The following is a 112,779-nucleotide window of genomic DNA, read 5'->3' as shown; positions in this document are numbered from 1 at the left end:
TCGTGCCCACTGACATTGCTTTTGAAGGCTTTGGCCACCCCGCCACCATTATTGTGGCGCTGGTGTTGATTGTCTCTCGGGGGCTCACCAATTCCGGTGCTGTTGACCTGATCACCCGTTCGGTGATCGATCATTCCCGGTCAATCGGGATGCACATAACCATGCTCGGCGGCATTGGCGGCATTCTGTCTGCCTTTATGAACAATGTCGCGGCCCTCGCCTTGCTGATGCCCGTGGACATTCAAGCCGCGCAAAAAGCAGGCCGCGCCCCGGGACAAACGCTCATGCCGCTTTCCTTCGCCACCATTCTGGGCGGCTTGATCACGCTGATCGGCACACCGCCCAACATCATCATCGGTTCCTTCCGCGAAACCGCGCTGGGTGAGCCATTCGGCATGTTCGACTTCGCCCCTGTGGGCCTGATCGTGGCGGTGATCGGCATCGCCTTCGTGGCCACCGTCGGCTGGCGCCTCATTCCAGAGCAAAAGCAAAGCAAAAACTCCCCGAAAGACCTGATGGAGCTTGAAGGCTATGTCGCCGATCTGGTGGTGGCCGAAGGCTCATCCGCCATCGGCCAGCAGGTAAAGGAGTTGGACGCGGTCGCGGAAGAAAATGATTGCATTATTCTGGGTCTCTCGCGCCGGGGCAAACGCTTGCCGGGTCGCGCCCGCAATGAAGAGATAAGAGAAGGCGATTCCTTGATTATCGAGGCCGCGCCGGCATCGATCAATGCGCTGGTGGGCGCCCTCGGTTTGCAATATCAGGGCCAGGCCACCTCGTCTAAAAACGCCTTGTCTGGCGATCTGGTGTTGGCTGAGGCCGTGGTGGGTAATGACAGTCGCCTGATCGACCGCACCGCCATGAATATCCGGCTTCTGTCGCGCTATGGCGTATCGCTTTTGGGCCTGTCGCGGCAGGGCAAAACCCAACGCGAACAGGTGCGCAAAACCAAGCTGCAAGCCGGTGATATTATCCTGCTGCTGGGGCCGCCGGACGCGGTGGAGGATGTGATCCCGCGCATGGGCTGTTTGCCCCTGGCCGACCGTGGCCTGCAGGTCACCCAATATGAACGCGCCGGGTTGGCCATAGGCCTGTTTGCCGCCGCTCTGATCGCCGCCAGCATTGGCTGGCTCTATCTGCCGGTGGCGCTGGCGCTGGTGGCTGTGGTATTTGTTTATACCGACATTGTGCCCATCCGCGAGCTTTATGACACAATCGAATGGCCGGTGGTGGTGCTGCTGGGATCTATGATCCCGCTGGGAAGCGCCCTGGAAAGCTCTGGCGGAACACAGCTGATCGTCAACGGTTTGGCCGCCGCCACCGCCGATTTGCCCGCCTGGGTGGCGCTCACGCTTTTGATGATTGTCACCATGACCCTCTCCGACGTGCTCAACAACACCGCCACCGCCATTGTGGCTGCCCCCATTGCCGTGGGGCTGGCCAGCCAGATGGGCGTGAACCCGGACACATTCCTGATGGCCGTGGCCATCGCCGCAAGCTGCGCCTTTTTGACCCCCATCGGCCACAAAAACAATATGCTGGTGCTGGGCCCGGGCGGCTATTCTTTCTCAGACTATTGGCGCATGGGCCTGCCGCTGGAAATTATCATTGTGGCCGTCTCTGTGCCCGCCCTGCTGGTCTTCTGGCCGCTATAGGAGTTTTTATGAGCGAAACAGAATTTGATCCCGCCCTGCTGGAGGCGGTGCGCACCCTTAATAATGCACATGAGGTGGAAACCTCCTGGCTGGAACCGGACGATTTGCAACGCCTGATCGACAATGCCTATTTTGTGGAAGTGGTGGATGAGGCTGACGCCTTCCTGATCGCCATGAATGAGCAATCAGACCATGACGGCATCAATTTCGCCTGGTTCAAAGAGCGCTACGACCAGTTCGTTTATATCGACCGCATTGTCACCGCGAACCATGCGCGGGGCCAAGGGCTCGCCAAAAGCCTTTATGAAGCTCTGTTTGAGGCGGCCAAGGCCGATGGGCAGGAGCTTGTGGGTTGCGAAATCAATCGCGACCCGCCTAACCCAGGATCAGAGGCCTATCACACCAAATTGGGATTTGAAATGATCGACGAACGCGCATTGCCCAACGGCAAGACGGTCGGCTATTGGATCAGAAAACTGACTTGATCAGGGGCGCGGTGGCGGTGTGGGCGCATTGGGGTCCACCTCGCCACCCCCATCATTGCTGCCACCGCCAAACAAGCTCCCAAACCAACCGGCTACCTTTGATGTTTGTGCCTCGATAGCGGCCTGTCGCTCTGCCGCGGCCTGTTTGGCTTCTAAACGCCGCTGTTCAGCCTCAGCGTCTTCAATCTTGGCCTGTTTGATATCGGCCAACGCCTGCTTGTAATCTGCCGCATCCTCGGCCTGCTTCGCATTCAATGCCGCCCTTGCCGCTGCATCCAAAGTCAGCGCACCGCAACCGCCCGCGCGGTTAAAGCTGTATTCGCCGCCACATACATTCCATTCTGGCTTGGTTTTGGTGACCTCAAAAATATCATAGCCCTGCTTGATGTTGCGCCAAAACGCCATGTGCTCACTTTCCGCATGTTGCGCCAAATTTTCGCCTGTCATGCGGAACGGATAAACTTGTACCTGCACCGAACGATTGCCACCGCGATGGCTTTCACGCACCAGCGCGTAAATCTCACCCACTTGATCGTCAGTCATCGCGTAGCACCCGCGCGAAGTGCAATCGCCATGCACCATAATGTTTGAACCAGTGCGACCATGCGTGCGGTCAAACTTGTTGGGAAAGCCCAGATTGAACGACAGAAAATAATTGGAGCGTGGGTTCATATGCCCCGGCGTTACTTCATAAAAGCCCTCGGGCGATTGGCGGTCGCCTTCCCGGAATTTCGGCCCTAATTCGCCGGACCACGCACAAATGTCATAGGTGCGAAACAGCTCAAACTTACCGCTTGTTTCCACCTTTTTCCAAACCTCCAGCTCACTATCTTGCTTGAAGATGCGGATGATCATTGGTGCTTCGGGTGACGACCCCATGCCATTCAGCTGTGCTTCAGTGAAAGAGGACAAAGGAATATTGCCCCGGTCCTCGAAACCGGTGGTACAGCCCGCCAGAAACAACAGCGAAAACAATAAAAATATCGAACTAACGATGCGCAATGGCTTGGTCACTCATAATCCCCGACTGTGATTTGGCATAAATTAACACCAAATCATGGGCAAAATCTTTACACACAATTCAACGAAAACGTGAAGCGATTGGCTTGAGATGTGCGATCACAATCAAGTGAGCTTTGACCCTATTGTCAGAAACTTCTCACGTCGTTCTTCGCGGATCGCTGTCCGGTCTTTGCCGCTGTAACTCTTCAAGAAATTGCGGATCAGCTTGCCCGTGGCTTCAATCACCTGCGCTGAATGCCGGTGCGCACCGCCAGCTGGCTCTGGCACAATATGATCGATCACGCCGAATTTCAGCAAATCCTGCGCGGTGATCTTCATGGAGTTGGCCGCCTCTTGCGCCTTGCCCGCATCGCGCCACAGAATAGAGGCCGAGGCTTCTGGCGAGGCCACGGTATAAATCGAATGCTCCAGCATCGCCACTTTTGATGCAGCGGCAATGGCAATTGCGCCGCCAGAGCCGCCTTCGCCGGTGATCACCGCCAAATTTGGCACACCCAATTGCAGGCACATTTCGGTGGAGCGGGCAATGGCCTCGGCCTGGCCGCGCTCTTCGGCGCCAACACCGGGATAGGCCCCTGCCGTATCCACCAGATACAAAACTGGAATATCAAACCGGTCCGCCAGCTCCATAATCCGCACCGCCTTGCGATAGCCTTCAGGCCGGGCAGAACCGAAATTATGCTTGAGGCGCGATTCTGTGTCTGAACCTTTTTCAATGCCAATCACAGCAATGGAGTCCCCATCAAACCGGCCAAACCCAGCCTGAATGGCGGCGTCTTCGGAATATTTCCGGTCGCCCGCCAATGGCGTGAAATCCGTGATCAGTTCTTTGACATAGTCCACAAAATGCGGCCGCAAAGGATGGCGGGCGATCTGGGTTTTCTGCCAGGGTGACAATTTGGCGTAAATATCGGCCAGCGCTTCATCGGCGCGCTCTTGCAGCCGCTTGACCTCATCTTCAATTTCAACCGCTTCCCCGCTTTGCGCCAGGGATTTCAACTCTTGTACTTTCGCCTGTAGATCTGCGACAGGTTTTTCAAATTCAAGATAAGATTGCATATTAACCAGCTTTACTCTGTCTGTTTTGCGCCTATCGCGCCATTTGGCGCGGAAAGTGGCGATTTGCCCCTAAAATGTCAAGCACCCAACGGCCCAGCCATAAGGCTAATGTACCAAAGGATGGTGCTTTTCCACCAACTGCGTCAAGCGTTCATCCAAGATATGGGTGTATATTTGCGTGGTCGAAATATCCGCATGCCCCAATAGCACCTGAACAACCCGAAGATCCGCGCCTCTTTCCAACAAATGTGAGGCGAAAGCATGGCGCAGAATGTGCGGCGATATTTTGCCCGGATCAAGCCCGGCATCGATGGCGATCTGTTTAAGCTCCCGCGCGAAAACCTGCCGCGCCAAATAACCCTCTTTGGTGTTGGCGGGAAAAGCAAAACGCCCCGGCGGCAGCTTTTTCAAATAGGCAATCAGGGCATCCTTCGCCCGATCATTGAGCGGCACCATACGTTCCTTGTCGCCCTTGCCGCGCACCACCAGCATCGAGGCATCTTTGACAATGGCTGAGCGCAGCAACGCCACCAGTTCCGAGACCCGCATGCCGGTGCCATAGAGCAGCTCCAAAAGCACATAATTGCGCTCCGCCTTCAATTGCGCCTTTGGCGACAAATCGGGCTTGGCCATCGCCGCCTCCGCCGCCTCAAACAATCGATCCACCTCTTCAATGCTCAACGTTTTCGGCAGGCGCTGCCCCGCCTTGGGCGCGGGCACAATGGCAGTGGGGTCATCCTTGCGCAGATTTTCCGCCACCAAAAACCGATGAAACTGCTTGATCGCGCTCAGGTGCCGCGCCTGCGTGCTGGCGGCAAATCCTTGCGCCTCCAACTGCATTAAATAGGCCTGCACCCCATTGCGATCCACCTGCTCAATCGGCTGTTCGGCTTGATCGAGATGGCGGACATAATCCACCAAATCGCGCTGATAGGCCTCAAGCGTATTGACAGCCGCGCCCCGTTCGGCGCTCATCATATCCAGAAACAGGTCGAGATATTGGCTGGCGCGATCAGTCATTGCCAAACAGATCGCGCGCCGGCACCCGCTCGGTCATTTCCCGCGGGGTCGGCTCCACAAAAACAGTAAGCGCCACCATCGACCCGAACACCAAGGCGGCCAAAATCGCTAAAAATACAATAAACCTGATCAAGGTCGGCATAGGAACCCTCCATTACCCCTCTTTTTCGCCCATTTAACGCGCCATTTCAAGAAATTACCCGCAAACTGGTCAAGAAAGCGATACCGAACCGCACCACAACAAGGCTTGACATTAAACCCAACAAATGGCTTCAAACAGCAAGCATGAATAAGGAGATGAATGTGGACGACGGGCTGGCCAGCACGGATGTGGGTGAAAATAGTAAACTGGTCAACCAAAAGCTGGGCAGCAAACCTATTGTGCTGATCGGGCTCATGGGCGCAGGCAAGTCCACCGTTGGTCGCCGCATTGCGCAATATTTGAACCGGCCCTTTATCGACAGCGACAATGAAATTGAAAAAGCGGCAGGCATGCCAATCCCCGACATTTTTGAAACCCATGGCGAAGATGAATTTCGCGCCGGGGAAGTGCGGGTGATTTCAAGGCTGTTAAGCGAAAATAAAAACGCGGTGATCGCCACCGGTGGTGGCGCCTTCATGAATGAGGCAACCCGCACCAACATCAAAAAATATGCTGTTTCGCTGTGGCTGGATGCAGACATTCATTTGCTGTTCGAGCGGGTCTCACGCCGCAACACGAGGCCGCTGCTGCGCACGGCAGACCCATTTGGCACGCTGAAAGCGCTTTATGATGAACGCAATCCGACCTATGCTCTGGCCGATGTGAAAGTCACCTCATTTGATGGCACCCATGAAGCCGTGGCGGCCAAAGCCATCACTGCCCTAGCCGCCTATCTGAACGCCTAACGCGCGAGAAAAACTATGTCGACCCAAAACGCCCCAGAACCCATCATCGTGCCCATTGATCTGGGCGACCGCGCCTATGATATCGAAATTGCGCCCGATGTGCTGGATCGGCTGGGTGGCATCTTGAAACAGAAATTTCCCGGTGCCCGCTTTGGCGTGGTGACCGATCTGAATGTGGAAAAGGCGCAATGGGCTCGCTTGAAAACCAGTCTTGACAAGAATGGGCTGGACTATGCCTTGATCTCCATCCCGCCAGGCGAAAGCGCCAAATCCATGGCGCGTCTCGACAGTGTGGTTTTTGCGCTGCTGAAAGAAAAGCTCGAGCGTAATGATATCATTCTCGCCTTTGGCGGTGGGGTCATTGGCGATCTGGCCGGCTTTGCCGCCGCCATCATGCGCCGCGGTATGGATTTTGTGCAAATCCCCACCTCCCTGCTGGCCCAGGTGGACAGCTCAGTGGGCGGCAAAACCGGGGTGAACTCGCCCCATGGCAAAAACCTGATTGGCGCGTTCCACCAGCCCCGCTTTGTCGCGGCGGATCTCGGCGTTTTGGAAAGCCTGCCCGCACGGCAATTCCGCGCCGGTTATGCCGAAGTGGTCAAATATGGCCTGATCGATGATGAAGAGTTTTTCTTCTGGCTGGAGGAAAACCAACCTGAGATTTTTGAAGGCGGCCCGGCCCGCGCCGAAGCCATTGCCCGCGCCTGCCGCGCCAAAGCCCGCGTGGTGGTGGCCGATGAACGCGAACATGGCCAGCGGGCGCTGCTCAATCTGGGGCACACCTTTGGCCATGCCCTTGAAGCAGCGACGGGCTATTCCGACCGGCTGATCCATGGCGAAGGTGTCGCCATTGGCATGGCATTGGCCCATCGGTTCTCAACACAGCTTGGTCTGTCCAACACTCAAGACGATCAGCGGGTGGAAGCACACTTGAAAAAGGCCGGTCTGCCCACAAAATTAAGCGATATTCCCGGCGAGCTCGCCTCAACCGAGGAGTTGCTGACCCATATTGCCCAAGACAAAAAGGTGACGCGCGGGGCGCTGACCTTTATTTTGACAAAAGGTATCGGCAAAGCTTTCATTGAACAAAATGTCAATCCTGACCATGTGTTTGAATTCTTAAACAAAGAACGGCAAAAATGACCGAATTAACCCTCAGCTTCTGGATCTCTGTTGGCGCCATCATTGTGCTGCTGGCGCTGTCTGGCTTTTTCTCCGGCTCGGAAACCGCGTTGACTGCGGCGAGCCGCGCACGCATCCACCATTGGGTAAAGGCGGGCAAAAATGGCGCGTCCATCGTGGAAAGCCTAATCGCCGATAAAGAACGGCTGATCGGGGCCCTTCTGTTGGGCAACAATCTGGTCAACATTCTCGCCTCTTCCCTGGCCACCAGCGTGTTGATCTCACTGTTTGGCGATACCGGCGTGATTTACGCCACCTTGGTGATGACCATGATGGTGGTAATCTTTTCAGAGGTGCTGCCTAAAACGTGGGCGATTTCCAAGCCGGATGAGTTCGCAGTGGGTGTGGGTCGCTTTGTGCGCCCGGTTGTCGTGGTATTTGCCCCCATCACTTATGCGATCCAAAAGCTGGTCAATATGTTGTTGCGCCTATTGGGTGCCCGCTCGGAAGACGACGAATATGGCCTGACCGGTCACGATGAACTGCGCGGCACCGTGGATTTGCTGCACCGCGAGGGTGAAGTGATCAAAAATGATCGCGACATGCTGGGCGGCATTCTCGACCTAAGTGAATTGGAAGTGTCTGACGTGATGGTGCACCGCACCAAAATGCTGGCCTTTGATGCCGACTTGCCGAAAGAACAATTGGTGCAGGAAATTTTGGAAAGCCCTTACACACGGATTCCCCTGTGGCGGGGCGATCAGGACAATATTGTAGGGATTGTGCATGCCAAAGATTTGCTGCGCGCCCTGTTCCGTGCCGGTGGGGACGTGGAAAAGCTCAACTTTTCCAAGATCGTCTCCAAGCCGTGGTTCGTGCCCGACACCACCCCGGTGCAGGCCCAGCTGAACGCCTTTTTGCGCGAAAAAGCCCATATTGCCATGATCGTGGACGAATATGGCGAAGTGGAAGGCCTGCTGACCCTTGAGGACATTTTGGAAGAAATTGTCGGCGAAATTGCCGACGAGCATGACGAGATCATGGAAGGGGCACAAAAGCAGCCCGATGGCAGCTATATTGTCGACGGTTCGGTGCCGATCCGTGATTTGAATCGAACGCTGGATTGGCATTTGCCTGACGAAGATGCCAACACCATCGCCGGGCTGATTGTGGAAGAAGCCAAAATGATCCCGGAAGTGAACCAGGTGTTCACCTTCCATGGGTTCCGCTTTAAGGTGCTGAAAAAGGAACGTAACCGCATTACGGAAATCAAAATCATTCCGTAATGCCGGGTTAGTTCTTGACCTTGATCACCAGAGCATGCACCCGGTCGGCCAGCTCTTCTGCCAAACAATCATTGATGGCGCGGTGCTGTTCGACCCGGCTCTTATCTGCCAGACTTTGGGCGGAAATGACCACACGAAAATGGGTTTCGCCACCTTCGCGCCAGCCGCCATGGCCGCGGTGAAGTTCAGATTCGTCGATCACTTCGAGGTGATGGGGCGCAAATGCCGCATTTAATTTCGAAATAATCGCATCTTTTACCAACATAGGGGTTTTTCTCTTTTCCGTTTTTGCGCTAAAAGGGTTGCCCCTTCATAAACCAATTGAGCTGAGAAATTGCAATCCAAGCTGTTCGATAAAATTCGTGTTAAAAAAAGAGCCTCTTCTGCTGCCAAGCCAGAAGATGATTCCCCACGTTGCGCATGGAAAGGTTGTGAGGAACCCGGCACCCATAAGGCGCCCAAAGGCCCGAACACGCCAGGCCATCACCAGTTTTGTCTGGCCCATGTGCGCGAATATAACAAGAATTACGACTTTTTCTCTGATCTGGGCGAAGACGAAATCAAAGACGTGATGACCGACCGCTCCGGCGGACGCCCCACTTGGGACGTGCGCGGCGGTGGCCCGGCGCCCAAAAGCGCCAGCGATTTGCCCCCCCGTACCAAAAAGAAAAAGCGCCACGACCCATCTAATGTGTTCGCGCGCTATGCCCGCATGCAGGGTGGATCTGGCGGGCCAAATCGCTCAGCCAGCCGCAAGATTTTGGAAGCGGACCGCAAGGCGCTTGAAATGCTGGGCGTCACCCCGACAGACGGGGCCGAAACCATCAAGGTGGCCTACAAGGAATTGGTGAAGAAGCACCACCCCGACATTAATGGGGGCGACAAAAGCTCAGAAGAGCGTTTGCGCAACATCATCACCGCCTACAACCACCTCAAAGCCAAGGGGTTCGTTTAATCACGTTCCCCCCTTGGGTGCGCCACATTTTACTGTTATAGAAATCACGACAAATTCTTACCTGCCATTATTGGCACTGTGCTGCGCACCGGCCAGATCCAGACCCTATATGATGAAATCAAGGCATTCGCTATGACTGAACAAACCGCTCCATTGCCAGATACTGAATATAATGTTCGCGAGACATTCGGCATTGATACCGACCTTGTGGTGAAGGGCTACAAAGAGCGCACCGAACATGTGCCGCCGCTTGACCCGGACTATTTGTTCGACAAGGCCACCACATTGGCCATTCTGGCCGGGTTTGAACATAACCGCCGTGTGATGGTGCAAGGCTATCACGGCACAGGTAAATCCACCCACATTGAGCAAGTTGCCGCGCGACTGAACTGGCCTTTGGTGCGGGTAAACCTCGATAGCCATGTGAGCCGGATCGACCTGGTGGGTAAAGACGCCATCGTATTGCAGGACGGCAAGCAGGTCACAGAATTCCGCGACGGCATTTTGCCGTGGGCTTTGAAAAACAATGTGGCCATTGTGTTTGACGAATATGATGCCGGCCGTCCCGACGTGATGTTTGTGATCCAGCGGGTGCTGGAAGTGTCTGGTCGCCTGACCCTTTTGGACCAAAACAAAGTGATCGAACCGCACCCCGCCTTCCGCCTGTTCGCCACCACCAACACCATTGGCCTGGGCGACACCTCCGGGCTTTATCACGGCACCCAGCAGATCAACCAGGGCCAGATGGACCGCTGGTCTTTGGTGACCACGCTGAACTATCTGCCGCATGATAAAGAAGTGGGCATTGTCTTGGCCAAGGCCAAACAGTTCCAAAATGAAGAAGGCGAGAAAACCGTCTCCAACATGGTGCGCTTGGCCGACATGACCCGGCAGGCCTTCATCAATGGCGATCTGTCCACTGTCATGAGCCCGCGGACCGTGATCACCTGGGCGGAAAACACCCAGATTTTCGGCGATATCGGTTTTGCCTTCCGCCTCACATTCCTCAACAAATGTGATGAGCTGGAGCGCCCGGTTGTGGCAGAATTCTATCAACGTGTGTTTGGCACCGATTTGCCTGAGTCTGCGGCCAACATCGCCTTGAGCGCCTAACACGTCAAAGAGGCACCATGTCTTTAAGCGGCAAAAAGCAAAACCGGGCCGACCCCACCGCCACGCTTAAAAATGCGATCGGCGCCACGGTACGCACGGTCTCTGGCGAGCGCGAATTGGAGGTGGCCTTCACCTCCGACCGACCGCTTTTGACCAAAGACAAGGCGCGGCTGGCCAATCTGCCGCGCGTGCCCAAAGCTGAAGATATTGCCATCGCGCGCGGCCAAGGTGACGCCATGTCTATGCGCCTTGCAGCCCACGACACCAAAAAACACAATCGCTATGCCCCGCAGGACCCAGAGGCCCGCGCAGTGTTTGATGCACTAGAGCAGGTGCGGGTGGAAGCGCTTGGCATGGAGCGACTGCCCGGTATGAAGGACAATTTGTCCGCCATGCTGGAAGACAAAATGTTCCGCGCCAACTATTCCAACATCAAGGACATTGCCGATGCACCCTTGGCCGAGGCCATGGGGCTGGTGTTGCGCGAAAAACTGTCTGGCCTGAAGGTGCCCCCATCCGGCGAAAAGCTGGTGGAGTTTTGGCGCGACACAATTGAAGAAAAAGTGGGCGACAGCCTGGATGATCTGAGCGATTATCTTGACGATCAGGTGGAATTTTCCAAACTGACCCGCAACGCCCTGCGCAATCTCGACATGATGATTGACGCCGACCCCACCGATCTGGACGGGGACGAGGACGACAGCGGCGAAGACGCCGATCCGCAAAATGCGCCTGATGAGAACGCCGACAAGCAAGATGGGTCAGCCGATCAGGACGAAATGGAAATGGACGCCGAACAGGCGCCCGGTGACACTGAGGAAAAGGGCGAGACCGAAGGTCAGGAAGCCAGCCTTGAGGAAACCGAGGAGCAGGAAGCTCCGGTGGAACAGGGTGATGACGCCGCCAACACCCCGCCGCAGAACGATATTCCGGATCAATTCCGCAATATGCCGGAATATAAGATGTTCACCACAAAATTTGACGAGGTGGTGAGCGCCGCCGAACTGTGCCCCCCGGAAGAGTTGGCGCAATTGCGTGCCCTTTTGGACAAGCAATTGGAAAGCCTGACCGGCGCTGTGGCGCGGCTGGCCAACAAATTACAACGCCGCCTGATGGCGCAGCAAAACCGCTCTTGGGAATTTGATCTGGAAGAGGGGCTGTTGGACACCTCCCGTATCACCCGCGTGGTGACCGACCCGTTGCAGCCGCTGTCGTTCAAAATGGAAAAAGATACCGATTTCCGCGACACAGTGGTGACCCTGTTGCTGGACAATTCCGGCTCTATGCGCGGCCGTCCGATCACCATTGCTGCCATTTGTGGCGACATTCTTGCCCGCACGCTGGAACGCTGCGGCGTAAAAGTTGAGATTTTGGGCTTCACCACCCGCGCCTGGAAAGGCGGCAAATCACGCGAAGCCTGGATGCAGGCCGGTCGCCCCGCCAACCCTGGTCGGGTCAATGATATTCGCCACATTGTTTATAAGGCTGCGGATGAGCCCTGGCGCCACGCCAAGGACAATCTTGGCCTGATGATGCGCGAAGGGCTGTTGAAAGAAAACATCGACGGTGAAGCCCTGCAATGGGCGCACAAACGAATTTTGTCCCGGCCCGAAAATCGCCGCATATTGATGGTGATTTCCGATGGTGCCCCGGTGGATGACAGCACCCAGTCTGTCAATCCGGGCAACTATCTGGAAAAGCATTTGCGGTTTGTCATTGAAGATATCGAAACACGCTCGCCTGTTCAATTGGTGGCCATTGGCATCGGCCACGATGTTACGCGCTATTATCGCCGGGCAGTCACCCTGCTCGATGCGGAAGAATTGGCCGGTGCGCTTACCGACAATCTGGCCGATTTGTTCGACGAAGAACCTCCATCAAAAGCCCGTGCATCGCGCCGCCGCTAAGCTGCTGTGCCATCTGGCCTTGGTCTGTGGCGTTGTCGCCGCGGGCCTGCTCCCTGCGCAGGCCGAGCCCCTTCGGGCCGATATACAGGTGATTGATCGCTTTCAAGGCCGCATTCTCGGCGACAAAATCGGCAAACTAATTTGGCGTGGCGGCCTCGTGCTGCGCCATGATCACGAAGAATTTGGCGGCTTTTCCGGCATAACCCTCACATCCGAAAAGGGCAAATTTGCTGCGGTCACTGACCGGGGCCATTTTTTGAATGGCAGGTTGCTTTATGATCCGGACGGCAACTTGATGGATGTGGATGAGCTTGCCCTCCACCCGATCAAAAACTCAAAGGGCGATGATCTGCCCACCAAATTTTCACGTGACTCTGAAAGCATCGAAACCATTTTCCGCGACGGGGTGCCAAGCGCGGTTCGGGTGGGCTTTGAGCATCTGACGCGCGTTGCCGATTTTGAGTTGGAAAATGGATGGCCACAAGGCGCGGCGCGCGATGTCGGCATCCCCGATTGGTTGCGGCGCAACCGGCATAATGGCTCGCTTGAAGCCCTGTGCATTGCGCCCCCCACTTCCCCTGTCGCTGGCTCCACCTTGATGTTGACGGAAAATATAAAGTCCGAAGGCGGCGATCATGCCGCTTGGCTGAAAGGCAACAAAGACCGCGGTGAACTTGCCCTTATGCGTGATGGGGGATTCCGACCCACCGCTTGTGCATTTCTGCCCAATGGAGATCTGGTCATTCTCAAACGCAATATCGGTTTGACAGGTTTCACCATGCGACTTGAACTGATCGATGGAAACCAGATCAAACCCGGCGCGCGCCTTAAGGGCGAAAATATACTCGCCGCGGGCGGCACAGCCGTGGACAATATGGAGGGACTTGCGGTAAGTATTGGTCCGACCAATTTACCTCGACTCACGCTAATGTCCGACGACAATTTCAATGGATGGCAGCGCAGCATGATATTGCAGTTCGATATTTCATATTAAAATGCAGCGATCTGCTTGAGTTTGTGGCAAAAAAAGTTAGTTTAGACATCAAAGTTTCGAGCAACAACGAAACGCGATAACCAAGGGATAATTTATGAACATTGAATTGTTAAAGCGCTTGTGTGAAACCCCTGGCGTTCCAGGACGTGAAGACCGAATTCGTGACGTCATCAAAAAAGAGATCGAAGGTCTTTTTGACGAAGTGACTGTTGATGCGATGGGTTCACTCTTGTGCAAACGCAACCCGACCAAAAAGACCAGCGGCACGCCCAAAAAAGTGATGCTTTTGTGCCATATGGACGAGATTGGTTTTTTGGTTTCGCACATCAGCGACAAGGGCCATATCTATATTGACCCCGTGGGTGGCTTTGATCCACGCAACCTGTTCTCCCGCCGCGTTCTGGTGTGTACCGACAATGGCGACTATAAGGGCGTGATGAACCCGGGCGGCAAACCGATTCACATTCAAGAGCCGGGCGACGCGAAAAAGGTGCCTGGCATTTCTGAGTTTTTTGTTGATCTCGGTATGGGCGAGAAAACAAAAGATAAGGTGAAAGTTGGCGACTATATTGTGATGGACGAGCCGTTGCTCGATCTGGAAGACAAGGTGGTGTCCAAAGCGCTCGATAACCGCGTGGCCTGCTGGTTGGGCATCGAATCCATCCGCAAGCTGGTGGAAGATGGCGGCGAGCATGAATGTGAAATTCATGTCGGTTTTACCACTCAGGAAGAAGTTGGCTTGCGTGGCGCCCGTACAGCCGCCTACGCTGTAAAGCCGGATATCGGCATCGGCATTGACGTGACCCTCGCCTGCGACACACCGGGTGTGCCCGAGCATCAGCGCGTGACCGTGCAGGGCAAGGGCGTTGGCCTCCACGTGAAAGATTCCAGCTTTATCGCCGACATCGGCCTGGTGCGCGAAATGGAAGAGCTGGCGGAAAAGAACAAGATCCCTTACCAGCGCACCATTTTGGCCCGTGGCGGACAAGACGGTGCGGCCGCGCAACAGGCGGCCGCTGGTGCCAAAGCCATCGGCATTGTGGTGGGTACCCGCTATGTGCACACCGTGACCGAAATGATCGACAAAACCGATCTCGGCGCTGCACGCGATATTTTGGCCACCTATTTGGCCGCCCACTAAATCGTTCCATCGTGGAAAACAAAGCCCGCAGCCTTTGCTGCGGGCTTTTTGTCTAGGCATGTGCCCGATCTTCCGGCCACGTCCACGCCAGATAGGCGATATAGAGCATGGCCAACACTTCAATAGAGCCAAAGAAGATATAATGTGGTTTCAGCGAACCGCCGCCCACGACAAATAGAATGGTGATGGCCACCGCCCCGAAATTCGCAATGCGATTGGCCTTGCGCGAGAGGGCGCGCGATAAAAAGATCATCACAATGGCGATCTCGATCAACACGGCCGCCAAGAGAATAAACATTGGCGTGATCTCCACACCCTCTATAACCCCGGCGGACACCTGGGCCAAAAATCCCGGGCTGATGAAGGACAGTATGTCGGCAAACGCCATGTTGAACATAACCACAATCCACAAAGTTGAAATTTTTTCCGAAACAGACATGACGTCTCCAATAGCTGACAAAAGTCGATATATATACAGTGTATATTTGACGACGTTCAGCTATAAATATACACTGTATATCCGTCAAGTCTTTTCGTGTGAGATCGATTCGCGCCCATGCCTTCTTCAACTCAATCCGACAAACGCCGCACGCTGACCACGTCCAAAATCATCGAAGCGGCGCTCAGCATTGCCAATACGCAAGGCATTGAGGCGCTCTCCATGCGAAAGCTTGCCGCGGCGCTAAATGTCACCGCCATGTCGATCTATAATCATGTTGCAAACAAGGAAGACTTGCTGAGCCTGATGCTCGATAATGTGGTGAGCGACTTTGAACTGCCGGATGAAGATGGGCCATGGAAAGAGATGTTGCGGCGGCGGGCGCACAGCATGCGCCAGACCTTCTTGCGACATCCGTGGGCACCAACCCTACTGATTTCCACCATCACCAATGGGGCGCACACTATGCGCGATGCCAATGCCACGCTGGGCTGCCTGATCAATGCCGGATTTTCCTATGCCGCCGCCGACTGGGCCCGCAACGCGATTGATAGCCACACTTTTGGCTACACTATGCAGGAACTCAACTTTCCGGTGGAGCCGACGGAATATCGCGCTGCCGCCGACCATTATCTGCCCGAAATCAGCAAGAATGACTATCCCTATCTGCACGGCGCCACCAAAGCCCTGATCAACGGCGACTATGATGGCGTGACCCAGTTTGATTTTGGGCTGGGCCTCATCCTCTCAGGCCTTGCCCCCGACCAAGCCCCCGACCAGCGTTAAGAGTCTCCCCATGCCAACGATCGAATATGTCTATTCCGCCCATTCTGCTTTCGCCTATATCGGCTCAGCCCGCTTGTACGAGATCTGCGCCCGGCACAATGTCACCCTGATCCATAAGCCCATTCTGCTGTCCCCCGTGGTGCAGCGCCAGGGCGGCAAAGCCTTTCGGGAGCGGCGCCAGGCCAATGTTGACTATTTCTTTGGCCGAGAGATTGAGCGCTGGGCAGAATATCGCGATGTGCCCATCATCCATTTCCGCCCCACCTATCATGACGCCGATTATGGTCTTGCCTCCGGCCTGATTCTTGCCTCGGGTGAAAGCGGCCCGGCACCTGACGCCATGGCGCATAAACTGCTCGAAGCCCATTGGCGCGACGATGCGGATCTCTCCGATGTACCCACCTTGCACCGATTGGCCACGGCGCTGGGTCATGATGCCGACAGCTTGTTGGCGGCGGCGGGCAGCCATGATGTGCAGGACAAACTCAAGGCCAATACAGAATGGGCCATCAGCCAAAATGTCTTTGGCTCCCCCACCTATATTGTGGATGGCGACCCCTTTTATGGCCAGGATCATCTCGAGCTGGTCGAGCGCACCCTCACCAAGCCCTTTTCCGTCTCTAACTGGCGCAACCCTCCCGTCCATTGACCCCTTCAAAAATAAACCCCAAGCACATTGGCACATGCTTGGGGTTCGCTCACGATAAACGCTGCATCTTAAAAGGGAGGCGCAGCGTCTTGGAATCTCGAATTATGAGGCAGGGGCCGGCTCCATGCGGGCCGCGATGACACGGCGCAGCGCTTGGTAGGGCAGCAGCAGGGCCACAACGGCCAAAGCCTTCACCAGCATATCGCCAACGGCCAGCGAGAAGTAAAGCGGCGTTTCCGGGCCAAAGCTGAGGAATGGCACCGGGAAGCCCAATGAGCTGTCGTCCATACCAAACCACCCATCGATAAAGGCGAAGGCTGGGGCCATGGCCAGCGAGAAGAACAGCAAGGTGTCAAACACAGATGCAATGCCGGAGGAAACGAGCGGTGCTTTCCACCAGACGCCATTGCGCAGGCGGTCAAAGATCGCCACATCCAGCAATTGCGCGGTCAAGAAGGCCGTGCCGGACGCCACAGCGATCCGCGGGGTGGCCATAAAGATGGACAAAACAACCGCCAGGGCAAAACCGACAAACACGACAATGCGTGCTTTTTCAGGCCCGAAAAAGCGGTTGGTCAAATCTGTGACCAGAAAAGCGAAAGGATAGGTAAAAGCGCCCCAGGTGAGGATATCAGCCAGATTGGCAGGCCCCAATTGCGCTTGTACGGGGAATTGAACCAGATAGTTCGAAGCTGTTACCACAACAGCCATGGCCACAATGGCCACCAAAAGACGAGTGAGCACCATTTCATGCACCTCTATATAAAATGGCAAAACCGGCAGGTGACCAGCGCCACATCCAACAAAAAGCACCGCGCAAAAAGCTTTGCGCGGCACCAGCGAAAATCTTTAAATTTTCAAGCAGCTCAAGTGCAAAAAATTAAGACGCTTCAGCAAGTGCCTTGCGCACTTCTTTTTTCACGTTCAACGCACGTGGAGACAATTCGGTGTCTTTTGCTTTCAGCAAATAGGCATCCAAACCACCACGGTGCTCAACGGTGCGCAATGCAGAAGCAGAAACTTTCAGTTTCACGCCTTCGCCCAGCGCTTCAGACATCAAAGTCACACTGCACAAGTTAGGCAAAAACTTGCGACGAGTCCGGTTGAGCGCGTGGCTCACATTATTGCCTGACATCACGCCTTTGCCAGAAAGTTCACAACGTCGTGCCATTTTACTCACATCCTGTTCGGTCAAAACCAACAAACCCGCCCCATGAGCGGCTATTGTCGATCTCATATTAATGAAAAGTCGCGTCTAATTAGAGAACTTAGCCTCTTTAGTCAAGCACCTGATTGGCAATTTGTCCTATTCTTGCCTTGAATCCACCCGGATCAACGGTCAGTCTGAAGAAAAACTGATTCGAGTTGGCCGCGCGGTCAATTTTTGTTGAGGGAGCACGGGCGAAACGTGGCCATTTTGAAGTCGAGCGTCAAGCGTTTTTCCAGACGCCTTATTCACACTTTCAGCGCGGCGTCGGCCGCTCTTTTTCTGGTCGGCACTGCATCTGCCTCAGCCTTCGACGCCGATGCCAGCTATGTGGTCACCCTGCGCGGCGTCAATATTGCCCAGGTCAGCATCGACTATCAAAATGATGGCAGCACATATGCCGTGAATATTGACGGTTTAGTTTCCGGCCTCGCCAGCCTTGTGGCTGCAGGTACGGCAGACCTGAACTCCAAGGGCAAGGTGGGCGCCAATGGGTTGCAAAGTGAGCAATTCAGGCTCGCCACGGCCGCCAACAATGAAACCTTTGAGGTCAAATTTCAGGCGCAAAACAGCAATGTCACCAGCTTCCAAGTCACCCCCAAGCTTACCGACAATGTGAATCGGGTGCCGGTAAAGCCCGACCACCGCAAAGGCGTGAACGATCCCGTGGCCGCTTTTTTGGTAAAGGCCGACAGCTTATCACCCGAAATCTGCAACCGCGATCTCGATATCTATACCGGAATCGAGCGGTTCGACATTAGGATGAGCTTTGCCGAGAACCAAACCGCCACGTCCCAACGCACCGGCTATCAGGGCCCGGTTGTGCTGTGCAAATTGCGCTATAAGCCGATCTCCGGCCATTTCAGCGACAGCGCCAGCACCACCTATATGAAAAACAACCAGCGCTTTCTCATCTGGTTCGCGCCGCTCGAAGACACGGGATACGCCATTCCCTATCGCATATTGATCGGCACTGCCTTCGGCGACCTATCGATGGTGCTGACCCGCCTCACCGTCAATTAAACGTCGCAATACGACCGTTACCAAATCGGCGCGATTCTGTTGCGTCCCCATTCCCAAATTGAGACGGCAACAGTTTTTTCGTAAATTTTTGCCCAATATGGCCTTATTTTTGGCCTCTAAAGCGTTAAGATCGCAATTCTTTTCAACGGCAAGGCCTTCACACAAAAACAAGGCAGGTAAACAAAGTTAAAATTTTAACCAAACCTTCATCATTCTAAACGGAAAAAGCCGATATGATGGTAAAGAAGGGATGAAAATATCGAAAATTGTAGGCAGGACCGATCACCCCTACTATATACGGTATAGAACGAAATCAGAATATGGACAAAAGCGCGATTCGGACCTTATTTGTTCGCACTTTGTACCAATCGTAAACAGCATGGATATCTCCACCCCAACATGTTTCAATTTGAAACCGACATAAAGCATCGCTAAAGCCGGGTTGAAACCTGTTTGGCCCGAAGAGACCTATGAACGCACCTCACCCTTTCATCCGCCCCGCCAAGGGCCCAAATCTCAAAGCCATTTTGGGGCCCACCAATACGGGCAAAACCCATTATGCCATTGAGCGTCTGCTGGCCTATCGCTCCGGCATCATTGGCCTGCCCCTGCGGCTGCTGGCGCGTGAGATTTATCAGAAATTGTGCCAACGCGTCGGACCGGACTATGTGGCACTGGTGACCGGCGAAGAGCGAATCGTGCCGGACAAGGCCCGCTATTGGGTGGCCACGGTGGAGGCCATGCCCACAGAGCTAAGCGTGGAATGCGTGGTGGTGGATGAAATCCAGACCGCGACCCATCTCGACCGCGGCCATGTGTTTACCGACCGGATTTTGCACAGCCGAGGGACGCAGGAAACGCTACTCTTGGGCGCGGGCACTATGGCGCCGATCATTTCCGCGTTGCTGCCCGATGTCGATATTATTATGCGGCCGCGCTTTTCCAATCTTGACTATATCGGCTCGAAGAAGATCACGCGTCAGCCGCGCCGCTCGGCCCTTGTCGCCTTCTCGGCCAATGAGGTTTACGCCATTGCCGAGCTTATCCGCCGTCAGCGCGGCGGGGCAGCCGTGGTGATGGGCGCCCTCAGCCCGCGCACCCGCAACGCGCAGGTCGATCTTTATGAAAATGGCGATGTGGATTTTCTGGTCGCCACCGATGCTATCGGCATGGGCCTGAACCTCGACATTCATCACGTCGCTTTTGCCGCGGATATGAAATTTGACGGCAAGCAACTGCGCCATCTCACCCCGGCCGAGCTCGCCCAGATTGCCGGGCGCGCCGGCCGCCACAAGCGCGATGGCACCTTTGGCATCACCGGCGGCATCGCGCCTTTTAGCGATGAGGTGATCGAACAGCTCGAAAGCCATGAATTTGCACCGGTCAAATTGCTGCAGTGGCGCTCGCGCAATTATGATCTGCGCTCACTGGACGCATTGCGGCAGTCACTGGAAATTCCGGCCCAGCATAAATTACTGACAAACATCCCTACCGCCAAAGACCAATTGGCCCTCGAATTTTTGCAGCGGCACCCGCGTATTGGTGAGATCAAGGGCGTAGAACAAACCAGTTTGGCTTGGGAATGTGCGCAGATCCCCGACTATCGCTCCATCTCTCCCGCCCAGCATGGTGAGATAATTGCCACAATCTTTCAAAATCTTGGCAGCAATGGCCATATTTTTGAAGACTGGATGGACGAACAGGTCAGCTTTTGCAACAATAGCGATGGCGATATTGACACTCTGTCCAATCGTATTAAACAAATTCGAACCTGGACATTTGTCGCAAACCGTAAAAACTGGCTAAAAGATCCGACCCACTGGCGTGAAAAAACAAGTGAAATTGAAAACAATTTATCAGATGCGCTCCATGAGCGGCTTACCCAAAGATTTGTTGATCGGCGCACGAGCGTCCTTCTGCGCCATTTAAGAGATAAGAATATGACGACACCTGAAATTTCCCAAAGCGGCGACGTATCCCTTGAGGGTCACAAAATCGGATCTATTGAAGGCTTCCGCTTTAATCTCAGTCCCGGCGATGGCGGCGATGCAAAAAATCTGCGCTCCGCTGCCGGTGTGGCCATTGCGCCAGAGATCAAGAAGCGCGCCGAAAAAGTCGCCGATGCCCCCAATGATGAATTTGTGCTGGCGACAGACGGGTTGATCCGCTGGCGCGGCGAAATTATTGCGGATTTGGCTCAGGGGGATGAAATGTTTCGCCCTCGCGCGGTCATCCTGGCCGACGAGAGCCTGAACGGTGCCGAGTTAGAAGCGGTGCAGGAGCGCGTTTCGCTTTGGCTGAAACATCACGTCAACACCTTGCTGGAGCCGCTGTTGCAATTGCGCGAACCCACCGAGTTGGATGGAACGGCCCGAGGTGTCGCCTATCAGCTTTCAGAAAAGCTGGGCGTCTTGCCCCGCGCGGACGTGGCGCAAGAGGTCAAAAGTCTTGATCAGGATGTGCGCGGCGTGATGCGCAAAATGGGCGTGAAATTTGGTGCCTACCACATTTATGTGCCGCTATCGCTAAAGCCTGCGCCCCGCGAATTGGCGCTAGTTTTGTGGGCGCTGCAAAATGGCGGCGTGCGCCAACCCGGCGTATCTGAATTGCCACAAATCATTTTGTCTGGTCGCACGTCCATCGATGTGGACCCGACCTTTGCTAAAGAGCTTTATGAAATTGCCGGCTTTAAAGTGGTGGGCCAACGGGCCGTGCGCGTGGACATTCTGGAACGGCTCGCCGATTTGATTCGGCCGCTGATCAGCTTTGATCCGACCCGCAATCAGGACACTGAGGTGCCTGAAGGGGCAGCCCCCGGCAATGGCTTCCGCGTCACCGTGGAAATGACATCGCTTCTGGGCTGTGCCGGGGAAGAGTTCAGCTCTGTGCTCAAAAGCCTTGGCTATCGCGTCAACCGCATCAAAATTGATCCGCAACCTGAAGCGGAAAATGCTGAGGCGCCTCAAGTCGCCGTCAGCGTGGAACCAGCCGCTGATGCGCCCGCTGCAGAGACAGCACCAGTAGCCGAGGTGAAAACTGAAGCCGCAGAAACCTCTGACGCACCTGCGGCGGATGCCGAACAGCCTGCTGCCACAGCGGAAGCTGATAGTGCTGCAACCACCGAAACCGCCGAACCCGAAGAGCAGTTTGACGAAATCTGGTATCCGGGCGGTCGGAGCAATAACCGCAAGCCTCACCATGCCAAAGGCGGCAATAAGCGCCCGGCCAAGGGCCAGAAGCGCGGCAAGCCGCAAAATGGCAAGGGCCCGAAACGTCACGCCAACCAAAATCAGCGCCCGGAGAAAAAGCAAAAGCCAATCGACCCCGATTCGCCTTTTGCGGCCTTGATGGCGCTCAAAAAGCAATAAATGGACGCGCCCGCGGGCAAACTGCGTATTGATAAATGGCTGTGGTTTGTCCGCTGCGTCAAAACGCGCACGCTGGCGCAAAAGCTGGTCAATGGCGGTCACGTCAAGATCAACAAAGAGCGCTGCAATGATTGCGCCCACAAGATCAAAGTGGGTGATGTACTCACCGTCACCCTGCCGCGGCAGATCAAAATCTATCGCGTGGTGCGGCTAGGTGAAAGACGCGGCTCGGCCACCCAGGCCGCTGAACTTTATGAAGATTTAAGCCCCCCGCCCCCGCCAAGAACCGAAGGGCCGCGCCCTTTGCCACAGGCCGTTCGGGAGAAAGGCGCAGGCCGCCCAACCAAAAAGGAACGGCGGCAAACCCAGTCCTTTTTGGACAAAAGCGCACCCTAAAATTGCGACCATTTTGTTTTCGCCCGAAAAACAGCTCACCTTTTTCAAATTTCACCAAACTTTGAAAAAGGAAACCCCTTTTCATGACTTGCACTTTTTTGGAAAAGGCTTTAGCCAATAACCAAAATCTAAAACCGTTCTAAAAACGGGCGGATAGCAAAGTGGAATTGGCTACATGACCTATATCGTCACCGACAATTGCATCAAATGTAAATATATGGATTGCGTGGAAGTATGCCCCGTAGATTGCTTCTATGAAGGCGAGAACATGCTGGTTATCCATCCTGATGAATGTATCGATTGTGGCGTATGTGAACCCGAATGCCCGGCAGAAGCCATTGTACCGGACACCGAGCCTGGCCTTGAAAGCTGGTTGGAGCTGAACACCAAGTTTGCTGAAATTTGGCCCAACATCACCGAAAAGCGCGATGCCCCATCTGACGCTGAAAAATATGATGGTGAAAAGGGAAAACTTGAGAAATACTTCTCTGAAGCACCTGGCGAAGGCGACTAAGACCTGGTCTAGTTAGCCTCTTTTTTACTATAAAAAATCGCTGGACAAGTCGTGATGCCGCCAAAATTGATTCTGGCGGCATTTTGTGTTACAAATACATAACAGTCGCGATTTTATTCTAACCAGCCGTGCCGGAGGGCACGTTTTTTTTGCTTCACAAGGACAGGATTAACATTTTGGTAACCCATCAAAATTGGGGCCTCATCCTTGTGTCGGAATAGGTTGTGACTGGGGGCGATAAAAGCCAAAACAAACGTGGGAAAACGTTTGGGCGTCAACAGGAGTACCATTATATGGCAACTAAAAAATCAGTGCAGCGTCAAGGGTTTAAAACTGGTGAGTACATTGTTTACCCGTCGCATGGCGTTGGCCAGATTACCGGCATTGAAGAGCAAGAAGTCGCGGGCCTGTCCCTCGAGCTTTTTGTGATTAATTTTGAGCAGGATAAGTTGACCCTCCGTGTGCCACTCGCAAAAGTCAAAACCGTTGGCATGCGTAAATTGGCAGACGAAGAAACCGTAGAAAAAGCACTTTCGACCGTTACAGGGCGCGCCCGTGTTAAGCGCACCATGTGGAGCCGTCGGGCACAAGAATATGAAGCCAAGATCAATTCAGGTGATCTGATTTCAATTTCTGAAGTTGTGCGCGACCTTTTCCGTTCAGACGATCAGCCTGAGCAATCTTACTCAGAGCGCCAATTGTTTGAAGCAGCGATTGACCGTATGAGCCGCGAAATCGCCGCGGTGAACCGCATTTCGCTCACAGAAGCTGTCAAGCTTATCCAAAAGAATCTCGCCAAAAGCCCACGCCGTGGAGCAAAATCAGACGAGACCGGCGAAGAAGCTGCCGCTTAAGGCAACCAGCCAATTTTACCAAAAGGCCGTTATCCCATGGGGTGACGGCCTTTTTATTTGTCCTATTCCGGCCGGATAATCTTATATCCCTGCCCCGGCACCAACGGATCGCCGGGATAAAGACCGTTCAAAACTAAGAACAGCTCATCGCGACGCTTCACCCCTGCCATCATGGCCGAAAGATCGCCTGCCCGCTGCCCCTGACGTGCGGTCACGATATCGATTTTGAAGTTCTGAATCTTCTTCAGATCTTCGCCACGCACCCGACGGAAACTATCAATGGTGCGTTCAAATTCTCGACGGAATTGCTTACTGTCTTTCTCCGCCGCAAATATAAACCGATAGACCCGTCCCTCATATCGCAGCGCCGCGATCCGGAAAAACCATTTTTCAGTCGTCGCCGTGGCAGTGACCCGTTCCACCCCATTATGCTTGCCGCTGCGTACTGAATCACCATTAAGACCAGCCACCCAGCCCGACCGTAAATAGTCTTCCAATGACAGGGTCGAGGGCACTTCTGCGCTATCAAACCGCAGCGCCGTGCCACTTTCGGCCACGGCCACCACTGAAGCAGAGCCATTGCTCAACTGATAATTTTCAGGCACCGCAAAGGTAAATTTTAGCGCAGGGTAGATAAAGTTTTGCCCCACAATCGTGCCGTTTTCAGGGTTCGGCCCAAACGCCAACCCATCAATCGCCCGTTGATAACGTTCACGCTCTTGTTCACCGATACCAGGCGCACCCAACTGCCGGGCCGATTTCACAGCCTCTTCAATTCGCGACGGTGTGGAAGGGTGTGAAGACAAGAAGTCATCGCCACTTTTATTGCCTTCAGTGAAGGCAGCAAACCGCCCCATTTGCGACAGGAAACGCGCCGCCGCATGTGGGTCATAACCCGCCGCACCGGCCACCAGCACACCCGTGCGGTCAGCCGCCAGCTCTTGCGCCTGCGAAAATGCCGCCAGAGAGAGTTTGGACCGCGCCAAAGATTGATCCGTATCCGGATCGGCGCCCAATATGCCAGAAATCACCCGATCGACAATTTTGCTGGTGCGCTCGCGGTTCGACCTTTCTCGCGCATGACGCAGGGTAAGGTGGGCAATTTCATGCGACAGGACAGCCGCCAACTCCGCTTCATCACTGGCCAACGCCAATATGCCACGCGTCACGTAAATATAGCCGCCGGGCAACGCAAAAGCATTCACCTCGGGCGAATCCAGGATCGTCACGGTCAGGCTCTGATTGGGCTGCTCCGCCGCCACCAGCAATTTCCCGGCCATGCGCGCCAGCATAATTTCTGCAGGGCGGTGATTATAAACCCCACCATATGTGGCCACAATTTTAGGATGTTCACGCTGCCCGATAATATTATCGCCCGGATCGGCGCCAGCAGCCACCCGATCCGCCGTGCGATCACCCAATTGCGAGGTGCCCACACCGCCCGTAAATACGCTCGTGCAGCCAGACAAAAGACCGGCCAGCGCCACCGCGATCACTATGTGACGTCTTTTCATGCTTTGACCCTACTGCACCGCCAATATTTCAATTTGTTCCGGATGCGTGACATCAATCCGCGGTCCATTATGGTCATCCACCCAACCCCGCACCCGAATAAAGGCATTTGCGAGTTTTTTGGGATCAAAATCCGCCTTTTTAAAGGCACGGCGGGCCGGCTTGTCGATCACCACCGTGAAATCACTATCCCAATCTCGCCCGAAATTCAGATATATACGCCCATTGGATTCACCCACATCGAGCACACGCCCTTCCACCAATTCATAACGCCCGGCCAGCTGCACCAGCTTATGAGGTTTGTCGGCTTGTCGGATCTGATAATAGTCCAGCGCCCAAATGCCTTCGCGATCAACCCGCGCTTGCCGCTCGGCGGCATAGAGTTCATCAAGGCAATGGCGATTGTCGTAAAAGGAATAAACCCGCGCGAGCCCGTTGGCGATCACTGCCTTTTGCGCCCATTTTTCGCGCGAACCGTCAATAAATACATGCCCCAGCACCCGGCCATGCCGGTCCTTTCGGGTGGTGCCATAATAAATCTGCACTTCTTCGCCCAACGCAAAATCAGCCAAAAATGCCTTCGCTTCGTCGGCCAGCGGCCACGTCTCAAATCCAACACGCCCCAGCGGCAATTTGGGGGCCTGCATGCCAATCAGCCGCACTTTTTGGCTATTGTCTAAAATCAGCGTGTCCCCATCGGTGATCTCCACCACCTTACCTTTCGGCCCCGGGCTGAGCGTTTCGCACGCATTGGCGGACATCGCACAGCTCACCACGGAAAGAAAACCTGCCACAAAAAATGCTCCAAACTGATCGGAGAATCCCATAAAGACCTCGTTTGACTATCGTGAGGCGATGTTGCACCAAAATTAGGCAAAAATCATCCCCGCAAACTGCTTTTCTCTGACGCTTTGATTGGCTAGATTGGCAAAAGTGGTCCCGTAGCTCAGCAGGATAGAGCATCAGATTCCTAATCTGAGGGTCGCGCGTTCGAATCGCGCCGGGATCACCACTTAGTCTAGCGGCCCCACTGCCAACATCCTCGCCATAGTTTGTGCACAAACCCATGTTTGCTATGCTCAAGGATACGCAGGGGGCAAACCGCTGCACGAACGCCCGCGGGGCAGATTTAGGAACGACTTTGATCAGAATTCTCTATGTGAGCACGGCCCTACCAAATTTGAAAAAAGCCGATGTGGACCAAATTGTGGTGGACGCCCAAAAGGTGAATGCCGAACACGACATAACAGGAGCCCTCGCCTATAATGGGGTGAATTTCGCCCAAGTGCTGGAAGGGGCGGAGCATCACCTCACTCAGCTCATGAAAAACATCGAAAAAGATCGACGCCATTCAGGCGTTATTGAGATTATGCGCACGCCAATCGAAGCGCGCGTTTACCAAGGTTGGCACATGAAACAAATTGAGGGCACTCAGTTTGACCAACTCATTACAGCCATGACAGCGTAAAAGGTGGCCCACCACCTTTTACCCCTCCCTCAAGGCTTGTTTGGGAGCCATTTGGTCTGCTGACATGTGAAGCACAGTCAAGCCGAGCCTGACTTTGATCCGCCACTAAATGTCAGCATCAGCCTATCCCGTCTACGCGATGGCGATAACGCCCAACAGCACCAACAGGAAAACCACCAGCACTAAGCCAATGAGAATTTTGGCACCGGTCATCGCCAGGCCCGACAGCGTGTTTAACCCCAAAAGACCGGCCACAGCGGCGACCACAAGCAAAATCAGAATCCATTCAAACATGTTTCTCTCCCTTATCCTGCGGCGCGCCACAGCTGCTGCGCCTGTGAAAGAGATAACCGCGACAAACCCAAAATGGTTCCCTCATATATCATCGTAATTGGGGGACAATCCGCATTTGAACTATTAAGCCAATGAAAGCTCAGCCCCGGCGAGCCATGGCGAAACATCATCCAACAGCCCGATCAGCGCCAGCCCATGGGCCACTGACTGGAACTGATTGCCGTCCGCCAGTTTCTCTGGCCCGAACCGATCTGCAAACAAACGCTTCACGGCCGGAATAAAGGACGATCCGCCGGTCAGAAAGACATGGTCGATATCGTCCAAATTGATATGTTTACGATCAAACAATCCATCGACAGCCGCGCCGATTTGAGCCAGATCTTTTTCGATCCATTGCTCAAATTCCTGCACCTGAATTTCGCGATCAATCGCGATTTTACCCAGCTTGATCTGCAGCCGCGCCGAGGGTTTGGAGGACAGTTCCGCCTTGGCGCCGGAAACGGCACGATAAATATCAAAGCCACGATCATCCATGATGGTGTCGATCAGGGCCTCCAGCTTATCGGGCGCCAATGATGCCTGCCACAGCTCTTCCAGCTCATTCATATTTTGCGGTGTTTTCAGCACCGCCAATTGGTGCCAGCGTGCAAAATTGGCAAAATAATGCTTGGGGATTTCAAGGATTTTGTCGAAGGATTTATATTGCGTGCCCTTACCCAATTCCGGGCAGATCACTGCATCAATGATGCGATAATCTAAACTGTCGCCCGCAATGCCCACCCCAGCATAACCGAGCGGATGCGCCACGACCTTGTCGCCGTGCCGCTCGAACCGGATGATGGAAAAGTCGCTGGTGCCGCCGCCAAAATCGCCGACCAGCACCGTCGCATCTTTTTGCAACCGCTTGGCATAAGAATAGGCCGCGCCCACCGGCTCATAAACATGCTGCGGGGTGGGGAACCCGGCATTCTTGTACCCCAGCTCATAGCGCTCCATGGCCAATTGATCATCGGGCGACGCGCCAACAAAGGCCACGGGCCGACCGGAGATAAAGCTGCTGCCCATCTGATCCAACGCCCCCTCATGTGCACTTTTACGCGCGGTCTGCAAAAAGGCGGTAAGCAAATCCTCAAAGCGAAATTTTTGCCCGAACACCCGCGTATCTTCAAATAGGCGACTGGCCGCATGGCTTTTGAATGATTGGATAAAGCGAATTTCAGAGAGCGCCGACAAATAGGCCTTGATGCCTTCAAGCCCGGCACTTACCTCCACATCAAAGGAACGGTCGCGCTCGATCTTTTGAAAGCACAAAACGGAGCGATAAACATCAGACATCTGGTCGCTGAGGCCAAACTGTATCGTTTCCACCTCACCAGCGGGGTTGGCCCGGGCGATCACGGTGTTGGTGGTGCCAAAATCCACCCCATAAGAATAGTGCGCGCCCATATGCTTCTCCCGAAACGAAACCACCCCGCCCAGCTCGCGGCAAACGAACGGGCAAAATGTCGACCTGATAAAATGCGGACGCGCTTCCTATCAGGGGTGGCGCAGAATGGCAAGCTGGGATCGGACTAGGCGCATTTGGCACAAATGCCGCGGATCTCGAGGCTGGTTTTGACCGGCGTGAAGTCGCGTTCTTTGGCCCAGAGGTCGAGGCGGTTGCTCACCTCATCATCGGAGAATTCCCAGACCTTGTTGCACTTTTCGCAAATGCCAAAGGCAATAAGCTCATTTTCATGGCAGTTCGGGTGGGCGCAGGCCACAAAAGCATTGAGGCTTTCAAGTCGGTGGGCCAGCCCCATCTCGGTGAGCTTATCCAGCGCCCGATAAATTTGCAGCGGTGCTTTCAGGCCCTTGTCGCGCAAACTGTCCAGGAGATCATAAGCGCTCATGGGCGTTTTGGATTTGCCCAACTGGTTCAACACCAAATCCTGATTTTTGGTGAGATTTTGCTCAGTCATGGCGGGCCTCCACAGGCTGGTTTTTGGCGCCGAACAGATTTTTTGGCACCAATGAAATCAAAAAGATGACCAACGCCGCCACCACAATGGATGGCCCCGAGGGCGTGTCATAATGCAGTGAACCATAAAGCCCGCCAATCACCGCCACAACGCCCAGCACCGAAGCGAGCACCGCCATAATCTCGGGCGTTAAAGCAAAGCGCCGCGCGGTGGCCGCGGGGATGATCAGCAAAGCCGTGATCAACAAAATCCCCACAATCTTCATGGCAATGGCAATCAGCAATGCCAGTAAGATCATCAGCACAAACCGGCTGCGCTGAGGCTTCATATTCTCCGCCTGCGCCAGCTCCACATTCACCGTCGCCGCCACCAGCGGTCGCCAGAAAAAGATCAGCACCGCCAGCACAATGGCCCCAAGCCCATAAACCATCTGAATATCGGCTGTCGTGACCGCCAGAATGTCGCCAAACAGCAGCCCCATCAGATCAATGCGCACCGAGCTCATTATGCTGACAATCACCAAACCCAACGCCAGAGTGGAATGGGAAAGAATGCCCAGCAATGCATCGGCCGAAAGCGATTGTCGCTTTTCCAAAACCAGCAGCGCCACAGACACCATCAGCGCCACAGCGATCACGCCAACCATCAAATTGAGGTTGAACACAAAGCTGAGCGCGACCCCCAACAGCGCCGAATGCGCCATTGTGTCACCAAAATAGGCCATGCGGCGCCAGACGATAAAACAGCCCAGCGGACCGGTCACCAGCGCAAAACCGATGCCCGCAACCAGCGCCCGCATAAAGAAATCATCAAAAATCGCCATTAATGAGGTTCCTTTTCGCGCGGGGCGTCATGGCTGTGATCACAATGCTCGTGAATGCTGCCATCCGCATGCAACACTCGCCCGTCCGGCAAATGGGTGTGGTCATGATCATGCTCATAAACGGCAAGGCTCTGCGCCGCCCGCGCGCCAAATAGGCGTCTATATTCGTCGCTCTCGGCCACCAGTTTCGGCGTGCCGCGGCAACACACATGGCCGTTCATGCAAATCACCGTGTCGGTCTGCGCCATCACCACATGCAAATCATGGGAGATCAATAGAATCCCACAACCCGTTTCGTCGCGAATTGTTTTGATCAGATCATAAAGCGCAATTTCGCCAGCGAAATCCACCCCCTGCACCGGCTCGTCCAGCACCAGCAGATCGGGTTGCATCAACAGCGCCCGCGCCAGCAGAGCCCGTTGGGTTTCGCCGCCAGACAGAGATTGAACATTGGAGGATTTCAAATGCGCGATGCCCACCAATTCCAACGCCCGTTCAATTTCAGCGTGGCTATGCTTCTGGGTCAAATTCATCAACCGCTTGACCGGCATGGGCAAAGTCCAGTCCAGCGCAAATTTTTGCGGCACATAACCCACCTGCAAATCTGACTGACGGACCACTTGCCCTTCAGTTGGCGACAATACCCCGAGCGCCGCCTTGACGCTGGTGGATTTGCCCGAACCGTTCGGCCCGATCAGGGTGACAATTTCCTGGGGATGCACATCAAATGTGACGCCGCGCACCAGCCATTTGCCGTCGCGATAAACGCCGACATTGTCGAGATGCACCAAAGCATTTTGCGTCGAAAATTGTTCGGACACGAAATTGTCCTCGCTTGAAAATTAGCTGTTGCGCCTCTTTTTGCCATACGTTATATCGTAACGCAACAATGTTATGTTATTACATTTAGGAGATGATGATGCGGATGAAGATGAGCGTAAGCGCCCTTGTGTTAAGTTTGGCGATGACCGGACTGGCCTCAGCCAGTGATCTGAATGTGGTCACGTCCATTCGTCCGCTCCATTCGCTGGTAGCCAATGTGACCGATGGTGTATTGACGCCAACAAATATTGTGCCTGCCAATGCTTCGCCCCACCATTACTCATTGAAGCCTTCAGACGCCCAGGCGCTGCAGAACGCAGATATTATATTCTGGGTCGGCGACAATCTCGAGAGCTTTCTAGCCAAATCGATTACCTCCTTGCCGCAAACCGCCAAGGTGATTGCGCTGCAGGATCATCAAGATCATTTCCATTTCCTGCCCACGCGGGAAGTGAGCCTCGATGATCATCGCCGTGACGAGCACAATCATACCGAACATGAAGACCACGGGCATGAGCATGAACACGGCCACGACGATCATGACCACAAAGATGATCATGCGCATGGTGAGGAGCACAGCCACGATGATGAGGCACATGGGAACGATGATCATGGGCACGAAGAACAGGGCCACAATCATGGCAATACCGATTTGCATATGTGGTTGGACGTTGAAAATGCCAAACATTTTGTCGAATTGGTGGCCGAAGAACTCAGCGCAGCCGACGCGGCAAATGCCGTTCAATATCAGGAAAATGCCGCTAAAACTCTGGCGCAATTGGATGCGTTGAACGCGGAAATCAAAGCGCAGCTGGCCGGATTGGAAGACAAGAAATTTGTCACCTTCCACGATGCCTATCAATATTTTGAAACCCAATATGGCCTGTCGAACGCCGGCACCGTGACCCTGAGCCCGGACGTAAAGCCCGGCGCCAAGCGGTTGACCAAATTGAAGGCGCACCTCAAAGAAGATCAGATCAGCTGCATTTTCGCAGAGCCGCAATTTGACGCCAAACTGGTGGATTTAGCCGTGGAAGGGACGGACGTGAAACAGGCGGTGCTGGACCCGTTGGGCGCTGATCTGGCCGATGGGGCTGATCTGTACTTCGAGCTTATCCGCACTATGGGCAACAATTTTGCCGATTGCTTGAGCGAATAATCTTCACCCCACCCTAAGTCCCTCCCCCTCAAGGGGAGGGATTACGCATATGAAAAAGCGGTGGTTAGCGCTGCGCAGCCTAAGCACATATTTAGCGCCTCGGCGCGAGCCTTGGTGCTACGTGGCCTCATCTTCTCCGTGGGACCTCCCCGGACTTGATCCGGGGTCTGTGCAGCGCTGGCGGTCGGCGATGGTTTGGCTTTTTATTCAACGAATTGATTCTAAAGATGACTGGTTGCACTCACATGCGATTACCCTGCCTTGATGGGGAGGGGCTTCGCTTTGAATGCCTAGGCCAGCATATCATCTTGCGCGCGGCGCAGCTCTACGATTTTCAGGTTCGCGTCCGGGCTGGTATTGTCAGCGGTGATCAAGTCGCCTTTTTTGATCGGCGCGGTCACTCTTCCGCCTTCAATTAATCCCACTGGATGCGCTGCTTTCGCTTTGGCATCTTCCTGCGTCATGGTGAATGAGCGATAGCAATATTGCCCGATCGCATCGAGCGTTTCGCCCGGCTGCATATCCTTTTTGGCTACCGCGCACACATCCGCCACCGGCCGATCCATCGGCACCATATCCGACTGGCCATAAAGCGCGATCCGCGCACAGGTGAGCGGCACTTCCAAACTTGTGAGGTGGAACGGGCGATAGAGCGTGAAATAAGGCCCGCGCCCCACTTTCAAATCGGCCATGCGCTCATGGATACGCTCATGCGGGGCCTTCACCACCACAAACACCCCCGGCGCGACGCCCTTGCCGATCGTGTAATCCACTTTGCCTGCACCGGAGAGGATGCCGCCATCTTCTTTTGGAATCAGAATATCCTCAAGCGTATCAATGGTCGCCTCCGGCCCGTGCATGCCCGGCACGTCCGGCACCATGCCCGTGGCATTGGCCAGCGCCGCCATTTCCACCATGGTTTTGGAGCCGTCGACAAACTCCACCAGCATGCGCGGATTCATATTGCGGGCAAAGGCTTCCTCTTCATAATCATCCGGCACCGCATCAAATTTAAGCGGGTTATTCTTGCCCTTACCGGCGGAAATAATCGGCAGCTCCAGCGCGTTGGCAAAATCAATCAATTCCATGATGGAGGACGGCTCGTCGCCGGCGCCAACAGAATAAACCAGCCCAAGCTCTTTCGCACGACGATGCAGATAGGTGCCGACGGTCACATCGGCTTCCACATTCATCATCACCAGATGCTTGCCCGCCTCCAGCGTCAGCAAGCCAATTTCAGCGCCCACGCTCGGCTTGCCCGTCGCTTCAATCACCTGGCTCACATGGCCATTTTGCGCCACCAACCGCGCATCACCGCATACAGCAATCTTGCCCATTTCAATCGCGCGAGAAATGGCGGCATCATTTTCGCACACGACCGCCATCTCGCGATCACCATAGGCAATCTCAATCGCCTTGAGCGCATTTTCGATATTGCGCACCGCCACCGCGCCCACACGCATGCCGCGCATCCGACCAATCTGCAAAATCAAATCCGTGCCCATTTCCCCGGCACCGATCAGCCCCACAATGATCTCCCGACCGCTGTCTGCTAGTCGATAGAGATCGCGTGAAACACCGGTCATGGTGTCGCGGTTCATGTGGAATGGTTTGATGGTTTCTATGGTCATATAAGATACCGACAATGATAAAGTTGCGCCTTACTAACGCAAAATAGCACGCGAAGGCGACCCCAATCGTCACATCATATTGATTTTCTCAAAAGATCAGACCAATCTATCTGCCTTGTAAAAGGAGCGCTTATGACTGTCACCGCAAAAGACATTATTGATTTCTGGTTTGTCGAGCATGGAGAGAAAGATTGGTTTATGGGCGGCGAGGAATTTGACGCCAAAATCATCGACCGGTTTAAAGACACCCACACTGCCGCCGCGCGCGGTGATCTGTTTGATTGGCGCAATGACGCAGAAGGCCGTCTGGCCGAAATCATTATTCTCGACCAGTTCAGCCGGCAAATTTATCGCAAAGACAAGCGCGCCTTCGCCTCAGATATGCAGGCACTGACCCTGGCGCAAGAAATGGTGGCACGTGGGGATGATCAGACCTTAGACAATCGCATGCGCGTTTTTGCCTATATGCCCTATATGCACGCTGAAAGCCTCAAGGTGCATGATGAAGCGCTGAAATTGTTCAAGAGTTTGGGCAATGAAGATAGCCTCAATTATGAAATCAAGCACCGCGACATCATCGAACAATTTGGCCGCTATCCTTATCGCAACCAGGTGCTGGGGCGCAAAAACACGCCGGCGGAAGAAGAATTCCTCGCCGGCGAGTTTGATAGTTTTGGGCAGTAACAGCGACCTAGCGGGCTTCCTCGCCGATTAGTTTTGACCGCAAATGATTGGAGATATTGTCAAAGACAAACACCACAATCAGGATCAAGATCACCATATAGCCCACATTTTCCCAATCGGTGCCGGTGCGCATCGCCTCGAGCAATTTGAGGCCAATGCCCCCGGCACCCACCGCACCAATAATGGTGGCCGAGCGGGTGTTGGATTCCCAGAAATAGAGCGCTTGCGAGGCGAACAGCGGCAGCACCTGCGGCACCACGCCAAAGCGCTGCACTTCCACTGGCGACGCACCCAATGACTTCACGCCTTCACGCTGCTTGTCATCAACATTTTCCAGCGCTTCTGAATAGAGCTTGCCCAGCGTGCCCGTATCGGTGAAGAAAATCGCCGCGATCCCGGCAATCGGCCCCGGCCCGAATGAGCGGGTGAAAAACAGCGCCCAGATCAACATGTCCACCGAGCGCAAAAAGTCGAAAAGGCGCTTCATTAGCCAGTTGGCGGTGTTGGACCGTGTGATGTTGCGTGCCGCGATAAAGGCCAGCGGGAATGCGAGAACGCCCGCGAACAGCGTACCAACAAAAGCCATCACAATGGTTTGCAGCAGTTTTACAAACACATCGGCGTGCTGCCATTCGGCATTATAGAGGAAATCATGGATCGCCACGCTGAGATTGCTTTTGCCCTCTTCGATCTGCGGGCCAGCGGCAATCATGGTGATCACTTCAAACCCATTCATGCCCCAATAGGCGGAACCCGGATCAAAAAAGAAATTTTCCCAGCCCCAGAACCGGCGCCAAACACGCACCTGGGTGTTGCGGATTTCAATATTCCCGGCAAAGCCAAAGCTGAATTTCACGCGGCCATTGCGCGCTTCAAACGCGCTGGTGGCATTGGCGGGCAAGAGGGCCTCATCTTCGGTGATCGCCACGTCAAAACGCTGCCCGCCCTTGGTGATCTCCACCAGACCTTTTTGCACGACAATAAAATCATTCGCCGCAAAATCCACGCGATAGGCATCCCCCGCCGCGCTAGCGGTCACCCAATCGGGGTCCGGCTCAGCCCCAAGTGGCGAAAAGCGGGGATATTGCAGCTCCAACCCGTCATCACGGAAGCGAAATTTCGGCTGAGCCTGCCAGGAGACCCAATCCGCCATATAAAGCCCGGCCCGGTCCCACCGCGCATCGGAAAAGACTTGCGGGATATTGAAGAAGAAAAAGCACGCCACCAGATAAGCCAGCAAGGCACCGACAATGGCCAGCGGCCGGAATTTTTTCACCGGGTTCTGGTGAAACACCTCCGCATATTGCTCTTTCAGTTCAGCCCGGCGCTCAGCGCTCAGATTTGAAGTGGTCAACATAATCATATCCCCCTATGCGCCAAACTGGAACGCTTGATCGCCCACCATTTTGCGGCGCAGCCAACCCGAAAGCTGATCAACGGCCACAATGGTGACGAAGAGCAAAAGAATGATGGCGTAGGTTTTCGCCGCATGATCGCGCGACAAGGACAGGCGAAACACTTCGCCAATACCGCCCCCGCCCACCGCGCCAATGATGGTGGAGGCGCGCACATTGATCTCGGCGCGCAGCAAGGCATAGGACGTAAAGTTGGGCAGCACTTGTGGCACAATGGCAAAGCGCACCCGCTCAATCCAGCTGGCGCCAGCGGCCCGCAGGCCTTCGTCCGGCTTCATATCGGCATTTTCCACCACTTCAAAAAACAGCTTGCCCAGCGCGCCGATCGTATGGATTGACACCGCAGCAATCGCTGCAATCGGCCCCAGCGACAAGATCGCCGCCAACAGGCCCGCAATCACAATCTCGGGGAAGGCGCGCAGCAGCTCCATGATGCGGCGCACCACAAAGCGCACGGCTTTGGACCCGACCAGATTGGACGCCGCGAAAAAGCAGAGCACAAAGGCAATGCCGCCGCCCAACAAGGTGGAGACAAACGCAATATTGAGCGTGACCAGCATTTCATAGAAATATTCAGGCAAATATAAATCGCCGAACAGATAATGCCGCCCCTCTTCATAATCATATTTCAACGAGCCATCGGCATAGGGCGATGGCAAATCAAATAAGGCCCGGAAAATCTCGAGCGGATCATCGGGCAAAAAATTCAGCACAAAGTCGAAAAAATAGGGAAGGCGATCAATGAACTTGCCCGAGTTTGAGGCATTGGCGAACCACAAGGCCGCCACCAGAATGACACTCAAAATACCGATGGTGAGAAAACTATAAAGCTTCTTGGTTTGCGCCAGTTCCTGATAATGCCGATGCACCGCACGGGTGGCATCAGAAAGCTTTGGCGTTGGGGATTGGCTTGCAGCACCCATTGATCAACTCATTTCTCTAGATAGAAAAAGGACCGATCCATAGACCGGTCCTTTCAAAAATATTCAGATTAACCGCCAATTTTGGCTTTGCGAGCGTCCACAATGGTTTCGTAGAAAGAGTGATCAACTTCCACATAGCCATTATAGTTGCCGCCCTGAATGGCAGAGAAGCACTCAGGATTTGATTTTGGCAGCTCTTTCATAAAGGTCACGAACTTGGCACGGACATCCTCGTCCAGATCAGCGCGCACAACAATCGGGCCGTTCGGGATCAAAGGCGAACGCCAGATTTCTTGCACGTCTTCCATGTCCAAAAGGCCTTTATCCACCATCTTGCGGATATTGCCTGAAGAATAGCCGTCCAGATATTCGCCAACGCCTGATGACCAGGTCACGCCAGCATCAATTTTGCCGTCCAGCACGGCCAATACGTTGTTCTCGTGACCACCATTGAAAGAGGTTTCTGAGAAATATTCATCAACGGGCATGCCCAGCTCTTTTGGCAACGCCACAGAGGGGACCAAGAAGCCGGAAGTTGAATCCGGGTCAGCATAACCAAGATGCTTGCCCTTCATATCGTCCAGAGATTCGATGCCGCTGTCGGAACGCGCCAGCATGATCGAGTGATAACCGGTGGCTCCATCAATCTGCTCGGTGGTCAAGATCGGATCAACCGCTTCCGGATCTTGCAGATAAACTGCTGCATAGCCAGATGCGCCCAGCTCGGCATAATCAAGTGTGCCGCCCAAAAGGCCCTGGATCACGCCATCATAGTCAGCGGCCGGGAACAATTGCACGTCGTTCACGCCAATGGCTTCCGGCAAAAGATCAATCAGGCACTGATTGTTGCGCAGACGGTCGGCTTCATTTTCGCCGCCCAAAATACCAACGCGGAATGTATCAAGCGCCATGGCAGTTGAGGACATGGCCACAACAGCTACAGCAGACAAAAGGCCAGTACGGATCGCATTCATGGGGATTCTCCTAAAATTATGCGGTTTACCGTTGAAATTCATTGCTGCGCCTCAGCGCATCAATTCAGCGTCACGTGCGCCTCGTCGGCATCACGATAGGGCCCGCGGCGTTTTTGCGCGGGGGTCTTATAATCGTCTTCAAGAGAAGTCGAGGTCATGCTTTCAGAGAAGGCGTCTTTCAGCCCTTCGGCACCATAAATGCGGCGCGCCACCTCAGTGGTCAGCGCTTCGGGCGGGCCATCAAACACCACCTCGCCATGGGCCATGCCGATAATCCGCTCGCAATAATTGCGTGCCGTATCCAGCGTGTGCAGATTGGTGATGACGGTGATGCCATCATCTTCATTGATCGCCTTCAAACTATCCATCACCACTTTCGCGTTGCGCGGGTCGAGCGAGGCAATCGGCTCGTCGGCCAAAATCATTTTCGGCTGCTGCATCAGGGCGCGGGCGATGGCCACACGCTGCTGCTGCCCGCCGGACAAAGTGCCCGCGCGCTGCAATGCGGTTTGCGCAATGCTCAACCGCTCCAGCGCTTCCAGCGCTTCAAGCTGCTCTTCTTCGGTGAAACTTTTGATGAGGGAAGAGAATGTGTTGCGGCGGTTCAACCGTCCCAGCATCACATTGGCGAGCACATCCAAGCGCGGCACCAGATTGAACTGCTGAAAGATCATTGCGCAATCGCGTTGCCAATTGCGCAGCTCAGCGCCTTTCAGGCTGGAGACTTTGGTGCCATCAAACTCGATGGCCCCGTCGCTGGTGGCAATCAATTGGTTGATCATGCGCAACAGGGTGGATTTGCCCGCCCCGGATTGACCGATCACCCCCACCATTTCGCCAGACGCGATGGAGAGGTTGACATTTTTCACCGCCAACTTGTCTCCAAATCGGCGATTAACATTTTGCAGCTTCAACATGTAAAGATGTGCCCCTATTCGAATTCGGGCCCATCTCTATTGGCGCTGCTTTACATAAAAATGTCGGTTAGATGTCAGATTTGTGAAAGTCGACTTTGATAGACAAATATAAGTGGAAAAGCCGGCCTTTCCTAGCTTTCAATCTCCAACTGCACCGTCTCGCCGCGAAAGCGCGAGCGGGTATATTGCAGCTTCTCCCCCGATTCTGACACATTCACGCTGGTGATCTGCATCAGCGGAAACCCCACCTCCACCTGCAACAGGCGCGCATCATCCGCCGTGGCGGCAATGGCGGTCACCCAGCTCTTATCGCGCTTGTAATTTTCATAGCCCGCCCGGGCCAATGCCTTGGAAATTGACCCCAGCTCGGCATAGTGCGGCACCAGATCAGGCAGCAAATCTTTGCAGAACCAGATGGTCGCCACCGTGATCGGCACCCCATCGGCCACCCGCAGGGTCTCAATGCGCAGCACGGGGTCGCCCGCCGCGATATCAAGATGTTTGGCCACCTCTTCATCTGCCGATTCTTCGGCGGAGGAAATCAGCCGCCCCCCCGGCTGACGCTTCTGGGCGCTGATAATTTCAGAAAAGCGCGTGCGCGAGGAAATCGGATAGGTGATGGGCGCATCCGCCACAAAGGTGCCGCGGCCGCGCGTGGCGGTGAGAAACCCGTTTTCTGTCAACGCAGCGATGGCGCGCCGCACTGTATGGCGATTCACTTCATAATCATTGGCCAACTCAATTTCCGTCGGCAATTGCGTGCCCGGCTTATAGGTGCCTGCAACAATTTCATGTTGTAAACGTTCAGCGATTTGCCGCCAAAGGGACACGCCCCGTCCACGTTCAATCTTGTTCAAACCCTGTACTCCCGCGCCCTTGATGCCGTCATATGGCTGCAACAATTTCGCACTTTAATAAACCATACAAACAAAAGTATACAAATATATACAAATAGTATAGACAAATTTTTTGAAATGCGTTAGGACAGCACCCGTTCTGATCGTTCAAAACTGAAAAGAGCCAATCTATGACCGCGCCTTCCTCCCCTGACACACAAGCTGAAAATGCTGAGGTGATCGCTCGCCAGCGCGTTATGCGCGTTTTGGCGCAAGCGCCCGACCAACAACTTGAAGAGCTGTATGAGAAATTTGCTGACAAGCCAGACTGGACATTCGCCCGCAAGCCTGAAACGGGCCTTGTGATGACACGCGGGCGGATCGGCGGCGGCGGGGCACCGTTCAATCTGGGCGAAATGACAGTGACCCGCGCCGCCATTCAATTGAAGAGCGGCGAAGTTGGCCATGCCTATTGCCAGGGCCGCAATCAACGCAAAGCCGCCATCGCCGCCTTTTTCGACGCTGCCTGGTTGAGCGAAGCGCACAAGCAAAGCGTTGAAGCCAACATCATCGCGCCGTTGGAGCAAGAGCAGCTCACGGCAAAAAAAGACAAGCTGAAAAAAGCTGCCGCCACAAAGGTCGACTTTTTCACCATGGTGCGGGGAGACGGATAATGACGATGTCCCAACAAACCATCGCGCAAGGCTTCACCGACCTGACCCATCAAAGCCAGCAGAGCTTTAAAGCGATTATGGATGCCATGGCGCAGCCGGGCAAAATCTATGATGCGCCGCACAAGCTGAGTGATGCAGGCGCCCTCAACCCGGTCGCTGCCATGGTTGCGCTTACCCTTTGTGACGCGGAAACGCTGATCTATCTCGACGACACGCTCAACACGACAGAGACACGCCAATTCCTAGCGTTCCACACCGGCGCAGCAACCACAAGCGACCCGCAAAAAGCGCAATTTGCCTTTTTGAGCAGCGCGGAAGCCCTCGAAGGCGACCATAAATTCAATATGGGCAAACATGAATATCCTGACCAATCCACCACGGTGATTGTCGCCGTGAATGATTTGGTCAATCAGGCAGGCGCCACGCTTTCCGGACCCGGCATCGAAACCAGCCGCGCCTTCGCTTCCTCCAGCTTGAACCAAAAATTCTGGCAACAAGCGGAAGCCAACAATGCGGAATACCCATTGGGCATCGACCATATTTTCGTGACCGAAACCCAACTGGCCGCCCTGCCCCGCTCTACCAAAATCAATCTCGATCCGGCGCAAGGAGAATAGACATGTATGTTGCTGTAAAAGGTGGCGAAAAGGCCATCAAAAACGCCCACACATTGTTTGCTGCCAAACGTCGGGGCAATGAAAATGTGCCCGGCCTGCGCCTCGATCAGATCACTGAGCAATTGTCCTTCGCCGTGGATCGCGTGATGGGCGAAGGCTCGCTTTATGACCCGGAACTGGCGGCCATGGCCATTCGGCAGGCACAAGGTGATTTGATCGAAGCCATCTTCTTGATCCGCGCCTATCGCACCACCTTGCCGCGCTTTGGCTATGCGGAGCCTATCGAAACCGGCAAGATGGCCATTGAGCGACGCATCTCGGCAACCTTTAAAGATTTGCCCGGCGGCCAAGTGCTTGGGCCAACTTTTGACTATTCCCACCGCCTGATCAATTTTGATTTTGACCCTGAGGCGGCCCCCGAATCACCCCCTTCTAGTGATGAAGACATCGATCTGAATGCGGAAGTGCCGCGCGTTTCTGACATTTTGGGCAAGTCCGGCATGATTGAGCCAGACCATCAATTCGACGAAGGCCATGAAACAGGCGATTTAACCCGTACCCCGATCGACTTTCCAACAGATCGCGATGTGCGGCTGCAAAATCTGGCGCGTGGTGACGAAGGCTTTTTGCTGGCATTGGGTTACTCCACCCAGCGCGGCTATGCCCGCTCGCACCCCTTCGCGGGTGAAATTCGTTTTGGCGAAGTCGAGCTGGAGTTCTTTGCGGAAGAGCTTGGCTTTGCCGTGCCCATCGGCACCATGGAAGTGACCGAATGCCAAATGATCAACCAGTTTAAAGGCAGCGCCAAAGCGCCGCCTGCTTTCACCCGCGGGTACGGTTTGGTGTTCGGGCAAGCAGAACGCAAAGCCATGTCGATGGCGCTGGTGGACCGCTCGCTCCGCTGGAAAGAGCTGGGCGAAGAATTCTCCGCCCCGGCGCAAGATCAGGAATTTGTGCTGTCGCACTCCGACAATATTCAGGCCACAGGCTTTGTGGAGCATTTGAAGCTGCCCCACTACGTAGATTTCCAGGCCGAGCTAGACCTGATCCGCACCATGCGCAAGGAATTTGACGCACAACAGAACAAAGATGGCGACGACGACGCGCCGAAAATGGAGGCGGCCCAATGAGCCTTGATCAATTGACCAATGAGGCCCCGGCCTACAATTTTGCGTATCTCGACGAGCAAACCAAACGCATGATCCGCCGTGCGATCCTCAAAGGCATCGCCGTGCCGGGCTATCAAGTGCCGTTCGCCGCGCGCGAAATGCCCATGCCCTATGGCTGGGGCACTGGCGGCGTGCAGGTTACGGCCTCAGTTTTGGGCGAAAGCGACATTCTCAAAGTGATCGACCAAGGTGCGGACGACACGACAAATGCGGTCTCCATCCGGAACTTTTTCGCCAAAACCGCCAATGTGGAGCTAACAACCCACACCAGCGAAGCCACGGTAATTCAAACCCGGCACCGCATTCCGGAAGAAGAGCTGCAAGAACATCAAACGCTGGTTTATCAAGTGCCGATTCCCGAGCCGCTGCGCTTTTTGGAACCACGGGAAACCGAGACCCGCAAAATGCACGCCTTGAGCGAATATGGCCTGATCCATGTAAAGCTCTATGAAGATATTGCCACCCATGGCCATATCGCCACCACTTATGCCTATCCGGTGATGGTGGAGGGCCGCTATGTAATGGACCCATCCCCGACCCCAAAATTCGACAACCCGAAAATGCACAAATCCAAAGCGCTGCAATTGTTCGGCGCAGGCCGCGAAAAGCGGATCTACGCCCTGCCGCCGCACACCGATGTGGTGAGCCTTGATTTTGAAGACCACCCCTTCACCATTCAGGAATGGCCCGACACACAATGCGCTATGTGCGGCGCTGAAGGCGTCTATTTTGACGAGGTGATTTTGGATGATGCGGGCAACAATATGTTTGTGTGCTCGGACAGTGACTATTGCGAAACCCGCCAGAGCGAAGGTCATCTTGGCCCGCTAAATGCCGACTATAAGGAGCGCATGCAATGAGCCTTGATCAAGACCTGCCTTTGTTGAGCGTGAAAAATCTATCCCATTTTTATGGCCAACATCTGGGCTGTAAGGATGTCAATTTCGACCTTTATCCCGGCGAAGTGCTGGCGATTGTGGGCGAAAGTGGATCGGGCAAAACCACCCTGCTCAATTGCCTTTCCACCCAAATCATCCCGACCGACGGCGCGGTCTATTATCGTGGCCGCAAGGGACAGTCGGACAATCTCTATGAGATGAGCGAAGCGCAACAACGCATTTTGCTGCGCACCGATTGGGGCTTTGTGCGCCAGCATCCACGCGATGGGTTGCGTATGAATGTGTCGGCTGGCGCCAATGTCGGCGAACGCTTAATGGCCCTCGGCGACCGGCACTACGGCAAAATCCGCGACACGGCGCTCGACTGGTTGGAGAAGGTGGAAATTCAAGTGGACCGCATCGACGATGCCCCGCGCACCTTTTCCGGCGGCATGCAGCAGCGGCTGCAAATTGCCCGTAATTTGGTGACCAATCCTCGCCTTGTGTTTATGGACGAACCCACCGGCGGCCTCGATGTGTCCGTGCAGGCGCGCCTGCTCGATTTGATTCGCCGCCTGGTGGCCGAGCTTGGCCTCTCCATCATTATTGTCACCCACGATCTGGCTGTCGCACGTTTGTTGTCAGACCGCATTATGGTGATGAAAGACGGCAAGGTGATTGAGCAAGGTCTAACCGACCAGGTGCTCGACGACCCACACCAAGCCTATACGCAATTGCTGGTGTCATCCATTCTGCATGTGGGGAGTTAATCCAATGCAACAAAAGATTTTGAGTGTTCAAAACCTGACTAAATCCTTCGTGATGCATTTGCAAAACGGTTTGCAATTGCCTGTTATGGACGGGGCAGGATTTGAAGTCTTCGCTGGCGAATGCGTGGTGCTTGGCGGCCCGTCAGGCGCGGGCAAATCCACCTTGCTGAAAATGATCTATGGCAACTATGCCGCTGATGCAGGCGAAATCATCATCACCCATGGCGATCAGCATACCGACTTGGTCACCGCGTCGCCGCGCGAGATCTTGCGCCTGCGCCAATCCACCATCGGCTATGTGAGCCAATTCTTGTCAGCGATTCCTCGCGTGTCTGCCCTTGATCTGGTGGCACAAGTGGCCCGCCAATGGGGCCACAGCGAAGAGGTGGCCCAAGAAAAGGCCGCCAAAATGCTTGGCCAATTGAATATTCCCGAGCATTTGTGGGGCCTGCCCCCCGCCACCTTCTCTGGCGGCGAGCAACAACGGGTGAACATTGCGCGCGGCTTTATGGGTGAGCATAAATTGCTGTTGCTCGATGAGCCGACCGCCTCGCTTGATGCGGCCAACCGTCAAGTTGTGCTGTCGCTGATTGAGGAACGCAAGGCCAATGGCACCGCCATGCTGGGCATTTTTCACGATGCGGACACACGCGACAAGGTGGCCGATCGGGTGATTGATGTCACCAAATTCGCGGTACAACGCGCAGCATAAATTGGCGAAATAAATGACTGTCAAATTGCTGACATTTAAATAGACTATGCGAAGGCGCGAGTTCACGCCTTCCAATTCTTAAGGTCCCTTATGTCTGAGCGTTATGCGATATATTATGCGCCCGCCACAAATGACTCTTTGTGGCAAAAAGCCAGCCAATGGCTGGGGGGCGATTGCCATCAAAATTGCGAGCTGGCCCAGCCTTCCATTGTGGGCATCACGCCGGTGGACCAATATGAATTGACCGCCTCGCCGCGACGTTACGGGTTTCACGCCACCATCAAGGCACCTTTCCATTTGGCCGATAATACAAATATTGATTCTCTGCGGCGGGAGCTGAGAGCATTTGCCAATGTGCAAAAACCTGTCGAAATCGGCGCCCTGAACGTGCATCAGATCGGCAAATTTATCGCGATGGTGCCTGCACAACAAAGCGAAGAGTTGACCAAATTCGCACAAAAAGTGGTGCGCCATTTTGATCGCTACCGTGCGCCGCTTAGCCAGGAAGAACGGCAAGAACGCATCGCCTCTGGCCTCAATGAACGCCAGATCGAGCTGCTGGATAAATGGGGCTACCCCTATGTGAGCGAGCAATTCAAAATGCACCTGACCCTAACAGGGCAATTGGATGAACTGGCGGGCAAGATGTTTTTTGAGGCCGCACAGCATTGGTTTGCAGAAGAGCTGGAACGCACCTACACCTTCAACAATTTGGCGCTCTATCACGAGCCAGAACAAGGCGCGCCTTTTGTCCGATTAGAAGATTACCCCCTAAGGGGCTGAACGAAAGCTGAGATGAAATGTACGAAGATCTAAGCATTAAAAATGCAAAGCTGATCCTTGCCGACAGCGAAATGACCGGCGCCCTCAACGTGAAAGACGGCATGATCGCCGACATGGCCAGCAGCGGCAACACCGGCCTCGACTTTGATGGCGATTATCTCGTCCCCGGCCTGGTGGAATTGCACACTGATCATTTGGAAAGCCACTACCGTCCACGTCCCGGCGTCTTCTGGGACCCAATGGCCGCCCTGCACGCCCACGACGCGCAAGTCACTTCATCTGGCATCACCACCGTTTTCGACGCGGTGCGGATCGGCTCTGATACCGATATGAAAAACATGGGCGAGCACGTCGATGTGTTGGTGAGTGCCATCACCAAGGCCAAGGCGGAAAAACGCCTCCGTTCGGACCATTTGATCCATTTGCGCTGTGAGCTATCCAGCCATGATGCGTTGGAGCAGTTTGAGCAATATTGCCAAAATGAACTGGTGAAACTGGCCTCACTGATGGACCACACACCGGGCCAACGCCAATTCATGCAGCTGGAACAATATTACCTTTATTACCAAGGCAAAACCGGCATGAGCGACGCGGAGATGGAAGAATTCATCGCCGCACGTATCGCCGAGCACGAACAATTTTCTGCGCCGAACCGCCAAGCGATTGTAAAGCGCGGGCATGAGATTGGTCTGGCCCTTGCCAGCCATGATGATGCCACCGCCGAACATGTGGATGAAGCCAAGCGTGACGGCGTTGCCATTGCCGAATTCCCAACCACCATTGAAGCGGCGAAAGCCTCTCGCGATGCGAACTTGGCGATTCTGATGGGCGCCCCAAACGTGGTGCGCGGCAAATCGCATTCCGGCAATATTTCGGCCACCGATTTGGCGAAGGAAGATTTGCTGGATGTGTTGAGCTCAGATTATGTGCCCTTTTCGCTGATGCAAGGCGCGTTCAAACTGGCTGAAAATGTGGAGCAGATCACGCTGCCCCATGCCATTGCCAAAGTCTCGCTTAATCCAGCGCGGGCAGCCGGGCTTGATGATCGCGGCGAATTGGCCGTGGGCAAAAAAGCCGACTTTGCGCGGGTGAGTTTGCCCGAAGATGGCGTGCCGATTGTGCGCGCCGTTTGGCGCGATGGCCAACGCGTAATCTAGGGAACACATGATGTCTGACGCCTATAAGGGCATTTTAATCTTTGTCGTCGGCCCTTCTGGCGCGGGCAAAGACAGTTTAATGGCGGGCGCGGCCACCGCGCTCAGCCAAGACCCCAAAATCAGCTTTGTGCGCCGCCTGATCACCCGCGAGGCAATGGCTGAACTGGAGGATCACGGCACCATCAGCGAAGCCCAATATGAAGAAATGGTGCAGCAGGGCAACTTCGCCTTGCATTGGCGCGCCCATGGGCTGGGCTACATCATCCCGAAAACTATTGAGGATGACCTACGCGCAGGTAAAACCTTGATCTGCAACACATCGCGCAACCAACTGCCTATCGCCCACCAAAAATATCCCATCCACGTAATCAACATCACCGCACCATTGGCCTTACGCGCCGAACGCCTTGCGGGACGTGGCCGGGAAACCAAAGAAGAAATCACCCAGCGGCTCAACCGCAAAGTGGACGACATCGACCCCGATTTGCCGCAGACTCAAATCATCAATGATCAATCCTTGGAGATTGGCATTGCCCGTTTGCTCGATGCAATCAACGAAGCGAGAACGCAAAAAACCGCGATGTAAAAATCGGGTCGAGTTTCGACAAGCCTTACGCAATGTTCCTCCAAAAAGGAGCAAAATATGTCGATTAAATTCACCGCAATTCCCACCGAAATAGCCGATGGCTGGCGCAATGGCGGCACGGACGCACATGGCCAAAAGCCAGAACACCGCATTTCAGACGGCGGCGCGCCCTGTCGCCATTGTCTGAAAAACATACCCGAGGGCAAAGGCGTTCTGCTCGGGGCCTATAAGCCCTTTCAATCAATTGGTGCTTTCGCCGAAATCGGTCCCATTTTCATCTGCGAAGACGATTGCCAGCGCTTCGAAAGTGAAAATGGCAAACTGCCACCCGTGATTGCTGAACGCGAGCAGTTTCTGATCCGCGGCTATTCGGCAGATGAGAAAATTGATTATCGCACGGGTCAGATCGTGAAGGTGAATGAATTGCCTGCCCACGCTGAGCAAATATTCGCGCTTCAAGAGGTGGCCTTTATCCACATTCGATCTGCAGCCTATAGTTGCTTTACAGCCCGCATTGATCGCACCGATTGATCATCTCATTTCCGCCGCACTTATCAGGCAATTTTGCCGCAGCCAGCACAAGTTTGCTGGCTGTTTTTTATGGGTTCTGATATGAGCCTTTTGCGAAAATGCGGTTGGGAGTTTTTATGCGTAAATTATTGCTTGGTTTAGTTTTGATGTTGCCATTGGCAGCGTGTACCACCATGACCAGCCAATTGCCGGCTGCCCTGACCGCACGGATGGATACAAACAATCCGCAATTGGATCGGCAAGCCGCCCTGAACCTGATCAACCAATATCGCACAGCCAACGGCCTTAACATGTTGACCTTGGACGCAAATGTGCAGGTGAAAGCCCAAGACGCTGCCGTGGCCTACGCCAAAAATGGCAACAGCCAGGCCGCCACCAGGCCGCTGAATGTGCCCGGCGAAACCGCTAGCCTCACCAGCGCCGGCTATGCCACTTTCGCCGATGCATTCTCTGGCTGGCGAAACAGCACCAAAGATTCAAAAGTGCTGCTCAATCCCTTCGCCTCAAAAGCGGCCATCGCCGTGCATTATGACGCCAACTCCACCTATGGCACCTATTGGGTGCTGGGCCTGGCCAAATGAGTGCGCGACTGGTGGACACACGGGGGCTGAATTGCCCCCTGCCCGTCATCAAGGCCGAAAAAGCACTAGCCGAAATGCCCGCCGGGCAAGCCATCACCCTTTTGGCCACCGACCCGCTGGCAGAAATTGACATCCCCAATATGTGCAACAAACAGGGTTTTACCCTTGCCGAGCACAGCAATGAAGATGGCGTGATCCGCTTTATCATCCAAAAATAATTGCACGCCCGAATGGAGACAGACGCGGTTCCATTCTTGCGCTATTGTGCGGCCATGCTGTTTCAATTGCCCCATGACGATCAACTTTATCAGGCGCTTTTAGATCGCGACCCCTCCTATGACGGGCGCGTCTTTGTCGGCGTTTCTTCCACCGGTATTTTTTGTCGGTTCACTTGCCCGGCCCGCAAGCCGAAGCGCGAGAACTGCACCTTTTTCGAAACCGCCAGCGAGGCGCTTGAGATGGGGTTTCGCGCCTGCAAAAAGTGCCACCCTACCACCAGCGAGGCCGAGGCCAACAAAGCCATCCGCACGCTGGTGACCGCCCTTGAGGATCGCCCCGATCATTTCTGGCAGGAAAGCGACATCTCGCGGCTGGGTTTTGACCCGTCCACCGTGCGCCGCGCCTTCAAACGCCAATTCGGTATCACCTTTTTAGAAATGGCGCGCCTGACCCGCCTGCGCAACAGCTTCACCACCTTGAAACAAGGCGGCAAAATGATCGAGGCGCAGTTGGATGCAGGCTTCTCCTCATCCAGCGCCTTCCGCACCGCCTTTGCCAAACATATCGGCCTGAAGCCAAAAGAATTGCGCGCCGACGCACCGCTAAAAGCCGATTGGTTCGACACGCCTTTGGGTACCATGGTCGCCGTGGCCGACACCACCCATTTGCATTTGCTGGAATTTCATGACCGCAAAGCCTTGCCTACCGAACTCAAGAAATTGTTCAAAACCGCAAAAGGACAAATGGGCTTTGGCACCACCCCGATCATTGAAGAAACGAAGCGACAAGTACTGACCTTTTTTGAAGGCAAGCACCCGCACTTTGATCTGCCGCTTGCCTTGCATGGATCCGAGTTCACCCGGCAGGTCTGGCGCGAATTGCAAACCATTCCAGCGGGCGAGACGGTCAGCTATGGTGAGTTGGCCAAACGTTTGGGCAACCCCAGCGCCGCCCGCGCCGTGGCCCGGGCCAATGGCGCCAACCAGATCGCAGTGATCATCCCCTGCCATCGCGTGATCGGGGCAGACGGACAGCTCACCGGCTATGGCGGCGGCTTGTGGCGCAAGCAAAAGCTGATTGAACTGGAACTGACCTATAAGCGCGCGCGATCAGGGTAGCGTTGCTGGCCGCGGGCGTGGCAGGGCAATCGGCTCGGGCACATAGCTATAGGCCGGGCGGGGGCGCGGCAAATCCACATCCACAATTGTGCCAAGGGTTGTCACGCGCACCGCACGCTCCGGCACAACATCATTCAAATAGCTGATCTGCCCTTCGAGGCCGAAAGGGAAAGCAGCTTTCCGCGTTTCCAAATAGGTCTTGGCTTCCGCCCCGCACATTTGCGGGCGCATATTGGGGGGCGCAAGGGCACGGTTGACGATATTGGTGACGCTTTGGCGGGTGCCCGGATAGCGCCCCTGAAAGCCGCGCTCCAACAAAAGGGCCGCCAGTTCACCGCGTTCCCGCGACGTCACGCCGCCAAACACCACCGCCATCAATTCGCGCCCATTGCGCTTGGCCGTGGCGACAATGTTGAGACCGGACGCGCACACATAGCCGGTTTTCATGCCGGTAGTGCCGCGAAATTTCTCCAGCAAAATATTGTAAGATTTCAGTGTGGACCGGCCAAACTTGATCGCGCGCGTCTCAAACATCTCGTCATATTGCGGATAGCGCGAGCGGATCACAAAGGCCAAAATCGCAATATCCCGCGCGGAGGTGATCTGACTGGGGTCGTGCAGCCCATGGGCGTTGGCAAAGCGCGTGGCGGTGAGGCCCAGATTGGCCGCATGCCAGTTCATCAGGTCAACAAATTCGGCCTCGGACCCGGCCACGGTCTCGCCGATCGCGGTGGCCACATCATTGGCGGATTTTACAATCATCAAATAAAGCGCATCTTCCAGCGTCACCGCTGTGCCCACCGGAAACCCCATTTTGCTGGGCGGGGCTTTAAGGGCATTTTCGCTCATCACCACCGGCGTATCAAGGGTTACGCGGCCCGCCGCAATCGCTTCGAAAGCCGAATAGGCGGTCATCAATTTGGTCAGCGAAGCCGGGTGCCAAGGGTGGCCAGCATCTTTTTCAAACAGCACTTCCCCTGTGCGCATATCCAGCAGGAGTTGTGGCAACCCATAGCTTGGACCCGCGCCCAACATAAACGTCAAGACGAGCAAAATGACCCGACAAATTGAACCCATGAATACCCCGACCCCAAAAATTACTGGCTCAGTTCTACCCTCGGCAAGATGAGCATGCAATCACTGCCGCGCGAATACGGCGATTTTTTGCCCGTTTGCGCTTAAAATCAGCTTTGCAATTGACGCTATGGGAATTCTGAAGAACAAATAGAAGCAGGTCCAAAACGGGCGGTCAACGGGGGGACAAACATCATGACAACCGAATTTTTGCTGATTACATTCGCACTTTTTCTATCGGGGGCTATTTGTGTGCCGCTCGCTTCCCGCTTCGGGCTTGGCTCAGTCTTGGGCTATCTGATCGCCGGCATTTTGGTCGGCCCAATTCTCCATCAGCTCAATGTTGATATCACCTCACTACAGCATTTCGCAGAATTCGGTGTGGTGATGATGCTGTTTATCGTTGGCCTCGAAATGAGCCCCAAAAGCCTTTGGGAAATGCGATCGCAGATTTTTGTGCTTGGTGGGCTGCAGGTTTCACTTTCGGCACTGGCCATTGCAGCAATCGCCCTTGCGTTCGGCGTTGTGTGGCAAACCGCCATCGCCATTGGTTTGATTTTTGCCTTGTCTTCAACTGCCATCGTCAACCAAACCCTCAACGAAAAAGGGCTTCTGCGGTCTGATGGTGGCCAGGCGAGTTTTTCAACCCTTTTATTTCAGGACGTTGCCGTGATCCCCATGCTGGCGCTCCTGCCGCTTCTGGCTTTACCGGAATTGGCCGACCATGCGCATCACGACGATGGCCACGGGGCCGGGTTTAGCCTGGTGGCGGGGCTGAATGGTTGGCAGACCGCACTGGTAAACTTTGCGGCCATCGCTTTGGTGGTGGGCGGCGGGATCATGCTGACCAATCCAATATTCCGCTATGTCGCGAAAGCCAAGCTGCGCGAATTGTTGATCGCCACCGCACTTATGCTTGTGGTGGGCATTGCCTTGCTGATGAGCCTTGTGGGGCTCTCGCCAGCCCTCGGCACCTTTTTAGCCGGCGTGGTGATGGCCAACAGCGAATATCGTCATGAGCTGGAAAGCGACATTGATCCGTTCAAGGGCCTGTTTCTCGGCGTCTTCTTCATCACCATCGGCGCCGGCATCAGCTTCGGCTATCTGGCCGACAATTTCTTGATTTTGATCGGGCTCACGGTGGGCATGATCGCGGTCAAAATGGTGGTCATGTTCGGTCTGGCACAGCTTTTCGGCCTGAAGGGCGAGCATAAATGGCTTTACGCCCTGGGCCTGGCGCAAGCGGGCGAATTCGGCTTTGTGCTGCTGTCATTCGCGGTGAGTAACTTCATCCTGTCGGCAGAACTGTCTCAATTGTTGCTGATGGTTGTCGCCCTTTCCATGTTGATCACGCCCTTTATCTTCATCTTCTATGATCGGGTCATCGCCCCCCATTACGCTCAGGGCCAGGTACGCCCGGCAGATACAATTGAGGCCACAAACGGAATCATCATTGCCGGACACGGCCGTTTTGGCGGCATCGTGAACCGCGTGCTGCGCGCGGCCGGTTTTGCCCCCACTGTTGTGGACTACAGTTCTGATCAATTGGACATGCTGCGCAAGTTCGGCCTCAAAGTCTATTTTGGCGATGCCACACGTCCCGATCTATTGCATGCCGCTGGCATTGAGCACGCAAAGATTTTGGTGATCGCCATAGACGACAAACATGCCATCACCGATCTCGCCAAATATGTGATCAAGAACAATCCGCATGTCCACGTGATCGCCCGCGCCGTCGACCGCAACCATGTTTATGATTTATGGGCCTATGGCTGTCGCGACATCATTCGTGAAACTTATGACAGCTCCATGCGCACCGCGCGCTCCAGCCTGGAGGCCTTGGGCCTGGATCGGAACACAGCACAGCATTTGGTGGACGAATTTGACAGCTTTGACCGGAAAACAATGATTGAACTTGCCGAACATTGGCAGGTGGAGGTGCCCGCCACAGAAAACGAACAATATATGGGGCGCATCCGTGAGTCGCTGGATCATTGGGAAGAGCAATTGATCGGCCGGATGAAAAAGATCATCGACAAGGATCAGGACACCACGGAAAAATCATCTTCTGGCTAAACTTGAATGGCTAAGGGATCCCTCTTATCTCTACGAGAGATAAGCCCGCGGAGAGTCCAATGCCAAGAGTTATATTGCCAAATCCTCTGGGCGCTTTGATGCTATCATTGCTCTTATCGCAAGGATTTTTCATGTCATCTCAGGCACAAGAAACCGCGTCGCCCGCATCATCGCGAACCGTACAATCCTTGTTGGACCAGCGCTTGCCGCAAATCCTGCAGGACGCAGGCCAGATCGGCAATGCCGGGGTGGTCCTGCAAGATGGCGACATCATTGCCCAAAGCCATCACGGGCTGCGCCAAAAAGATCGTAACACGCCGATTGGCCCGAATGATAAGTGGCACATTGGCTCGATCACCAAATCCATCACCGCCACCCTGATCGGTCGGCTGGTCGACAAGGGCCAGCTTTCATTCGACAGCACCATTGGCGAACTCTGGCTGGACGCGGCGGCCGAGATGGACCCAATTTGGCGCACCGTTACCCTAGGGCAATTGCTGCACCACACCAGCGGCGCCAAAGCCAATTTTGGTCTAAAAGTGCTGTTTGATCGCAGCTTTACCGATCAGGCCGCACTTGACGCCGCGCGTGCGGCTGCCGTGCGCAAGATTTTGCAAAAACCACCGGCGCACCAGCCTGGCACCAAATTTGAATATTCTAATATTGGCTACGCCATTGCCGGGCAATTGGCTTCTGTGGTGGCGGGTGAATCCTGGGAATACCTAGTGCAGCAAGAAGTATTTGAACCACTGGGTTTAGACAGCGCCGGGTTCGGTGCCCCAAAAGGCGACAACCCGTGGGGGCATGGCAAAAAATGGTTGGTAATGATCACACCCATGGACCCGCAAACACCCGAATCCGACAATTCCCCCATTATGGGCCCGGCGGGCACGGTGCATATGAGTCTGCAGGACCTGGCCAAATATGGCCAAGCCCATTTGGCCACCGCCCGCGGCGAAAGTGATTACCTGTCCGCGTCCACCATCAAATGGCTGCATCAGGCGCCAAAACCAATTAATGCGGACCACCCGCCCTATGCCGGGGGCTGGATTTGGATGAGTTTTAGCGACGATGAACGCCTCAGCCTGTTTCACAATGGCTCCAACACCATGTGGTATGCCTTTTTGGTCAATGACCCGAAAACCAACGCAAGCTTCGCCCTCGCCACCAATATCGGCCACATCAAACGGTCAGAATTTGGCTTTGGTCAACTCACCCGCGATTTGTTGCGCCTGCTTGACCAACAAGCGGAATAAAAAAAGCCCCCGACCGAAGGGCGGGGGCTCAAAGCGTGTTTAGCGACGGGCCACTGGCGAAACCAACGGCGTGATCCGTTTGATCGTCACCCGTCTGTTGCGCCGCTCGGGCTGCTCGGTCCGCACTTTCAAATAACGCTCGCCATAGCCCTGAGTGGCCAGGTTTTCAGGTGGCACCCCAAAAACTTGAGTGAGAAGCACGGCCACAGTTTCCGCACGACGATCTGACAGTTTCAAATTGTAGATCTCGTCACCAACGGCATCTGTATGCCCTTCGATCAGGAAGGTCTCCGCTGGATTGTCTTCTAGCAAATCCAACATGGCATCCGCGACATGCGCCAAACTGGAGATTTGATCCGGCGCGACAGTCGCCTTATCCGTGGCGAACGTCAGGCCACCAATTTCGAGCCGCCGCACCATATCGCGCAGCCGGGCAGAACGCTTCACTTCATTGATTGAATAAAGCCGCTGCACACGTTCGACTGGCGGCTGTTCAAAAAATTGGACCAACTCCTCTTCATCCGCTTCATCTGCATCTAGAACATAGTCCGAAAGCGCAATGTCCAAACGCAGCGGTCCGAGTTGTTCGGCAGGATCGCGCCACTCTAGCAAATCATCCTGATAAGCCTCGTCTACATAAACCAGCACGATCTCTTCACCTTCCGGAGTGAACCGTGAGCGACGAACGATATCGCCATTGCGGTTATAAATGGTCACCACTTCCGAGCCATCCGCGCGCAAAATTGTTTCGCGGGTCCGGCCATTGCTCAAGCGCTCAACATAAATGTCATCCGCGCCCTGTTCCAACCGGGCATTGTCTTTGCTTTCCACAAAGGTCTGATTGTTGAACTGGAACACAATCCGGAAATCAGACCGGTCCTCTTCCACCACCTTTGCTTGTTGCGGTGCAGCCCGTGTGCCGCTGGTTTCCGCCTGCTCTTCTTTTGAAACCGGCTCACCGTCTTCCGCGGTGATCGATTTGATCTCGGTCGGCGCCGCATCAGCCTGCGCATCCGCATCATCTTTTGGCGGCGGTGCATTTGACTCAGTCGCAGATGCTGCCTCGTCTGTCTGCTTCAACTCAGCCTCACCAGAGGTTTCACCTTCAACTTTCGTTGTGGCAGCCGCCCCTGCCTCAGCTGGCGCTGATGTCGCTTCCTTGGCGCTGTCCAGCACCGGGGCCACATCTTCCGCCGCCACATCATCACCCTCGATCGGCTCAACCGGCTCAGAAGGCGCATCGCTATCTGACCCCGTAGCCACCTGATCACCGCTCTTCTCGGATGCAGGTGCTTGTGCCTCAGCGCTTGAGTCAATGAGTGCAGAGTCAGCGTTTATGGCCAGTGGCGCCAAATCATCCGGCAGGCGCATCTCGACCGGGATATATCGGTCAACACAGGTGGCAAGATCTGGTGACCCGAATTCCGTGCACAGTTCTTCAAGGTGTTGACGCGAAGATTGCACCGCTCCTGCGGCGGCGGTATCCTCACCGGAAGTCCGGGCGTCAACAAAGTCCAGTCGCGCTGCAACATAGCTTTCATAAGCTGCGATCAGTTCTGTTGGCGTCTCGGCAGCTATATCTGCCTGGGCAGTCGCTTGACCTTCTGCGTTTACAGCTTCCCCTGCAGCATCCGAACTCGCCTCAGCATCAACTTGCCCTTCAGTCTCGGCGGCGGTGTCAGCGTTGGGTTGCTCAGCATCGCTCATTTCCATCTGGTCGCTCCCCGCGTCAGATTGCGGTGAGGCTGCCCCTGCGCCTTGGGTCTCCGTTTCGGCAGTGTTTTCCGCCTCCACTTGCGCGCCGTCGGCCCCATCAGTGACTTCATCACCACGTGTCATTTCTGCTGCCGAAGCCTGTTCCACACCTTCTAGCGGTCGGACATCATTGGGCAAACGTTGGCCGGAGGGGATAAAGCGGTCAAGACAAGTGGCGATATCTGGCGTGCCGAGTTGCTCGCAGATTCCAGCGAGCCGGTCACCCGTCTCCATCACGATCTCCATCGCCTCCTCGGGGCTGTCAACCTCAAGTGCCACATATCCTTTGGCTTGGCCATTGCCTTGTTGTTCAGATACAGCGCCGAATTGCCGATAGGCCAATAAGGCTGCCGCATATCGTTCATAGACAGCGGCGAGCTCAACGGGGGGTTGCTGATCTAGATTTACCTCAACCAACGTCTCGCCTTGTGGCGCTGCTTCTAGCGTTGTAGAGCTCGGTGCCGATTGGTCCTGAGCCATAATCGGTGTCGGCGCTATACTGAGCGTAGCCAGCATGGTCGTCGTCAAAAGCACGTTGCGCATGGTCATCTTCCTTTTTGATTTCACAAATCAAATTCGCAATTTCTCGGATGAGGATTCGTTCGATCACCCCCGGTCAAACGCAAATCAAGTTTGATACGCACATTCTCAGTAAGAATGTTTAAGCACCTATTCGGTTCCATTAGTCAGTTGTCTAAGATTGTCTCGCATTCGATTGCGGCACAAATCCTTGGCACAGGAAATGTCCGATTTTCGGTGTTGTCGTTGGTATAAAGGTAGGCAGCTGAACCTCAGATGAAGATTTTGTTCAACCTGCGGTCAATCCCGCATGGGCCAACAGAATTTAAAGCACCCGCCAAATCCCTACCCAAGGGATCCAACCTGGTCAGCATCATGCAAACACAAACCACCACGCGCAGAAACACGTCAACTGCGCCGGTCCTCAACCATTTGTAATGGCTCAATTTTTGGGAAAATTTTTGATGGTGCGGGTGGAGGGAATCGAACCCCCACTCCCGAAGGAACGGGATTTTGAATCCCGCGCGTCTACCAGTTCCGCCACACCCGCACTAAGGTGATGGGGATGCGAAATATCGTAAAGTTTCGCCCCCGTCAATCACTGATTGACACTAATTTGAAACTCTTTACATCTAAACCCTGTTTTTGCCCCGATTATCCTGCATCTGGGCAACAAGGTCGACGACAGTGCGGTTGAGTGGTTCCGGGCCAGCCCGGGCGGCGCAAGCGCCATAAACCGTGACCTGCGGCAGTAAAAATATGGCGGGGGTGCCGCGGGGACGGGAGCCAGCCCGCGCGGCGTGAGCGCCAGAAAGCGCGACCGGTGGCGGCAAGAAAATGGCGGGGGTGCCGGGGACGGGAGCGCAGCAACCGGTGGCGGCAAGAATAAAGAGACAAAAAGGAACGATTTGTGATTAGAAAATTATACGATTGGGTTTTGGCCCTCGGCGCCTCAAAAGATGCGCCCAAAGCTCTGGCAATCGTGTCCTTTGCGGAAAGCTCCTTCTTCCCCATCCCACCTGATATTATGCTGATCCCGATGGTGCTGGCCAAACGCGCGGCCGCATGGCGCTTTGCGCTTTTGTGCACCATTGCTTCGGTGGTCGGCGGCTTGTTCGGCTATTTGATCGGCGCGTTTCTTCTGGAAACCGTGGCCCAGCCCATTCTTGAATTTTACGGCTATTGGCACAAATTCGAAACTTTCCAGGAAGCCTTTAATGAATGGGGCCTGTTGATTGTGTTCGTCTTTGGCCTGACCCCCTTCCCCTATAAAGTCATCACCATCGCCTCGGGCGCGACTGGCCTTAATCTGCCCATATTTATCCTGTCTTCCATTGTGGCGCGCGGCTTGCGTTTTTTCATCGTTGCCGGCCTGCTCTATTTCTTTGGTCCCCCAATTAAGGACTTTATCGAAAAGCGGCTGGGCCTCATGTTCTTATTGGGCTGCGCTTTGCTGGTGGGCGGCTTTGTGGCCGTGAAGTTTTTGTTCTAAGGGGGTATCGGGCCGTGAACAATTTGAACGTAAAACAGCTGACCATTTTAGGCTTTGGGCTGTCAGCGCTGACCATTCTCAGCGTCTATTTCTTTCAATATGTCATGGGTTATCAGCCTTGCGAACTATGCTATGCGCAGCGCAACCCCTATTATATCGCCCTTCCGATTTTGCTGCTGGCGCTGATCTTTTGGAGCAAGCTCTCGAAAATCATGATCACCACTTTGGTCTCCGCCATGATGCTGATCTTTTTGTGGAGCACCTATCAGGCGGGCTATCACGCCGGGGTGGAATGGGGTTTCTGGCCCGGGCCGAACACGTGCTCCGGCATGGGCGACGGCATCAGTCTTGAGCAATTGAATGATATTGACGGCTCGCGCGTGGTGCCGTGCGATCGCGCCAGCGTGCGCTTTTTCGGCCTCAGCTTTGCCGGGATGAATGCCATCGTCTCATTGCTGATCGCGGCCATATTCGGCTTGGCCACCTATAAAAGCGTCAAGAAAATCGCATAGCCCCTAGGGCTCAAGCTCAATATCCCAATAAAGATAATCCATCCAGCTTTCGTGCAGATGGTTGGGCGGGAACTTGCGGCCATTGGCCTGCAGATCAAATGTGGTCGGGCGATAAGGCATCTGCCGCGGCCACATATTTATGTCCCTTGGCATCTTGTTCGCCTTGCGCAGATTACACGGCGAACAGGCCGTGACCACATTGTCCCATGTGGTGCGCCCGCCGCGGGAACGCGGGATCAGATGATCAAAGGTCAGATCCTCTTTCGAGTGACAATATTGGCACTGGAAATGGTCGCGCAAAAACACGTTAAACCGCGTAAAGGCCGGGTTTCCCGTGGGCTTCACATAGGATTTGAGGCTGACCACGCTGGGCAATTGCATCTCAAAGCTCGGGCTTTTGATCACCCGGTCATATTCAGAAACAATATTCACCCGCTCAAGGCAAACGGCTTTAATCGCGTCCTGCCACGACCACAAGGATAGTGGATAATAACTCAGGGGCCGATAGTCAGCATTGAGTACCAGCGCCGGAAGAGATTCGGGTGACACATGCAGGGTCACGCCTTCCTCCTTAAAATGGAATCACTCAGTTAACTTGCATTAACTATTGTAGGCAGAACATGTCATATATGTGAAGTCTTTGTTCTATTTTTACGACACGGCAACTGAGCGACCCCAAATAATTCTCCGCGTCAACTCAACTGCTTGTTCAAAAACTCTCCGGCAAACTCAAGCCCATCCATTGCAATACCATGGGCGGTGCCCGGGCATTTCTTCAAACGCACATCAAGCCCTGCGGCCTCTAGCGCGGCAGCCGCCTCAACGCTGCCCGCAATCGGCACCACATCATCCATTTCGCCATGCACCAGACAAACGGGCGGTTTGGATTGAATCGCATCCGCCACATGGTCCTGATCAATCAGCTTGCCGGAAAAACCCAGAATGCCCGCCAGCGGAGTTTCAAACCGCAGCCCGGTATAAAGCGCCATCATCGCCCCTTGGGAAAAACCGCCCAGCACCACATCGCCCAGCGTTAAGCCTGCCTCTTCGGTGCGCGCCAACACATAATCGCGAATGGCAGGATAAGCGCGCGCAGCGCCACCGCGATAGTCTGTATCCTTGCTGCCAATCCGCTCCACGGCCAAAGGAAACCACTCATAGCCCATCGGGTTCATACCGCATTGATGCGGCGCATTGGGAGAAAAGAACCCCACATGCGGGAACGCATCGGCCCAAAACTGTCCTAACCCGATCAAATCCTGCCCGTCCGAGCCATAGCCATGCAGCAGGATCACCAATTTTTTGGCAGGTTGGCCATTGGCTGGCGCTAGCGTGGGGCCGAACAGTTCAGTGGTCTGGGTCATAAAACAATACCTTCTTTATCTCTCAACACTGCAAAATAGCGCCACATCAGCCGCGATGCCGCCCCGCGATAGGGCGACCAGATCTCCGCAAGGGCGCGCGTTTCTTTTTCTTTTGGCACATCTTCCAGCCCATTGATATGCCCTACCATTTTTTGCAACGCCAGATCACCTGCGGGGAAAATATCCGGATGACCCAAACAAAACAGCAAATAGATCTCCGCCGTCCAGGGGCCAATGCCCTTGATCCGGGTCAGCGTCTCAATCGCCTCCTCAGGCGGCAGATCGGCCAATTTCTCAAATCTAAGATCGCCAGTTCGCTCCGCCTCGGCCACTGCACAAAGGGTGCGAAATTTGTTGGCTGATAACCCCGCGCCCCGCACGTCTTCTTCCCGATGCGCCAAAAATTCGGTGGCACACACATTGTCCATCAGGCTGGCAAAGCGGCCCCAGATAGCCGACGCGGCGGCGACGGAGACCTGTTGCCCCACCACAATTTTGGCCATGCCCTCAAACCCGTCTTCCGTCTCGCGCAAAGGCACTTCTTCGCATTGGGCGATGACCGGCTTCAGGCGCGGATCGCGCGCGGCCAGCCCATCCAAATGCGCCGCCAAAACCTCTTTGCTTTTCAATCGTTCTTTATGCATGGCCTCTGCTCGTGTATGAGTGAAACACCTTTTCGCTAGCTTTGACTTATGACCGCAAAAACACAACCCGTTTTCCGTTTCGCACCCAGTCCCAATGGGCATTTGCATCTGGGCCATGCCTATTCAGCCCTGCTGACCAATAGGATTGCCCAGCATTTTGGCGGCCAAACCCTGCTGCGCATCGAAGATATTGACGTGCTCCGGTGCACCCCGGAGCTGGTGGACCAAATGCTCGAAGATCTGGCGTGGATCGGATTTGAATATCAGGGGACGCCCCTCAAGCAATCCGATCAGTTTGACCGTTATCGCGCCGCCGCGGACACGCTGAAACAGCGCGGCTTGATCTATCCCTGCTTTTGCAGCCGCAAGCAGATTCGCGAAAATGCCGATGGCCGCAAAGATCCTGATGGCGCCCCCATCTATCCCGGTATCTGCCGCCACCTTTCTGCTGATGAGATTGCCACCAAGATGGCGCAAAACCTGCCCCATAGCTGGCGACTGAATATGCAAAAAGCCCTGGCCGAAACCGGCACACCGCAATGGCGAGAGGTGCAGGATGATCTGAAAACCATCAACATCATCAGTGCCGACCCCATGGCCTGGGGCGACGTGGTATTGGTGCGCAAAGATACGCCCACCTCCTATCATCTCAGCGTGGTGCTGGATGATGCCTTGCAGCACGTCACCCATGTGACGCGCGGCAAAGACCTCTATTTCGCCACCGCCATCCATCGGGTGCTGCAAACGCTGCTCAACCTGCCCGAACCGCTCTATCATCACCATGAACTGATCCGCGATGACGCGGCCGAGAAATTGTCAAAATCAAAGAAGTCGCAAAGCTTGAAGGAGCTTCGCGACCTAGGTTGGAGCGCGCAGCAAGTGCGCGCCGCCATCGAAATGGATTAAGCCGCCCGCTTGACCGTAATTTTCGCCAACTCGCTTTCGGACAGCAAGCTGTGGGTGGTTTCCGCCACGGCCCGCTCAAAGGGTGTGCCGAAATTCGGCCCTAAAATCGCATCCAGCTTCGGGTCAACCAGCTCGTGCGGCTCTTGCCACAAATAGCGCATTTTCACAATTTCCCGCATCATCGGATTGAACAGAGCCATCGCGTTGAACACCCACCAGGGCAATTGCACAACCTTATAGGGCGTTGACAGTGCCCGCTGGATTTCGGCAATCAACTCATCACCGGTCACCCGGAAACCGGCAAAATGGAAATTCTCATAGGCCCCCAGTTGATCGCGCTGCGCCGCCACTTTTTCAAAGGCGCGGCCCAAATCCGGCAAATAGGCCCAGCTATGTTTGGTCTTGCCGTCACACACCCGCGTGATCTTGCTTTTGGCAAACTCGCGGCCAATCGCCAGATCAAACCAGCTGCCGCTTGCGTCTGGCCCGAAAAAGTCACTGGCGCGGATCACAATCACCTGGAAATTATAGGCACGTCCGGCCGCCACCAGATCCTGTTCCATCTGCACCCGAATTTCGCCCTTGTCGGTGGCCGGGCGCTGCGGCAAATCTGGTGTCAATTTGTGGTCCTTGGCCGCATAATTATAGATATTACCCGCAAAGATCAGGGTTTTGCCGCTGCCCTTCATCGCCTCGATCACCACATGATTGAGCTTCACGGCGCCCTTCTCTTGATCGGCCCATTTGTCATAGGGCAGGTTAAGCGCGTGCACCACCACATCGGCACCCGCAACCGCCCGCTGCATGTTCTTTAGATTGAACGCATCACCTTGCACGAATTCAAAGCCCTGAAATGGCGCGCGGTTCTCGCGGCCAAAGCCCTTCACCTGCCAACCTGCGTCGATAAAGGCCTTGGCGGCGAATTGGCCGATCCGGCCATTAATGCCCAAAATGGTAACTTTTTGAGTGCTGTTGTTTGTCATTTGCTTGATCCCTTCATTGCTGATGGGACCAAGATGGTCTATTCATTATCAAATGAAAATTGGCTGAAATTGCATTTGAGATATTCAAATATGAATAACCAAACTACCGAGCCAGACTGGTTTTTGTGGCGCTCCTTTCTGGCGGTGATGGATGAAGGCTCTCTCTCCGCCGCCGCCCGCAAGCTGGGAGCGTCACAACCCACCATTGGCCGTCATATTGAAGAGCTGGAAACCAGCCTCAACGTGGTGCTGTTTGACCGCACCGGACGCGGCCTGAACCCCACAGCCCTTGCCCATCAGATGCTCAACAGCGTGCGCAGCGCCAAATCAGCCCTCGCCGAAGCGCAATTGCTGGCCAGCGGCAGCACGCAGATGCTGGACGGCACCGTGCGCATCACCGCGTCGCAAATCTTGTTCCACCATATTTTGCCCGGCATTTTAAAAAAGGCGCGGGAGACCTACCCCACCATTCAGCTGGAGCTGGTGCCTTCCGATTCGGCAGAAAATCTGTTGCTACGCGAAGCCGATATTGCCATCCGCATGTTTCGTCCCAGCCAGTTGGACGTGGTGGCCAAAAAGGTCGGGGCGGTGCCGCTGGGGGCGTGTGCCCACCAATCCTATCTGGATCGGCATGGCGCGCCGAAAACCATCAGCGATCTTTATGAACATGAATTGCTGGGGCTGGACCGGCAGGAAGACATCATCAAAGTGGCGCGGTCCATCGGCTTTGAACTTAGACGCGAGCACTTTGCAATCCGAACCGACAGCCAGACCGTAATTTGGGAAATGGTGAAAGCCGGGTTGGGCATTTCCTTTGCCCAGCTCAGCCTGATCGACGCCACGCAAGGCATGGTACGGCTGGTGCCGGAGCTACAAATTCCGCCCATGGAAATGTGGGTCGCCGCGCATAAGGAGGTACACCGCGCAAGGCGTATCCGCGTCATTTATGACCTATTGGCCAAAGAACTTATCCCCTATACTGCCCCCCAAATCAGATAAAGAAAAAGTCGTCTTATGGATCAAGCACTCAATTATCTCATCTTCGCCGCCATCGCTGTGGTCGCCCTTATTCTGGGCGCCGGCCTGATCAATATGTTTCGTGGCGGCAACCCGAATCTCAGCCAGAAATTGATGCGCGCGCGGGTGATCGCGCAAGCCGTGGCGCTGTTGCTTTTATTTATTGCCGCATTCTTTTTTGCACCCAAATAGGAGGCGAAAATGGTCAAGCTGAACAAGATTTACACCAAAACCGGCGATGACGGCACCACAGGCCTTGTGGTCGGCCCGCGCCGGCCGAAATATGATTTGCGCGTCACCGCCTATGGCACGGTGGACGAAGCCAATTCCACCCTCGGGCTGGTGCGACTGCACACCACCGACCATCAGGAAATGGATCAGGTGATCCTTCGGGTTCAAAACGACCTGTTCGATCTCGGCTCCGATCTGGCCACACCGGACACTGGTGAAGATTTGGGCTTTGAACCGCTGCGCATCATTGAGAGCCAGGTGACTTGGTTGGAAGAAACCATCGACCAGTTCAACGCGCATTTGGAGCCGATTAAAAGCTTCACCCTGCCCGGTGGCTCAGCCCTTGCGGCCCATCTGCATCTGGCCCGCACCGTGGTGCGCCGCGCTGAACGGGACGCCACCGAGCTTAAGGCGCACGAAGAGGATGTGAACGCCCAGGCGATCAAATATCTCAACCGCCTTTCGGATTTATTGTTTGTGCTGTCGCGCATTGCCAATGATAATGGGGCCGGTGATATTTTGTGGACCCCGGGCAAACATCGATAGATTAGCCCGCAAGGAAGTGAGCGAAGCGCGATATGTTTTTGCCTTTTTATGACCAAAACCCCAAGCGCTTCGTGATCAAACCCTATGTCAATTACGCGCTGATCCTGATCACCATCTTCCTGTTCGCGATCCAATATATTCTGCCGCAAAATGCGGAGAATTACATCATCGCCACCTTTGCTGTCGTCCCCTATTGGTTTGCCGATGGCCGGATCGATCAGATCCCTTTTGTGCCGGACGAGTTCACCTTCGTCACCTATGCGTTTCTGCATGGTGACTGGCTGCACTTGTTCTCCAACATGTTGTTTCTATGGGTGTTTGGCGACAATATTGAAGATGCGCTGGGGCATGTGCGCTATTTATTGTTTTACCTCCTATGTGCCGCAGGTGGCGCAGCACTTCACTATTTGATGTTTCAGGGCGATCTCTCGCCCCTGGTTGGCGCCTCCGGCGCAGTTGCAGGCGTGATCGGCGCCTACGTGCTGCTTTATCCCAAAGTGCGCGTCTATGTGTTGGCGCGGATCATCATTCCGCTGCCCCTGCCCATCCCGGCCTTATGGGTGCTGGGCGCCTGGATCATCATGCAATTTGTTTATGTGATTTTGCCGCAAACCGACTCAGTGGCGTGGTGGGCACATATTGGCGGCGTCGCCTGCGGCATGGCGCTGGTGTTTTTATTCAAGCGTCCCGAGGTGAAACTGTTTCAGGGCTAGGGGCGAGCGCTAAAGCCCCGCCCCATCCAGCAAATAGAGCATATTGGTTTTGACCTGCCGATACATTTTTGTGTCCCAGTTGAACAAAGCCCCCAAAACGTTAGAGCCCTCAAACAACGAAATGAGTCCGAAGGCAATATCCGGTGCCGGTGCTGTAGATTGCCTACGAGTAGACAGCGCTTGTTCAATCATTTCGGTCAGGATGCGCTGAAACTCGACAAAAAATCCGTGCACCATTTTTCGCGCCGCCTCATTGCGTCCGGCATAGGAATAAAACTCCAACCCAATGGCGACAAAAATCTGGTTCTCGCTCAGCATTTCTTCGGTCTGGTCGAGCCAGTCGGTCAGAATTTGCCGAAAGTCCCCCTTGGTCAGCCGCAAATGCTGTAACACATCCATATTCTGCTCAAAGAACCGCTTCATCAGCGCCGCAATCAGATCATCCTTGCTTTTGAAATAGAGATAGATGGTCGCTTTGCTCACCCCAGCGGCCAGCGCCACTTCTTCCAGCTTGGCAGATTGCAACCCGTTGCGTGCAAACACCAACATGGCCGCATCCAAAATTTGGGGCACACGTTTGGCACTCATATTGGGGCGGGGCATCACTCTTCCTTTTCCAACTGCTTGGTCAACACCACATAGTCCACACCATTATCGGAATAGCGCGCAACCACCTGATAACCCAAATGCTGATAAAGCGCCACATTTTGCGGATTGCCGGTTTCCAGCGCGATGGTGGTCGGTCGATTAACTTGCGCATAGGCCGCCTCAAGCAAGTGGCGGGCAAGCCCCTGGCCCCGCGCTGCCTGATCCACTGCCAGAAACTCAATCACCAAATCCGCTTTATCCGAATAATGCTTCAGCCGCTTGCGCTCATGCTGCACCATTTGCCAGGGCACTCGAAACCCAAGCGCCCACCCTTGCTGCCAGAACCATTTCACCAGGAAACGCAAAGGAGGTGCCTCATTGCCCAAACTGACAATATTGCCGCCAGCAATTTGCCCGCCTTTCCGGGCCACCATCACATGGGACGAAGGCCATGCCCCTAATGTGATGTGAAACCAACGAGCCAATCGTTCAACGTCCTCCTCGCTGTGCGCATCCACAAGCGAGACCATCGCCGCATCCTGCGCAAAGGCGCGGGCAAACATTTGTGCCAACGCTTTGCGATCTGCCCCATCCCAGCTTTTGATCTCGATCGACATTTAGTTCTCCGGCTGAAAAGGCGCTTCTTTGACCAAATGCCCCAGCAGCAATTTTAGCGCCAGCAACGGCAACAGCCAATTCAGGTTGGGCAGTGCCATCTCGGGCACAAAGGACAGCAGCATAAAAAGTGTCGCCACCCCAAACGCCACCGGCCGCTGCAAATAAAGCGGGGTGAACAGAATGATCAACGTGCCCAGCAACAGGCTGCCCGCCGCCACAGCAAAAAACACCATTGGCTGCGCCGCAAACAACAAGGCCGCCAACCCCAAATGCAGCAAATGGGCGCAAACAAACAAAAAGTGCTGCCGCTTGCCATGGCCCTTGCGATGATACCAGCGTTTGGCCGCGGAGGTCGCATTGGTGACAATCCCGCCGCCAATATCCAGCGCCAACACCACCACAAAGACCCAGTGCCAAATCATATGATCAGCCGTGGCGCCTTGCCAGAACAGCCCAATCAACGCCAGCGCAATCACCGCGCCCAACCCCAATTGCACAATTTCTTCCGCGTTGGTGGCGCCGGGGCCAACAAATTTATCCCAACTGCCTGACAGCCCGCGCCGCGGTGCCGGTGGTTCCCAATCTATACGCATCATGTTCACTTTCTAAAATAACTGACGAGTCAGTTATATATAGAGAGGCAAGATAGGCGTGGCAAGAGGGCGGGTGAAATTTCACTTTGAGCTGAAGGACAACACGCTTCGCCCAGACAAAAAAGCGCACCGAAGCGCGCCTTTGAGATCCGTTGATTTCGTGAAAACGTCTAAGCAGATTGCAGCTCGGCCAAAATCTGATCGATGATTTTGTAGCCAGACCCCCAACCATTATCCATACCGCGCATCATATTGGCGAAGGTTTCATTTTCTTCCGGCGTCGCCTCCAGCGGCACCTGCACCAGGGTCACTTTGGTTTTGTCCCCCACCTCTTCAAAGGTCACCGTGGTGTGCAGCACTTTCGGCCAATTGGGCATCATCGGATTAGCCACCACATTCCAGTCCCGATCGGCCGAGCAATGGTGCCACACCATTTTTTCTTCCGGGACGACATCTTTGAACTTCATCACAGAAAGGTCAGATTTTTCACCCATCACCATTTCATTGCGCCATTCGCCCCCGGGCTTCAGGTCAAATTTGTGAATAATGGTTTCAATATTGGGGCCATACCACCGGGCCAACAAGTCCGGATCCGTCCAGGCTTTCCACACCAGGGATCGCGGCGCATCAAACTCACGCTCAAACACATATTCTGCAGGGTTACCCATCCTTATTCTCCTCCTGCTGGGCTTTCAGTTTCACCAGCAAATCATCAAGTTGATCAAAGCTGTCCCCCCAGAACCGTTTAAAATAACTCATCCATTCCACAGCCTCGGCCATGGGTTCCGCCTTCAGGCGGGCGGGCCGACGTTGTTCGTCAATGCCCCGCTCAACCAGCCCGGCTTTCTCCAACACTTTCAGATGTTTCGAGACCGCAGGCTGGCTGATCTGAAACGGTGCAGCCAATTCCCCAACAGACGCTTCCCCCTCCGCCAGACGCGTCAGCAACGCGCGGCGTGTGGGGTCTGCCAATGCGGCAAAAACCGCATCCAAATTCTGCGCCTGATTTCCATAACCAACCTGTTCCATAACCTATTAGTTATAGAAGTAGTTGGGCACTGTCAAGACCGTGCGTTGGTCCTGCGCATTAAGAAATAATTAACGCTGAATTGCGAGACTTGGCGCGACTGAAAAGCTAGGAAGGCCATTCAGATGGATATGTCATTGGTGACCCAAGCCGTCGCCATGCAATCAGCCCAGCGCCAGGAACAAGCGCAACTGCTGATGGTGAAAGCGGCAGATGATATGCAAAAGGCGATGATCAGCATGCTGGATCAGGGCCTGGCCAATGCCAAAGCGATGCCCGCCCCTGGCACCGGCACAATTGTCGACAAAACCGCCTAAACTTCCCACTGGTCAAATCGGAAAAAGCCTCGTAAAGATTGGTTGATATAACCAATTTAAAACCTATGGCTTTATGACCCGCTCCGATAAAGAACGCATGCTGGCGGGGGAACCCACCTTGTCCGGCGATCCTGAATTGCTCGAAATTGCCGCCCGCGCCTGTTTCGCCTTTAATCAGGCGCATCCAGACGATGAAACCCGCATGGACCATTTGCGCCCCATCTTTGGCGAGATGGGCGAGAATGTGTGGATTGAAGCGCCGCTTTATGTCGATTTCGGCGAACTCACCAAAATTGGCGACAAGGTCTTTATCAACACCAATTGCACCATTTTGGATGGCGGTGGGGTCACCATCGGCGACCAGGTGCTTATCGCGCCCAATGTGCAAATCATGGCCGCTGGCCACCCGATCAAGGCCAGTGACCGCATGGTCTATCCGTTTGAAAATGAGCCGGAGCGGATGAATTTTGTCAATCTGGCCGGGCCGATCAAAATCGGCAATGGCTGCTGGATCGGCGCCGGCGCGATCATTCTGCCTAACGTCACCATCGGCGACAGAGCCGTCATCGGCGCGGGAGCGGTTGTCACCAAAGATGTGCCCGCCGACAGCCTCGCCGTCGGCAATCCGGCCCGCGTGGTGCGGCAGATTTAGCCTAGCTGTTTTCAGCCAGCGCTAACGCTTTCTCGACAAAGGCTTTTGCGTCGTCCCCATGCCAGGCGGCAGGTCCAGCCAACACGCCCCATTCACAGCCATCGGGCCCCAACACCAAGGTGGCGGGCAAGCCCAACGCCACGCCGCGCTTTTTCAACACTTCAAACGCCTCAAAGGTGGGGTCACGGTGCAAAGGCAATTCGCTCAGATCTTCTTCGTCCATAAACTTTTTGGCCTTGGCCAGCCCGTCATCACCAATATCAAGATTGATCGTGGCGACCGTGAAGCCCTTATCGCCATAATCCTTTTGCAGCGCTTCCAGCTCGGGCATCTCAGCTCGGCAGGGTGCGCACCAGGTGGCCCAGAAATTGACCAGCGTTACATTGCCCTCAAAGGCGCTGAAGCCAACCTCATCACCATTCTCATGAATAAAGCTGATCTCATCATAGCGCGCGCCTTTGGCCGTCACCTGCACCGCCGCGAGATCGCCAATTGCTTTTTCGTCCAAGGCGGTTTGCACCTCGGGGTTGGCGGGGCATGAATCCGCCACAGCCGTACCATTTCCGCCATTGTTCCCATTGCTAACCCACACGGCGGTCGCTATAGCTACGACAATTGCAATGGCCGCGCCAATGCTCAAGCCTTTCTTGCGGGCAGGTTTGGCACCATCATCGCGATCATTGCCGTTTGGATTTGATGGTTGAGAGGACATAGGTTCTCCTAAAAGAGGGTACAATGAGCAACAAAATGTGGGGTGGCCGTTTCGCCACCGGTCCAGATGCGATCATGGAAGAGATCAACGCCTCCATCGACTATGACAAGCGGTTCCACACCCAGGACATCGCTGGCTCAAAAGCCCATGCGGAAATGCTCGCCAGTGTCGGCATCCTCACCGAACAAGATAAAGACGCAATCCTTTCTGGTCTAGATCAGGTCAGTGAAGAAATTGCCGCAGGCACGTTCACTTTTTCGCGCGCACTCGAAGATATTCACATGAATGTGGAAGCGCGGCTGAAAGAGATTATCGGCGAACCCGCTGGTCGGCTGCACACCGCCCGCTCGCGCAACGACCAGGTCGCCACCGATTTCAAACTTTATGTCCGCGATTGCATCGACACTTTTGTGACCCAAATCCAGACCTTGCAATTGGCAATGGTCGACCGCGCCGAGGAGCATGCCGATAGCGTGATGCCCGGCTTCACCCATTTGCAAAGCGCCCAGCCGGTCACCTTTGGCCACCATATGATGGCCTATGTGGAAATGCTGGGCCGCGATGTAGGACGGTTTCAAGATGCCCGCAAACGGCTGAATGAAAGCCCCTTGGGCTGCGCCGCCCTCGCTGGCACCTCCTTCCCCATTGATCGCGACATGACCGCAGAAGCTTTGGGCTTTGATCGCCCCGCCGCCAATTCGCTGGATGCTGTCTCTGATCGCGACTTTGTGCTGGAAACACTGAGCGCCGCGAGCTTGTGCGCCATGCATTTGTCCCGCCTGTCAGAAGAATTGGTGATCTGGTCCACGGCGCAATTCCGCTTTGTGACCCTTTCAGACAAATTCTCCACCGGCTCCTCCATCATGCCGCAAAAGCGCAACCCGGACGCTGCCGAACTGATCCGCGCCAAAATCGGCCGCATCACCGGTGCACTCGTGTCGCTGATGACCGTGATGAAGGGCCTGCCCCTCGCCTATTCCAAAGACATGCAGGAAGACAAGGAAGTCAGCTTTGATGCCTTTGACAGCCTGTCGCTGGCCCTGGCTGCGATGACCGGTATGATCAAAGATTTGAAGGTGAATAAAGACGCCATGAGCGCTGCTGCTGGCGCAGGTTTTGCCACCGCGACGGATCTGGCCGACTGGCTGGTGCGCGAGGCCAATGTGCCCTTCCGCGATGCCCACCACATCACCGGTTCTGCCGTGGCACGGGCCGAAGAAAAGGGCTGCGAACTGGCCGGGCTGACCATTGAGGACTTTAAAGAAATCGACGAGCGCATCGACGCCCGCGTCTTTAAGGTGCTGACAGTGGAAGATTCAGTTAAAAGCCGGACTTCCTATGGCGGCACCTCCCCCGCCAATGTGAAAGCGGCTGCCAAAATCTGGCGCGACCGCCTCACCAGCGCATAAATCAAGTAAGGGCAGTTTATGGTGCACCATTTTCAATATCGCCAAGGCGAGCTTTACGCCGAGGATGTGGCCATTGCTGACATTGCGTCAGAAGTGGGCACCCCCTTCTATCTTTATTCTCGCGCCACCTTCACGCGCCACATCAAGGTGATGCAAGAGGCTTTTGCCGACCGCCCCACCCTTGTGGCCTACGCGGTGAAAGCCAATTCCAATCAGGCCATTTTGAAACTGGTGGCAAGTCTTGGCGCGGGCGCTGACGTGGTGTCGCTGGGTGAATTGATGCGGGCGGAAAAAGCGGGCATCCCGCCAGAAAAGATTGTTTTTTCCGGCGTTGCCAAAACCCATGACGAAATCGCCTATGCGCTAAATCTGGGCATCAAATGCTTTAACGCCGAGAGCGAGCCTGAACTGCTCCGCATCAACGCAGTGGCGAAATCAATGGGCAAAATTGCGCCGGTTTCCGTGCGCATCAACCCCAATGTGGACGCCAAAACCCATGCCAAGATTTCAACCGGCAAAGCGGAAAACAAATTCGGCATTCCGTTTGAACGCGCCAATGAAGTCTATCAGCTGATTGCCGACTGTGATCATTTGCAGGCGGTGGGCATCGATATGCATATCGGCTCGCAGATCACCGATCTGGAACCGTTCGACAATGCTTTCAAACTGATGGCCGAGTTGGTGGAAAAGCTTGGCGCTGCGGGCCACAAAATCGAACATATCGATGTGGGCGGCGGTCTGGGCATACCTTATGACAATTCCAATCAGGTGCCGCCTGAGCCCATGGATTACGCTGAGATCGTCCGCAAAAACCTCAACCATCTCGATTGTGAAATTGTGCTGGAGCCGGGCCGCATGGTGGCAGGCAATGCCGGTATTTTCATCACCAAGGTGGAATATGTAAAAGAAGGCGCTGAGCGGCAATTTGTGATTGTCGATGCGGGCATGAACGATCTTTTGCGCCCCACCCTATATGAAAGCTACCACACCGTGCAGGCAGTGAAAGAAGACGCCAAATTGCAGGAGCGCATGGGCGACGTCGTAGGGCCGGTTTGCGAGACGGGCGACTATATTGCCAAAGGCCGCCATCTGCCCCATGTGGAAGAAGGCGACTTGCTCGCCGTAATGAGCACGGGGGCATATGGTGCGGTTATGTCCGGCACCTACAACACCCGCCCCCTTTGCGCCGAAGTGCTGGTCGATGGCGATCAGTTCCACGTGATCCGCCCGCGCCAAACCTATGAAGAACTGATCGGACAGGATTCTGTGCCGGATTGGCTATAGCGCAATCGCCCAAAACAAAGCCCCGCAGATCATGCGGGGCTCTTCATTTCACAAGATGGCGACTTTAGTCGCCAAACGCACATAACAAGCGGCACGGAAAAGTGACATTTCCGAAAAGCGACGCCTTAGGTCAGGCGCCGAGTTGTTGCGCCAACGTTTCTGCCTCGGCGGGGCGTCCGTCCAACGCTTCTTTCACCTTTGCGCGAATGTCGGCCAGGGTGAACGGCTTGGGCACCACATCGTGCACCAAAGCATCCAGTCCATGCGCCCGTTCGCGCTGATCGGCAAAGCCGGTCATGAGCAAAATCGTGACATCAGGATATTGATCTGCCACTCTGAGGGCCAATGCAATGCCGTCCATCACCGGCATTTTGATGTCTGAGAGCAACAAATCAAACGCACCGTCATGCTCAAGAATGGCTTCCGCCGCAAGGCCGCCATCTTCAGTGGCCAGCACAGCATGTCCGTCCATTTCCAATGCCCGCGCCACAAATTCGCGTACGCTGGGGTCATCTTCCGCCAACAAAATCCGTGCCATTACCCGTTACTCCTTACCCACGTCCCTGATTAGTCCGAATTGGAAACATTTGATCTATTTGATTGCCAATCCAGGAATGATAGCTTCACACGTCGCACATCATTCGGCGGGGACAACAATTGAGTTGAAAACTCAAAGGAGCCACCTGCCTCTAAGACGGATATGCCCGGTGTCATGTTCCATTCATAGATGACCGTTTTGTCATCTCTAACCAGCGCCACCCTAATAGGCGGTAAATACGCAATTTTGCCGGTTACATTTTGAATGTCACCTGTCACGTTCAGGACCTCATGTCCGTCCTTCCATGACCGAATTGTACGCACATTTGCAAAGTCAAGTCCAACAACATTCACTTCGGTGCCGAAAAGGCGATATAGGCTTGCCATCTCCGGATAGAGCCGCACCACCTCAACCCGAAACGAAAACAGCCCCATCAAAATCGCTGCTGAGAGCGCGACGCAACTGGCTGTGATCAGGCGCCTGGTACGGGCCATCGGCAGGCCACGCGCAATGTCTCGATGTCGTTTGGCCACCCGCCGGGCGCGATTCATCCGATCAATGCGCGTACGCCGTCTCGTTGCATAAGACGCTGATTCTATTGCGACTTCTGCGTCATCTTCGGCCAAATCTTTTTTGGCAGCACTATCCTTTGTGTCGATACCATCCGCGTTCGGCTCGCCCGACTTTCCAGCACCTTCATCCAGAGATTTCATCTCCTCATCAAGTTCGGCTTCATCACGAGAATCGCTGCCATCGCCTTGATCCAAAGCGCCTTTTTGCTCTTTGGCACCATCTTTTTTTTGCTTTTGGCGCTTGATGGGGTCCAACCCCTCTTCCTTCATCGCATCATCGAGCAATTGGGCGAAATCATCCGAATCAGCGGCCAGATCGATGTCGGGAACCTCAATTGATTCGGCTTTGGGCGTGGGCTGCTGCATGGCACGCCAGGATTGGGCACAGCCAGCACATTGTACGACCCGACCGGTTTCGCCAATAGCCTGGTCAGCCACCTCATATTCGGCGTTACAATTTGGGCATACAATGATCATGGGCTTTAAAAAGACACTTCTTCCAACACTGGACGCATCATAAGCCGCAGAATCTTAACACTCCGAAAAAACCGGGCTAGCTTTCGCCCAAACATTGCTTCATCACTGCTAACATGGTTGCCAAATAGTGATTCGGGAGTTGCCAGTGATCGAATTTGATAATGTGGGGCTGCAATACGGCACAGGCCCCGAGATTCTTAAAAATCTCAATTTCAAAATTGACCCCGGTTCCTTTCATTTTCTCACAGGCCCCTCCGGCGCTGGCAAAACTTCTCTATTGCGCTTGCTTTTGCTGTCATTGCGCCCCACGGCCGGGCGGCTAAATATGTTTGGCAAAGATGTCTCACAATTGGACAAGCAGGGCCTGATGGCGTTGCGCCAGCGCATTGGCATTGTTTTTCAGGAATTTCGCCTGCTCGATCACCTCACCACTTTCGAAAATGTGGCGCTGCCGCTGGCCGTGCGCGGCGAACCGGAAGCCGCCTATCGCTCCAACGTCCGAGAATTGCTGGACTGGGTGGGGCTTGGTCATCAGATCAATGCGCGCCCGGAACTCTTGTCTGGAGGCGAAAAACAACGCGCTGCCATCGCACGGGCGGTGATCGCAAAGCCGGAATTGCTGTTGGCCGACGAGCCAACCGGCAATGTAGACCCTGAACTAGCGGAACGGCTGCTCCATTTATTTGTCGAACTTAATCGTATGGGCACCACGATTATTTTGGCCACCCACGAATTGCATCTGCTGGATCAGTTCAGGTTTCCCAGATTGCAACTGCAAGATGGGGAGGTGAGCATCCATGATTGATCAATTTTTGAACCGCAACCGTGCCGATATCGCGATCGTGCCTCGCTCTTCGATCGCTGGGCGCACCTTGGCCCTATTGGTTGCCATCATGACCTTTTTGAGCTGTGTGACTTTCGGCGCCGTTTATCTGGTACAAAACTCCGCGGTCGCCTGGTCCTCGGAAGTGGGCCGCGAAATCACCATCCAACTGCAACCGGTGGATGGCGAGGAAATGACCTCCAATGTCCGAACCGCCATCGCCCTGGCGCTTGATAGCCCAGGAGTGGGCAACGCGGAAGAACTTACCGTTGAGGATAGCGAGCGGCTTTTGGCCCCCTGGTTGGGCGATGAATTCGATCTGGAGGGCTTTGATCTGCCGCGCCTGATTGTGGTGCATCTGTCCGATCCCAATGCATTTGACCAAACAGCCTTGCAGGCCAAGCTTGATCAATCGCTTGCAGGTGCAAGCATCGATACCCACAAAGCGTGGCAGCAAAAGCTCAATGCCATGTCCGGTACCATTGTGTTTTCCGGCCTATTGGCGCTCATGCTGATCATGGCCGCCACCATCCTCGCTGTGATTTTTGCCACCAATGGTGCCATGGCCTCCAACCGTGAAATCGTCGATGTGCTGCACTTTATCGGCGCGTCCGATCAATATATCGCCCGCGCGTTTCAGTCGCGGTTTTTTACCATCGGGTTGGAAGGCGGCATTGTTGGCGGCGTGGCCGCACTGATTTTCTTTGTGCTGGCGGGCGTGATCACCAACTATTTGCTGCCCAGCCAGAACGCGGAACAGGTGGAACTGCTGTTCGGCCAGCTTTCACTGGGCTGGATCGGCATATTGGGGCTGGTCTTGGTGGTGGCGATCATTGCCGGGCTGACAAGTGTCACCTCACGGATTACAGTACACCGCTTTTTGGCGCAGGTGGCGCCCTAAAGTCCGCTGGGACCTGATTCGCAAGGCTGCAATATGATTGTGCAAACCATCCGCTCGCTGATCTTCTACGTTTTTTTCATCGGCATCACCGCCATTTTGGCGATACCAATGGGGCTTTATTCCCTGGTCGCGCCCAAATTTTCCGGATATCCGGTGGTGTGGTTCTGGTATCGGGCGAACTTGTTGTTTCTGCGCCTGTTTGTCGGCATCAAATCAAAGATCGGGGGCGAAGAAAATCTGCCCGACGGGCCCTGCATCATTGCTTCCAAACACCAGTCAGATTGGGATATTTTCGCGCTCCTGCCGGCCACCGGTAGACGCCCCTCCTTTATCGCCAAAAAACAACTTCTAGACATCCCGTTCTTCGGCTGGGCCGCCCGTAATTTTCAAACCATTTCGGTGGACCGCAAAAAGGGGCGTGGGGCCCTGCCCCAAATGATTGAGCAATCTAAAGATGCCATCAATCATGACTGCCGGATTGTTATTTATCCTGAAGGCACCCGCAAAGCGCCCTTGGCAGACCCTAACTACAAATGGGGCATCGTAAAACTCTATACGGAGTTGAACGTACCTGTGGTGCCCGTGGCCCTCACTTCCGGTCTCTATTGGCCCCGCAATTCCTTGGTCCTATGGCCCGGCACCGCCCGCGCACGCTATTTGAAACCCATTCCCCCAGGGCTGGATCCGGAAGAATTCCACGCCGAGTTACAACGGGTTATTGAAGCGGAGACCGACAAGATGATCTTTGAAGATCTCGACAAAGGAATCAGCCTGCCCATTTCTGATGCATTTCAGCAACGCATTCAAAATCGTCGATCCGCATAACTACTAGATATTGACAAATTAGCGACACAATTCATAAATATAGATATACTTTAATAAAATTTGACTAAATGCGGCTTTTGTTCTATCTTTGTTCCTTTCCGCAATGTCATGTTTAGGTGGGCAGCTTGGGGAGGCAGCTATGACTGATGGAACACTCATTCCTACCGGTTCCACACAAATGGATACCATTGAGGCCACCACCTCGACGGTCAGTTTGTCCGAAGAGACAAGGTCACCTTTTATTGTCGACCAACAGAGCGAAACCGATTGCAACTCCGCAAAATCATTTGTCGGGCGGTCGGGAAAAAAATACAAAGTCCACCCAACAGAGCTTGAAAATTTGCGTATTCGCGATGATCAGGTGTGCCTGCTCAGCACGCAATCTGCCGAAGGCGAGAATGTGTTGTGGGTGGGCTCGGGTCAAAGCCTTGTGCACGACCAGCCCAATCGGGCCGAGTTTTTGGATGTCGTCAACAAGGCGGAAAAGGCCTATATCATTGCCATCGAAAATATTGCAGAGCAAAATCTGATCAGCTGGGATCTCACAAATACGCACCACCAATTGCCACACGCCGCTTAGCAAAAGGCGGCTTGGGCCACTAGGATGACGGGATAGGCCCGAGCGCCTGCACCAGCGCATCCAGACCATGGTCCTCGATCCCCATTTCCACTAGATGCGCATGAGTGTTGACCACATACTCAATGTTTGGGCCAGCTTGTCCATGCCCTTGCTGCACCAATCTCAGCTGTTCATCGTGATCGAGGCGTCCTGCATATTGTTTGTGGCGTGGGTCAGCCAGATAGACCAGCGCATCCACATAGCGCCCATCATCCAGAGCCACCCGGCGCAAAGTTTCGCGATAAACCCCGTTCTGCTGCTCACGCGCATGCAAATAGGCATAGGTTTTGTCCCAAAGTGCGGGATCAACCTCAAACGCCATGCCACGACAGGCACCACCACGATCTAGGCCAAACACAAGGCCGGGGCACTCTTCTGTGCCACGATGGGTGAAGGAATAAATGCAAAGCTGCCGATGTGCGCCACGCAGCAAGGCCGGGCGCTTTTCCATATAGTCAAAGCCGGGCCGCCAAATGAGCGAGCCATAGCCGAAAACCCATTTCCCCATCAGTCCGCCAAATCACTTGTTTGAAAATCCATCATGGAGATGTACAAACTTCTTTGCATAGACTCAAGCGCGCGCCGCAGCGCAATGGACCAAATCTAGGAATTGAATATGGCAAAATTTAAAATCATGCTGGCGATCATCTTTGTGGTGTGCGGTGGCCTCTCCGCCGCCTGGTTTTTTGTCGCTCGTCAGATCGACCAGCAAATAATGCAAGCCATTAACGATCCCAGCGTCAATTTGAGCTGCGCCAAACGCAGCGTTTCGGGTTATCCGTTCCGCTTCGATGTGCGCTGCATGAATGCCACGGTGCTCGCCGGCGATGCGACGATCTCTATTCCCAAGATTGAGGGGACAGCGCTGTTCTATCGCCCCACTCATCTTCTCGCATTTCTTGAGGGCCCGATCAGCTATGAAAATGCCTTTACCGGCGCGAAAAAACAATTGCGCTTTGAAACCGCCAATGCCAGCGCCCGCGCTGACTTCTCGCTAAACCTGAAGCGGGTGTCGGTGCAAATGGTCGCGCCTGTCTGGTCCGATCAATTGATCGGCACTGTCGATGTGGCGCAGGCCGATCTGGCAGAACTCCACTTGCTTGCCCGTGCAGAAAAGGACACGGGCTTTTTCGCCTATGCCAAGCTCGACAATGTGCAAAGCCAACAGCTTGGCGTTGAGAGCTTGAACACCCAGCTTGAGGCTGAGATCACCACCCTCGATCAAAATGTGGGCAACTGGGTTTTCCCCCAAACCTTGCAACAATTCGCCGCTGATGAGGGGCAATTGATCATCGAGAATTACGAGACAAGCGGCCGCGTCGTGCCGCTGGGTCAAAGTGAAGCTCAGGACATCTCAGTCAACGCCGAAGGCGAGTTTACACTCACCGAGCAAGGCTTTTTGCAGGGGATTTTGCGCACCAGCTCCAAAAACATTGTCAGCCAGATTGATCTGTCCGCCCTCGGCCCCATGGCCGCCGCCATTGTTGGCACGCCAGATGAAGAGGGCAAGCACCATATTCCGATCATGGCCAATGCCGGCGTGATCAGCGTGGGCATGGCACCCATCTATATGGTGCCCGCCCTGTTTTAGAGCCTAGCTCTCCTCGCTGCGCTCTGTGTGATGGGCGCGGCCAAAGTCCGGCGCATCAGTTTCCTGCCCTGCATCAATAATGGAGCGGCGGATATTGCGTGTGCGGGTGAACAAGCCTTCCAGCATGTCGCCATCACTGTCGCGCACAGCCCGCTGCAGCATGCTCAAATCTTCCAAGAAGCGCCCCAGCATTTCCAACACCGCATCACGGTTGGTCAAAAACACATCCCGCCACATGATCGGGTCCGAGGCGGCAATCCGGGTAAAGTCGCGAAAGCCACCGGCGGAGAATTTGATCACTTCTGATTTGGTCACGCTTTCAAGATCATCGGCGGTGCCCACAATATTGTAGGCAATCAAGTGCGGCACATGGCTGGTGATCGCCAGCACCAGATCATGGTGCTTGGCATCCATAATCTCCACATCCGACCCGATCGCTTCCCAGAATTCTTTCAGCCGATCAACCGCCAATTGGGCCGCATCGTCAGCGGGCGTCAAAATGCAGTAACGGTTGTCGAACAGCTCCGCAAAGCCGTGCACTGGCCCGGATTTCTCTGTGCCCGAAATCGGGTGGCCGGGAATAAAATCGACATGGGCGGGCAGCACATCCTGCAACGCATTGATCACATGTTCCTTTACCGATCCCACGTCCGACACAATTGCCCCCGCTTTCAACCCGGGTGCAATGCGCTCGCCGATCTCACGATAGGTCCCCACTGGCGTACACAAAATAACCAGATCAGCATTCTTCACCGCCTCCAACGGGTCGGTATGATAGGCATGGCCCAGCTCCAGCTTTTCAGCCTCGGACAGGTGCTGCGGCGAGGCATCCGAGATCGCCAGTTCTTGAGTTAAATTGCCGCGCAAAATGGCACGGGCGATCGAGGAGCCGATCAGGCCAATCCCGATCAAGGCAATACGGTCAAACAATATGGTCTCAGCCATGGTCACTCATTTCTTGCAAGGTTTGGATCACCAATTTCATTTGCGCTTCGGTCCCAATGGAGATGCGCAGGCAATTGGGCAGGCCATAAGAATGCATTTCGCGCACAATCAGGCCCTTTTCCATCAATAGATTAAAAGCATCGGCCGCCGTGAACCCGCGTTCATCGGCGAATTCGGTCAGCACAAAATTGCACTGGCTGGGATAGGTCTTGAACCGGTTGGACTGCAGCTCGCGCACCAACAAGTCGCGCATTTTCGCATTGTGCGCCTTCAGCTCTGCGGTAAAGTCCACATCGCGCACCGCCGCTTCCGCCGCCGCTTGGGCAATACCGTTCACATTGAACGGCCCCCGCAACCGGTTATAGACATCGAGAATATGGGCAGGGCCATAAAACCAGCCCACCCGCAAATTGGCGAGGCCAATCTTGGAGAAAGTGCGGGTCATCACCACATTCTGCGCCCGATCCACCAGCTCAATACCCGCCTGATAATCTGCCGCATCCACATATTCAGCGTAAGCCGCATCCAGCACCAGCAAAATGTCGGACCGCAGCCCTTGGTGCAGGCGGTTGATCTCATCGACACTCAAATAACTGCCGGTGGGGTTATTCGGGTTAGCCAGAAACACAATCTTTGTTTTCTCGGTCACCGCATCCAGCAGCGCATCCACGTCAGCTTTCAACTCGGTTTCGGGCGCCTTGATGCAAGTGCCCCCCGCGGCATTGGTCACGATCGGATAAACCAGAAAACCATATTGCGACATAACGGTTTCATCGCCCGGCCCCACATAGGCCTGGGCCAACAGGTGCAAAATCTCATCTGACCCGGCGCCCACACCAATCCGGTCCGGATCAAGCCCGTGCACATCACCAATCGCCTGCCGCAATGCAGTTGCGCCGCCATCTGGATATTCTGCCAGCCGGTCCGCATAATATCGATAGGCCTCCATGGCTTTCGGGCTGGCGCCCAAAGGCGACTCATTGGCGGAAAGCTTGGCCAAAGACTGGCCGGATGGAGATTTGGATTTGCCGGGCTTGTAGGCCGCAATATCCAAAATCGAAGCACGTGCAATCGGTTTGTCTGACATTTTATTCTTCCTGACGAAATTTGCCGGGCGCACCATAGGCAAAGCCTTTAAAAGACGCAAAGAAAACCCGCGTTTCTTTTGGTCTTATTGACGCATGGCGAACGAATTTTAGCGAATATGGCCTGTGGGCCAGGCAGGTTGTGACACAAGTCCGGGGATATTGGCGAATTGAGGCGCTCGACGGCGGCGGGTGACCGCCGGATACATCTCCTTGCGCGCCCGCACCAGCATCACCCCAGCCAAGCCTGACCCCAGCAACCGCCCCAGACTTTCAAAAACTCGAGCCGATTTCAGCATGGGCGCGAAATTGAATGGCGGCAGGTAAAGCGCCTCGCGCCACACTTCGGGGGTGAAGGAATGATCTTTCAAAAGCCGCGCCAATTGATTTTGTGAGAAAGGGTGGCCATGGCCAAAGGGCGTTGTATCGCGTTGGGCCCAAAAGCCGCGGCGGCGTGGCACCACCAGCACCACCCGTGCGCCCGGCGCTGTGACCCGCCACAATTCCTGCATAAATTCTTCCAGATCGAACAAATGCTCAAGCGCATGAATGGCCACCACCACATCAACAGCGCTATCGGTTAAGGGCAATTCCAATGGATCCACCAACGCACTAAGGCTTGGGGCATCTGGCGGCCAATGGGCCACGCCTTGGCGCTGGGGCATAAAGGCCATCACCCGTTCGGCATCCGGCCGCAAACGGCCGAGATAAGGCGTGGCATATCCGATTCCCAGCACGCGCTGCCCCTTCACCGGCGTCAAGGGCACCAACGTGTCCGCAATAAAACGGCGGGAAATCCGCCCCAGCGGTGAGCGGTAAAACTGCTTGAGATCTTCGATCGTTACCGACATTGCCCGGCTTCACCCTCGCGTTGCACCTATGCTAAATGTAATGCGCAAAGCACCTCATTGCCAACGCTAATTCTGACGAGTTTATCCATGACCCAAAAGTTTGAAATTGAAATGCTCCCGGTTCTTGACACCAATTATGCCATTTTTGTCAAATGCCGCACCACCGGCAAAGTGGCCATGGTGGATGCGCCGGACGATGACAAAATCTTTGCCTTTTTGGAACAAAAGCAATGGCGACCAAGCCTGGTGCTGGTCACGCACCGCCATTGGGACCATGTGGACGGACTGGAAAAAGTCAAAGACCGTTACAACCCGCTGATTGTGGTGCCGGAAGCGGAAAAAGACCAGATTTCCCCCCACAATGAAACCATCTCGCCCGGCGCGATTCTCCCCTTTGGGGCGGGCCACTTCACTGTGCTATCGACCCCCGGCCACACCAGCGGCCACATCGCCTATTATTTGCAGGAGCAGCCGACCTTGTTTGCGGGCGACGCCCTTTTTTCCATCGGCTGTGGCCGCATGTTTGACGGCCCAGCAGATGCCATGTGGGAAGGCTTGAAGGAATTGCGCCGCCTACCGGATGAAACCACGCTTTATTGTGGTCATGAATATACCCGCGACAATGTCAATTTTGCCCTGAGCCTGACGCCCGAACATCAAGCCCTGCGCCAGCATTTACAATGGGTCGAGGAACGAAGAGCACAAAATCAGCCCACCTTGCCCTCAACGCTTGGTTTTGAGAAAGCCAATAACCCGTTTTTGCGGGCCGACGACCCGGAAGTCGCCAAAGCTGTTGGTCAGCACGGCGCGCCAAAAGCGGAAGTTTTCGCCGCCATACGCAAGGCCAAAGATCAGTTTTAAATCTAATTTTACGGGTTAACCACACGATCAATATCCCAGCCGCAAAAGTTAACAAATCCTTTATATCGTCATCATTTGCTGGCATACTTGTTGAAGAATAAGGACAAAAATGTCCCTTTTTGAAACAGGTAGGCAATTTGATGGCGACCGAACATCAAAATAACAATGTGGCACATGCCCCGATGGTGATTGAAGCTCAATCCCATCAGGCGCGTCGTCGCCATGCCTATCGGCCCGAAGCACACTTTGTGGCCCACCTGTTGACCCAGCGTCAAAATCTAAGCCCCAACCGGCGGCAGATGCGCCCGGGCGCCTTCGCGGCGCAATCCGCCTATCGGGCGAATGCCGAGCGCATCATCAAGCGCATGCCTGCTGGCTATAACCGCACGGTCGACGCCTAAGGCGGAAGTCAGGCTTTCGGCCCGATCATTTTTTCCGGTCGCACAATTTCATCAAACTCCGCTTCGCTGAGCAGATCCAGCGCCAATGCCGCCTCGCGCAATGAGGTGCCCTTCTCATGGGCATATTTGGCGATTTTCGCCGCCGAATCATAGCCAATGCGCTGGTTCAACGCCGTCACCAGCATCAGCGATTGCTCCAGATGGTTCTGGATATTTTCCCGATTCGGCTCTAGCCCGGCAGCGCAATTGTCCGCAAAGCTATTAAGCCCGTCCGCCAGCAACCGCACCGATTGCAGGAAATTATAGGCAATCACCGGCTTGAACACATTCAATTCAAAATTGCCCTGGCTGGCCGCCACGCCGATGGTGGCATCATTGCCCATCACCTGCGTGGCGATCATGGTCAGCGCCTCAGACTGGGTGGGGTTCACCTTGCCCGGCATAATCGAGGAGCCCGGCTCATTGGCGGGCAGGTTCAACTCGCCAATGCCGCAGCGCGGGCCGGATCCCAACCACCGCACATCATTGGCGATCTTCATCGCCGCCACCGCCAATTGCTTGATTGCCCCATGCATACCCACAAAGGCATCGTGGGCGGCCAGATAGGCGAACTTGTTCTCGGCGGTCACAAATTTATGCCCAGTCAAGTCCGCAATCCGCTTGGCCACCCGCTCGGCATATTCCGGGTGCGTATTGAGCCCGGTACCCACGGCGGTGCCGCCCAGCGCCAATTGAAGCATTTGCGGCTCCTGCGCCTCAATCGCCTCCAACGCGAAATCAAGCTGTGCCACCCAGCCGCTCATTTCCTGCCCCAGACTTAGGGGCGTCGCGTCTTGCAAATGGGTGCGCCCGATTTTGATGATGTCCTCATATTGCTTGGCCTTTTTGTCTATTATGTCGCGCAAATGGCCGATCGCGGGCTTGAGCCGCTGCACCACCTCGCGCACCGCCGCAATATGCATGGCAGTGGGAAAAGTATCGTTAGAGCTTTGGGATTTGTTCACATGATCATTGGGGTGGATCGGGTCTTTGGACCCCATCTGTCCCCCGGCCATCTCAATGGCACGGTTGGAGATCACCTCATTCACATTCATGTTGGATTGGGTGCCTGAACCGGTCTGCCAAACTTTCAGCGGGAAATGATCGTCCAGCTTGCCCTCGGCCACCTCATTGGCGGCCGCCACAATCAGATCTTTCTTGTCGGTTTCCAAAAGGCCCAGATCACAATTCACTTCTGCCGCCGCGCGCTTCAATATGGCAAAGGCATGCACAATCTCGATCGGCAGATATTCATTGCCAATGGCAAAGTTTTGCATGGAGCGGGCGGTTTGCGCGCCATAATAGCGGTCGACCGGCACCTCAATTTCACCCATGGAATCTGTTTCGATACGTGATGTCATCTTGGCGCTCCTTTAATTGCAGCAAAAATATGCGCGCATCATCAATCGAATTGAACATCATTGCAACCAGCGCCGCCCCGCGACAATTATGCCCTATGCGTTGACCAGCATTTGGCGCTTAATGGCCACGCTGCCACTCAAAGGATTGATCATGCGTGCCAAAGCCGACCGTCTGCCCCTTTCCGCCAAACTGCACGACCATGTGGGACCAAAAGATTTTTGGATTGCTTCAGCATTGACTTGGGGGAAAAAGGCAGCCGATTGACCATCGATGAATTGGCGCGCAGCCTGGCTACAACGCCGCCCAAATGGGCGCAATATCTGCTGGCCCTGCGCAATCTACTGGTCAAGCCATTTGGCCTGCGCACAGAATTTGATGGCCAACAGTCACAGCAAGGCGAATGCAAACCCGGTGAACTGATCAATTTCTTCCGCATCTATCACCGCGATGATAATGAAATTCTGATGGGCGATGACGACACCCATCTGGACTATCGCGTGTCGGTCTACCGTTCGCCAACGCGACCAGAAAAGCTTTTTGCCGCCACCTGGGTGCACCGCCACAATTGGCTGGGCCACACCTATTTGTTTGTCGTGAAGCCGTTTCACAAAATGATAGTGCGCTCCATGGTGAACGGCGGCATGCGGCGCATCACCCGCACAAACTAAAAAAGCCAGCCTCCCGAAGGAGACTGGCTTTAAATCAATGCACGAAGCACAAACGACTTAGCTGTCGCGTGGCTCCATGATTTGACGACCGCGATACATGCCGGTTTTCAAATCAACATGGTGCGGGCGACGCAATTCGCCGCTGTCTTTATCTTCTACATATGTAGGTGCCTTCAGGGCATCAGTTGAACGGCGATTGCCGCGCTTCATGCCGGACACTTTTTTCTTAGGTACTGCCATGGTTCTAACTCCATCAACAAAACGGCACCTGCACGGAAAGTGAAAGCGCCATCTAGCAAACTTTAATCTGTTGGCGCGGGTTATACGCGTTCTTGTGCGGTTTGGCTAGTCTTAATTCGCAACAAAACCACTATTGATCTTGGCTATAGGGGCCGATAGTACTCTTTTACCCGTCAATTTGCCGCAAAGCAATAAAGGCACCATGTCTGATCTCAACGCCGCCATGGCCGAAATCGCTCAAAAAACCGAGCAATTTTTAGACCAACATTTGACCGCTCAACAGCTGAGCACCCCGCTGCCCGCGCCAGACCGTCTGGTCGATGCCGTGCGCCACGGGGCACTTAATGGCGGCAAAAGACTGCGCCCGGTGCTGGTGCACCTCACCGCCCATTTGTTTGAAACACCAAAAGGCGATTTGGTTCAGGCCGGGGCCGCCATCGAATATGTGCATTGCTATTCGCTGGTGCATGATGATCTGCCCGATATGGATGATGATGATCTGCGCCGCGGCAAGCCCACCGTGCACAAGGCCTACGACCCCGCCACCGCCATTTTGGCGGGCGATGCGCTGCTCACCCACGCCTTTGCCCTTTTGGCCGATAAAAACTGCCACCCCGATCCGGCCTTGCGCAACCAGCTGGTGATCGAACTGGTGCACGGCGCGGGTGTTGGCGGCATGGCTGGGGGCCAGATGCGCGACGTGGAGGGCGAGCGAAAGGGCTATGACCCGGAAACTATCTCGCTGATCCACGCCATGAAAACCGGCGCCCTGATCCGCGCCGCCGTGCGCATTGGCGCCCTGATGGGGGGCGCAAACGTGGAAGAGCTGACAAGCCTCACCGCCTTCGGCGAAGCTGCCGGCCGCATCTATCAATTGGCCGACGATATTCTCGACGCCACTCAAAGCTCAGAACAACTGGGCAAAACCGCCGGCAAGGATGAAGCCCAGGGCAAATCCACCCTGATCGCCAGCCACGGGCTGGACCATGCCAATGCGGTGATGCGTCAAGAGTTGCAATCCGCGCTATCCTTGCTCGCCCCCTTCGGCGACCGTGCCGCGCCGCTCGCACAGTTGGTCACTCATTTTGCAGAAAGAACCTCCTGATGAGCTTTTACGACAAGCCGGAAAATGCCGAGCAGTATATTGAAATGGCCAAAGGCTATGATGGGGCGGAATTGATTGAGATTCTCACCGCCCACCTGCCCAAAGGCAAAGCTGTTTTGGAATTGGGCATGGGACCGGGTGTCGATCTCGATCTGCTGGCCCCGCATTATCAGGTGACCGGCTCAGATTACTCAGCCTACTTTGTTGAGCGCTATAAAAAGGCCCATCCGGATGCGGATGTGATGGAGCTGAATGCCGTCACCATGGACGTTGCCCGCCAGTTTGACGGCATTTATTCCAATAAGGTGCTGCATCATTTTTCAGATGAAGAACTGCGCCAGTCGTTTGCGGCGCAAGCAGATTGCCTCTACGACGAAGGCCTGATTTTTCACAGCTTCTGGCATGGCGATCATATGGAAGAAATGATGGGCATGCGCTTTTATTATCGTCGGCCAGACACCCTGACCGCCCTGTTGGGCGATCAGTTCAAGCTGGTGGACAGTGCGCTTTATACCGAAATGGAAAAGGACGATTCCTTCTGGATTTTGGCACAGAAGAGCTAGGCCAGAAACTCTTTCAGCACCGTCTCCACCATCATCACATCGTCACGGGTACAGTCAAATTGTCCCACCTGCACCCGGATCACCAACCGCCCCTGATGGTGGGTTTGGGTGAGATAGATGCGGCCATCATCATTGATCCGACTCAACAACTGTTCCGTGGCCCCATCGCCTGCTTCCAGCGCAAAGCTGAACAGGGATAGGCGCGGGGCTGTCACCATCTCGACACCGGGCAGCTGGGCAATTTTGCCGTAAAGCTCTTCCGCCCACGCCACATGATTGCGGATGCGCTGGCGCAGATCATTTAACCCATGCGCCCGCAACAAAAACCAGATTTTAAGCGCCCGAAACCGCCGCCCCAGCGGCACGGTCCATTCATTAAAATTGGTGACTTCTGACGTGCCCAACGTTTCCAGATAGGTGGGGCGCAGGCCAAGCGTGCGCACCTGATCCACCGGATTGCGCATAAATTGCACCGCACAATCAAACTGTGCCCCCAGCCATTTATGCGGGTTGAAAATGATGCTGTCCGCACCTTCAGCACCGTCCCAAAGCGCGCGGAATTCCGGGCAGATCATGGCGCTGCCAGCCCAGGCCGCATCAATATGGGTGGGCAAATCTTCTTTCCTTGCAATGGCAATGCATTCTTTCATCTTGTCGAACGCGCCCACCGAGGTGCCGCCTGCACAAAGCACAATGCCGATCGGCAGATAGCCTGCCGCGCGATCATCCTTGATGGCTTGTGCCAGCAAATCGGGCCGCATGGACAGATCTTCATCCACCGGGATTTTCACCAGATTGTCCTGGCCGATGCCCGCAACGCGCACCGCCTTATCAATGCTGGAATGGGTTTCGCCGCTGGCATAGATCCGCATACGCGGTTGGCCGGAGAGGCCTTCATAAAGCCCCTTCCACTCCAGCGCCGCCTCGCGCATGGTCAGGATGGCCGAAAGGGTCGCCGTGGTGGCGCTGTCGTGAATGGTGCCCGTAAAGGCCTCCGGCAAGCCGAGGGCCTTGCGCAACCACACCATCATCGCCTGCTCCACTTCCGTGGCCGCAGGTGCCGCCTGCCAGATCAGCGCATTGCTGGCCATGGCATTGACCAACTGCTCCGCCAACATCGACACAGGCGCCGCATTGGCGGGGAAATAGGCAAAAAAGCGCGGATGCTGCCAATGGGTCATCGCGTCGGGCACCAGCGAAGTGAAATCCTCCCAAATGCGCTCCATCGCTTCCCCCTGTTCCGGTGCGGTGTCCGGCAATTGATCGCGCAGAGATCCCGGCTCAAGCGTTGCCCGCACCGGACGGTCCCTGAGGCTCTCATGATACTCATGCGCCCAATCCGCCGCCTTTTTGCTCCACTCTTTTAAGCCCTTATGGTCCATTTAATCCCCCCGGCCGCGCATCTTTCCGCACGCCTCACAATTGGATGTTGTCTCAACACATCCATTTTCTGAGCAAAGGCAACGCCCTTCTCATTTTCCTGAATAATTTCAAATCCCAGTTTTCGATGAAAGTCGATAGAGAGGCGATTGGTTTTGTAAACATGGCTTTCCACATGCGTTTGCGGGCCAGCATTTGTGCATTCCAGAACCTGCCTAAACAATTCACCCAAAATTGCCGCATTGCGATGCGCTGGATGAATGGCAAAGCCGCCGACAAACCAACGATCATCCTTGGGCCAAATAAAGCTATAGGCGATCAATCTATCGTTGCGCCAAACCGTTGCAATCTCGGCACATTCAAACCGCTCTTTAAGTGCCTGCCGATGGCATTCGCGCTCAAAGCGATCCCCCGCAGCCTCAGTATGATCCTTGAGCAAGGCCATATCGAGATCGACAATGGCGTCCAAAAGCGCAGCGTCGCTAGCCACCAAACCGCTTCTCAATATAATCGGCCACCATCACTTTAAACTCATTGGCAATGTTGGGACCGCGCAGGGTTTTGGCCTTTTGCCCATCAATAAATACGGGCGCGGCGGGCGTTTCCCCGGTGCCGGGCAGCGAGATGCCGATATCGGCGTGTTTACTCTCCCCCGGCCCGTTCACAATGCAGCCCATCACCGCCACATTCAGCCCTTCCACGCCGGGATATTGCTCGCGCCATTTCGGCATGGAGTCGTTCAAATGATCCTGAATATCCTTGGCCAATTCCTGAAACACGGTGGAGGTGGTGCGGCCACAGCCCGGGCACGCGGTGACGACCGGCAGGAATTGACGAAAGCCCATGGTTTGCAACAATTGCTGCGCCACCTGCACCTCCAAGGTGCGGTCGCCCCCCGGCTCTGGCGTCAGGGAAATGCGGATCGTATCGCCAATACCGCGCTGCAGCAAAATGCCCAGCGCCGCAGAGGAGGCGACAATGCCTTTGGCGCCCATGCCCGCTTCGGTCAGCCCCAGATGCAGACCATAATCGCAGCGTTGCGCCAGATCGGTATAAACATCAATCAGATGCTGCACATTCGAGACTTTGGTGGAGAGCAAAATCTTGTTGCGCCCCATGCCCAATTCCTCCGCCCGCGCAGCGGACATCAAAGCCGATTGAATAATCGCCTCGCGCTGCACCCGCGCCGCGCTCCAAGGTGTCTCGCGTTCCGCATTTTCATCCATCAATTTGGTCAGCAATTCCTGATCCAGCGACCCCCAATTGACGCCAATGCGCACCGGCTTGTCATTCTGGTTGGCGATCTCGATCATTTGCGAAAATTGCGTGTCGCGCTTGGCCTTAAAGCCCACATTGCCCGGATTGATCCGATATTTCGCCAGGGCTTCGGCACAAGCCGGATGGTCGGCCAAAAGCTTGTGGCCGATATAGTGGAAATCCCCCACCAACGGCACATTGATGTTCATCGCCATCAGCCGGTCGCGAATATGCGGCACCGCGGCGGCGGCCTCGTCCCGATCGACCGTGATCCGCACAATTTCAGACCCGGCACGCCACAGTTCGGCCACTTGGCCCACCGTTTTGTCGATATCGGCGGTGTCGGTGTTGGTCATGGATTGCACCACAATGGGGGCATCACCGCCCACTTGCACATCACCAACCATCACGCCCACTGATTTTCTGCGGGTAATTGTCTCGGACCCAAGATCAGACATGGAGAACTCCTTTATTGTCCCTTGCATATAAGGCCTACGCCAAGCGCACGCAACCAAACTATCAGTGAACGCTGCATTGCAATTTCACACCGGGCCAGTGCTTGGCAAAACGCGAAAATCATGTTTTGTTGCCCTCCCCCCGAGTCGTGCGCACATCGCACAGGGATCCGCTTTTGCTGCGCCACCCAAACGGGCGACGAAGCCACCTCCACATTTGATTGCCCCTTAGCTTTTTTGAAGCCCTGACCGAAAGACTATTATGGACCGCAATATACTGAAATTCTCGCTTATTCTCGGGCTGATGAGCGCCGTGGGCGCCTTCGCCATCGATATGTATTTGCCCGCTTTGCCGCTCTTGGCCGAAGATCTGAATTCATCCACTTCAGCGGCGCAGATGACGCTGATGGTCTATTTTATCGCCTTTGGCGTCAGCCAGCTGTTTTACGGCCCGGCCAGCGACATGTTTGGCCGCAAAAAGCCGATCTATTTCGGCCTCGGGCTTTTTATGGTCACCTCCATCGGTTGCGCCTTCGCCCCGAATATTGAAAGCCTGATCGCGCTGCGCTTTTTGCAAGGCATTGGAGCAGCTGCGCCCATGGCGATCCCGCGCGCCGTGATCCGCGATCTTTATACTGGTCAAAAAGCCACCCGCATGATGTCGACCATTATGATTGTGATCGCCATTTCCCCCATGCTGGCACCGCTTTTGGGCAGCGCGGTGATCGTGCCATTTGGCTGGCGCGCCGTGTTCCTGGCCATTGCTCTGGCCACCCTCATTGCCATGGCGCTGGCCGCCTTTGCCCTGCCGGAAACCCTGAAGCCGGAAAACCGCACCCCCTTTGTGGCTACCTCCATGCTCAAAAGCTTCGGCATTTTGCTGCGCGACACAAACTATCTTGGCCTCACCTTTATTGGCGGCTTGGGCATGGCCGCCTTCTTCACCTTTTTGGGCAGCGCTTCCTTTGTCTATATGGAGCATTTCGGCCTCACCCCGACTCAGTTCTCACTGGCCTTTGCAGTGAACGCGTCCGGCTTTTTTGTCGCTTCACAATTCTCGGCCACCATTATGGGCAAAATCGGCCCCGAACGGCTGATCCGCGGCGCCACGCTGGGCTATGCCACCATGGTGATTATTTTGCTCGGCGTGTTCTTTTTCGGCTTTGGCAGCCTGCCGGCGCTGATCATCCTGTTCATCATCGCCAACGCCTTTATGGGCCTGATTATCCCCACTTCCATGGTGCTGGCGTTAGAAGAACATGGCCCCATCGCCGGCGCCGCCGCCTCACTGGGGGGCACCATGCAAATGCTGCTGGGCGCCTTTGCCATGGGCATTTCCAGCGCCATTTTTAACGGCACACCGGTGCCCATGCTGGCCGTGATCGCCCTTTGCGGCATCGGCGCCTTCGTCCTGGCCCGCATCACCGTGCGCCATCCTTTGCCCAGGGCAGCAAAATCGTAGGCACCTTTCGCCTCTTGAATTCGGCCCCACTTAACCTATCTATAAAGCAGGTGGGGCCCGAATTCCCGCCGCAAATGAGGAGGCTGCACATGAATTTGATTGTTCAACGTTTAATGCGTTTTCGCCGTGAGATTGTGATGTTGTGGCGGGCCTTTTGGCATCCGCTGACCCCGACCTATTTGAAGGTGCTCACCATTTTAACGGCGCTCTATGTGATCAGCCCGATCGATCTCGTGGCCGATTTTATCCCGGTGCTCGGCTGGATTGACGATTTCGTCATCGTCTCCTTTGCTGTCTCCTGGATCGTGTCGCGCCTGCCCCGCGCGACCACGCAGCATCAGGAGCCCCCGCAATATCAGGACACCACCCGTGATGAGAAAACCATCAACGGCACCGCGCGCCGCATGTAAACGTTGCGGTTAGAAGCAGCCACAAAAAAGGCGGGCCGAAGCCCGCCTTAATTTTATCTAAAGGCCGATTGGCGACCCGCTTATTCTTCCAGCCGCACCAGCAAATCCTTGGCGTCGATCTGATCACCCGGCTTCACCAGCACTTCGGCCACCACCCCATCGCTTTCCGCATGGATGGCCGTTTCCATCTTCATCGCTTCGATAGACAAGAGCACGTCACCGGATTGCACCTCCTGCCCGGCTTTCACCGCCAGGGTGGAAACAACGCCCGGCATCGGCGCGCCCACATGGGCGGCATTGCCGGTTTCCGCTTTTGGCCGCGCCACGATTTCGCTGGCCATAGAACGATCTGGCACCGCAACCGTGCGGGGCTGGCCGTTTAGTTCAAAGAACACCCGCACCATGCCTTTTTCATTCGGCTTGGATTGGCCCACCAGCTGGATCACCATGGTCTTGCCTTTTTCAAGGTCCACCAACAGTTCGTCACCCGCTTCCAGCCCATAGAAATAGGCCGGGGTCGGCAACACAGATGTTGGCCCATACGTCTTTTGCGCCGCCATAAATTCGGTGAAGACTTTTGGATACATCAGATAAGAAGCCAGCCGATAATCATCGATCTCAATCTCGGTGATCTCTTCAATCTCTTTGCGCTTGGCTTCAAGATCAACCGGCTCGAGATAGGCGCCCGGACGCTTATCCAGCGCCTTTTTGCCTTTCAGCACTTTGTCTTGCAACGCTTTCGGGAAGCCGTTTGGCGGCTGGCCCAAATCACCTGCGAAGAAGCCAACCACTGAATCCGGGAACGACACATCGCGGTTCGGATCTTCCACATCGGCGCGGGTCAAGCCGGAAGACACCATGGCCAACGCCATATCGCCCACCACCTTCGAGCTTGGCGTCACCTTCACAATGTCACCAAACATATCGTTCACGTCCGAATAGGTTTGCGCCACATCGTGCCAACGAGACTCAAGCCCCAATGACCGCGCTTGCTCTTTCAGATTGGTGAACTGACCGCCTGGCATTTCGTGCAGATATACTTCTGACGCACCGGAGCGCAAATCGCTTTCAAAAGCGCGATATTGCGTGCGCACCGCTTCCCAATAGAACGAGATTTCGCGAATCGTCTTCGCATCCAGTTCCGGGTCACGCTCGGTGCCGCGCAAGGCCGCCGCAAGTGAGCCAAGACATGGTTGCGACGTGGTCCCGGAGAAGCTGTCCATCGCCGCATCAATCGCGTCAACGCCCGCATCCACAGCCGCCAAAACGGTGGCCGCTGCGGCGCCTGACGTATCGTGGGTGTGGAAATGGATCGGCAGGTCAGTTTCTTCCTTCAAGGTTGAAATCAACTTGCGGGCCGCCGCTGGCTTCAACAGGCCGGCCATATCTTTCAGGCCAAGCACATGGGCGCCCGCTTTTTCCAGCTCTTTGGCCAAGCCGACATAATATTTCAAATCATAAGTGGCCCGGTCTGGATCCAGCATATCGCCGGTATAGCAAATCACGCCTTCGCAGACCTTGCCTGCCTCGATCACTGCATCCATGGAGACGCGCATATTCTCCACCCAGTTCAGGCAGTCAAACACGCGGAACACATCAATGCCGCCCTTGGCCGCTTGTTCCACGAAGAACTTCACCACATTGTCCGCATAATTGGTGTAGCCCACGCCATTGGAGCCGCGCAGCAACATCTGCGTCATAATATTTGGTGCTTCTTCGCGAATAATCGCCAAACGCTCCCACGGGTCTTCGGTCAGGAACCGCATGGACACGTCAAAGGTCGCCCCGCCCCAGCACTCCAGCGAGAACAGGTTCGGCATGCCATGGCTATAGGCCTTGGCAATTTTGACAATATCATGGGTCCGCATTCGCGTGGCCAACAGGCTCTGGTGCGCGTCACGCATGGTGGTGTCGGTAAACAGCACCTGCTTTTGCGCCTTCATCCATTTGGCCAACCCGTCTGGCCCGTCACGATCCAAAATTTGGCGTGTACCGTCCAGGGTCGCGGGCGGGTCAAACTTGGGCACCACCGGCGCCGCCGCTTCTGCGGGCGGCATTGGCCGATCCTTCACTTCCGGATGGCCATTCACCGACACATCTGCAAGATAGGTCAACAATTTGGTCGCCCGGTCACGCCGCTTCGGGAAGTCAAACAGCTCAGGCGTTTCGTCAATAAAGCGCGTGGTGTAGCTATTGTCCCTGAAGTTGGGGTGGGAAATAATATTTTCCAAGAAGTTCAGATTGGTGGTCACGCCACGAATACGGAATTCGCGCAAGGCCCGGTCCATCCGCGCAATCGCGTCTTCCGGTGTTTGCGCCCAGCAGGTCACTTTTTCCAACAATGGATCATAATAGCGGGTGATCACCGCGCCAGAATAGGCGGTACCGCCATCCAAACGCACGCCAAAGCCGGTCGCGCCGCGATAGGCGGTGATGCGACCATAGTCGGGAATAAAGTTTTCTTCCGGATCTTCTGTGGTCACCCGGCATTGCAGCGCATGACCGTTCAGATGAATATCTTCCTGGTTCGGCACGCCAGATTTCGGGTCACCGATCTTTTCGCCTTCCAGCACCCGGATTTGCGCTTTGACAATATCGATACCGGTCACTTCTTCGGTAACGGTGTGCTCCACCTGAATGCGCGGGTTCACTTCGATGAAGTAAAATTCATCGCTGTCCGCATCCATCAAAAATTCAACCGTGCCCGCACCGCGATAATTGGCCGCCTTGCCCAATTTAAGGGCCGAATCGGTCAGGCCTTTGCGCACCTCTTCGGTGAGATATGGCGCAGGGGCGCGCTCCACCACTTTCTGGTTGCGGCGTTGCACCGAGCAATCCCGCTCAAACAAGTGCACCAGATTGCCGTGATCATCGCCAATCAGCTGCACTTCCACATGGCGGGCGCGCTCAATCAGCTTTTCAAAATACATTTCGTCTTTGCCGAACGCCGCCTTGGCTTCACGCTTGGCTTCCGCCACTTCAGCGCGCACAGCCTTTTCGTCGCGGATGGTGCGCATGCCGCGACCACCACCGCCCCAGCTGGCTTTCAGCATCAAGGGATAGCCGATCTCTTCGGCCATTTTGACGACTTCATCAATATCGTCAGGCAAGGGCTCTGTGGCGGGCACCACCGGCACGCCAGCTTCCACCGCCAGATTGCGCGCGGCGACCTTGTTGCCCAGCGCCCGCATGGTTTCAGAACGGGGCCCAATAAAAATAATGCCCGCATCAGCGCAGGCATCGGCAAATTCCGGGCTCTCAGACAAAAGACCATAACCGGGGTGAATCGCGTCCGCACCCGACTTTTTGGCAATGCGGATATATTCATCAATCTGCAAATAAGCTTCAACCGGCCCCAGCCCTTTGCCGATCAGATAAGCCTCGTCTGCCTTGAACCGATGCAATGCCAATTTATCTTCTTCAGCAAAAACCGCGACGGTTTTTAAGCCCAGTTCGTTGGCCGCGCGGAAAACGCGAATGGCAATCTCACTTCGGTTGGCAACAAGGATTTTCTTAATCGACATAGCATCTCACTTTTCAAAAGTGTTGAACATCAACCTTTCCAACGCGCTGTAGCGCTATATGGTTCGGTTATTCGGGTTTATTCGCTCAGATATTGCGCCAGATGCGAGACATCATAGCCCGCATTCGCGGCCGATTTGATGATCTCGTCAGCGGGCATCTCTCCCGCCTGGCTGAGCGCCCAAAGGGTGGTGGACCGGGTACCGGACCGGCAATAGGCAAACACTTTGCCCTCGCTGGCCATGGCATTTTTGGTGGCCTCGATCATGTCGGGACTCACCCCGTCACGCCCCATGGGGATCGCAATATATTCTAACCCTAGGTTTCTCGCCTCTTGTTCGATCAGCGCGCCATCCGGTTGATCCGGGGCTTCGCCATCCGGGCGATTATTGATGATGGTCGTAAAACCAGCCTCTTTAATAGCGGGCAAGTCGTTGGGCGAAATCTGTGGTGATACGCTCACCTTATCATTGATGGTTTTGATTTCCATCCTATCGTCCTTTCATCTCGACCGCATGGCACATGATGCTGGTCATCAAGGTTATAGGCGGGGCGAAAGGGCCATGGCAAGCACATCTCAAACCAAAACCGCACCAAATAGAGAAATATATTTATCATTTGCGATGGGAAGGGCACTTTTTCGCAGAGTGGCTTGAAATTTTAGACCATATGATTGAAATTCTTGATCAAATAAGAGGAGGCTGGCGCATTATGTCTGAACAAAACACAAATTATCTACTCGCGATCGATCAGGGCACCACATCCAGCCGCGCCATCCTCTATAATCTGGACCTCAACCCGTTTGCGAGCGACCAGCAAGAGTTCAAGCAGATTTTTCCCCAGGACGGCTGGGTGGAACATGATGCCAATGAAATCTGGTACAGCGTGGAAGCAACAGTAAAGGGCGCCATAAAAAAAGCGGATATCACGACTGCCGATATTGCCGCCATTGGCATCACCAACCAGCGCGAAACCATCACCCTTTGGGATCGCGCAACCGGCGAACCGTTGCACCATGCTATTGTCTGGCAAGATCGTCGCACCGCCCGCTATTGTGCCGAGCTGAAACAAAAGGGGCTGGAGGAAAAAGTCACCGCCAAAACCGGCCTGCTGCTCGACCCCTATTTTTCCGGCACCAAGATCAAATGGCTGTTGGACAATGTGGCGGGCGCGCGCGACCGCGCGGCAAAAGGCGAACTGGCCATCGGCACCATCGATAGCTGGCTGATCTATAGGCTCACCGGCGGCGCGTCCCACGTCACCGACGCCACCAATGCCAGCCGCACGCTTCTCTATAATATTCATGAGGGCAAATGGGATCACGAGCTGCTCGACCTGTTTGATATTCCCCCCGCCTTGCTGCCTGAAGTAAAGGATTGCGCCGCCGATTTCGGCACGACCGATCCAGACCTGTTTGGCACCGCCTTGCCGATCACCGGCGTGGCGGGCGACCAACATGCCGCCAGCATCGGCCAGGCCTGTTTTGAAAAAGGCATGATCAAATCCACCTATGGCACCGGCTGTTTCGCCATGATGAATGTGGGCGACACGCCGCTCGCCTCCTCCAACCGGCTTTTATCCACCCTGTGCTACCAGCTGGATGGCAAGCCCACCTATGCGCTTGAAGGCTCCATCTATATGGCCGGGGCCACCGTGCAATGGTTGCGCGATGGGCTGAAAATCATTGAAAGCGCGCCGCAGGTCAATGAATTTGCCGAACAGGCCGACGAAACCCAGTCCGTCTATCTGGTGCCCGGCTTTGTCGGCCTCGGCGCTCCCTATTGGGACAGCGATGCCCGTGGTGCCATCTTTGGCCTCACCCGCAATTCCGGCCCCAACGAATTGGCCAAGGCCGCCCTAGAATCAGTGGGCTACCAGACCCGCGACCTGATCACCGCCATGAATGCCGATTTTGGCGATGATGTGGGCGTGCTGCGCGTCGATGGCGGCATGACCGCCTCGGACATGACCATGCAATTCCTTGCCGACATCTGCCAAATCCCGGTCGACCGGCCACAAAATCTGGAAACCACGGCCAAAGGCGCCGCCTATCTGGCCGGGCTGCATGTGGGTCTGTGCCCCCCACCTCAAGATATGATGGCGAAATGGGAACTCGACCAGCAATTCACCCCGCAGCAAAGCGCCGACTGGGCCGAGAAAAAATATGCGGGTTGGCAGGATGCTGTGTCGAGGACGTTGTCGACGCATAGCAGATAGATTAGCGCGCCATCCCACTATGGCGCGCGAGCGCTTTAATCACTTGTTTGGCGGTCACCTTGCCGATCACCTTATCATTCGCATTGGTGACGCCCACCCAGTCATGATCGGCAAAAAGCGGTAACACGTCTTCGCAGCGGGCATTTGCGGACACAGTGGCACCACTCGCGCCAAAATCGCCACGCTCCATGATGGTGTGCACATGGATGGCCCGCGCACGGTTCACATCCTGCACAAATTCTTCCACATGGGCATTGGCCGGATTGAGCACCACTTCTTCCGGCCGCCCGGATTGGATCACTGCCCCATCCTGCAGCACCGTCACTTGATCGCCAATTTTCAGCGCCTCGTCAAAATCATGGGTGATGAACAATATGGTTTTGTTCAGCTCTTTTTGCAGCGCCAACAATTCATCCTGCATGCCCGAGCGGATCAAAGGGTCGAGCGCCGAGAAGGCCTCGTCCATCAGCAAAACATCGACATCCATGGCCAAAGCGCGGGCCAGGCCAACGCGTTGCTGCTGGCCGCCGGACAATTGGTGCGGGCGCGATTTTTCATAGCCCTGCAACCCGACGGTAGCGATCCATTTTTCTGCAACTTCTAACCGCTCCTTTTTGTCGACACCGCGAATTTCCAGGCCATAGGCCACATTGTCCAGCACCGACCGGTGCGGCAATAGTCCAAATTTTTGGAAAACCATGGCAATTTGGGTGCGCCGGAAAGTGCGCAACTCATCAAGGCTCATCTCCAATACATTCCGGCCATCAACAAAGATTTCCCCCGCCGTGGGGTCGATCAACCGATTCACATGCCGGATCAGGGTGGACTTGCCGGACCCCGAGAGCCCCATCACCACGTGAACTTTGCCCGCAACAACGTTCAGATCAACGTTGTTTAAACCAATCACATGCCCGGTTTCCGCCTGCAACGTATCCTTTGACTCCCCCGCCTGCAGCTTCTCCAACACCGCCTGCGGTTCAGGCCCGAAAATCTTGGTCACTCCGCGCATTTCAATTTTATATTGCGGGTTCATGAGCGATCCCCTACCAGCCCGATCCGCGCTTGCAACTGTTTGCCGTAAGCCTGCGTGATCCGGTCAAAAATAATCGCCAGCACCACAATGCCCAGGCCCGCAAACACACCACGGCTGACCTCCAACCGACCGATGCCTTGCAACACCTGATACCCGAGGCCCCCGGCCCCGATCATGGAGGCGATCACCACCATGGCCAGTGCCATCATGGTGGTCTGGTTTACCCCAGCCAATATGGTGGGCAAGGCCAGCGGGATCTGCACCCCGAACAGCCGTTGCCGCGGTGAGGCACCAAAGGCCTGCGCGGCTTCCATCACATTCGGCTCTACTTGTCGAATGCCCAGATTGGTCAGGCGCACCAGCGGTGGCGCCGCATAAACAATGGTGGCCAGCAACGCCGGAATTTTGCCGGGACCAAAAATCATCACCGTCGGGATCAGATACACAAAGCTGGGCATGGTCTGCATCAAATCTAAAATCGGCGTGACGACGCGTTGCACGATCTCTGACCGCGCCATCACAATGCCCAATGGAATCGAAAAGACAATGGCGGTCAGCGTCGCGGAAATCATCAATGCCATGGTTTCCACACTGTCTTCCCAAAGCTCCATCAGTCCCATAAACACAAGCCCCACCACCACAATGATCGGCAGGGCCTTGCTGCGGGTTGCGCCATAGGCCAGAGCGGCAAAGGCCAGTATGATCAACCACCAGGGCACCATCAGCAGCCAGTCCTCAATACTGTTGAGCATCACCAGCAAGGGATAGGCCGCCGCTTCGAACTCATCGCCCCAATGGCGCACCACCCAGTTCAGCCCATCGTCCAACCAAAACCGCAAAGGCCGCGTATCGATAAATTCCGGAAATTCACCGCTGAAGAAAAACTCGAACATCGCCTTGATCCCTTTATGCAAAAATGGCCAGGTGAACCTAATCACCCGGCCATCTCCAATGCTTTAACGGTAGCCCACTAAAGGGCAGCCTTCACTTTTTCAGCCACATCTGCCGGCACCCACTGGGTCCAGACATCTGCTTCGGTCTTCAAGAAATGTTCGGCTGTTTCTTCGGCACCAGCTTTGTTCTCTGCGCCCCAATTCAACATTTTGGAGATTTGAACATTGTTCAGCGCCACTTCGCTCAAATAGTCAAAAACCACAGGGGCTTCTTCAGCAAGCCATGCCGCCGTACCCACCGTCACAGGCGGTGTGGGGAAGGCGCTTTTGCCTTTGTTTTCGCAGCTAGACTCAACATTACAGGCCCAGACTTCCGGGTCATGCTCTGGCATTTCGAGCTGTACCATGTCATATTTGCCCATAATGGCCGTGGGCCCCCAATAGTAAAATACGATCGGCTCTTCACGCTCAAAGGCACGCACGATGGAGGCATCCAGATTGCCACCGGAACCGGGTGAAAACAGATTGAAGCTGTCTTCTAGATCATAAGCCTCAAACAAAGCCGCATTGGCGATTTCGCATCCCCAACCTGGCGGGCAGGAGTAAAAACGGCCCTGACCCGGATCATCCGGATCGGCGAACAATTCAGCATATTCAGGCAAGTCTTCAACCCGTTTCAGGCCCGGATTCTCCTCCGCCACATAGGCTGGGATCCACCAGCCCTCAACCGCACCGTCTGAAATGGCAAGGCCCGCATCCTTCACAGTGCCTTCCTCCAGACCTTTTTTCCACTGGTCCTGGACCGTACCAATCCACAACTCAGGGGCAATGGCCGGACGGCCTTTCGACAGCATGGATGCCGATGTGGGCACGGAATCACCCGCAACCAGCTCCACATTACAACCATAACCCTCTTCCAAAATCGTGGCATGGATATGCGCCAAAGCCGCCGCTGACGGCCAGTTCATTTCGGCGATATCGATTGTACGATCTGTGCCACACTCGGCGGCAAAAGCGCCACCTGTGGCGCCAACGGCAACAAAGGCTGTTGCGATGGCCAACTTAATTCTTTGCATTGCTCAGCTCTCCCGACTTTCCTGCAAGACGAGAAAACAGCATAAACAGCCAATATCATGCGGTCAAACACAACAGTTATAAGTAATTTTCAAATAAATACTTTAGTAATAAAAAGCATAAGTCTGCGATCTTTATTGAGATGCAAGTCACGCTGATTTGACACCGACCTAACAGGCAAGTGATCGATATCATTCATAAGCTAAAACAAAATCTTAGTGCGGCGATCAACAGGTTGTGAACCTAGGGCGCACTAACCCAACTTTGCCAGATGTCGGGAAAGTTGCTGACAAAATACGCGGCAGTTGCGGCAGATGAAAGCGCTTGCCGCTCCTGTATCGCCAGCAATTCATTCATCACCGACACCGGCATGGTTGCCCGCCGCAAATACCCGAGCAACTCGGGCATATCGGCGCGCACATCGCTTGCCACCACCAGCCCGATCTCTTCACTTGGAAAGTTACTGGGTTGGGGCGCCGCACAATTGGTTTGTGCCAAGCAGGGATAGGCCTCTGCATCATAATTGCCTAGGGAGAGTGGCGCAAAATCAAACTGATGCAACACAGCGTTCGGTCGCCAATAATAGAACACCGCCGGCTCTCGCCCTGAAATGACCTGCCCGATCAATTGATCCATTTCAAAGCGCGAAGCGGGCACCACCACCTCGAACACATCACGCAACCCAAACGCGCGGATCAAATTGTCATTCAGAATATGACAGGCCCAGACCTCTGGACAGGTGATAAACCGGATCTTGCTGCGGGCATAAAGCTCGGGCATATCCCTTAATTTATCTGTAGCCTGCAATTGCGGAAAATCGCCGACCACTTTCGCGGGCACGAACCAACCTTCCAGAATGGCTACATCATACGTGGTGGTTGAGAGAAACGCCCGTTGCGCCTCGCCAATCTGATTCCACTGCGCCGCCACCCGATTAACCCACATTTCCGGAACAATTTTGGGCTCCTGCGCCGCATCGATTGTGGCCACAACATTGGCAAGATCGCTTTGCACCACTTGCGCCGCGCACTTAAATTCCGTCTGGATCAGTTGCTGGTGAATATGTGCCAAAACGCTGGCAGATGGCCATTGCAGATCAGCAATGGTCACGCTTTCACCCCGGCAACCGGCAAATTCGGGCTCGCCTTCAGACTGCGCCAGCGCCATCGGCGCTGCCAGGCTGATCAATCCCATCAAGATTGCCGCGATCCACTTGCGCATGGCGCGTTACCCCTTTACTTCGCTTTGCCGCCAATGTGGCCAGTTTGGGCCAACAAATCAATCGTCAAACGCCCCAAAGTCATGTGCACGCCGCAGAAAAGAGGGGCACATGGCCACGCTGGCCTAAGCCCCTTATTTCTTCACCGTTTTTGTTACAAATGAAATTAACATTATTGGCAACCTTTTGCGGGTTAATACCACAAAAGCTGGTGACTCTTATTAAAAAATCGTTATTGTTGACACCAACGAGGGAGGAACACGACCTCGGCCAAACGCGGATAAAGCATAAACAAGAGCTGGGAAAAAGTTCGCCTTATCCGTTGATCAAAGATGTACAAATTAGAGGGAAATTATGCGTCATCTTAAACTTGCATTGACAGCAGCCGCAGCGCTTAGCGTTGCTACACCGGCTGTGGCTGAAGACGTAAATATCGGTATTCTTCTGGGGTATACCGGTCCACTTGAAACATTGGCACCACCAATCGGTGATGCAGCCAAATTGGCACTACAACATGTAAATGAGCAAGGCGGCATTCTGGGCGGCGAAGCAAAGTTCACCATTGGTGACTCAACTTGTGCCGACGCCACAGCAGCTGCCACCGCAGCTGACCGTTTGATCAACTCAGACGGCGTGCACGCCATTGTGGGCGCGATGTGCTCCGGCGCCACCATTTCTGCGGCCAACACGGCAGCCATTCCGGCTGGTGTTGTGATGGTTTCACCATCAGCGTCATCTCCTGCAGTAACCACTGTGGAAGACAATGACTTGCTGTTCCGCGTTGGTCCATCTGACGCTTATCAGGGTGAAGTTGTTGCCCGCATGTTGCTCAACAAAGGCATCAACGACATCGCCATCACCTATGTGAACAACGACTATGGTAAAGGCTTTGCCGATGCGTTGGCGACCGCTTATGAAGCAGGCGGCGGCGATGTGTTGATTTCTGAAGCCCACGAAGAAGGCAAATCAGACTACCGTGCTGAATTGGGTTCTTTGGCTGCGAGCGGCTCACAAAACCTGATCATCTTGGCTTATGCCTCTGGCTCAGGCCAAACTATTCTGCGTCAAGCAATTGAAGCAGGCGATTTCGTGACCTACTTCGGTGGTGACGGCATGGTGGCTGACGCGCTGGTGACTGGCATTGATCCAGCCGCGGTTGAAGGCATGCTGGCAACACGTCAAGGTCGCTTGGAAACAGAAGGTACATCTGTTTACGAGAAATTGGCCAAGGACGCTGGCCTAGACCCAATCGCTTCATTTGGCCCACAAGCCTATGACGCAGCGTTCCTGCTGGCCCTTGCGTTCGAGCAAAAAGGCAACACAGACCGTGAAGGCGTGAACGAAGCCTTGCGTTCAGTTGCAACAGCTCCGGGCGAAGTAATCTTGCCGGGCGAATGGGAAAAAGCCAAAAAGCTGATCGCTGAAGGCAAAGAGATCAACTATGAAGGTGCTGGTGGTGACCACGAGTTTGATGAAGCTGGTGACGTTGCTGGTGCAATCGTAGAAATGACCATTAAAGATGGTGTGTTCGTTGAGGTTGGTCCGCTCGAATAGGCCACATTGACGACACAAAAATTGGAAACCCGGCGCTGCGGCGTCGGGTTTTTTATTGCGCAAATCGCACACGGTTCATAAGCTCAGCCTCTCTCGCCTGTTGGAGTGCCCCATGAGCTATGATCCTGAAACTTTCGCCTTCTACGCCAGGAACGCCAAAAGCTATGCAACCCGCCGCGAAAAGGTGTCAGATACGCTGCATCATTTTCTTGCCGCCCTGCCGGCAGCAGCCGAAATTCTCGAGCTCGGCTGCGGAGCCGGGCTGGAAGCCCGGCACATGAAAGATCAAGGCTTTCGCGTCACCCCGACAGAAGGCAACCCGGCTCTGGCGCAAGAAGCTGAACAGAATTTTGGTGCCCCGGTCGCGATCATGCGGTTTGACGAGCTTGAAGCTGAACATAAGTTTGATGCCATCTGGGCGAATATGTGTCTGCTTCATGCCCCGTGGGAAACCCTCGATCAAATATTCGCCCGTATTCACCGCGCGCTCAAACCGGCAGGTGTGCTTTGGGCCAGCTTCAAGGTCGGCAACGGCGCCCAACGCGACGAGTTGGGGCGCTATTATAATCTGCCCACACGCCCTGCACTGATGCAAAAACTTGACGGGGCTGCCCCATGGACCAGGCTTGACCATCGTGCCGGCGCCGGGGGCGTTGGGGCGGACAATCAGCCCTACCAATCGATTTGGTGCATCGCCAAAAAATAAGCGCCGCCTCCAATAAGGAAGCGACGCTCAAATCTGTTGCTAAGGCAAACACCTATTTTTCCGTGCGCACCCGCTCGGGAATGATCCCTTGTGGGAAGTATCTCAGGGCAAACGTGATCACTAGCCCCAACACAAACACGCGCATTTGCAACGCACGGGATTCAATGTTCGGGATGGCCCCAATTCCGGCACCTTCCGAGAAGTCGGAAATAATGTCGAACAAGATCACCGATGCCGGTTCGGACACGGTCCATACAATATAGATGAACACGCCACCAAACAGCGCCCCATAATTGTTGCCCGCACCACCCACAATGATCATCACCCACACAATAAAGGTGTGGTTGATCGGCTGATAGCCGCTGGGATCGAGAATTTGCGAGAAAGAGGCCAGCACCGCGCCGCCGATCCCCATCAGGATCGAACCCAGAATAAACACTTCCAGCTCGCGCTTGGTCACATTTTTACCGATGGCGGAAGCGGAAACATTGTTGTCGCGAATGGCGCGCATCATGCGCCCCCACGGCCCCTCATAGGCTTTTTGCAGGAAGTAAAAGATCACTGCAATCATCAAAACGGTCAACGACAAAAAGCCGACCCGTGCCAGAACGGTGGACATGGTCGCGTCATCCAGGCCGGCCGCCACAATGTCGTTGGGCGAAGGGGTTGGCCACGGCAGCGGCGACACGGTGAGCGTCCCGCGGGTGAACCAATCCATATTCTTCACCAGCGCCCGGATGATTTCCGAAATACCGATTGTGGCAATCGCCAAATAGTCGGTGCGCAAGCCGAGACATACGCGACCCACCACATAGGCAATGGCCCCCGCCAAAATACCGCCGAACACCCAGCCTAGCACCACCGGCAGGCCCAGCCCGCCGATAAAGCCGGCTTCCTGTTCAATCAGGCGGGCAGCCGGATCAATCTGCGAGCGATAGACAATGTAGGCCACAGCCCAAGAGACAACGATCAAAAAGGTGCGCAACTTGCCTTTAATACCAAAGCGCTGTGAGTTGGTGGCCAGATAGACCAACACCCCGCCGAAAATGGCGGCCAGCAACGCCTTGAACAGCATGAACGGTCCGTCCGATGCCCAAAAGGCGTCATTGATGGGATAGGACACAAAGGTCACGGCCACGCCGCCCACCATCAAGAAGCCCATGACACCGAAGTTAAACAGGCCGGCATAACCCCATTGCACGTTGAGACCCAACGCAATCAGGGCATAAGCTGACGCGGTGACCAACATAAACAGGGTGGTCGGAATTTGCTGCCACGCGGCGATCGCGAGCAGAAACGCCCCAAGCGCCATAAACAGAATAGCATCGCGACGAATCATGATGAAACTCCTTTAAAGATACCCGTTGGGCGCACCAGCAACACAACCACCAGGATCACAAAGGCCACGGTGAGTTTATATTCGGTTGGTACGATGGACAGGTCGTTTGGCAACCATTCTGGCAAATGATCCCGGAATGGACGCAACATAATCGCCCAGTTGAACACCGACATTGTTTCTGCAAAGCCAATAATCAAACCACCGGCAATCGCGCCATAGGCTTGACCCAAACCGCCCACAATCGCCGCCGCAAAGATCGGCAGCACAATGTTGAAGGCCAAGTCAGGTTTCAAGATCACGTCCAACGCCAACATGGTGCCCGCCATACAGGCCAAGCTACCGGCAATAATCCAAGTGGCACGCACCACCTGATTGGTATTGATGCCGGAAACCAGCGCCAGGTCAGGATTGTCGGCCATGGCGCGCATGCCTTTGCCCAACCGCGAACGGGTGAGGAAAAAATGCAGCGCCACCACAGCAATCACGGTAACCGCAATCAGCAATAATTGAGGTTCAGACACATTGATCGAACGGGTCCCGCCAATCCATGAGGTGTCGAAACGGAACAATTCTTTGGGTTCATTTTCAAAGAAACTGCGGGTTTGTACCCCACCGAACAGGCGCACCAAACCCTGGATCATCAAGGTCACGCCGATGGAGGCGATCAACAAGGTCACCGGCCGAACCCCGCGCTCTCGCAACGGCTGATAAAAGGTTCGGTCGATCCCCAAGGCCAGGCCCGCCGTGATGGCCATGGCAAAGGGCAGCACAATAAAGCCCGTGGGCCAGAAGGTGGATATGCCCATGGCACTGGCCGCTGCGGCCAACATGAAGGACACAAAGGCCCCCATGGTCATCATGTCGCCATGCGCAAAGTGCGCAAAACGCAAAATACCAAAAATCAAGGTAATGCCCACCGCACCGAGCGCATAAACGCTGCCCAATACGGCACCAGACACAATAACCTTGTTAAAGAAAAAGATCAGTTCGTTTATCATAGCGTCTACGTCCCCCGTTAGCCGCCAAGGAAGCTGCGTGCGACTTCAGGGTCGTCAAGCAGTTCCTGTCCGGTTCCTGTAAACCGGTTTTTACCATTCGCCAAAACAAACCCCTTGGATGCAAATTCAAGGGCCTGTCGTGCATTCTGTTCGACCATCAAAATGCCCACGCCGGCCTTGTTGATGTTCACAACCGTTTCGAAGATTTCCATCATATAGCGCGGGCTTAACCCGGCAGATGGCTCGTCCAACAACAGCAATTTTGGCTGGCTCATCAGCGCACGGCCCATGGCCACCATCTGCCGTTGCCCACCAGACAGTTCCCCCGCATTTTGCCTGCGCTTTTCTTTAAGCGGCGGGAACATATCGTAGATCGAGGTCAGCGTGTCGGAAAAATCGTCCCGGCGAATATAAGCGCCCATCTCCAGATTTTCGTGCACGGACATCGAGGTAAACACGTTAAATTCCTGCGGCACAAAGCCCAGCCCCATGGGCACCAGCTTGTCGGCCTGCATGTTGGCAATTTCCTGCCCCTCAAGCTGAATAGACCCGTCGGTGACCTCCAACAGACCAAAAATAGCTTTCAATGTGGTGGATTTACCTGCCCCGTTCGGCCCCACAATTACGCCCACATCCTCTTTATTGATGGACATGTTCACGCCATTCAAAATCGGTGCACCGCCATAGCCGCCATGCACATCTTTTACTTCCAACAAACTCACGATACAGCCTCCACCGCAGAGCCGAAATAAGCCTCGATAATCTCAGGATTGGCGCGAATTTCTTCCATCGGCCCCTCTGCAATCACCGTGCCCTGTGCCATCACAATCACCGGATCACACAGCTCGGCAATCAAATCCATATCGTGCTCAATTACAAAGAAGGTATAGCCCAGTTCCTTATTCATGCGCTGAATATTGGCCGCCAGATCTTTCAGCAGGGTCCGGTTCACCCCGGCCGCCACTTCGTCCAGCAGCACCGCTTTGGCATCCGTCATCATAGTGCGCCCGAGCTCCAGCAGCTTTTTCTGCCCGCCAGACAGATTACCCGCCAGTTCATTACGCACATGGCCCAGCTTCAAAAAGTCGATCACATCTTCCGCCATTTTGCGGATTTCCATGTCGAACTCAGCCACATGTTTGGGATTAAACCAGCTTTGGAACAAGGATTCCCCAGGCTGATCTGCCCCGGCAACCATCAGGTTTTCAAGCGCGGTCATATGGGAAAACTCATGCGCAATCTGAAATGTGCGCAGCAAGCCTTTTTTATAGAGCTGAAATGGTTTCAGTCCGGTGACATCCTCACCATCAAAAATGATTTGTCCTTCTGTGGGCTTTAGATTGCCCGCCACCATATTGAACAAGGTGGTCTTGCCCGCTCCATTCGGCCCGATCAGGCCGGTGATGGTGCCTTTGGCCACCGAGAGCGAACAATCATTTACGGCCTTCAAGCCTCCAAATTTTTTGGAGACATGACGCACCTCAATCATGTTGTTTTTTTGCACCCCGTATTCCCCTCTTGTCGGAGTTTATTCCGCCTAAATGCTCAGCTCTGTCCCATCTGGTCAAGGGGCCAGAATTCAGCAATTAGAACAATGTCAAAACCGCATCCGCCGTCGACTTGTTGCAAGCGAATGGCACATCATACAATGTGGCCAGCCGGATCAACGCTTTTACGTCGACATCGTGCGGCATTGCGGTGAGGGGATCAATGAAAAAAACCAGACCGTCAAGTTCGCCTTCGACAATCATGGCACCCAATTGGGCATCGCCGCCCAATGGCCCGCTTTTCAACAAATGAACGGACAGGTCGGTGGCGTCTTTTATGGCCTTGCCGGTTGTGCCGGTGGCAAACAATTCAAATTGAGCCAGCTTTTCTTTTGATTGGCTGCACCAGACCGTAAGGTCTTGTTTTTTCTTATCATGTGCAACCAGGCCGATTTTTTTGCTCAATTGTCTTCCCTTCGGACCCTATCGATCCAGCTTCTCCCAAAGCTCCCTCGCCCGGGACAGATACAACAAAGCAACTAACCTGAAAAGCTTTTGGCGTGAAAAAAGTTGCCTTTTTGACCAGTTTCGGCAACAGCTGCGCGCAATATGCTTGGTTTAGGCAACAATAGATAAAAAAGCCGCCTCAATTACCCAATCGGATAACTATAGAGACGACTTTACTGTCTATTTATAATTATAAATTCAACCGATCAACGATATGGATTAAAATTCTTGCCAATCCGCATCTTGGTCAATCGCCGCGCCACCAGAGCTTAGATAAGTGCCCGTTGGTTTTGATGCCGGTGACGCGTGTCTCGCGGCCGCCATCATGTGGCGGTCAGCGATCTGCTCATCGAATGAAACATCCATCTCTTTTTGTTCAATTATGAATTGATCCACAATCTTGTCCAACTCTGAAGCTTGGGCTTCTGTCTGGTCAATCGCAGCATTGGTTTCTTCTACCAGCGCCGCATTGTGCTGGGTCATTTCATCCATTTCCCGGATCGATTGCGAAATCTCATTGATCGCCGATGATTGTTCCTGGCTCTGATTGGCAATCTCATCCATCAGCCCGGTCATGCCCCGCACAGAGTTCACGATGCCTTCAAGGCTCTCAGACGCTTGCGCAACAAGTTTGGAACCGCCATCCACTTCGGTGACAGATTGCTCAATCAGGGCCTTCACTTCATTCGAAGCTTCGGCCGCCGACTGCGCCAGCCGCCGCACTTCAACAGCAACCACCGCAAAACCTTTGCCCGCTTCGCCAGCCCGTGCCGCTTCAACCGAGGCGTTCAAGGCCAGCAAATTGGTCTGGAAAGCGATATCGTCAATCATCCCAATAATGTCTGAAATTTTATTGGACGATTCAGTGATCCGCACCATCGCCTGATTGGCTGACTGCATCACCTCTCCACCTTGCTCGGCCACTTGCCGTGCTTCCAGCGCTGACTTGCGCGCCTGTTGCGCCCGCTCAGTGTTGTCATTCACCGTATTGGCCAATTGCTCGGTCGCTGCAGATGTTTCTTCAATCGCGGCCGCTTGCTTGGTGGTGCGTTCCGACAAATCATTGGCACCGGACAGAATTTCACCCGTGGCGCTCTTCAATCCGCGTGAGGTGGAGCGCAATTGACCAATCACCTCGCTGAGCTTTTCGCCCACCGCATTGGTGTCATTTTTCAATTGCAGGAAGGCACCACGATACTCGCCTTCAACTCGATGGGTCAAATCTGTGTTGGCCATCGCCGACAGCACTGCTCCGGTCTCCTGCAAGCCGCGATCTACCGTGTCGACCAAGCTGTTCACCCCATGCGCCAGCCGGTTCAGTTCTTCATCAGGAAACTCTGCCTGCACCCGTTTGGAAAAGTCGCCGTCCGTGGCCGCGCCCACCACTTCGCCAAATGCACTTTGCAGCTCGCTCATCATGGTCGCCCGCTCAATCGCTCGCTGCTTTGATGCCTGTTTTTCCTCTTCCGTCATTTCATTGACGCGCAGGCCATTGTCGCGGAACACTTCCACCGCACGGGCCATTTCACCCAACTCGTTGCGTCTTTGGGTGAACGGCACGTCGGCATCATAATCACCATCAGCAATCTTGCCCATTACGCCGGTAATCCGGTTGACCGGCACGCTAATTGACCGCCCGATGATAAAGCCCAGAATGATGATCGCCACAAAGGCAACGCCAATGGTGCCGAACATGAAAATCTTGGTCTGTTCGGTCATCGTCGCCAATGTGGTGCGCGCTTCTTGGCCCTTGCCCATGGCATATTCGATAATGGTTTTTAACTCAGTCGCAATCGTGTCGTAAAGCGTGTCCATTTCCGCGCTCAATGCGTTGAACCGCTCTTTGGCCCCCGCAAATTCATCAAAAGCCACATTGTATTTTTCCAATTTGTCCGCGATTTCAAATTGAAATGTGGGCTCAGCCCCGCCTTTGCCCGCGGCACGTGTCACGCGCTTGATCTGCTTATCGACCCCCATAATGTTGCGCGCACCGCCAAACAGTAAAAACTCCCGTTCATAATTGCGCATTTCAGAAAAGGCCAACTCGGTCGGGTCATCGCGCAAACTGCGCACATCCTTGTACACCTCGTCCGCAGTGGTTCTAAAACTGTTCAGAAAGCTCTCGTCTTGATTGATCGAGATTTCTGCTGAGGTTTCGATCATCAGCTCAAACAAGCTGCCATATTTGGTCAACGCATCCTGCACCACCGCAAAGCTGCCCGCGATCACTTCTTGATCCAGCGCTGTGCGCAATTCACTTAACCGCGCTTGAGCGGCCGCAATTTGATCGCGGGTCAGGTCCGCATTTTCAGCGCTGTCAGCCGCAATATAGTCCTTTTGGAAACGCCGCACCTGCAACACATCCAGCCCAAAAATCTGCGCCGTGTTTTGCGCTTGGGTAAAATGACGCTCTTGCAATATGGTCGAGGCTTTTTGCTGTTCAGATACCCAGAACATCAAACCGATCAACCCGATCGTGAGCGCGCTTAGCGCGGTGCTGAACACGATGCGTGTGGAGATTTTGGTCGAGCGGACCGACGGCAGCTTGAATTGCCATTTTGACCGAACTTTCTGCACAAGTGACCGAACCATTTGCATACCCCCCGATAGAAATCGTCCTAAACATATCTGAAATTGGTAATAAATTGGTTATCAAAACGACCAAAAAAATGGGCGCTCGAAAGCGCCCACATCGTTCGTGATGTCACAATGTTCTAAAACTCTTGCCATTCCGGGTCTTCGGCCAGTGCCTGGTTACCGCTGGTCAAATACTCACCGGCCACCGCCTTTTGTGGGGTCGGCTTGGCTGTTGCAGTCGCTTGCATCTCTTCCATCTGTCTGTCGGCCGCAGTTTCATCGAACTTGGACACGCTGTGGCTGCCTTCCACCACAAACTGCTCGACCACCCGGTCAAGCTCTGAGGCTTGGGCCTCTGTTTGATCAATGGCCGCATTGGTTTCTTCCACCAACGCCGCATTGTGTTGGGTCATTTCATCCATTTCGCGGATCGATTGCGAAATTTCATTGATCGCTGTCGCTTGCTCCTGGCTTTCCTGCGCAATCGCATTCATCAGTTCAGTCACACCGCGCACCGAGCTTACAATACCTTCAAGGTTCTCAGAGGCCTGCGCCACCAGCTTGGTGCCGCCATCCACTTCGGTGACCGATTGCTCGATCAGCGCTTTCACTTCGTTTGAGGCTTCGGCAGCTGATTGTGCCAACCGCCGCACTTCAACAGCAACCACCGCAAAACCTTTGCCTGCTTCGCCGGCCCGCGCCGCTTCCACCGAGGCGTTCAACGCCAGCAAATTGGTCTGGAAGGCAATATCATCGATCATGCCAATAATATTGGAGATTTTTGAAGAAGAAGAGGTGATGCGTTCCATCGCTTGATTGGCCTCGGCCATCACTTCACCGCCACGTTCAGCCACCTGCCGCGCTTCTTCTGCACTATTTTGTGCCGTTTTGGCCCGCTTGGTGTTTTCGTTCACCGTGTCGGCCAATTGCTCGGTAGATGCTGACGTCTCTTCAATGGCGGCCGCCTGCTTGGTGGTGCGTTCTGACAGATCATTGGCACCGGACAAAATATCACCGGTGGCGTGCTTGAGGCTGCGTGATGTTTCGCGCAGCTGACGGATCACATCGCCCAGCTTTTCACCCACCGCATTGGCATCTTCTTTCAATTGCAAGAAGGCCCCCTGGTAATTGCCTTGCATGCGCCGGGTCAAATCAGCATTGGCCAGCGCCGAGAGCACTTCGCCTGTCTCAGTGATGCCGCGATCGACCGTTTCCACAAGACTGTTCACCCCACGGGCAAGACTGTTCAGTTCTTCATCGGGAAATTCGGTGTTCACCCGCTTAGAGAAATCACCCGCCACCGCAGCGTCCACCACCACACCAAAGGCACTTTGCAGTTCGCTCATCATGGATGACCGTTCGATCGCGCGGCGTTTTGAAGCTTCTTTTTCCTCTTCGGTCATTTCATTGACCCGTTCGCCATTGGCCCGGAACACTTCCACCGCCCGAGCCATATCGCCCAACTCATTGCTGTTGTTCACATAGGGCACTTCATAGTTCAGATCCCCATTTGCAATTTCAGTCATGGCATGGGAAAGACGCGGAATAGGCCGCATCAGGAGGCGCGCAGCGATCGCAGCAACAATTGAGGCAACAACCAAAGTGCCCAGCGCCACAAACATTAATGTTTGCAGCAATGAATGCACCGATTTGTCAGCAACAGCCGTCGGCGTGGCCACAAATAGGATACCGGCCACCCCTTCTTTATTCATGTTTAAAAAGGGCTGGTACGCGCTGAAATAGCGTTTTCCGAGTATGTCTACCTGGCCTTCGAACCGTTCACCGGCTGCCAGCTGTTCATAAAGAGGATGGCCCTCAGCGATCACCCGTTCCTTATCGCGTGTCCCGTCGGCCAATTCCAATGTCGTGGTGAATTGCTCAAAATGCTTTTCCTCTTCAACCCAGCGGAAAATCGATACTTCGCCCTCGGTCAAACGCGACACCGCATCGACGAGATCGTCCGTGCGCAAGCGGGGCATGCGGCGTGTCTCCACAGCCTCAAGCGACCCGTCCTCCGCCCAAATTACTTCGGTGCCCGGCAATTGCACTTCGAAAATCGAAAGTGCCACCGACATATCGACCATTTGATTGCGCTGAGCCTCGCGATAAGTATCTGAAGACATTTGCCAATAAAGGGCGAAAGCCACCGCCATGATCGACACAGCAATGCTCACCAACACCAGTAAAGCAATGGACGTCGTCAGCTTAAAGCCGCGCAGGCTTGGCTTTTTGAATTTAAACCGCTTTTTCATGCTACCCACAAAGTGCTTACGCACTTCCCCATAAGTCAGTTGTGGCAAAGCCTAACAGTGGGAAGTAAAATGATGATTAATAAAGGAAAAACGTAGTTTTAATACAAAACGGCGCCCATCGGCGCCGTTTTTCTGAAGTTAAATTTGCAACTGTTACTAGAATTCAGTCCAGTCTTCATCCGGCTTGAGAGCAGTATTGCCTTGCGCAACAAACTGTTTCGCAACTGATTTCGCGCGCTCCTGATATTCTTTTACCCGGCCAAAAGCATGTTTGGGCTGTTCTTCAGGCGATTCACCATTCACCCCAACAGGTTGACGTGGACGCCCCCCATCATCTGTGACAAACACATCGACAATACTATCGAGTTCGGTGGCCTGGTTTTCCGTTTGCTCAATCGCTGCGTTGGTTTCTTCCACCAGCGCCGCATTGTGCTGCGTCGTCTCATCCATATCCCGCACCGCCTGATTGATCTGCTCAATCGAAGAGGCTTGCGCTTTACTCTTGTCGGCAATCGACACCATGATGGTATTGTTGGACCGTGCAGCCTCCAGCATGGCCTCCAAGCTCTTGGCCGCTTGCGCCAC

At 54.7% G+C, this 112,779-nt stretch carries 119 protein-coding genes, 2 tRNA genes and 1 pseudogene (1 of these 122 only partly in view); 63 read left to right on the top strand and 59 right to left on the bottom strand.

Annotation, left to right across the window (positions count from 1 at the left end; genetic code table 11):
* Together L1I42_RS13395 and L1I42_RS13390 are read left to right on the top strand one after the other, a co-directional pair.
* Positions 1-1,655: the 3' portion of an SLC13 family permease gene (locus L1I42_RS13395; RefSeq protein WP_236115182.1), read on the top strand. It extends 124 nt beyond the left edge of the window; the window shows 1,655 of its 1,779 coding nt (coding positions 125-1,779); its start codon lies beyond the left edge, outside the window; the stop codon is at positions 1,653-1,655.
* 8 nt (positions 1,656-1,663) lie between these two features.
* Positions 1,664-2,140 carry a GNAT family N-acetyltransferase gene (locus L1I42_RS13390; protein ID WP_236115181.1) on the top strand — a complete coding sequence of 159 codons (477 nt, stop codon included), beginning with the start codon at positions 1,664-1,666 and terminating at the stop codon, positions 2,138-2,140.
* Here L1I42_RS13390 and L1I42_RS13385 read toward each other — a convergent pair whose 3' ends face one another.
* The 4 genes from L1I42_RS13385 to L1I42_RS13370 all read right to left on the bottom strand — a co-directional run bounded on the left by L1I42_RS13385 (position 2,141) and on the right by L1I42_RS13370 (position 5,384).
* Positions 2,141-3,154: a L,D-transpeptidase family protein gene (locus tag L1I42_RS13385; RefSeq protein WP_236115180.1), complete on the bottom strand. Its 1,014-nt coding sequence runs from the start codon at positions 3,152-3,154 to the stop codon at positions 2,141-2,143.
* A 111-nt stretch (positions 3,155-3,265) separates the two neighbouring features.
* Positions 3,266-4,222 carry an acetyl-CoA carboxylase carboxyltransferase subunit alpha gene (locus tag L1I42_RS13380; protein WP_236115179.1) on the bottom strand — a complete coding sequence of 319 codons (957 nt, stop codon included), beginning with the start codon at positions 4,220-4,222 and terminating at the stop codon, positions 3,266-3,268.
* A 105-nt stretch (positions 4,223-4,327) separates the two neighbouring features.
* Positions 4,328-5,242, bottom strand: coding sequence for a site-specific tyrosine recombinase XerD (locus L1I42_RS13375; protein ID WP_236115178.1), 915 nt, complete (start codon positions 5,240-5,242; stop codon positions 4,328-4,330).
* Positions 5,235-5,384, bottom strand: coding sequence for a histidine kinase (locus tag L1I42_RS13370; RefSeq protein ID WP_236115177.1), 150 nt, complete (start codon positions 5,382-5,384; stop codon positions 5,235-5,237). Before L1I42_RS13370 ends, L1I42_RS13375 begins: the two co-directional genes overlap by 8 nt.
* A gap of 143 nt (positions 5,385-5,527) precedes the next feature.
* Here L1I42_RS13370 and L1I42_RS13365 point away from each other — a divergent pair, with 143 nt between their 5' ends.
* Genes L1I42_RS13365 through L1I42_RS13355 form a run of 3 tightly spaced genes read left to right on the top strand, consistent with a single transcriptional unit; the run spans position 5,528 to position 8,538 of the window.
* Entirely contained in the window at positions 5,528-6,130 is a 603-nt protein-coding gene (locus L1I42_RS13365; protein WP_236115176.1) for a shikimate kinase, read from the top strand.
* A 15-nt stretch (positions 6,131-6,145) separates the two neighbouring features.
* A complete protein-coding gene (aroB, locus tag L1I42_RS13360) occupies positions 6,146-7,273 on the top strand; it encodes a 3-dehydroquinate synthase (protein ID WP_236115175.1) in 1,128 nt (375 codons plus the stop codon).
* On the top strand, positions 7,270-8,538 hold the full coding sequence (locus L1I42_RS13355; RefSeq protein WP_236115174.1) for an HlyC/CorC family transporter: 1,269 nt from the start codon (positions 7,270-7,272) through the stop codon (positions 8,536-8,538). Before aroB ends, L1I42_RS13355 begins: the two co-directional genes overlap by 4 nt.
* A 7-nt stretch (positions 8,539-8,545) precedes the next feature.
* On the opposite strand, the gene L1I42_RS13350 is transcribed toward L1I42_RS13355, so the two are convergent.
* Complete coding sequence (locus L1I42_RS13350; RefSeq protein ID WP_236115173.1) at positions 8,546-8,803, bottom strand: BolA family protein; 258 nt, start codon at positions 8,801-8,803, stop codon at positions 8,546-8,548.
* A 69-nt stretch (positions 8,804-8,872) separates the two neighbouring features.
* On the opposite strand from L1I42_RS13350, the gene L1I42_RS13345 reads away from it, so the two are divergent.
* From L1I42_RS13345 to L1I42_RS13325, 5 genes are all read left to right on the top strand, one after another.
* The gene (locus L1I42_RS13345; RefSeq protein WP_236115172.1) at positions 8,873-9,493 is read left to right on the top strand and encodes a J domain-containing protein; all 621 of its coding nucleotides are present in this window, start codon (positions 8,873-8,875) and stop codon (positions 9,491-9,493) included.
* Positions 9,494-9,625: 132 nt separating this feature from the next.
* Complete coding sequence (gene cobS, locus L1I42_RS13340; protein ID WP_236115171.1) at positions 9,626-10,606, top strand: cobaltochelatase subunit CobS; 981 nt, start codon at positions 9,626-9,628, stop codon at positions 10,604-10,606.
* Positions 10,607-10,623: 17 nt separating this feature from the next.
* A complete protein-coding gene (gene cobT / locus L1I42_RS13335) occupies positions 10,624-12,513 on the top strand; it encodes a cobaltochelatase subunit CobT (RefSeq protein WP_236115170.1) in 1,890 nt (629 codons plus the stop codon).
* Positions 12,494-13,507, top strand: coding sequence for an esterase-like activity of phytase family protein (locus tag L1I42_RS13330; RefSeq protein ID WP_236115169.1), 1,014 nt, complete (start codon positions 12,494-12,496; stop codon positions 13,505-13,507). Before cobT ends, L1I42_RS13330 begins: the two co-directional genes overlap by 20 nt.
* A 94-nt stretch (positions 13,508-13,601) precedes the next feature.
* Positions 13,602-14,648 (top strand): M42 family metallopeptidase, encoded by a 1,047-nt coding sequence (locus tag L1I42_RS13325; protein WP_236115168.1) that lies wholly within the window; start codon positions 13,602-13,604, stop codon positions 14,646-14,648.
* Between the two features lie 52 nt (positions 14,649-14,700).
* Here L1I42_RS13325 and L1I42_RS13320 read toward each other — a convergent pair whose 3' ends face one another.
* Positions 14,701-15,087 (bottom strand): DUF6326 family protein, encoded by a 387-nt coding sequence (locus tag L1I42_RS13320; RefSeq protein ID WP_236115167.1) that lies wholly within the window; start codon positions 15,085-15,087, stop codon positions 14,701-14,703.
* A gap of 117 nt (positions 15,088-15,204) precedes the next feature.
* On the opposite strand from L1I42_RS13320, the gene L1I42_RS13315 reads away from it, so the two are divergent.
* Entirely contained in the window at positions 15,205-15,873 is a 669-nt protein-coding gene (locus tag L1I42_RS13315; protein WP_236115166.1) for a TetR/AcrR family transcriptional regulator C-terminal domain-containing protein, read from the top strand.
* Positions 15,874-15,883: 10 nt separating this feature from the next.
* A complete protein-coding gene (locus L1I42_RS13310; RefSeq protein ID WP_236115165.1) occupies positions 15,884-16,522 on the top strand; it encodes a 2-hydroxychromene-2-carboxylate isomerase in 639 nt (212 codons plus the stop codon).
* Between the two features lie 102 nt (positions 16,523-16,624).
* Here the strand turns inward: L1I42_RS13310 and L1I42_RS13305 are convergent, their stop codons facing one another.
* Both L1I42_RS13305 and rpmB read right to left on the bottom strand, forming a co-directional pair.
* Complete coding sequence (locus L1I42_RS13305; RefSeq protein ID WP_236115164.1) at positions 16,625-17,269, bottom strand: queuosine precursor transporter; 645 nt, start codon at positions 17,267-17,269, stop codon at positions 16,625-16,627.
* Between the two features lie 133 nt (positions 17,270-17,402).
* A complete protein-coding gene (gene rpmB / locus L1I42_RS13300; RefSeq protein WP_236115163.1) occupies positions 17,403-17,693 on the bottom strand; it encodes a 50S ribosomal protein L28 in 291 nt (96 codons plus the stop codon).
* Between the two features lie 237 nt (positions 17,694-17,930).
* On the opposite strand from rpmB, the gene L1I42_RS13295 reads away from it, so the two are divergent.
* The 5 genes from L1I42_RS13295 (at position 17,931) to L1I42_RS13275 (ending at position 23,884) form a co-directional block, all read left to right on the top strand.
* On the top strand, positions 17,931-18,752 hold the full coding sequence (locus L1I42_RS13295; protein ID WP_236115162.1) for a DUF3108 domain-containing protein: 822 nt from the start codon (positions 17,931-17,933) through the stop codon (positions 18,750-18,752).
* Positions 18,753-19,222: 470 nt separating this feature from the next.
* Positions 19,223-22,120: a helicase-related protein gene (locus tag L1I42_RS13290; protein WP_236115161.1), complete on the top strand. Its 2,898-nt coding sequence runs from the start codon at positions 19,223-19,225 to the stop codon at positions 22,118-22,120.
* Positions 22,121-22,516, top strand: a complete 396-nt coding sequence (locus tag L1I42_RS13285) for an RNA-binding S4 domain-containing protein (protein WP_236115160.1) — start codon at positions 22,121-22,123, stop codon at positions 22,514-22,516.
* A gap of 175 nt (positions 22,517-22,691) precedes the next feature.
* The gene (fdxA, locus tag L1I42_RS13280; RefSeq protein WP_236115159.1) at positions 22,692-23,030 is read left to right on the top strand and encodes a ferredoxin FdxA; all 339 of its coding nucleotides are present in this window, start codon (positions 22,692-22,694) and stop codon (positions 23,028-23,030) included.
* 293 nt (positions 23,031-23,323) lie between these two features.
* The gene (locus L1I42_RS13275; RefSeq protein WP_236115158.1) at positions 23,324-23,884 is read left to right on the top strand and encodes a CarD family transcriptional regulator; all 561 of its coding nucleotides are present in this window, start codon (positions 23,324-23,326) and stop codon (positions 23,882-23,884) included.
* A gap of 62 nt (positions 23,885-23,946) precedes the next feature.
* Here the strand turns inward: L1I42_RS13275 and L1I42_RS13270 are convergent, their stop codons facing one another.
* Together L1I42_RS13270 and L1I42_RS13265 are read right to left on the bottom strand one after the other, a co-directional pair.
* Entirely contained in the window at positions 23,947-25,398 is a 1,452-nt protein-coding gene (locus L1I42_RS13270) for a M48 family metalloprotease (RefSeq protein ID WP_236115157.1), read from the bottom strand.
* 9 nt (positions 25,399-25,407) lie between these two features.
* A complete protein-coding gene (locus tag L1I42_RS13265; RefSeq protein ID WP_236115156.1) occupies positions 25,408-26,190 on the bottom strand; it encodes a thermonuclease family protein in 783 nt (260 codons plus the stop codon).
* A 141-nt stretch (positions 26,191-26,331) separates the two neighbouring features.
* Here L1I42_RS13265 and L1I42_RS13260 point away from each other — a divergent pair.
* Together L1I42_RS13260 and L1I42_RS13255 are read left to right on the top strand one after the other, a co-directional pair.
* Positions 26,332-26,408: transfer RNA gene (locus L1I42_RS13260), tRNA-Arg, on the top strand.
* Positions 26,409-26,537: 129 nt separating this feature from the next.
* A complete protein-coding gene (locus L1I42_RS13255; protein ID WP_236115155.1) occupies positions 26,538-26,864 on the top strand; it encodes a BLUF domain-containing protein in 327 nt (108 codons plus the stop codon).
* Between the two features lie 132 nt (positions 26,865-26,996).
* Here the strand turns inward: L1I42_RS13255 and L1I42_RS13250 are convergent, their stop codons facing one another.
* From L1I42_RS13250 to L1I42_RS13230, 5 genes are all read right to left on the bottom strand, one after another.
* Positions 26,997-27,158, bottom strand: coding sequence for a DUF1328 family protein (locus L1I42_RS13250; RefSeq protein WP_236115154.1), 162 nt, complete (start codon positions 27,156-27,158; stop codon positions 26,997-26,999).
* Positions 27,159-27,281: 123 nt separating this feature from the next.
* Positions 27,282-28,604, bottom strand: a complete 1,323-nt coding sequence (locus L1I42_RS13245) for an Hsp70 family protein (protein WP_236115153.1) — start codon at positions 28,602-28,604, stop codon at positions 27,282-27,284.
* A gap of 125 nt (positions 28,605-28,729) precedes the next feature.
* Entirely contained in the window at positions 28,730-29,119 is a 390-nt protein-coding gene (locus tag L1I42_RS13240; protein WP_236115152.1) for a Fur family transcriptional regulator, read from the bottom strand.
* Positions 29,112-29,942: a zinc ABC transporter permease subunit ZnuB gene (znuB, locus tag L1I42_RS13235; protein ID WP_236115151.1), complete on the bottom strand. Its 831-nt coding sequence runs from the start codon at positions 29,940-29,942 to the stop codon at positions 29,112-29,114. The genes L1I42_RS13240 and znuB overlap by 8 nt, the downstream gene beginning before the upstream one ends.
* Positions 29,942-30,763, bottom strand: a complete 822-nt coding sequence (locus L1I42_RS13230) for an ATP-binding cassette domain-containing protein (protein WP_369413104.1) — start codon at positions 30,761-30,763, stop codon at positions 29,942-29,944. Before L1I42_RS13230 ends, znuB begins: the two co-directional genes overlap by 1 nt.
* A 98-nt stretch (positions 30,764-30,861) precedes the next feature.
* Here L1I42_RS13230 and L1I42_RS13225 point away from each other — a divergent pair, with 98 nt between their 5' ends.
* Positions 30,862-31,923 (top strand): zinc ABC transporter substrate-binding protein, encoded by a 1,062-nt coding sequence (locus tag L1I42_RS13225; RefSeq protein ID WP_305067709.1) that lies wholly within the window; start codon positions 30,862-30,864, stop codon positions 31,921-31,923.
* Between the two features lie 290 nt (positions 31,924-32,213).
* On the opposite strand, the gene L1I42_RS13220 is transcribed toward L1I42_RS13225, so the two are convergent.
* Complete coding sequence (locus L1I42_RS13220) at positions 32,214-33,524, bottom strand: NAD(P)H-dependent oxidoreductase (protein WP_236115503.1); 1,311 nt, start codon at positions 33,522-33,524, stop codon at positions 32,214-32,216.
* Positions 33,525-33,686: 162 nt separating this feature from the next.
* Between L1I42_RS13220 and L1I42_RS13215 the strand changes: the two genes are divergently transcribed.
* Positions 33,687-34,238, top strand: coding sequence for a DUF924 family protein (locus L1I42_RS13215; protein ID WP_236115150.1), 552 nt, complete (start codon positions 33,687-33,689; stop codon positions 34,236-34,238).
* A gap of 7 nt (positions 34,239-34,245) precedes the next feature.
* Here L1I42_RS13215 and phnE (L1I42_RS13210) read toward each other — a convergent pair whose 3' ends face one another.
* The 5 genes from phnE (L1I42_RS13210) to phnF form a co-directional block, all read right to left on the bottom strand.
* On the bottom strand, positions 34,246-35,595 hold the full coding sequence (phnE, locus tag L1I42_RS13210) for a phosphonate ABC transporter, permease protein PhnE (protein ID WP_236115149.1): 1,350 nt from the start codon (positions 35,593-35,595) through the stop codon (positions 34,246-34,248).
* A gap of 12 nt (positions 35,596-35,607) precedes the next feature.
* On the bottom strand, positions 35,608-36,576 hold the full coding sequence (gene phnE / locus L1I42_RS13205) for a phosphonate ABC transporter, permease protein PhnE (RefSeq protein WP_236115148.1): 969 nt from the start codon (positions 36,574-36,576) through the stop codon (positions 35,608-35,610).
* A 68-nt stretch (positions 36,577-36,644) separates the two neighbouring features.
* On the bottom strand, positions 36,645-37,550 hold the full coding sequence (gene phnD, locus L1I42_RS13200; protein ID WP_236115147.1) for a phosphonate ABC transporter substrate-binding protein: 906 nt from the start codon (positions 37,548-37,550) through the stop codon (positions 36,645-36,647).
* A gap of 59 nt (positions 37,551-37,609) precedes the next feature.
* Complete coding sequence (gene phnC / locus L1I42_RS13195) at positions 37,610-38,467, bottom strand: phosphonate ABC transporter ATP-binding protein (RefSeq protein ID WP_236115146.1); 858 nt, start codon at positions 38,465-38,467, stop codon at positions 37,610-37,612.
* A 131-nt stretch (positions 38,468-38,598) separates the two neighbouring features.
* Complete coding sequence (gene phnF / locus L1I42_RS13190) at positions 38,599-39,324, bottom strand: phosphonate metabolism transcriptional regulator PhnF (protein ID WP_236115145.1); 726 nt, start codon at positions 39,322-39,324, stop codon at positions 38,599-38,601.
* Positions 39,325-39,494: 170 nt separating this feature from the next.
* Here phnF and phnG point away from each other — a divergent pair, with 170 nt between their 5' ends.
* The 13 genes from phnG to L1I42_RS13125 all read left to right on the top strand — a co-directional run bounded on the left by phnG (position 39,495) and on the right by L1I42_RS13125 (position 49,098).
* Complete coding sequence (gene phnG / locus L1I42_RS13185; protein WP_236115144.1) at positions 39,495-39,977, top strand: phosphonate C-P lyase system protein PhnG; 483 nt, start codon at positions 39,495-39,497, stop codon at positions 39,975-39,977.
* Entirely contained in the window at positions 39,977-40,594 is a 618-nt protein-coding gene (gene phnH, locus L1I42_RS13180) for a phosphonate C-P lyase system protein PhnH (protein WP_236115143.1), read from the top strand. Before phnG ends, phnH begins: the two co-directional genes overlap by 1 nt.
* A gap of 2 nt (positions 40,595-40,596) precedes the next feature.
* Positions 40,597-41,724 carry a carbon-phosphorus lyase complex subunit gene (locus tag L1I42_RS13175; RefSeq protein WP_236115142.1) on the top strand — a complete coding sequence of 376 codons (1,128 nt, stop codon included), beginning with the start codon at positions 40,597-40,599 and terminating at the stop codon, positions 41,722-41,724.
* A complete protein-coding gene (locus L1I42_RS13170; RefSeq protein ID WP_236115141.1) occupies positions 41,721-42,623 on the top strand; it encodes an alpha-D-ribose 1-methylphosphonate 5-phosphate C-P-lyase PhnJ in 903 nt (300 codons plus the stop codon). The genes L1I42_RS13175 and L1I42_RS13170 overlap by 4 nt, the downstream gene beginning before the upstream one ends.
* Positions 42,620-43,411, top strand: a complete 792-nt coding sequence (gene phnK / locus L1I42_RS13165; RefSeq protein ID WP_236115140.1) for a phosphonate C-P lyase system protein PhnK — start codon at positions 42,620-42,622, stop codon at positions 43,409-43,411. The genes L1I42_RS13170 and phnK overlap by 4 nt, the downstream gene beginning before the upstream one ends.
* A gap of 4 nt (positions 43,412-43,415) precedes the next feature.
* Positions 43,416-44,123, top strand: coding sequence for a phosphonate C-P lyase system protein PhnL (gene phnL, locus L1I42_RS13160; RefSeq protein WP_236115139.1), 708 nt, complete (start codon positions 43,416-43,418; stop codon positions 44,121-44,123).
* 90 nt (positions 44,124-44,213) lie between these two features.
* Complete coding sequence (locus L1I42_RS13155; RefSeq protein WP_236115138.1) at positions 44,214-44,906, top strand: DUF1045 domain-containing protein; 693 nt, start codon at positions 44,214-44,216, stop codon at positions 44,904-44,906.
* A 17-nt stretch (positions 44,907-44,923) separates the two neighbouring features.
* Positions 44,924-46,063 (top strand): alpha-D-ribose 1-methylphosphonate 5-triphosphate diphosphatase, encoded by a 1,140-nt coding sequence (locus L1I42_RS13150; RefSeq protein ID WP_236115137.1) that lies wholly within the window; start codon positions 44,924-44,926, stop codon positions 46,061-46,063.
* Positions 46,064-46,073: 10 nt separating this feature from the next.
* The gene (gene phnN / locus L1I42_RS13145; RefSeq protein WP_236115136.1) at positions 46,074-46,649 is read left to right on the top strand and encodes a phosphonate metabolism protein/1,5-bisphosphokinase (PRPP-forming) PhnN; all 576 of its coding nucleotides are present in this window, start codon (positions 46,074-46,076) and stop codon (positions 46,647-46,649) included.
* Between the two features lie 57 nt (positions 46,650-46,706).
* The gene (locus L1I42_RS13140) at positions 46,707-47,180 is read left to right on the top strand and encodes a DUF1203 domain-containing protein (protein WP_236115135.1); all 474 of its coding nucleotides are present in this window, start codon (positions 46,707-46,709) and stop codon (positions 47,178-47,180) included.
* Positions 47,181-47,296: 116 nt separating this feature from the next.
* The gene (locus tag L1I42_RS13135; protein ID WP_236115134.1) at positions 47,297-47,761 is read left to right on the top strand and encodes a CAP domain-containing protein; all 465 of its coding nucleotides are present in this window, start codon (positions 47,297-47,299) and stop codon (positions 47,759-47,761) included.
* Entirely contained in the window at positions 47,758-47,979 is a 222-nt protein-coding gene (locus L1I42_RS13130) for a sulfurtransferase TusA family protein (RefSeq protein ID WP_236115133.1), read from the top strand. Before L1I42_RS13135 ends, L1I42_RS13130 begins: the two co-directional genes overlap by 4 nt.
* Positions 47,980-48,033: 54 nt before the next feature.
* The gene (locus L1I42_RS13125) at positions 48,034-49,098 is read left to right on the top strand and encodes a bifunctional transcriptional activator/DNA repair enzyme AdaA (RefSeq protein WP_236115502.1); all 1,065 of its coding nucleotides are present in this window, start codon (positions 48,034-48,036) and stop codon (positions 49,096-49,098) included.
* Here L1I42_RS13125 and L1I42_RS13120 read toward each other — a convergent pair.
* The gene (locus tag L1I42_RS13120; protein WP_236115132.1) at positions 49,090-50,175 is read right to left on the bottom strand and encodes a D-alanyl-D-alanine carboxypeptidase family protein; all 1,086 of its coding nucleotides are present in this window, start codon (positions 50,173-50,175) and stop codon (positions 49,090-49,092) included. The genes L1I42_RS13125 and L1I42_RS13120 overlap by 9 nt on opposite strands.
* A gap of 192 nt (positions 50,176-50,367) precedes the next feature.
* Between L1I42_RS13120 and L1I42_RS13115 the strand changes: the two genes are divergently transcribed.
* Together L1I42_RS13115 and L1I42_RS13110 are read left to right on the top strand one after the other, a co-directional pair.
* On the top strand, positions 50,368-52,248 hold the full coding sequence (locus L1I42_RS13115) for a monovalent cation:proton antiporter-2 (CPA2) family protein (RefSeq protein WP_236115131.1): 1,881 nt from the start codon (positions 50,368-50,370) through the stop codon (positions 52,246-52,248).
* A gap of 131 nt (positions 52,249-52,379) precedes the next feature.
* Positions 52,380-53,504 (top strand): serine hydrolase domain-containing protein, encoded by a 1,125-nt coding sequence (locus L1I42_RS13110; RefSeq protein ID WP_236115130.1) that lies wholly within the window; start codon positions 52,380-52,382, stop codon positions 53,502-53,504.
* A 39-nt stretch (positions 53,505-53,543) separates the two neighbouring features.
* Here L1I42_RS13110 and L1I42_RS13105 read toward each other — a convergent pair whose 3' ends face one another.
* Positions 53,544-55,802 carry an OmpA family protein gene (locus tag L1I42_RS13105; RefSeq protein ID WP_236115129.1) on the bottom strand — a complete coding sequence of 753 codons (2,259 nt, stop codon included), beginning with the start codon at positions 55,800-55,802 and terminating at the stop codon, positions 53,544-53,546.
* Between the two features lie 441 nt (positions 55,803-56,243).
* Positions 56,244-56,328: transfer RNA gene (locus L1I42_RS13100), tRNA-Leu, on the bottom strand.
* Positions 56,329-56,688: 360 nt separating this feature from the next.
* On the opposite strand from L1I42_RS13100, the gene L1I42_RS13095 reads away from it, so the two are divergent.
* Together L1I42_RS13095 and L1I42_RS13090 are read left to right on the top strand one after the other, a co-directional pair.
* Positions 56,689-57,270, top strand: coding sequence for a YqaA family protein (locus L1I42_RS13095; RefSeq protein WP_236115128.1), 582 nt, complete (start codon positions 56,689-56,691; stop codon positions 57,268-57,270).
* Positions 57,271-57,284: 14 nt separating this feature from the next.
* Positions 57,285-57,782, top strand: coding sequence for a disulfide bond formation protein B (locus tag L1I42_RS13090; protein WP_236115127.1), 498 nt, complete (start codon positions 57,285-57,287; stop codon positions 57,780-57,782).
* 3 nt (positions 57,783-57,785) lie between these two features.
* On the opposite strand, the gene L1I42_RS13085 is transcribed toward L1I42_RS13090, so the two are convergent.
* From L1I42_RS13085 to L1I42_RS13075, 3 genes are all read right to left on the bottom strand, one after another.
* Positions 57,786-58,343, bottom strand: a complete 558-nt coding sequence (locus L1I42_RS13085; RefSeq protein ID WP_236115126.1) for an HNH endonuclease — start codon at positions 58,341-58,343, stop codon at positions 57,786-57,788.
* 131 nt (positions 58,344-58,474) lie between these two features.
* Positions 58,475-59,146, bottom strand: a complete 672-nt coding sequence (locus tag L1I42_RS13080; RefSeq protein WP_236115125.1) for an alpha/beta hydrolase — start codon at positions 59,144-59,146, stop codon at positions 58,475-58,477.
* Positions 59,143-59,790 carry a DNA-3-methyladenine glycosylase family protein gene (locus L1I42_RS13075; RefSeq protein WP_236115124.1) on the bottom strand — a complete coding sequence of 216 codons (648 nt, stop codon included), beginning with the start codon at positions 59,788-59,790 and terminating at the stop codon, positions 59,143-59,145. The genes L1I42_RS13080 and L1I42_RS13075 overlap by 4 nt, the downstream gene beginning before the upstream one ends.
* A 48-nt stretch (positions 59,791-59,838) precedes the next feature.
* Between L1I42_RS13075 and gluQRS the strand changes: the two genes are divergently transcribed.
* A complete protein-coding gene (gluQRS, locus tag L1I42_RS13070) occupies positions 59,839-60,696 on the top strand; it encodes a tRNA glutamyl-Q(34) synthetase GluQRS (RefSeq protein ID WP_236115123.1) in 858 nt (285 codons plus the stop codon).
* On the opposite strand, the gene L1I42_RS13065 is transcribed toward gluQRS, so the two are convergent.
* Entirely contained in the window at positions 60,693-61,679 is a 987-nt protein-coding gene (locus L1I42_RS13065) for an NAD-dependent epimerase/dehydratase family protein (protein WP_236115122.1), read from the bottom strand. The genes gluQRS and L1I42_RS13065 overlap by 4 nt on opposite strands.
* A 90-nt stretch (positions 61,680-61,769) precedes the next feature.
* Here L1I42_RS13065 and L1I42_RS13060 point away from each other — a divergent pair, with 90 nt between their 5' ends.
* The 4 genes from L1I42_RS13060 to L1I42_RS13045 are packed head-to-tail and all read left to right on the top strand — an operon-like array spanning position 61,770 to position 64,186.
* Positions 61,770-62,678: a LysR family transcriptional regulator gene (locus tag L1I42_RS13060; protein ID WP_236115121.1), complete on the top strand. Its 909-nt coding sequence runs from the start codon at positions 61,770-61,772 to the stop codon at positions 62,676-62,678.
* Between the two features lie 15 nt (positions 62,679-62,693).
* Positions 62,694-62,888, top strand: a complete 195-nt coding sequence (locus L1I42_RS13055; RefSeq protein ID WP_027836013.1) for a twin transmembrane helix small protein — start codon at positions 62,694-62,696, stop codon at positions 62,886-62,888.
* 9 nt (positions 62,889-62,897) lie between these two features.
* A complete protein-coding gene (locus L1I42_RS13050; RefSeq protein WP_236115120.1) occupies positions 62,898-63,473 on the top strand; it encodes a cob(I)yrinic acid a,c-diamide adenosyltransferase in 576 nt (191 codons plus the stop codon).
* A gap of 32 nt (positions 63,474-63,505) precedes the next feature.
* On the top strand, positions 63,506-64,186 hold the full coding sequence (locus tag L1I42_RS13045) for a rhomboid family intramembrane serine protease (RefSeq protein ID WP_236115119.1): 681 nt from the start codon (positions 63,506-63,508) through the stop codon (positions 64,184-64,186).
* Positions 64,187-64,195: 9 nt separating this feature from the next.
* On the opposite strand, the gene L1I42_RS13040 is transcribed toward L1I42_RS13045, so the two are convergent.
* The 5 genes from L1I42_RS13040 to L1I42_RS13020 form a co-directional block, all read right to left on the bottom strand.
* Positions 64,196-64,789, bottom strand: a complete 594-nt coding sequence (locus L1I42_RS13040) for a TetR/AcrR family transcriptional regulator (protein WP_236115118.1) — start codon at positions 64,787-64,789, stop codon at positions 64,196-64,198.
* Complete coding sequence (locus tag L1I42_RS13035) at positions 64,789-65,391, bottom strand: GNAT family N-acetyltransferase (RefSeq protein WP_236115117.1); 603 nt, start codon at positions 65,389-65,391, stop codon at positions 64,789-64,791. The genes L1I42_RS13040 and L1I42_RS13035 overlap by 1 nt, the downstream gene beginning before the upstream one ends.
* Positions 65,392-65,988, bottom strand: coding sequence for a hypothetical protein (locus tag L1I42_RS13030; RefSeq protein ID WP_236115116.1), 597 nt, complete (start codon positions 65,986-65,988; stop codon positions 65,392-65,394).
* 167 nt (positions 65,989-66,155) lie between these two features.
* Positions 66,156-66,653, bottom strand: coding sequence for an SRPBCC family protein (locus tag L1I42_RS13025; protein WP_236115115.1), 498 nt, complete (start codon positions 66,651-66,653; stop codon positions 66,156-66,158).
* A complete protein-coding gene (locus L1I42_RS13020; protein ID WP_236115114.1) occupies positions 66,646-67,014 on the bottom strand; it encodes an ArsR/SmtB family transcription factor in 369 nt (122 codons plus the stop codon). Before L1I42_RS13020 ends, L1I42_RS13025 begins: the two co-directional genes overlap by 8 nt.
* A 123-nt stretch (positions 67,015-67,137) precedes the next feature.
* Here L1I42_RS13020 and L1I42_RS13015 point away from each other — a divergent pair, with 123 nt between their 5' ends.
* Positions 67,138-67,329 carry a hypothetical protein gene (locus L1I42_RS13015; protein ID WP_236115113.1) on the top strand — a complete coding sequence of 64 codons (192 nt, stop codon included), beginning with the start codon at positions 67,138-67,140 and terminating at the stop codon, positions 67,327-67,329.
* A 73-nt stretch (positions 67,330-67,402) separates the two neighbouring features.
* The gene (locus tag L1I42_RS13010) at positions 67,403-67,981 is read left to right on the top strand and encodes a sugar O-acetyltransferase (RefSeq protein WP_236115112.1); all 579 of its coding nucleotides are present in this window, start codon (positions 67,403-67,405) and stop codon (positions 67,979-67,981) included.
* A gap of 1 nt (position 67,982) precedes the next feature.
* Here L1I42_RS13010 and L1I42_RS13005 read toward each other — a convergent pair whose 3' ends face one another.
* Positions 67,983-68,693 (bottom strand): TlpA family protein disulfide reductase, encoded by a 711-nt coding sequence (locus L1I42_RS13005; protein WP_236115111.1) that lies wholly within the window; start codon positions 68,691-68,693, stop codon positions 67,983-67,985.
* Positions 68,694-68,716: 23 nt separating this feature from the next.
* Here L1I42_RS13005 and argH point away from each other — a divergent pair, with 23 nt between their 5' ends.
* Together argH and lysA are read left to right on the top strand one after the other, a co-directional pair.
* Positions 68,717-70,102: an argininosuccinate lyase gene (gene argH, locus L1I42_RS13000; protein ID WP_236115110.1), complete on the top strand. Its 1,386-nt coding sequence runs from the start codon at positions 68,717-68,719 to the stop codon at positions 70,100-70,102.
* Between the two features lie 21 nt (positions 70,103-70,123).
* Positions 70,124-71,386, top strand: a complete 1,263-nt coding sequence (gene lysA / locus L1I42_RS12995; RefSeq protein ID WP_236115500.1) for a diaminopimelate decarboxylase — start codon at positions 70,124-70,126, stop codon at positions 71,384-71,386.
* Between the two features lie 130 nt (positions 71,387-71,516).
* Here the strand turns inward: lysA and L1I42_RS12990 are convergent, their stop codons facing one another.
* The gene (locus L1I42_RS12990; RefSeq protein WP_236115109.1) at positions 71,517-71,924 is read right to left on the bottom strand and encodes a response regulator; all 408 of its coding nucleotides are present in this window, start codon (positions 71,922-71,924) and stop codon (positions 71,517-71,519) included.
* A 29-nt stretch (positions 71,925-71,953) separates the two neighbouring features.
* Positions 71,954-72,973 carry a zinc-ribbon domain-containing protein gene (locus tag L1I42_RS12985; RefSeq protein WP_255769424.1) on the bottom strand — a complete coding sequence of 340 codons (1,020 nt, stop codon included), beginning with the start codon at positions 72,971-72,973 and terminating at the stop codon, positions 71,954-71,956.
* A 145-nt stretch (positions 72,974-73,118) separates the two neighbouring features.
* On the opposite strand from L1I42_RS12985, the gene ftsE reads away from it, so the two are divergent.
* The 4 genes from ftsE to L1I42_RS12965 all read left to right on the top strand — a co-directional run bounded on the left by ftsE (position 73,119) and on the right by L1I42_RS12965 (position 76,102).
* A complete protein-coding gene (gene ftsE / locus L1I42_RS12980) occupies positions 73,119-73,778 on the top strand; it encodes a cell division ATP-binding protein FtsE (protein ID WP_236115107.1) in 660 nt (219 codons plus the stop codon).
* Positions 73,771-74,697, top strand: a complete 927-nt coding sequence (locus tag L1I42_RS12975) for a cell division protein FtsX (protein ID WP_236115106.1) — start codon at positions 73,771-73,773, stop codon at positions 74,695-74,697. Before ftsE ends, L1I42_RS12975 begins: the two co-directional genes overlap by 8 nt.
* A 33-nt stretch (positions 74,698-74,730) precedes the next feature.
* Positions 74,731-75,522, top strand: coding sequence for a lysophospholipid acyltransferase family protein (locus tag L1I42_RS12970; protein WP_236115105.1), 792 nt, complete (start codon positions 74,731-74,733; stop codon positions 75,520-75,522).
* Positions 75,523-75,661: 139 nt separating this feature from the next.
* A complete protein-coding gene (locus tag L1I42_RS12965; protein ID WP_236115104.1) occupies positions 75,662-76,102 on the top strand; it encodes a hypothetical protein in 441 nt (146 codons plus the stop codon).
* 19 nt (positions 76,103-76,121) lie between these two features.
* Here the strand turns inward: L1I42_RS12965 and L1I42_RS12960 are convergent, their stop codons facing one another.
* Positions 76,122-76,649, bottom strand: a complete 528-nt coding sequence (locus L1I42_RS12960; RefSeq protein ID WP_236115103.1) for a gamma-glutamylcyclotransferase — start codon at positions 76,647-76,649, stop codon at positions 76,122-76,124.
* 108 nt (positions 76,650-76,757) lie between these two features.
* Here L1I42_RS12960 and L1I42_RS12955 point away from each other — a divergent pair, with 108 nt between their 5' ends.
* The gene (locus L1I42_RS12955) at positions 76,758-77,732 is read left to right on the top strand and encodes a DUF2125 domain-containing protein (RefSeq protein ID WP_236115102.1); all 975 of its coding nucleotides are present in this window, start codon (positions 76,758-76,760) and stop codon (positions 77,730-77,732) included.
* A 3-nt stretch (positions 77,733-77,735) separates the two neighbouring features.
* Here the strand turns inward: L1I42_RS12955 and L1I42_RS12950 are convergent, their stop codons facing one another.
* The 3 genes from L1I42_RS12950 to L1I42_RS12940 form a co-directional block, all read right to left on the bottom strand.
* Positions 77,736-78,677: a prephenate/arogenate dehydrogenase family protein gene (locus tag L1I42_RS12950; RefSeq protein WP_236115101.1), complete on the bottom strand. Its 942-nt coding sequence runs from the start codon at positions 78,675-78,677 to the stop codon at positions 77,736-77,738.
* Positions 78,670-79,764 (bottom strand): histidinol-phosphate transaminase, encoded by a 1,095-nt coding sequence (hisC, locus tag L1I42_RS12945; RefSeq protein WP_236115100.1) that lies wholly within the window; start codon positions 79,762-79,764, stop codon positions 78,670-78,672. Before hisC ends, L1I42_RS12950 begins: the two co-directional genes overlap by 8 nt.
* Before the next feature lie 108 nt (positions 79,765-79,872).
* Positions 79,873-80,613: a methyltransferase domain-containing protein gene (locus L1I42_RS12940; protein ID WP_236115099.1), complete on the bottom strand. Its 741-nt coding sequence runs from the start codon at positions 80,611-80,613 to the stop codon at positions 79,873-79,875.
* Between the two features lie 87 nt (positions 80,614-80,700).
* On the opposite strand from L1I42_RS12940, the gene gloB reads away from it, so the two are divergent.
* Positions 80,701-81,474 carry a hydroxyacylglutathione hydrolase gene (gene gloB, locus L1I42_RS12935; RefSeq protein WP_236115098.1) on the top strand — a complete coding sequence of 258 codons (774 nt, stop codon included), beginning with the start codon at positions 80,701-80,703 and terminating at the stop codon, positions 81,472-81,474.
* Between the two features lie 140 nt (positions 81,475-81,614).
* The gene (locus L1I42_RS12930; RefSeq protein ID WP_236115097.1) at positions 81,615-81,875 is read left to right on the top strand and encodes a hypothetical protein; all 261 of its coding nucleotides are present in this window, start codon (positions 81,615-81,617) and stop codon (positions 81,873-81,875) included.
* An 8-nt stretch (positions 81,876-81,883) separates the two neighbouring features.
* Here L1I42_RS12930 and fumC read toward each other — a convergent pair whose 3' ends face one another.
* Positions 81,884-83,275 (bottom strand): class II fumarate hydratase, encoded by a 1,392-nt coding sequence (fumC, locus tag L1I42_RS12925; RefSeq protein WP_236115096.1) that lies wholly within the window; start codon positions 83,273-83,275, stop codon positions 81,884-81,886.
* Positions 83,276-83,291: 16 nt separating this feature from the next.
* On the opposite strand from fumC, the gene L1I42_RS12920 reads away from it, so the two are divergent.
* Positions 83,292-83,540 (top strand): hypothetical protein, encoded by a 249-nt coding sequence (locus L1I42_RS12920; RefSeq protein ID WP_236115095.1) that lies wholly within the window; start codon positions 83,292-83,294, stop codon positions 83,538-83,540.
* Complete coding sequence (locus tag L1I42_RS12915) at positions 83,537-83,944, top strand: DUF2867 domain-containing protein (protein WP_236115094.1); 408 nt, start codon at positions 83,537-83,539, stop codon at positions 83,942-83,944. Before L1I42_RS12920 ends, L1I42_RS12915 begins: the two co-directional genes overlap by 4 nt.
* Before the next feature lie 57 nt (positions 83,945-84,001).
* Here L1I42_RS12915 and rpmF read toward each other — a convergent pair whose 3' ends face one another.
* Positions 84,002-84,184 (bottom strand): 50S ribosomal protein L32, encoded by a 183-nt coding sequence (rpmF, locus tag L1I42_RS12910; RefSeq protein WP_236115093.1) that lies wholly within the window; start codon positions 84,182-84,184, stop codon positions 84,002-84,004.
* Between the two features lie 202 nt (positions 84,185-84,386).
* Here rpmF and L1I42_RS12905 point away from each other — a divergent pair, with 202 nt between their 5' ends.
* Together L1I42_RS12905 and L1I42_RS12900 are read left to right on the top strand one after the other, a co-directional pair.
* Positions 84,387-85,289: a polyprenyl synthetase family protein gene (locus L1I42_RS12905; protein ID WP_236115092.1), complete on the top strand. Its 903-nt coding sequence runs from the start codon at positions 84,387-84,389 to the stop codon at positions 85,287-85,289.
* Positions 85,289-85,852, top strand: coding sequence for a class I SAM-dependent methyltransferase (locus L1I42_RS12900; RefSeq protein WP_236115091.1), 564 nt, complete (start codon positions 85,289-85,291; stop codon positions 85,850-85,852). Before L1I42_RS12905 ends, L1I42_RS12900 begins: the two co-directional genes overlap by 1 nt.
* Here L1I42_RS12900 and L1I42_RS12895 read toward each other — a convergent pair.
* The 3 genes from L1I42_RS12895 to ispG are packed head-to-tail and all read right to left on the bottom strand — an operon-like array spanning position 85,849 to position 88,947.
* On the bottom strand, positions 85,849-87,234 hold the full coding sequence (locus L1I42_RS12895; protein WP_236115090.1) for a pyridoxal phosphate-dependent decarboxylase family protein: 1,386 nt from the start codon (positions 87,232-87,234) through the stop codon (positions 85,849-85,851). The two genes, L1I42_RS12900 and L1I42_RS12895, sit on opposite strands and share 4 nt — an antisense overlap.
* Complete coding sequence (locus L1I42_RS12890) at positions 87,216-87,722, bottom strand: GNAT family N-acetyltransferase (protein ID WP_236115089.1); 507 nt, start codon at positions 87,720-87,722, stop codon at positions 87,216-87,218. The genes L1I42_RS12895 and L1I42_RS12890 overlap by 19 nt, the downstream gene beginning before the upstream one ends.
* The gene (gene ispG / locus L1I42_RS12885) at positions 87,715-88,947 is read right to left on the bottom strand and encodes a flavodoxin-dependent (E)-4-hydroxy-3-methylbut-2-enyl-diphosphate synthase (RefSeq protein WP_236115088.1); all 1,233 of its coding nucleotides are present in this window, start codon (positions 88,945-88,947) and stop codon (positions 87,715-87,717) included. The genes L1I42_RS12890 and ispG overlap by 8 nt, the downstream gene beginning before the upstream one ends.
* A gap of 259 nt (positions 88,948-89,206) precedes the next feature.
* On the opposite strand from ispG, the gene L1I42_RS12880 reads away from it, so the two are divergent.
* Both L1I42_RS12880 and L1I42_RS12875 read left to right on the top strand, forming a co-directional pair.
* Positions 89,207-90,406 (top strand): multidrug effflux MFS transporter, encoded by a 1,200-nt coding sequence (locus L1I42_RS12880; RefSeq protein ID WP_236115087.1) that lies wholly within the window; start codon positions 89,207-89,209, stop codon positions 90,404-90,406.
* 89 nt (positions 90,407-90,495) lie between these two features.
* Positions 90,496-90,816: a YkvA family protein gene (locus L1I42_RS12875; RefSeq protein ID WP_236115086.1), complete on the top strand. Its 321-nt coding sequence runs from the start codon at positions 90,496-90,498 to the stop codon at positions 90,814-90,816.
* 80 nt (positions 90,817-90,896) lie between these two features.
* On the opposite strand, the gene pyc is transcribed toward L1I42_RS12875, so the two are convergent.
* A complete protein-coding gene (pyc, locus tag L1I42_RS12870; RefSeq protein ID WP_236115085.1) occupies positions 90,897-94,340 on the bottom strand; it encodes a pyruvate carboxylase in 3,444 nt (1,147 codons plus the stop codon).
* Between the two features lie 77 nt (positions 94,341-94,417).
* Entirely contained in the window at positions 94,418-94,828 is a 411-nt protein-coding gene (locus tag L1I42_RS12865; protein WP_236115084.1) for a protein tyrosine phosphatase family protein, read from the bottom strand.
* Positions 94,829-95,049: 221 nt separating this feature from the next.
* Between L1I42_RS12865 and glpK the strand changes: the two genes are divergently transcribed.
* Entirely contained in the window at positions 95,050-96,555 is a 1,506-nt protein-coding gene (glpK, locus tag L1I42_RS12860; protein WP_236115083.1) for a glycerol kinase GlpK, read from the top strand.
* Position 96,556: 1 nt separating this feature from the next.
* Here glpK and L1I42_RS12855 read toward each other — a convergent pair whose 3' ends face one another.
* The 4 genes from L1I42_RS12855 to L1I42_RS12840 form a co-directional block, all read right to left on the bottom strand.
* A complete protein-coding gene (locus tag L1I42_RS12855) occupies positions 96,557-97,588 on the bottom strand; it encodes a quaternary amine ABC transporter ATP-binding protein (protein ID WP_236115082.1) in 1,032 nt (343 codons plus the stop codon).
* Positions 97,585-98,481: an ABC transporter permease gene (locus L1I42_RS12850; protein ID WP_236115081.1), complete on the bottom strand. Its 897-nt coding sequence runs from the start codon at positions 98,479-98,481 to the stop codon at positions 97,585-97,587. Before L1I42_RS12850 ends, L1I42_RS12855 begins: the two co-directional genes overlap by 4 nt.
* Positions 98,482-98,558: 77 nt before the next feature.
* A complete protein-coding gene (locus L1I42_RS12845; protein ID WP_236115080.1) occupies positions 98,559-99,557 on the bottom strand; it encodes an ABC transporter substrate-binding protein in 999 nt (332 codons plus the stop codon).
* Positions 99,558-99,798: 241 nt separating this feature from the next.
* Positions 99,799-100,776 carry a glycine betaine ABC transporter substrate-binding protein gene (locus L1I42_RS12840; protein WP_236115079.1) on the bottom strand — a complete coding sequence of 326 codons (978 nt, stop codon included), beginning with the start codon at positions 100,774-100,776 and terminating at the stop codon, positions 99,799-99,801.
* Positions 100,777-101,128: 352 nt separating this feature from the next.
* On the opposite strand from L1I42_RS12840, the gene L1I42_RS12835 reads away from it, so the two are divergent.
* Together L1I42_RS12835 and L1I42_RS12830 are read left to right on the top strand one after the other, a co-directional pair.
* On the top strand, positions 101,129-102,328 hold the full coding sequence (locus tag L1I42_RS12835) for an ABC transporter substrate-binding protein (protein WP_236115078.1): 1,200 nt from the start codon (positions 101,129-101,131) through the stop codon (positions 102,326-102,328).
* A 112-nt stretch (positions 102,329-102,440) separates the two neighbouring features.
* Positions 102,441-103,034 carry a class I SAM-dependent methyltransferase gene (locus L1I42_RS12830; RefSeq protein ID WP_236115077.1) on the top strand — a complete coding sequence of 198 codons (594 nt, stop codon included), beginning with the start codon at positions 102,441-102,443 and terminating at the stop codon, positions 103,032-103,034.
* Positions 103,035-103,086: 52 nt separating this feature from the next.
* Here L1I42_RS12830 and L1I42_RS12825 read toward each other — a convergent pair whose 3' ends face one another.
* The 8 genes and pseudogenes from L1I42_RS12825 to L1I42_RS12790 form a co-directional block, all read right to left on the bottom strand.
* Positions 103,087-104,373: a branched-chain amino acid ABC transporter permease gene (locus tag L1I42_RS12825; RefSeq protein ID WP_236115076.1), complete on the bottom strand. Its 1,287-nt coding sequence runs from the start codon at positions 104,371-104,373 to the stop codon at positions 103,087-103,089.
* Positions 104,370-105,371: a branched-chain amino acid ABC transporter permease gene (locus tag L1I42_RS12820; RefSeq protein ID WP_236115075.1), complete on the bottom strand. Its 1,002-nt coding sequence runs from the start codon at positions 105,369-105,371 to the stop codon at positions 104,370-104,372. Before L1I42_RS12820 ends, L1I42_RS12825 begins: the two co-directional genes overlap by 4 nt.
* A 17-nt stretch (positions 105,372-105,388) precedes the next feature.
* The gene (locus tag L1I42_RS12815) at positions 105,389-106,093 is read right to left on the bottom strand and encodes an ABC transporter ATP-binding protein (protein WP_236115074.1); all 705 of its coding nucleotides are present in this window, start codon (positions 106,091-106,093) and stop codon (positions 105,389-105,391) included.
* The gene (locus L1I42_RS12810; RefSeq protein ID WP_236115498.1) at positions 106,090-106,860 is read right to left on the bottom strand and encodes an ABC transporter ATP-binding protein; all 771 of its coding nucleotides are present in this window, start codon (positions 106,858-106,860) and stop codon (positions 106,090-106,092) included. Before L1I42_RS12810 ends, L1I42_RS12815 begins: the two co-directional genes overlap by 4 nt.
* 97 nt (positions 106,861-106,957) lie before the next feature.
* Positions 106,958-107,323, bottom strand: coding sequence for a methylglyoxal synthase (locus L1I42_RS12805; protein WP_236115073.1), 366 nt, complete (start codon positions 107,321-107,323; stop codon positions 106,958-106,960).
* A gap of 261 nt (positions 107,324-107,584) precedes the next feature.
* Positions 107,585-109,957: a methyl-accepting chemotaxis protein gene (locus tag L1I42_RS12800; protein WP_236115072.1), complete on the bottom strand. Its 2,373-nt coding sequence runs from the start codon at positions 109,955-109,957 to the stop codon at positions 107,585-107,587.
* Between the two features lie 122 nt (positions 109,958-110,079).
* Positions 110,080-112,194, bottom strand: a complete 2,115-nt coding sequence (locus L1I42_RS12795) for a methyl-accepting chemotaxis protein (RefSeq protein ID WP_236115071.1) — start codon at positions 112,192-112,194, stop codon at positions 110,080-110,082.
* Between the two features lie 156 nt (positions 112,195-112,350).
* Positions 112,351-112,779, bottom strand: a pseudogene (locus L1I42_RS12790) (methyl-accepting chemotaxis protein); the annotation flags it as partial.

It is taken from the genome of Maritalea mediterranea, assembly GCF_021568695.1.
Classification (GTDB): domain Bacteria; phylum Pseudomonadota; class Alphaproteobacteria; order Rhizobiales; family Devosiaceae; genus Maritalea; species Maritalea mediterranea.
This window is presented reverse-complemented; position numbering and strand designations above follow the sequence as displayed.

Excerpts from the sequence above, each read along its gene's own strand:
- L1I42_RS13390 (WP_236115181.1), top strand. The coding sequence starts at position 1,664 with ATGAGCGAAACAGAATTTGATCCCGCCCTGCTGGAGGCGGTGCGCACC.
- L1I42_RS13380 (WP_236115179.1), bottom strand. The coding sequence starts at position 4,222 with ATGCAATCTTATCTTGAATTTGAAAAACCTGTCGCAGATCTACAGGCG.
- L1I42_RS13375 (WP_236115178.1), bottom strand. The coding sequence starts at position 5,242 with ATGACTGATCGCGCCAGCCAATATCTCGACCTGTTTCTGGATATGATG.
- L1I42_RS13370 (WP_236115177.1), bottom strand. The coding sequence starts at position 5,384 with ATGCCGACCTTGATCAGGTTTATTGTATTTTTAGCGATTTTGGCCGCC.
- L1I42_RS13365 (WP_236115176.1), top strand. The coding sequence starts at position 5,528 with ATGAATAAGGAGATGAATGTGGACGACGGGCTGGCCAGCACGGATGTG.
- aroB (WP_236115175.1), top strand. The coding sequence starts at position 6,146 with ATGTCGACCCAAAACGCCCCAGAACCCATCATCGTGCCCATTGATCTG.
- L1I42_RS13355 (WP_236115174.1), top strand. The coding sequence starts at position 7,270 with ATGACCGAATTAACCCTCAGCTTCTGGATCTCTGTTGGCGCCATCATT.
- L1I42_RS13350 (WP_236115173.1), bottom strand. The coding sequence starts at position 8,803 with ATGTTGGTAAAAGATGCGATTATTTCGAAATTAAATGCGGCATTTGCG.
- cobS (WP_236115171.1), top strand. The coding sequence starts at position 9,626 with ATGACTGAACAAACCGCTCCATTGCCAGATACTGAATATAATGTTCGC.
- cobT (WP_236115170.1), top strand. The coding sequence starts at position 10,624 with ATGTCTTTAAGCGGCAAAAAGCAAAACCGGGCCGACCCCACCGCCACG.
- L1I42_RS13325 (WP_236115168.1), top strand. The coding sequence starts at position 13,602 with ATGAACATTGAATTGTTAAAGCGCTTGTGTGAAACCCCTGGCGTTCCA.
- L1I42_RS13320 (WP_236115167.1), bottom strand. The coding sequence starts at position 15,087 with ATGTCTGTTTCGGAAAAAATTTCAACTTTGTGGATTGTGGTTATGTTC.
- L1I42_RS13315 (WP_236115166.1), top strand. The coding sequence starts at position 15,205 with ATGCCTTCTTCAACTCAATCCGACAAACGCCGCACGCTGACCACGTCC.
- L1I42_RS13310 (WP_236115165.1), top strand. The coding sequence starts at position 15,884 with ATGCCAACGATCGAATATGTCTATTCCGCCCATTCTGCTTTCGCCTAT.
- L1I42_RS13305 (WP_236115164.1), bottom strand. The coding sequence starts at position 17,269 with ATGGTGCTCACTCGTCTTTTGGTGGCCATTGTGGCCATGGCTGTTGTG.
- rpmB (WP_236115163.1), bottom strand. The coding sequence starts at position 17,693 with ATGGCACGACGTTGTGAACTTTCTGGCAAAGGCGTGATGTCAGGCAAT.
- L1I42_RS13290 (WP_236115161.1), top strand. The coding sequence starts at position 19,223 with ATGAACGCACCTCACCCTTTCATCCGCCCCGCCAAGGGCCCAAATCTC.
- L1I42_RS13285 (WP_236115160.1), top strand. The coding sequence starts at position 22,121 with ATGGACGCGCCCGCGGGCAAACTGCGTATTGATAAATGGCTGTGGTTT.
- fdxA (WP_236115159.1), top strand. The coding sequence starts at position 22,692 with ATGACCTATATCGTCACCGACAATTGCATCAAATGTAAATATATGGAT.
- L1I42_RS13275 (WP_236115158.1), top strand. The coding sequence starts at position 23,324 with ATGGCAACTAAAAAATCAGTGCAGCGTCAAGGGTTTAAAACTGGTGAG.
- L1I42_RS13270 (WP_236115157.1), bottom strand. The coding sequence starts at position 25,398 with ATGAAAAGACGTCACATAGTGATCGCGGTGGCGCTGGCCGGTCTTTTG.
- L1I42_RS13250 (WP_236115154.1), bottom strand. The coding sequence starts at position 27,158 with ATGTTTGAATGGATTCTGATTTTGCTTGTGGTCGCCGCTGTGGCCGGT.
- L1I42_RS13245 (WP_236115153.1), bottom strand. The coding sequence starts at position 28,604 with ATGGGCGCGCACTATTCTTATGGGGTGGATTTTGGCACCACCAACACC.
- L1I42_RS13240 (WP_236115152.1), bottom strand. The coding sequence starts at position 29,119 with ATGACTGAGCAAAATCTCACCAAAAATCAGGATTTGGTGTTGAACCAG.
- znuB (WP_236115151.1), bottom strand. The coding sequence starts at position 29,942 with ATGGCGATTTTTGATGATTTCTTTATGCGGGCGCTGGTTGCGGGCATC.
- L1I42_RS13225 (WP_305067709.1), top strand. The coding sequence starts at position 30,862 with ATGCGGATGAAGATGAGCGTAAGCGCCCTTGTGTTAAGTTTGGCGATG.
- L1I42_RS13220 (WP_236115503.1), bottom strand. The coding sequence starts at position 33,524 with ATGAACCGCGACACCATGACCGGTGTTTCACGCGATCTCTATCGACTA.
- L1I42_RS13215 (WP_236115150.1), top strand. The coding sequence starts at position 33,687 with ATGACTGTCACCGCAAAAGACATTATTGATTTCTGGTTTGTCGAGCAT.
- phnE (WP_236115149.1), bottom strand. The coding sequence starts at position 35,595 with ATGTTGACCACTTCAAATCTGAGCGCTGAGCGCCGGGCTGAACTGAAA.
- phnE (WP_236115148.1), bottom strand. The coding sequence starts at position 36,576 with ATGGGTGCTGCAAGCCAATCCCCAACGCCAAAGCTTTCTGATGCCACC.
- phnD (WP_236115147.1), bottom strand. The coding sequence starts at position 37,550 with ATGAATGCGATCCGTACTGGCCTTTTGTCTGCTGTAGCTGTTGTGGCC.
- phnC (WP_236115146.1), bottom strand. The coding sequence starts at position 38,467 with ATGTTGAAGCTGCAAAATGTTAATCGCCGATTTGGAGACAAGTTGGCG.
- phnG (WP_236115144.1), top strand. The coding sequence starts at position 39,495 with ATGACCGCGCCTTCCTCCCCTGACACACAAGCTGAAAATGCTGAGGTG.
- phnH (WP_236115143.1), top strand. The coding sequence starts at position 39,977 with ATGACGATGTCCCAACAAACCATCGCGCAAGGCTTCACCGACCTGACC.
- L1I42_RS13175 (WP_236115142.1), top strand. The coding sequence starts at position 40,597 with ATGTATGTTGCTGTAAAAGGTGGCGAAAAGGCCATCAAAAACGCCCAC.
- L1I42_RS13170 (WP_236115141.1), top strand. The coding sequence starts at position 41,721 with ATGAGCCTTGATCAATTGACCAATGAGGCCCCGGCCTACAATTTTGCG.
- phnK (WP_236115140.1), top strand. The coding sequence starts at position 42,620 with ATGAGCCTTGATCAAGACCTGCCTTTGTTGAGCGTGAAAAATCTATCC.
- phnL (WP_236115139.1), top strand. The coding sequence starts at position 43,416 with ATGCAACAAAAGATTTTGAGTGTTCAAAACCTGACTAAATCCTTCGTG.
- L1I42_RS13155 (WP_236115138.1), top strand. The coding sequence starts at position 44,214 with ATGTCTGAGCGTTATGCGATATATTATGCGCCCGCCACAAATGACTCT.
- L1I42_RS13150 (WP_236115137.1), top strand. The coding sequence starts at position 44,924 with ATGTACGAAGATCTAAGCATTAAAAATGCAAAGCTGATCCTTGCCGAC.
- phnN (WP_236115136.1), top strand. The coding sequence starts at position 46,074 with ATGTCTGACGCCTATAAGGGCATTTTAATCTTTGTCGTCGGCCCTTCT.
- L1I42_RS13140 (WP_236115135.1), top strand. The coding sequence starts at position 46,707 with ATGTCGATTAAATTCACCGCAATTCCCACCGAAATAGCCGATGGCTGG.
- L1I42_RS13135 (WP_236115134.1), top strand. The coding sequence starts at position 47,297 with ATGCGTAAATTATTGCTTGGTTTAGTTTTGATGTTGCCATTGGCAGCG.
- L1I42_RS13130 (WP_236115133.1), top strand. The coding sequence starts at position 47,758 with ATGAGTGCGCGACTGGTGGACACACGGGGGCTGAATTGCCCCCTGCCC.
- L1I42_RS13125 (WP_236115502.1), top strand. The coding sequence starts at position 48,034 with ATGCTGTTTCAATTGCCCCATGACGATCAACTTTATCAGGCGCTTTTA.
- L1I42_RS13120 (WP_236115132.1), bottom strand. The coding sequence starts at position 50,175 with ATGGGTTCAATTTGTCGGGTCATTTTGCTCGTCTTGACGTTTATGTTG.
- L1I42_RS13115 (WP_236115131.1), top strand. The coding sequence starts at position 50,368 with ATGACAACCGAATTTTTGCTGATTACATTCGCACTTTTTCTATCGGGG.
- L1I42_RS13110 (WP_236115130.1), top strand. The coding sequence starts at position 52,380 with ATGTCATCTCAGGCACAAGAAACCGCGTCGCCCGCATCATCGCGAACC.
- L1I42_RS13105 (WP_236115129.1), bottom strand. The coding sequence starts at position 55,802 with ATGCGCAACGTGCTTTTGACGACGACCATGCTGGCTACGCTCAGTATA.
- L1I42_RS13080 (WP_236115125.1), bottom strand. The coding sequence starts at position 59,146 with ATGACCCAGACCACTGAACTGTTCGGCCCCACGCTAGCGCCAGCCAAT.
- L1I42_RS13075 (WP_236115124.1), bottom strand. The coding sequence starts at position 59,790 with ATGCATAAAGAACGATTGAAAAGCAAAGAGGTTTTGGCGGCGCATTTG.
- gluQRS (WP_236115123.1), top strand. The coding sequence starts at position 59,839 with ATGACCGCAAAAACACAACCCGTTTTCCGTTTCGCACCCAGTCCCAAT.
- L1I42_RS13065 (WP_236115122.1), bottom strand. The coding sequence starts at position 61,679 with ATGACAAACAACAGCACTCAAAAAGTTACCATTTTGGGCATTAATGGC.
- L1I42_RS13060 (WP_236115121.1), top strand. The coding sequence starts at position 61,770 with ATGAATAACCAAACTACCGAGCCAGACTGGTTTTTGTGGCGCTCCTTT.
- L1I42_RS13055 (WP_027836013.1), top strand. The coding sequence starts at position 62,694 with ATGGATCAAGCACTCAATTATCTCATCTTCGCCGCCATCGCTGTGGTC.
- L1I42_RS13050 (WP_236115120.1), top strand. The coding sequence starts at position 62,898 with ATGGTCAAGCTGAACAAGATTTACACCAAAACCGGCGATGACGGCACC.
- L1I42_RS13045 (WP_236115119.1), top strand. The coding sequence starts at position 63,506 with ATGTTTTTGCCTTTTTATGACCAAAACCCCAAGCGCTTCGTGATCAAA.
- L1I42_RS13040 (WP_236115118.1), bottom strand. The coding sequence starts at position 64,789 with ATGCCCCGCCCCAATATGAGTGCCAAACGTGTGCCCCAAATTTTGGAT.
- L1I42_RS13035 (WP_236115117.1), bottom strand. The coding sequence starts at position 65,391 with ATGTCGATCGAGATCAAAAGCTGGGATGGGGCAGATCGCAAAGCGTTG.
- L1I42_RS13030 (WP_236115116.1), bottom strand. The coding sequence starts at position 65,988 with ATGATGCGTATAGATTGGGAACCACCGGCACCGCGGCGCGGGCTGTCA.
- L1I42_RS13025 (WP_236115115.1), bottom strand. The coding sequence starts at position 66,653 with ATGGGTAACCCTGCAGAATATGTGTTTGAGCGTGAGTTTGATGCGCCG.
- L1I42_RS13020 (WP_236115114.1), bottom strand. The coding sequence starts at position 67,014 with ATGGAACAGGTTGGTTATGGAAATCAGGCGCAGAATTTGGATGCGGTT.
- L1I42_RS13015 (WP_236115113.1), top strand. The coding sequence starts at position 67,138 with ATGGATATGTCATTGGTGACCCAAGCCGTCGCCATGCAATCAGCCCAG.
- L1I42_RS13010 (WP_236115112.1), top strand. The coding sequence starts at position 67,403 with ATGACCCGCTCCGATAAAGAACGCATGCTGGCGGGGGAACCCACCTTG.
- L1I42_RS13005 (WP_236115111.1), bottom strand. The coding sequence starts at position 68,693 with ATGTCCTCTCAACCATCAAATCCAAACGGCAATGATCGCGATGATGGT.
- argH (WP_236115110.1), top strand. The coding sequence starts at position 68,717 with ATGAGCAACAAAATGTGGGGTGGCCGTTTCGCCACCGGTCCAGATGCG.
- L1I42_RS12990 (WP_236115109.1), bottom strand. The coding sequence starts at position 71,924 with ATGGCACGGATTTTGTTGGCGGAAGATGACCCCAGCGTACGCGAATTT.
- L1I42_RS12985 (WP_255769424.1), bottom strand. The coding sequence starts at position 72,973 with ATGATCATTGTATGCCCAAATTGTAACGCCGAATATGAGGTGGCTGAC.
- L1I42_RS12975 (WP_236115106.1), top strand. The coding sequence starts at position 73,771 with ATGATTGATCAATTTTTGAACCGCAACCGTGCCGATATCGCGATCGTG.
- L1I42_RS12970 (WP_236115105.1), top strand. The coding sequence starts at position 74,731 with ATGATTGTGCAAACCATCCGCTCGCTGATCTTCTACGTTTTTTTCATC.
- L1I42_RS12965 (WP_236115104.1), top strand. The coding sequence starts at position 75,662 with ATGACTGATGGAACACTCATTCCTACCGGTTCCACACAAATGGATACC.
- L1I42_RS12960 (WP_236115103.1), bottom strand. The coding sequence starts at position 76,649 with ATGGGGAAATGGGTTTTCGGCTATGGCTCGCTCATTTGGCGGCCCGGC.
- L1I42_RS12955 (WP_236115102.1), top strand. The coding sequence starts at position 76,758 with ATGGCAAAATTTAAAATCATGCTGGCGATCATCTTTGTGGTGTGCGGT.
- L1I42_RS12950 (WP_236115101.1), bottom strand. The coding sequence starts at position 78,677 with ATGGCTGAGACCATATTGTTTGACCGTATTGCCTTGATCGGGATTGGC.
- hisC (WP_236115100.1), bottom strand. The coding sequence starts at position 79,764 with ATGTCAGACAAACCGATTGCACGTGCTTCGATTTTGGATATTGCGGCC.
- L1I42_RS12940 (WP_236115099.1), bottom strand. The coding sequence starts at position 80,613 with ATGTCGGTAACGATCGAAGATCTCAAGCAGTTTTACCGCTCACCGCTG.
- gloB (WP_236115098.1), top strand. The coding sequence starts at position 80,701 with ATGACCCAAAAGTTTGAAATTGAAATGCTCCCGGTTCTTGACACCAAT.
- L1I42_RS12930 (WP_236115097.1), top strand. The coding sequence starts at position 81,615 with ATGGCGACCGAACATCAAAATAACAATGTGGCACATGCCCCGATGGTG.
- fumC (WP_236115096.1), bottom strand. The coding sequence starts at position 83,275 with ATGACATCACGTATCGAAACAGATTCCATGGGTGAAATTGAGGTGCCG.
- rpmF (WP_236115093.1), bottom strand. The coding sequence starts at position 84,184 with ATGGCAGTACCTAAGAAAAAAGTGTCCGGCATGAAGCGCGGCAATCGC.
- L1I42_RS12905 (WP_236115092.1), top strand. The coding sequence starts at position 84,387 with ATGTCTGATCTCAACGCCGCCATGGCCGAAATCGCTCAAAAAACCGAG.
- L1I42_RS12900 (WP_236115091.1), top strand. The coding sequence starts at position 85,289 with ATGAGCTTTTACGACAAGCCGGAAAATGCCGAGCAGTATATTGAAATG.
- L1I42_RS12895 (WP_236115090.1), bottom strand. The coding sequence starts at position 87,234 with ATGGACCATAAGGGCTTAAAAGAGTGGAGCAAAAAGGCGGCGGATTGG.
- ispG (WP_236115088.1), bottom strand. The coding sequence starts at position 88,947 with ATGTCTGATCTTGGGTCCGAGACAATTACCCGCAGAAAATCAGTGGGC.
- L1I42_RS12880 (WP_236115087.1), top strand. The coding sequence starts at position 89,207 with ATGGACCGCAATATACTGAAATTCTCGCTTATTCTCGGGCTGATGAGC.
- L1I42_RS12875 (WP_236115086.1), top strand. The coding sequence starts at position 90,496 with ATGAATTTGATTGTTCAACGTTTAATGCGTTTTCGCCGTGAGATTGTG.
- pyc (WP_236115085.1), bottom strand. The coding sequence starts at position 94,340 with ATGTCGATTAAGAAAATCCTTGTTGCCAACCGAAGTGAGATTGCCATT.
- L1I42_RS12865 (WP_236115084.1), bottom strand. The coding sequence starts at position 94,828 with ATGGAAATCAAAACCATCAATGATAAGGTGAGCGTATCACCACAGATT.
- glpK (WP_236115083.1), top strand. The coding sequence starts at position 95,050 with ATGTCTGAACAAAACACAAATTATCTACTCGCGATCGATCAGGGCACC.
- L1I42_RS12855 (WP_236115082.1), bottom strand. The coding sequence starts at position 97,588 with ATGAACCCGCAATATAAAATTGAAATGCGCGGAGTGACCAAGATTTTC.
- L1I42_RS12850 (WP_236115081.1), bottom strand. The coding sequence starts at position 98,481 with ATGTTCGAGTTTTTCTTCAGCGGTGAATTTCCGGAATTTATCGATACG.
- L1I42_RS12845 (WP_236115080.1), bottom strand. The coding sequence starts at position 99,557 with ATGCAAAGAATTAAGTTGGCCATCGCAACAGCCTTTGTTGCCGTTGGC.
- L1I42_RS12840 (WP_236115079.1), bottom strand. The coding sequence starts at position 100,776 with ATGCGCAAGTGGATCGCGGCAATCTTGATGGGATTGATCAGCCTGGCA.
- L1I42_RS12835 (WP_236115078.1), top strand. The coding sequence starts at position 101,129 with ATGCGTCATCTTAAACTTGCATTGACAGCAGCCGCAGCGCTTAGCGTT.
- L1I42_RS12830 (WP_236115077.1), top strand. The coding sequence starts at position 102,441 with ATGAGCTATGATCCTGAAACTTTCGCCTTCTACGCCAGGAACGCCAAA.
- L1I42_RS12825 (WP_236115076.1), bottom strand. The coding sequence starts at position 104,373 with ATGATTCGTCGCGATGCTATTCTGTTTATGGCGCTTGGGGCGTTTCTG.
- L1I42_RS12820 (WP_236115075.1), bottom strand. The coding sequence starts at position 105,371 with ATGATAAACGAACTGATCTTTTTCTTTAACAAGGTTATTGTGTCTGGT.
- L1I42_RS12810 (WP_236115498.1), bottom strand. The coding sequence starts at position 106,860 with ATGATTGAGGTGCGTCATGTCTCCAAAAAATTTGGAGGCTTGAAGGCC.
- L1I42_RS12800 (WP_236115072.1), bottom strand. The coding sequence starts at position 109,957 with ATGGTTCGGTCACTTGTGCAGAAAGTTCGGTCAAAATGGCAATTCAAG.
- L1I42_RS12795 (WP_236115071.1), bottom strand. The coding sequence starts at position 112,194 with ATGAAAAAGCGGTTTAAATTCAAAAAGCCAAGCCTGCGCGGCTTTAAG.